This window comes from Glutamicibacter sp. JC586, from assembly GCF_009805585.1.
GTDB lineage: Bacteria > Actinomycetota > Actinomycetes > Actinomycetales > Micrococcaceae > Glutamicibacter.
Map to the genome: position 1 here is coordinate 53,916 of NZ_VHIN01000017.1, position 115,343 is coordinate 169,258.

Genomic DNA, 115,343 nt, shown 5'->3' on the forward strand with positions numbered 1-115,343 from the left:
CTGTGATGGGTGGCTGGCGTCTAGACGCCAGCCACCCTTTTTGTCTTTCGAAGATCCAGGGCCATCTACGAAGTAAAAAACGAGTCGGTACGACGTGGGAACGCCTAGGATGAACTCATGCGCATTGCCATCTTGGATGACTACCAGAACGTTGCCACTGACCTCGCAGATTTTGCAGGTCTGGCGACCGAGCTCAACGCCGAGCTAACTGTGTTTACTGAGCACTTGGGACATGAGGATGCAGCTGTCTGCACGGCACTAAAGGACTTTGATGTCATCGTGGCCATGCGCGAGCGCACACCCTTCCCTGCATCTAGGTTTGAATTGTTGCCACAGTTGAAACTATTGGTCACCACCGGACGGCGCAATGGTTCCATCGACCTAGAAGCAGCCACTGCGCACGGAGTCCTGGTCTCGCACACCGGTTATATCGCCACCGATGCGGTGGAACATACGTGGGCCCTGATTTTGGCCGCTGCCCGCAGGTTGGATGTCGAGCTCTTCTCTTCGCAGAAGCCACGCTTCGAGGCAGAGCCATGGCAAACAAGTTTCGGCATGGGTCTGTCGGGAAAAACCCTCGGCGTTTACGGCTTGGGCAACTTAGGTTCCAAGGTAGCGAAGGTTGGTTTGGCTTTCGGGATGAGAGTCATTGCCTACAGTCAGAACCTGACCAAGGCTAGAGCCACGGAAGTCGGTGTGGAATTGGTGTCTGAGGCGGAGCTTTTTGCCACCAGTGACATCGTGAGTGTGCACCTAAAACTGTCGGAGCGTAGCACCGGTGTTATTGGTGCAAAGCAGCTGGCGTGGATGCGACCGGAATCTATTTTGGTGAATACGTCGCGCAGTAGGATCGTACAGACCGATGCCCTCATCGCTGCCTTAGAAAACGAGTTGCTCTACTTGGCTGCGGTTGATGTTTTTGACGTCGAACCGTTGCCGGCCAAAGATCGATTGCTCAGCACGCGCGGCGTAATTGCCACTCCACACATTGGTTACGTAACTATCGAACAGTTCTCGATTTTCTATCGTGACGCTGTGGAAGATATTCGCGCCTGGGCTAGCGGCTCACCGATCCGCGTGCTGAGCTAGGCTGCTTGCGCCGAGGGACAAAGAAGTAATGCAGGATCGCCACCACGGCAGCCCACGCAACTCCAATCAGCAATCCCACAAGTACGTCCGAAACCCAATGGTGCCCAATGTAGATGCGCGATGCGCCCATGGCGAGGACAAACAACGTTGCCACGATAGCAATGAGATAAGCGTAACGCCGTAGTCCGTAAATGATTGCCAAATAACTGGAGATGCCAATCAGCGCCGCAGCGTTAAGCGTGTGTCCGCTGGGGAAAGAATAAGACAAGGGTGGTGTTGGTCCACCTGGAATACCTTCAGGTCGGTGCACCTGTAGCGATGCTTTAAGCAATATGGTGAGCCCTACGGAGACCAGTGCCGTCAGCGCTACGGTGACAAAGGGCCAGATACTTCGCGTTTTCCAGCTCAGCAGTCCGGTAATCAGCACCATGATGATGCTCATGCCGGGTGTTGATCCCCAGAAGTATAAGAAATCGGAGATTATAAAAAGGACCGGCGACTGATTGTCCAAGACCCATTGGTAGGTGGGTGCGTCGAGGTCGGTGGCCCAACCGCCGGCATGCAGTGATACCAGTACACGTCGGGTGAAGTAGAAGATGGCAACGACAATGCCGAAGATCATCCAGAGCACCTGCGCGCCGCTAGGTCGTTGGCCTGACGGAAGGGGTCTCGGATTTCTCATGTCCCCCATCGTATCGGTGCATGGTTCAAAGCATCCAACCGAGGAATGCGGAACAATAGAAGCATGACAATTAAGGTGCTGGCAGTTGGCAAGAAACATGAGTCGTGGGTAGACGAAGGAATTTCCCGTTACGAGAAGCGACTCAAGAAGCCTTTTAACCTCACCTGGCAGTTGCTGAATCACTCTTCACGCGAGAACGACACCGCGCGCACAGAAGAGTCGGCACGCATCCTGGCCAAGATCGATGACCGCGATTTTGTGGTGCTCCTCGACGAACGAGGCAAGAACATCGATTCTCCCGCCCTGGCAAACAAGCTGCGCTCCCCTATCGATTCTTCGCGCAATGTTGTCATCATCATTGGCGGAGCCTACGGTGTTGATCCGACGGTGCACGCCCGCGCTGATTTCACTTGGTCGCTGTCCAAGCTGGTCTTCCCGCACCAGCTGGTGCGCTTGATTCTGACCGAGCAGCTGTACCGCGCACAGGACATCTTGGCTGGCGGAAAATACCATCACGTGTAAACACGCCTATTGACTTTCCAAGTTGGAAAGACAAGACTTTCCATAATGGAAAGTGGGTGCCATGGTTTCGCCAAATGATCGTCCGGGACAAGATGACGCAGCAAGACTGCTGCAATCTGTAGCGCAAGAATCAGAACAGATGGTCAAGACCTCTGGAAACCCGCGCGGTTTGCTCACCATCGTAGTCGCCGTCTCCGCTGTGGTCTTCACGCTGATCCAGGCCTATCCAACACAGGCTTATTGGCTAACACTGCTCTATCTTCCAATAATCCTTTGGTATGTTTTGGCTCAACGGGGTCGTGCAAAACCACGCACATTGATCAACAGTCCAAGTCTCCTGACGGGCGCTTACGCAGGATATTTCTTTCTATGCATCCTGCTGATCAATTGCCTCAGGTTCTGGGACGCTACGCGAATGGAAGAAGTTCTCGCGAAAATTCTTGTCACTTTCATCAGTGGCATGTTCTTAGTGACCAAGATGCAAACAGCCTACAACAAGGCGCGCGTCGAGGACGGCAATGACCAAGCCAACTAGCAAGGCTCAGTTTGATGAGCTGATCCATGCTCCATTGCGGTTACGGATTTGCGCAAGCTTGGCCCCTGTTGAATGGGCTGAATTCGCGCAGCTCAAGCAGAACCTGGGCGTTGCGGATTCGGTGCTCAGCAAGCACGTGAAGCAGCTGGGCGATGCCGGTTACGTTGATATTGAACGGTTCGCGAAACTGGGCCATAGCCATGTGCGAGTTTCACTGACCAGGATCGGCCGTCGAGCGTATGTTGGCCATGTTGCTGCGTTGCGGGAGATTACTGCAATTAAGTAGTTGCACCACCAACCGCGAACAGGCGGCCATGTTTGACGGCCGAGTCCGCCTCGAGTCAGGATCAACAATTATTGGAGTGTTGCCTGCTGCTGAAAGCTGGCGCATGGTTCTGCGGGGAAATTCCGGTTCAGGGGCAAAGGATAATTGCCCCCGCCCGAGTGGCGGGACCCAGATACTGCACAAGCACGGCCCGACCGCTGGGAAGCTAAAGTGAGTTTATGACTAGGCTCAATCCAGTAACCCTGCGCGGAAAATATGTCACTCTCGAACCTCTGAGCGAGGATCATCATGACGGGCTTGTCGATGCCGCCCGTGACGGAGAACTTTGGAATCTTTGGTACACCTCGGTACCTCGACCAGAAGAAATGCGCGCCGAAATTCAACGTCGCTTATCCATGCAAGAAGCTGGCTCCATGCTTCCTTTCACAACGCGTCTGAACGATCCAGTGACCGGTGATCCCGGCAAGATCGTCGGAATGACCACCTACTGCGACATTGACGCCGAGCTACCTCGTTTGGAGATTGGCTACACCTGGAACGCAGCCAGTGTGCAAGGAACTGGGACTAATCCCGATAGCAAGAGATTGCTCTTGGCTCACGCATTTGAAACTTTGGGTTGCGTAGCGGTGGTCTTCAGCACGCACTGGATGAATATGCAGTCCAGAGCGGCGATTGCCCGTCTCGGCGCCAAACAAGACGGCGTCTTGCGTGCAACTAGCCGGATGGCCGATGGGTCACTTCGAGATACCGTCTACTTCTCGATCATCGCCTCAGAGTGGCCCCAAGTTCGTAGCGGACTGGACTTGCGTCTAGCGAAGGAACGCTAACCGGACCGCCGACTTTTATCGGCAATTGTGAAACTGCAAGTAGGACCTGCTCACACTGATGCGAGCAGGCCCTTTAAGTTCTTGCTAATTTGCGAGGTTCTCGGTAACCCACTGACGCAAATCGGTGACTGGAATTGCGTTACGAGCGTTGTACGTTTGTTCCTTCGGCCAAGCAACTCCACGTCCCTGCGCAAATGAGGCACGGTACTTGCGCGTCATGTTATCCGGATCGGCTGCTAGCTCGGCCATGAGGTTCTCAAAGGGCCACACGACTCGTTCGATCGGCCGGTCAAGCACGGCTTCGAGGGTATCCGCCAGTTCGCCATAGGTGATGGTGTCGCCGGCGACGTAGACGATTTCATTGCGAATTCGTGGCTCAGCAAAGAGGATCTCGGCGGTAAGAACACCGATATCTTCTGGCGTAGTCACGGTAACAGCAGTGTCCAAGCTGCCCAGCGCATTAACCGTGTTGTTGGGAAGATCAACCATGCCGGAGTCCGGTTCAAATAGGTAGTTCATGAACATGCCGGTGGAGATGATCACCCATTCCATCTCATCTTGCGATCGGAGCAAGTCACGCACGTCGAGCTGAGAATCAAAAATGTCCTGCGGTCCTCCACGGCCAATCACGTCAAAGTCAACGCCGAACTGCCAAGGGAAGTAGCGCGGAAGCTTTGCCTGCAGAGCAGCCTTGGCAACCTTCATGGGAGTTTCAAGTCCGGCGGTGATGCCGGTGCATCCGATCACGGTGTCGTAGTTGGTGAAGATCTCTGCAAGCTCGTCAATGGTGTTGGCGATCAGATCACCGATGATGATTTTAACGCCGAGATCTCGAAGCTCTGCGACGTCGCGCTGCTTATGCGGTGACGTTGATTCCACAGCGCTGGCTCGAAGCAAAACGCTCACACTGGAGTCCTCAACGCCTTGGGCTCGACGCACTACATTACGTAGCACCGGCATGCCAAGTTCGCCCGCGCCGATAATGAGTATGTCCCGTGAAGTTACAGGTGCTTTGTCCTTGCTCATGAATTCTCCTTCATTGTTCTCAAATCTTTGATGGTCTAGGCCTTCGTGAACCGGAAAATTGGTATATCTGCACCAGCGGCGACGGTACCGATTGTCCTTAGTTCGAATCGTGCTCTGAGGTTTTCCTTAGCCACGTTTGATACCCTAAACATTGACATCAGTGTCAAAGTCAAGTCCGCGTGAATAGGTGTGATGGCCGCAATGAAAATCGGTGAAGCTGCCCAGGAAATCGGTGCCCCACCCCGTATGCTGCGCTATTACGAGCAGCAGGGACTGATCCAGTCGGATCGTTCAGCCAATGGGTATCGCGAATACTCGGCTGATCAAATTGAGCATGCCCGTCACGTTCGAGCCTTGGTTACCGCTGGCTTGTCATCGAGGATGATCAAGATCGTATTGAATATCGAATCTCCCGATGTCCAAAAAGACAGTCGAGAGCTTGCCGTTGATCTTGTCGAAGAACTGCGCGCAGTAGAAGAGCGAATCGTCTGCCTGGAAAAGAGCCGTGATTCAGTCATCGAGTTCCTCCAAAGAACAAGCCACGCTGATTTGCTGGCTGGTAGGTGAGCGGAAGCTGCGTCGTTGAAGACCCATCTGAATCAACGACGTCATGTTTGCCTCCGTCATTGGTTCAGACCACAGACGTATCGCTAGATTTTTCATACCTATACTTGGCGCAATAAGCGTTGGTATTAATGGGCAAGGCTGATGCCCACGGTGGCAGTTCCACCGTAGGCAACCGGACCGCTCACATGAAAGGTCGCTAAGATGCCTACCGCCGAAACAACCGTAAGAGCAGCCGTCACCTCGGATGCAGATCGCCTTAACGACTTAGCAGGACTGTTTACCCCGGCGCTGAGAACAACTAACACTGATTTCGAAGCAAACTTTCGGACTTGTTACAGAATTCAAGCTGGTACTTAGCTGTCGCTACCGTGCAGGATGCGCTCATCGGATATATCGCAGCGCAAGACTATGGGCGCGGTCTACGGGGTTCGTTTTCTGTCGGCCGCATACACGACCGCTTTGTCGCACCAGGTTCTCGTCGAAGCGGTACCGGGCGTGCCTTGGTTGAGTCAGCTTTCGCTTGGGCAAGATAACGCCCAGACCCAATGATTCTGGATTGGCAGGCAACTCCTGAATCGGTCGCCTTCTACGAATCGTTGGGATTCGAGCCTGATTTTGTCGGCGACTTCCCCGAATATCCCGGATTCACCCTCGACCTACGTCAAGACTGCGACCATTGACGGCACACCTATTCACCCCTCCACCATTGCATTTCCAACGTGAAATTGCAGGCACGGAAGTGCCAATCCAAAACTAAGTCGCACAAAATCTTGATAGTTAGAAGTCTAACTGTTAGAGTTCTAACTATGGACGAGTTAAACGAGATGCCTACAGGCACCCTTCACCTATTCCGCTGGATCGGATGGGCGCTAACTAAGAGTGGCGAAGACTGGATCCGGGAACGCAATCTCAGCCAGGCACAAGGATTTGTGCTCGGTTACCTCGTGCAAAATCCGGGGGCAATTCAACGAGACATTGCCAAGGTGTCCCGAACAACTCCGGCCAGCGTCTCAAGTCTTTTGCAGGGACTTGAAACGCGTGAATTGATCGAACGTCGCAGTGACACTGGTAATGAACGCATAAAAAATGTCTACGCCACTGCCGCCGGAGCTTCGTTGATTGACGGCTTTGAAGATGCGATGAACGCCGCAGAGGAAGAGATCCTGGCCCCGCTAGATGAATCAGAGCGGACCACACTCCACACCCTCCTAAGCAAAATTACCGCGCAGCTTCCTCGCCCAACGCGGTAATCATGTAGGGCCGTTCGGGTCCCACATCAACATACACACCCATACCCAATACTTTGCCGCGCCGTCTTTCGTCGGCGCGCGCTTCACCCTGCCCAGAAAGGGGCCACCGATGAGCACAACAACCATCGAAACACCGCCCGCCGGAAGCGTCGAAAGAAACCGTTGGCTCCTTTCTTCAGCGCCCATCCTCAAATCACTGATTCACCTATGCATTCCTATGGCGGCGGCGATGATCGTCGGAGCCGTGTACAACGTCATCAACGCCGGGGTCATCGGCTCGCTGAACACGACGGCACTACTGGCAGCAGTCACCCTCTGCTCGCCCATCTTGGGATTGGTCATGGGGATCGGAAATCTTTTTGGCGTGGGCGGAGGCGCATTAATTTCTCGGCTTCTCGGAGCAGCAGAGCACGATCCAACTAGCGCCAGCGAAATCAAACGTGTCTCATCGTTCTCCTTTTGGGGTGCGATCTTTACCGGTGCCATCGTTGGCGCAGCCGGCCTACTTGCGTTGGACCCGATTGTCTCTGTACTGGGCGCTCGTGGTGAAGTTATAGCTCCTGCCCACGCATTTGTCGGTGTCCTGCTGGCTTTTGTGCCAGTCATTGCAGCAGCTGGGTGTCTTGAACAGATGGTTCGTGCCGAAGGCGCCGCTCGCCAGGTCATGAATGGGCTGATCTGCTCAACCGTTACGAACCTGCTGTTCGATGTGCTGTTCATTTTGGGCTTGCATTGGGGCGTAGCTGGCGCTGCACTGGCCACCGGCCTGGCGAATCTGGTTTTGGTTCTTTACTTTGCGAGGTGGCTGGCAAAGAACAGCGAACATGCAAACCTCTCGATTCGCTGGTTCACCTTGGCTAAATCCGTTACCAAGCCGGTACTCGGCGTGGGCGTCGGAACGCTTGTACAGTCCGCATTCTTGATCGTGACATCTTTGATACTGAACAACCTCGCAGCAAATTACGGTGAGGGGCCACTTGCGGCCATGGGTGTTGCGGTACGCATCGCTCAAGTCCCAGAATTTTTCTTGATGGGCATTACCCTCGGAATCTTGCCGCTGCTGGCCTACTCCTATGGCAAGGGAGACAAAATCCGTCTGCAGAATGCCTTGGGTACATCGGCAACTGCGGTGGGCGGGATCGCGTTAGTTTGTTCGGCCGTGGTTTTCATTTTCCGAGACCAGATCTTTCAATCCTTCGTTGCTGATCCGTCTGTACTGTCAATTGGCGTCATCGTACTCGTAGCGCAACTAACAGCGATGATCGCCAACGCATTCACCGGACTGATCACTTCGTTGTTCCAAGCCACCGGACGTGCCGTACCTGCAACAATCATGTCGGCAGCCCAAGGGATCCTATTCATCCCCGCAGTGCTTCTGGGCAATCTTTGGTTCGGTTTCGCTGGGATTATCTGGGCGCTAACAGCCACCGAAGTTTCGGTCCTTCTCATCGGGCTGGTTCTATGGGTTATCTCGCGGGGTGCAATCAATCGCGGGCTGGCCGAGGGTTCTCCCGAGCGAGCAGAAGCCGCCCTAGACCAATAGGTTAAGAGTGCGATGGATGGAGAACTCCCGCCCGGCAACCAATGTCAGAGAAGGTTAGAGCTTCCTGTTCCAAGCGACTTCATGTTCAAGTTGACCGGTTTCGGTAAATAGCTGAACCTGGTGCGTCGAGGCGAGGGCACCTGCAAGATCATCAGTGTGTGCTGAGCTGAATCCAGCTTTCTGCCAAAACGGACCAGACCTGCGGCTAAACAGCCACGCTTGTTTTGCTCCAGCATCGACAGCTCGTTGCATCGCAGATTCTGCAAGATCCGAGCCGATTCCGCCCCCACGAAGTTCGGGAGCTACCGCGACACTTCGAATCAGTGCGTGCTCACTGTCTTCGCTGCTTTCATATCCTGTGGTGGCAATAATGCGTCCCGTCGTTTCATCCCGCGAGATCCATAAATGCACGCTGGGCGAATCAAGCCCGCTCAAGGTGAGGTCAGCGATGCTGAGGAATTCCGAAACCTCGACGATGTCGGCGTTGGTCGCACGGGCAAGTTTGAGCATCCTTCAACGCTATCCACCCATGGTTCTTTCTTCGAATTATGACCAGGTGCCAGCTTCACAACGAATGCAAACAGCTTGCTACAACCCTCGCTTTTCAAATCGGCGCACTGGAAACCACGTGGAATCAGGCCCGAAGTCAACGACTCCATGTTCTGAGTACCCCCGACTCATGTAGTACTGGCAAAGTGCCACATTTGAGGCGACACAATCGAGTCGAGCTATCGAATGGCCGTTGATAAGAATGGACTGCTCAGCCCATTCAAGAACCTGCTTCCCAATACTCCGCCCAGCTCGAGAACGGTCGACCATCAGCCCGTGAACGTAGGCAGCTTGTGGATCATCATCCGGCCAGATCAGTTCGTCAGTCTCAACGATACGAACCGTTGCAATGATCCTTCGCTCTTCCTCAAGGATCCACCACTCATTGCGACTAATCTGTTCTGCGACTTGCTCGATCGTCAGTTCGCCGGGTATCCACTGCTGTATTTGTTTTTGTTGCTGCCAATGTGCCAGAGAATCCCGGAGTCCAACGATGTCAGCAGCCACTTCTTCAGTGGCAAGATGCAGCAGGTTAGGGTCGGTCATGCATCGCAGTATTCCACGCAGGGGCTGCCAGTTCTAGTTTCCTAAGAGGTGCTTTCTAAGGTCGCTAGGTACAGCCCAAGCTGATGCTGGCCTGTTCGTCTCTTCGAGATTGCTGATCAAAAGTCACCAACTCTGGAAACCATACAAAGTTCCGGGATTCAGAAATTGTCGCCCCCACAGCAAACGCTTGTCAGCGTTGGTGAGCTTGCCAAAATCTGCAGCCTCGGTCCAATATTCACGGATCACATCTTCGATGCGGGCGACGATAGTGTTGGCCTCGTTTTTTGTTAGATCGTAGAGACTGCATACGGAAATGAGATCGCTCAGGTTGTTCCGTTTTGTCCCGTTCCGGTCATATGCAATCGCTTGTGAAGCAGTTTCACCGCTGCGTCGCATGGGTGACAGGTCATAGGCGGGGCTAAGTGCGGCTCTCACGCCGTTCCAGAGTGCGGCATGATTTCGCAGATGGTCGTCCGAGTTGGAGATCATCATGTTGAACGCGACGCGAGCGAAGAGCTCTGACGCTGTGCCAGCGGGGGCACCATTGTTTCGAAGAGCGTCGAGAAAATCTACATAGCTGCCACTGCGTGCCTGCAATTCATCCAAACCGGTCAGGGTCAAGGCACTCATCGCAAGGATGCGCCCTCCTTCGTCTGTCCGGTCGAAACGCTCAACTAATAGGACTGTTCTGCCCAAGACCTTTTCGACGCGAGTTAATGCAACATTGAGTCCGGCTTTCTCGGCGAGAAACATGCTGGCTGCCTCGGCCCCAACCACGGGGAAGTGGTCGTTGGATGCGGTGAATTTCGCGATGTACTCGCGACCATCGTCAACGATAATCGATTTTGGACGCGCGCCACCCATCGCGGTGCCGCTCAGTAGGGCTCGCTCAAGTTCAAAGGGTAAATCGTCCCCAGCTTCAACGATGTCCGCCGCATTCATCAGGGTTTCCAGAGGGGCCGCACCAACATTTCGCGGAACGTAGTCCGTGGCCGATCTCTGGAAATCGATCGCGCCGAAACGATTAGAACCGGAGTTCAAGAGATAGGTGCTTTCCTCCAGATCACCAGTGTCAGATTGATTGCCACGGTCGCCGGTAACTTGATACTGCACAACTCGCCGACCCCATGCGTCTGGGGAAGCATCCCGAATGGCTCCAGGGATGCCCATTGATCCCGTGGGGCCAAATGTTTGATCAGACAGAGGGAGAGTAGGAGCCAGCGAAACGGCGTTGCTCCGCTGAAGATAGCGCCGACCATAGTCAAACGAGAGCTGACCCTCTGCACCCTCTCGCAGTCGTCCTGCCGGCACTGGCACGGTTGTATTAGGTAGCCATACCCACACATAGATATCAGAAGTCGAGTTCATTGTCATCTGCTTTTCGTTCGTTGGATACGCGTGAAGGAAGCAATGCCAGTCGATCCTCGCCCCTACGCCGTAGCGCGATCAACTCACTGGGATCCTCAACGCCGAAGAGGGGAACTCCAATAATCGAAGCAATATTGAAGACGTTGCCGATACTGCTGGCCGCGCTTCCACGTTCAATGGCAGCCAAGGTTTTCCGCGTTATCCCCGCAGAGCCGGCCAGTTGCTCGGCGGTCATCCCACGTGCAATCCGAGCCATCCGAATTTGCTGCCCAAGAACGGCAAGCGCGTCCTCAGCTACTCGGGTTAGGCCCACTTCTCGTCGTCCCATGGGTAATATTTTACCTCTTAAGTACTTTCATGGGTAGAGTATTACCCATGCGCAAAGTCGAACTGTGGCTAATCTGTATCAGATTATGACGACATCAGCTTCTGTCGAACGAATCTACGCGACTGTTCTACGCACCCTTCCAAAGTACACAGAAGTACACCAAGTACAGAGATATTCATCCGGGACGTCACAGACCGCCACCCAAGGGCTCGGAACCTAATCAACGTAGCGAGGCGAGCTGTCTCGACGGAGACAGACTCGTCATCGCTAGCCTGTTCCCGAACTGTCCTTTTGAGAACGTAGTATCGATTCTATGAGTGATGTGCTTTCTCGGTTTGGTGCGGCCACCCGCAAGTGGTTCACCGATGTCTTCTCTGCGCCCACGGTTGCGCAGAGCGGAGCTTGGGAATCCATCTCAGATGGCAAGCACACCCTGGTCATCGCTCCGACTGGTTCGGGCAAGACACTGGCGGCCTTCCTTTGGGCTTTGGACCGGCTGCACCACGCGGAGCTGGATGCCCCAGCTTTGCCGGGTTTGGAATCCGATGCGGTTTATCCGGCAGACAACGGCACCAAGGTCCTCTACATTTCTCCGCTGAAAGCCCTGGGCGTGGACGTTGAGCGCAACCTGCGCTCCCCGCTGGCCGGCATCCGCGCCACCGCCCATGAAATGGGTTTGTCTCAGCCTTCGGTTTCGGTGGGCGTACGCTCCGGCGATACTCCAGCTAACGACCGGCGCAAGCTGCTCAAGGATCCACCGGAAATCCTGATCACTACGCCCGAGTCGTTGTACTTGATGCTCACCAGCCAAGCCCGCAAAACCTTGGCACAAGTACATACAGTGATCATCGATGAGGTCCACGCCATCGCCAATACCAAGCGTGGCACCCACCTGGCACTGTCCTTGGAACGGCTCGATGCGTTGCTTCCCGCTCCGGCCCAACGCATTGGCCTGTCAGCTACGGTTGAGCCGCCCGAGGAAGTCGCGCGATTCCTGGCCGGTTCTGCACCGGTGAATATCGTGCGCCCTGAATCCACCAAGAAGTGGGAACTCGCGGTGCGCGTCCCAGTCGAGGACATGACCGATCTACCTTCGGCAGCCGGCGCACATGATCTTGGGCCGGGGTCTTCTCCTGCTGCCTCGGCCAGCATCTGGCCCCACGTGGAAAACCAGTTGGTGGACCTGGTGCTGGAAAACCACTCCACAATTATCTTCGCCAACTCCCGCCGATTGGCTGAACGTTTAACCGGACGGCTCAACGAAATCTACGCCGAACGCGAGGGATTCAGCGCCGAAGATACTTCCACCTCGACCCCGGCGGCGATGATGGCTCAGGCCGGATCCACCGCTGCCTCCAACCCGGAAGCCCCCCTGCTCGCCCGAGCCCACCACGGCTCGGTCTCCAAGGATGCACGCGCCCAGATTGAAGAGGATTTGAAGCTGGGCAAGCTACGTGCCGTGGTCGCCACCAGCTCGCTGGAACTGGGCATCGACATGGGTCTGGTTGACCTGGTCATCCAGGTCGAATCCCCCAACTCCGTCTCCTCCGGCCTGCAGCGCGTGGGCCGTGCCGGACACCAGGTTGGTTCTGTCTCCCAAGGCATTTTCTTCCCCAAGCACCGCGCCGACCTACTCTCCACCGCGCTGGTGGTCACGCGCATGCGCCAAGGTTCCATCGAAAAGATGGTCATCCCGGCCAACCCGCTGGACGTTTTGGCCCAGCAGACCTTGGCCGCAGTGGCCATGGAAGATCTGGAGGTCGAGAAGTGGTTTGAGACCGTACGCCGGTCCGCGCCCTACCAGCAGCTTCCGCGCAGTGCCTATCTAGCCACCTTGGACATGCTCTCGGGCAAGTACCCCTCCGATGAATTCGCCACGCTCAAACCACGACTGATCTGGGACCGAGATGCCGGCACGCTCACTGCGCGCCCCGGAGCCCAACGTCTAGCGGTCATTTCCGGCGGCACCATCCCGGACCGCGGGCTCTTTGGTGTGTTCCTGGCCGGAGCCGAAGATGACAAGGCACCCAAGCGCGTGGGCGAGCTGGATGAGGAAATGGTCTACGAGTCGCGAGTGGGTGACGTCTTTGCCCTGGGCGCGACCAGCTGGCGCATCGAAAACATCACCCATGACCGGGTATTGGTCACCCCAGCCTTCGGACAGCCCGGAAAGCTACCCTTCTGGCACGGTGACGGTTTGGGCCGCCCGGTAGAACTCGGCGAAGCCCTAGGTGAATTCACCACCAGCCTTCTGGCCAGCGAACGCACCGAAGCGTCAGATCTCTTGCGTGCCGGCGGGCTCGATGACTTCGCGGCCAATAACCTGCTGAACTATCTGGGTGAGCAGCGCAGGGCTACCGGACAGGTGCCCAATCATCAGAACTTTGTGATCGAACGGTTCCATGATGAGCTCGGCGACTGGCGAGTCATCCTGCACTCCCCCTTCGGGCTGGCAGTCCACGCCCCGTGGGCGCTGGCCGTGGGTGCGCGCGTGCGCGAACGCTGGGGCCTGGATGCCTCAGCGATGGCTGCAGATGATGGCATCGTGCTGCGTATTCCAGCCATGGATGACCAAGCGCCGGGTGCGGATCTTTTCGCCTTTGAATCCGATGAAATCATCGACGTAGTCACCTCGCAGGTCGCAAATTCTGCGCTGTTTGCCTCCCGCTTCCGCGAATGCGCGGCTCGCGCGTTGTTGCTTCCTCGGATCAATCCGAGCAAACGCACGCCATTGTGGCAACAGCGCCAGCGGGCTAGCCAGTTACTGGATGTCGCACGAAATTACCCCGACTTCCCAATCATCTTAGAAACCGTACGCGAGTGCCTGAACGATGTTTATGATCTTCCGGCCCTGACCTCGATCCTTTCCAAACTCTCTTCGCGCACTATCCGGCTGGTTGAAGTCACTACCGAGTTGCCTTCACCCTTCGCCCAGTCCCTGCTCTTTGGCTATGTTGCACAGTTCCTCTACGAATCTGATGCGCCGCTGGCCGAACGTCGCGCGGCCGCGTTGAGCCTGGATCCGGTGCTGCTTGGCGAATTGCTGGGACGCAATGACGTTCGTGAAATCCTTGATCCTCAAGTCATCACCGGATTGCAGGAACAGTTGCAGTACCGGGCAGAGAACCGGCGCTTGGCTGGCATGGAAGGCGCAGCCGACCTGTTGCGCCTTCTGGGACCTTTGAGCATTGAACAGCTGGCCGCCCGACTCCGTGATCCGGATGATGACAGCGAGTCGCTGGATCCCGCTACGGCTCGGGAACATGCCGAGTCGCTGGTTGCCACCCGGCGAGCCTTCACCCTCCGTCAAAATGGGACCTTGGCCTACGCGGCGATCGAAGATGCTGGCAAGCTGCGCGATGCCCTGGGCACCCCATTGCCCACGGGAATACCGGCGGCGTTCCTGGAGCCGGCGGCTGACCCTATCCAGGATCTAATCTCGCGCTTCGCCCGAACCCACGTTCCTTTTACGCTCACCGAAATCGCGACCGAGCTCTCCCTAGGTGTTGCGGTACTACGACCAATACTCGACCAGCTGGTAACCGCTGGCCGACTATCGGTCGGTGCGTTCCGTCCGGTGGAAATTGTCCCCGAAGGCATTAGCGGTGATGAATACTGCGACGTCCAGGTGCTGCGCACCATCCGCACCAGGTCCTTGGCCGCCCTGCGCGCTGAGGTGGAACCTGTTGATCAAAATACCTATGCCCGGTTCCTTCCGGCCTGGCAGCTGGTAGGTTCAACGCTCAGCGGCGCCGACGGTGTATATGAAATAATCGCCCAACTCGCAGGCGCCGAAGTTCCCGCTTCAGCACTTGAGTCCTTCATCCTTCCTGCCCGGCTCAACGGGTATCAGGGCTCTTGGCTCGATGAACTGTGCAGTGCCGGTGACGTTCTTGTTTGCGGGGCCGGCGCGTCCGGTGGCAAAGACGGCTGGTTGTCTTTGCATACTGCCGAGCACGCAGCGCTGTCCTTGCCCACCCCTGACGCGAGTGACCTGCAGGCGCTGGATCTGCGCGTACTTGAAGCCTTTGAATCAACCGGTGCTTACTTTGCTGAAGAACTCGCCGCCCGTATTCATCATCCCGATAAGCCTTCGATGAGCCCCACCGATATTTCCGAATCATGTTGGCGACTTTTCTGGGCCGGTTATATTTCTCCCGACACCCTCGCCCCGATTCGTGGGTACTTGGCGGGCGGAAGCACCGCACACAAGATCGCCAAGCCAGCACCGCGAGCCAGGGCCGCACGGCTGAATCGACTCTCGGGCCTGAATCGTTTGGCTCAAGATCAGGGCGGCTCCCCGATGCGTGGTCCTCGTGGTTCGGCACGTTGGTCCTTGCTTCCCCAGCCGGTGGCGGACCCGACTATTTCCGCACACGCCACCGCAGAAATCATGCTGGAGCGTTATGGCGTACTGACCCGCGGCTCGGTCGCGGCTGAAGCGGTATCAGGAGGATTTGGCCAGCTATACCGGGTGTTATCCAAGTTGGAAGAAGCCGGGCATGCCCGGCGCGGATACTTCGTGGAAAAGCTGGGCGCCGCCCAGTTCTCCACCTCCACCACCATTGACCGTTTGCGCGGATATCAGATATCCGAGGATCCGCGTCGCCAGCCGGTGGCGGTGGTCCTCGCATCCACCGACCCGGCCAACCCATACGGTGCTGCGCTGGGCTGGCCAGCCACGCAAACCGGGCATCGGCCCGGACGCAAAGCTGGAGCCATTGTCGGAATGTTGGACGGCCAGTTGTGCTTCTATCTGGAACGCGGGGGCCGCACAGTGTTGACCTTTGCCCAGCTTCCCGATGAGTCGTGGAACATGATTGCCGTGCACTTGGTAGCTGCCTTGCGCACTGCGAAAGTCGAGAAAATCGCTATTGCCACCGTGGACGGACAGCCTGTCCTGGACCATCCGGTGGGAACTGCGCTGCTGGCTGCCGGCTTCTATTCAACGCCGCAAGGCATTAGATTCCGCCGCTAACGTGACCGGCAGAAGGAAGTGTGCTCATGCCCGAAGGTGATTCCGTTTATCGTGCCACGGCCCGGCTTCATCACGCGCTGTCAGGTCAGTCCCTGCTGTCCTCGGACTTTCGCGTTCCAGCCTTGGCCACAACAGACCTTACGGGTTATGTGGTGCATGAAGTCGTTCCTGCAGGCAAGCACCTGCTGATGCGGCTGCATCCTCCGACGGTTGATTCCCCTGTGTTTCCTGCCAAGCCCCTGACCTTGCATTCGCATCTATTGATGGAAGGCCGCTGGGATCTCTATTCGCCCAACGAGCGCTGGAAGAAACCGGCGCACACCGCACGAGTAGTACTCAGAACCGATGCGGTCAGCGCCGTGGGCTTTGATATTGCACAGGTGCGGTTGGTGCCCACCGAGCAAGAAGCAGATCTCGTCGGCCATTTGGGACCGGACCTGCTCGGTGCGAATTGGGATCCGGCATTGGCCCTAGAAAACCTGCGCCGCGATCCACACCAGGGCATCGGTCAAGCGCTCTTGGATCAGCGGATCATGGCAGGCGTAGGAAATGTGTACCGTTGTGAGATCCTGTTCCTGAGGCGTTTGTATCCATTGACCGAAGTCGGGCAGATTGCCGATCTACCAGCGGTAGTGCAGATCGCCCATCGTCTGTTAAACGTTAATAAGGACCGGGTGCGTCGTGTCACCACCGGCCAAGAACGCACCCGGGAACCACTGTGGGTTTATGGCCGCGCCGGGAAACCTTGCCTTCGCTGCGGTACACGTATCGAGCTGCTCAAGATCCCTTCCACACCGGAAGGCGCCGAGCGGGATTGCTACTGGTGCCCGCGTTGCCAACCAGCGGTCTGAAGCCCTAGTGCAAAGATGAAAGAATAGCCTTTATGGCTATGGAATCCCCGCTCCCCGTTCGCAACGGCGTGAATGCAACCCGTTTGCGTCTTCCCCGGGACGGTGCGTGGAATACTGTGGCTGATTATTTGCTGGAACGTTTTGGCCATGTGGATCCCGAGGGCATCCTGCGCCGCTTCGACGATCAAGAAATTGTTGGGCTTGGCGGCGTGCCGCTGACCCGGCAAACCCCCATAGGTGAACACGAATTCATCTGGTATTACCGTTCGTTGCCGGTGGAAACACCGATCCCTTTTGAAGCGAAAATTCTGCATCAAGATGAGCATCTACTGGTCGTGGATAAGCCGCATTTTTTGCCGACCACCCCCGGCGGACGATTCATCCAGGAATCAGCTCTGGTGCGCCTACGCAACCAGACCGGCATCGATGATCTGGTGCCGATGCACCGGCTGGATCGGGCTACCGCCGGAGTCATTCTTTTTGCCGTCAACCCAGAAACCCGCGGCGCCTATCAGATGCTTTTTGAACGCCGTGAGATCAGCAAACGGTACAAGGCTGTCGTCGCGCTGCAACCGGGTGAAGGCCTTGAAACCGGTCGCGTGCTCCAGCCCAACGGCGAACACACCCTAGTCAAAGGTGCAACGGAAATGCATGAGCTTCTTGAGCAGATGCCCATGATTTTCGAGAACCGCATGTCCAAAATCAAGGGACAGTTGCGTTCTGTCGTGGAAGAAGGCGCACCGAATGCGAAGACCTTCATCGATGTCGAAGCCGTTGGCCACAGCGCCGGCCACCATGCAGGAATAGAGGTGGCTTTGATGGATCTGAAACCTCATTCGGGCAAGACCCATCAGCTGCGCGTGCACCTAGCATCACTGGGTCTGGGTATTATCAATGACGCGTTTTACCCACGGTTATGGGATCTGGCACCCGATGATTATCAGCGCCCGCTGCAGCTGCTGGCGCACACCATTTCCTTCACGGATCCGCTGACCGGGATCGAACGTAGTTTCAGTTCGGCTCAACAACTGGCCGAAGCACCGGTCGCCTAGTCGTACTGCCTGAGCCATCAAGGCTCAGCATGGTCAGCGGACCCTTGCACATCAGTCCACCGGAGAAACTCTGATGAGATTTCCGTCGGTGTCCGCGATCACGAATGTGCGGCCGAAAACTTCATCATATGGTTCCTCCACAACATGGACTCCCTTCTCGACCCAGTTTGCGAAGGTTTGATCAACTGCCCGTGCTTCGCCCGACACCATCAGTCCGACCTCGCTGGTACGAGGCGTGCTCGGAGTCGCGTCTTTATTTCGTCCGGTCCACAGCGCGAACATAACCCCGGGGGCAACTTCGAAAGCAACATAACGTGGACTGGTGAAGACCGGCTCAATTTCGAGTAGGTCACGATAAAAGGCAGTAGCATTCTGCGCGTCACGGACGTAGATCAGGAACAGGTTTGGGGCAGGCATAGTGCGCTCCTTAGTGATTTGTTTTCTCGGTACAACACCAGTTGATCTTCAAATCACGACAAGACCTGTCACCTTTTCTGCAAAAATTAGTTCTCGTGAAGGCCTCAAGATTATTGCACCTGTTGCTGCTCCTGCAGACACGTCAGCGCATCACTACCACCGAGCTCGCCGAACGCTTGGAGGTGTCACGGCGCACCGTACTGCGCGACGTCGAAGCGCTGTCCGCTGCCGGTGTGCCCGTTTACGCCGAACGCGGTCGAAACGGTGGAATCGTTCTGCTTCCCGGTGCACGGCTCAACGCATCGCACTTAGATCCAGGGGAGCTGGAAGCTTTATCCGTCACCGGCTTGGACGGCGCACAGCTTGAGAGCTTGAAACTTTCTGCGATGCGTAAGTCTGCGACGCTCAAGATCGCGGCCCGCCAGGGAACAATGATCGAGACTCGGCACGAACCTGCACTCGCGGACTTGGTGCTAGTGGAAGGCAGTGCGTGGTTTTCCGAATCGAACACCGGTGTTGACGTGGCGGACCTGGCATCAGCGTTGCGAGGCCGACACCAGATGCGCATTCTGTACCGGCGCAGCGCCGAGGAACAAGACTCCACGCTGGTGGTGGATCCCTACGGAATAGTGGCGAAATCCGGTCGCTGGTATCTCATCGCCGATGATCGTGGGACCACCCGGCTTTTTGCCCTGGAGCGCATGACAAGTTTCGAGGAACTCGACGCGCCTGCGGCCCTGAAGCCAGCGCAGACCCTGCGGACAATGTGGGCTGCGCTGAAGGAACGCACTGAAAATCTCGGCCACATTAGCGTGCGAGTCCGCCTTAAAGAAAACCGCCTTGACCTCGCGAGGCGTATCTTGGGCACCCGTATTCACGAGGTTTTCGACGCAGACAACGGCTGGTGCACCGCCGTCATCCGCTACCACGACATCGAGTCGGTGCGTCAGCTACTCCAATTTGGTAACAATATCGAGATCCTTGCACCCCAGTCGGCGCGCGAACGCGTCCGTCAGCTCTCCCTTGACCTTGCTCAAAGGCACGGTGCCCAATAGGGTCGCGTCCCTCGATTCATCGATCGTAGTCTTCAGAATCCAGCAGATACGCGCACCCCAAAGTTGAGAGATGCATTGGGTGCCGGGCTTATGCGATACCACTTTGGGCGAACGCGATCTGTCTTCTGATGTCTCTACTAGCGGTACCGATGGCCGAAAAGGGTGGTTTCAAATCAGCCACGCAGAACACCGCGCGCAGCACGGCAAGCACTTTGATTATTGGTGCCGACCACCGTTCCCAACTACTCAGCGTGGAGCCATGCGAATGGCGCCATCCAATCGGATGGTTTCGCCGTTAAGCATCGGGTTTGCCACGATGTGCTCCACCAACGCTGCATATTCTTCTGGCCGGCCCAACCTCGATGGGTGCGGCACCTGAGCACCCAAAGAATCCTGCGCAGCCTGAGGCAAGGAATCCATCATAGGTGTGTGGAAGATTCCGGGCGCAATGGTCATCACCCTGATCTGGTGGCTGGCCAGCTCACGTGCCAGCGGCAAGGTCATTGCAGCCACCGCTCCCTTGGAAGCAGCGTATGCAGGCTGACCGATTTGACCGTCGAATGCCGCCACCGAGGCGGTGTTCACGATGACTCCACGCTCGGTGGTGCCTTGGTTATCGTCAATTCCTTCACTGTGCGCCATGGCCTCGGCGGCCAAACGGATCACGTTAAACGTGCCGTTGACGTTGATGTCCAGAACTTTTGAGAAGCGCTCTAACGGTAGCACCCCCTCACGGCCCAGTACCTTGCCCGGGGTGGCTACTCCTGCGCAGTTCACCACGACCCGTAACACACCCAGCTCTTTGCATCGTTCGATGGCGGTAGCAACTTGCTGCGCATCGGTAACATCGGCCGGGGCGTAACGAACGTTTGCCCCAATTTGTGCCGCAATTTCATCACCGTCATCACGCGGAAGGTCTACGACTAACACGTGCTTGGCCTTCGAAGCCAACTTCTGGGCGGTGGCTTTGCCCAAACCCGAGAGCCCACCGGTGACCAAAACAACCGAATCGTCCAACTGCATGCTTACCCCTTTGTACCGCCTACATTTATCAGCCAGCCTACTGCCCAATGAGCTGGTCTAAAAGCTCCTGAACCAGCGCAAATAAAAACTGCCGGATGCTCTTTCAAGAGCAACCGGCAGTTCGAGAGTGAATTTATTTAGTGCTGCGGAGTCACTGCTTCTTCTGCCCCGAGACTGACTATCTCCTTCTTGCCACCAAGCAAGAAGCCGATCACAACGATGCCAACACTGCAGGCCGCACCGATCATGAAGCCGGGCTGGAATCCCTCAACGCTAGCAGTGACTTGATCACTGCCCGAAGCAATTTTTGCCGCGGTGGTTGCTGCCACGACGCCTACCAACAGTGCTGTGCCCATAGCACCGGCCAGCTGCTGCAGCGTAGAGAGCAAAGCCGAACCGTGTGAGTGCAGGTGGTGTGGCAATGGGTTCAAAGCTGTGGTGAAAGCCGGGGTAAAGATGAATGCCAAGCCCAGGCTCATCACAAGGTGCAGAACCACCAGCAGCCAGATTGGGGTGTTCTGATCCAAGATCAGTGCATAGCCCAACAGCGAGATCAGCAAGATGATGGCGCCCGGAACGATCAGTGGACGTGCACCCACTCTGTCGTAAAGTTTGCCCACCCATGGCGCTAGTACACCCATGAGCAGACCGCCTGGAAGCATGATCAGGCCGGTAGTCAGGGTGTCGATGCCCAGAACATTGGTGAAGAACATTGGCAGCAGAATGATGACGCCAAACAGGGAAATCATCGCGAACATCATCAACAATAGTGAGAGCGTGAAGTCCTTGTAGTTCAACGGACGCAGGTCCAGAAGGGCCTTATCTGACTTCTGCAAACGCAACTGTAGGTAGACGAAGACGGCCAAGCACAGTAGCGCGATAATCAGGATGCCAACATTCATCGCAGTTGCGCCGGAAGATAGGCGGCTGAGGCCAAAGACCAATCCACCAAATCCTGGGATCGCCAGAATCAGTGATGGGATGGACAACGGAGTTGATGCACCATCCACTTCTGTGGAAAGACGTGGAGTGCCAATAATCAGCGCGGCCACAGCAATCGGGATGATCACGATAAACATGAAACGCCACGAGAGGTACTGCAGGATCAACCCGGAGAGCGTAGGACCAATGGCTGGAGCTACAGAAATCACGATGGAGACGTTACCCATCAGCACGCCACGACGTTCAGCCGGGACCAAGTGCAAAATGGTGGTCATCAGCAGTGGCATCATGATGGCGGTACCACTGGCCTGAATCACACGGGCAATGAGCAGCACCGGTAGTCCCGGAGCTAACGCTGCAAGAACAGTGCCCAAGGTAAATAGACCAATGGCCAGCACAAAAACGTTGCGGACACTGAGTCGTTGAAGCAGAAAACCAGTCATCGGAATGACCACTGCCATGGTGAGCATGAAAATGGTGGACAGCCACTGAATAGCGTCAGCGGTTACGTTGAATTCATGCATCAGAACAGGTAAGGCCACGTTCATGATGGTTTCGTTCAGGATGACCACGAAGCTGGATACGATCAGCACCGTAATCGTGGTGAAGTTCTTTTTGCTCAGTCGTTCTGGCGCGTTCGTCACGGCTGGGTTCTGCTTCCACGAGTAATGAAAAAGGGAGGTGCCTTCCGGTGCCTGGGTTCAGTGCACAGAAGTAAGATTGGGAAAGCTCAATCAATATTATCCTCAGATCCGCAGACACACTAGAGCACAGCAACAGCTTGTAGGTGAGTTCCGCAACACAGACACAGCTTCATGCATTGTCCGAGGTTTGTGTACGAAGATAGAACCATGAACGTGCGCACACCAGATCCGTATCCCGGATGGCTCTCCGAAGAAGATCTTTATGAAGCGCGACAGCGCCTTCCGATGCTTTATGTTGAAGCGATTCCGGTTCGTCTTGACCCGCTGGGCTACGTCAATGAAGTCGGATTGTTGCTCACCGGTGATGATGATGGGCAGATGCTGCGCACCTTCGTTTCGGGTCGAGTCATGTACCGCGAGACCATTCGTGCCGCTCTGATTCGACATATTGAAAAGGATTTGGGAACCATGGTGCTACCCCAGCTACCGGCTTCCCCAGTCCCTTTTACTGTGGCCGAATACTTCCCCGCTCCTAGCGAAACTGGGCTGACCGATGATCGCCAGCACGCGGTATCCATGTGTTATATCGTTCCGGTCCGCGGAGAATCTTCCCCACGCCAAGATGCTTTGGAACTCACCTGGCTAACTCCCGCCGAAGCTTTGAGCCCGGATATCCAAGGAGCGTTTGCTGGTGGCAGAGAAAATATTCTCCGTCAGGCATTAGCCCACGTGGGAATCAATATCTAAGTTTAGCTTTCGCTCTTGGGAACGATACCCTGCCTGCGTTTAAGAAGCATGCCGAACCAGCTTCCCAAGAGCACGCCAAGCATACCTACGGCACAACCAATCAGTGTTTCGACTACGCGGTCGTACATCACTGCTCCATTCAGGCCAGTGGACAGCGAGACACCCACCAATGCCATCGGCGTGATGAAGATTTGGGCCATGAAGTAATTGCGCATCACAAGCATCTCGGCCAAGAACTGACAAACGCCGATAAAGGCCAGCAATAGCCATACCTGAGGATTAATCCAGATCAGTAGCGCTATCAAGATCATTCCCACTAAAGTACCGAGCACACGGTGAAGGCCTCGACGGATACGCAACTTGGATGTATGCCCCACCAGCGGGACTACCGCAGCAACCATCGCCCAATAGTTGTGTCCCGCGGATAGTTCACTTCCAAGGGTGTTGGCCAAGATTCCGGCCACACCTGCGGTCAGTACGTGAAAGAGTCCTTCCCACCAGATCGCCTTACGCACGTTATCTGACAACGGTGGAAGCGGGGTGCGTTGCCATATGTTGGCCCACTGGCCCAGTGCACCGGCGGCACCAATAATCAGCGCCAGCACGATGGTCAGCCCCGCGACTAAGAGCGCTTCCCCCATGGGCGCTGCATGCGGAATTGAGGCGATGGCAGCAAAAGCAAAGATGTGAAAGAGGGAGCCGCCAGGTCGTAGACGCAGGAAGCCTGCCAAGACTGAGCAGAATCCAGCGATCAACGTCGTGGCTCCGACGATCTGCCATTTCATGGTCTCGGGGTTCTCGTGGTCCACCCACCAATAAGAGGCAGCTAGCGCCAAAGCGATAATTGCGAAGAATAGAAGACCCGAACGAATCTGCATACGCAGACGATTCCAGTATCCATCGACTCGGCCATAGACCCCGGTGAAAGCCCCAAAGACCGCGAAAACCACCAAGTCCATTCGGTCTATAGCGAAGAGGGTGATCAGCGGCGCGAAGATACCGATGGCTGTACGCAACCCGATCCAATGATCCTTGCGGGCCGGTCCAAGAGTTACCAGCGACTTCGTTGATTCCTTCAGTTTCTCCAGGCCCACAGTTTCCTTCCGTCGTGTTGGACACAACACGTGTTTCCCATTATTCGCTCTTTGCCATGTGAGGGGCTAGGTTTGTGGGCACTTTGACATTGTCGTTTTCCTCACCGAGAGGTTAATACGGCACACTTGGTACGTGCCCGAAAAGAACTTTGACCCCAGTACCCATCATGCCCGCCAGAAAGAATTTGGCTTTGAAGTCGGAACTCGACTCACTGCTCCAGACGGTTCCCCGATGCTGGGTCGCACCGGCGTCATCCGTACTCCGCACGGCGAAATCAAAACTCCTGCATTCATTGCAGTGGGTACCAAAGCTACCGTCAAGGCAGTGACTCCAGCCCAGGTCGAAGAGCTTGGCGCGCAGGCAGTTCTGTCCAATGCCTATCACCTTTACCTGCAGCCAGGTGCGGACATCTTGGATGAGGCTGGCGGACTTGGTCAGTTCATGGGCTGGCATGGTCCAACCTTCACGGATTCCGGTGGATTCCAGGTCATGTCCTTGGGCTCCGGCTTCAAGAAGGTTATCGATATGAAGTCCGTTGACCAGTCAGGTCCGGATGACGCAGTGGCCCCGGGCAAGGAACGTTTGGCCAATGTTGATGAGGATGGTGTCTGGTTTAAGTCCCATCTTGATGGCACTAAGCACCGTTTCTCTCCAGAGATTTCTATGGGTGTACAGCACCAAATTGGCGCCGACATCATGTTCGCTTTCGATGAGCTGACCACACTACAGAACTCGCGTGGCTACCAAGAAGAATCGCTGGAGCGCACCCGTCGTTGGGCCGAGCGTTGCATCGCCGAGCACTTCTCACTGACCGACTCGCGCGCCGGCAAGGAATACCAGGCGCTCTTCGGCGTGATCCAGGGTGCTCAGTATGAGGACCTTCGTCGCAAGGCTTGTCAGGATCTTGGAGCGATGGCTTTTGATGGCTTTGGCATCGGTGGCGCTTTGGAGAAGGAAAACCTCGGCACCATCGTGGGTTGGTGCGCCGAGGAGCTTCCGGAAAACAAGCCTCGGCACCTACTGGGCATTTCCGAGCCGGACGACATCTTCACGGCCATTGAAAATGGTGCAGATACTTTTGACTGTGTCTCCCCGACTCGTGTGGCCCGCAATTCCGCTTTCTACACGCCGTGGGGTCGCTTTAACCTCTCCGGCGCACGATACAAGCGCGATTTCACCCCGTTGGTTGACGGCTGCGATTGCTACACCTGCCAGAACTTCACGCGCGCGTACATTCACCACTTGTACAAGGGCAAGGAACTGCTGAGCCACACCCTAATTTCCATCCACAATGAACACTTCACCGTTGGTTTGGTTGAGTCAGCGCGTCAGGCATTAGAAGACGGCACGTTCTTTGAACTCAAGGATCAGGTGCTGGCCAACTACTACGCTGGCAAACCGGATCCGCAGGGCCAGCAGGCCGCGAAATAGCCAGCAATATACGAAATGAGGCATCAATTTCCTACCGCAGGTTAGGAAATTGATGCCTCTTGTCGTTGTTAGACCACGGCCCAGTCAGCTTTTCTCATCATCGGCAGATGCATGATCCCTGCGCCATCAAAGTCTTCACCACAGCGTTCAAAAACGAATTTTTCCTACCAGCTTTCTAACTGACTTCGCGCCTCGAGAAGAATCAGCGAATCCTCACGGAACTATGCAACAACTTACTCCAGGAGTTGTCCGGCAGGTCCTCAGCTGCGGGCTTCGAATTTTGCCCCACCCGTCCGATCCATGTAGGTTTCACCCGAACATCTAGGACGCGACGGGATCATGCCGGTCGGCCCCGTGGTCCTCCAGCTCTTGCATTGATATCTCAAAACTGACGGGCTCGTTCGCTCCGACCGGGAGTTAGAATTTTCGCCCCACAATGAGCCGAAGGGCAGGAAGGGTGAACAACAAGGAGATCACCCATAACGGCCAGGGAATATCGGCGTCTGGGCTGAGAATCATTGAGAATAACGGAGCGAGTGGTGCCACGGCGCGCACCAACGTGGACAATTCACCGTAGAGGACAATAGCTACGCTCGTATCGCTGGTAGCGGACCCGAGCAGGCTCTCCCAGTCGCGTTCGTTTCGCTGGGCATGTCCGAGGCTGGCAGCGGCAGCGCCGAGGGACCCAGCGAAGACCGCAGCGCACCACCACCAAAAGTTGCTCAGATCCACAACGCCGAGCAGCCCTAGTCCGCCGGTTAATAAGCTCAGTGTTGCAACGCTGTAAATCACGGCAAAAAGAGCTGCGGTTCGTTCCAATTTTGCAGATGGCTGCCCCAGGTGCTGCGTCAGTTGTCGCTGTGTCAGCATCGGCGCGATGACACCCGAGAGATTAAGAGGCAACAGCACCCCGACCATCAGGTAGAAGACCAGCATGCTCAATGGGTTCGCGATTTGTTCAACGGTGGCAGTCAAGCCCAGAACTAGAAGTAGGTAGCCAGCGATGCTCTGCCAATAGCCGCCTCGAATCAGACGAAGTACCAAGATCCGCCAGGCTATTGTTAGATTCGCTGCGATCCGTCTGCCCCGACGTCGCCGATAGCCAAGGACGGTTGCTGAAGGAGCACCAATGCTCCGACTGTCCGCCTGCATCAGAACACCTAATACCCGTTGCTGCTTCTCGCCCGAAGATCTCAGGGACCGGGAAGTAATCTTTAGATTGCGCTGTGCGGCCCACCAGGTAAATATGACGCTCAGGACTAGCAGTACCGTAGCTGCACAGATCCAAGTAGGTAAGTGAAGAACGGAACTACCCACGTTTTCTACCACGCTCTTGGCCCATTGCTTCCCCATTGCCAGCAAACCCCAGAAGATCATGAGGAGAGCACCAATGGCCACTAGGCATCCGTCGATCCAGTGTTGGACAAGTCGTTGCAGCCCGTAGCTTTGAACCACAACTCCCACACTGGCTATAAAGACTCCAGCAAGGACAAAACACACCACTGCGCAACCTGCAACAAGCGGGTGGAAAGCACCGGCAAGACCATAGAGCACAATAAGCCACAGCACCCCAACGAAGGTGCTCGAGAGCATGCCGACAATAAGGGCGTTGCGAAGGGCACCGCTTCGAAGGACGGCTAAACCAAGTGGCAGTGGCAACCACCAGTCAGCTTTGGCAGCGTTTATCCCCACCGGGCCTAGATGCAAGAACAACCGCAACAAGTAGATCGCACCAAGCGCCAGCAGGATTGGTGATAGTTCTTGAAGACTCCACACTGCTGCCGGCATTTTCTGGTGAGCTACGCCCTGCCCAAGCAGGGCAAAAATCAGACCGAAGATCGCACTGAATAAATAAGCTAGAGCCACAATCGCAGCCAGTACCCAGACGTAAGCGTCCGAGAAACTCTCAAAGCGTTCGGAAAAGTTCCGTCGGCGTTTAGCTCGGAGAATCAGTTGTTGCGGATCGAATTCGGATTCTTGGACCGATACGTCATTATCGTTCAAGCCACTGCGCTCCAACCGCGGCCTCAATCAGCTCTCCGTGGTCTTCGTTCAGCAGGAGGGCCTGACCCAAACTGTGCCGGAGCAACTGCGGATCATGCGTCACAGCCAGTACCGTTGTGCCTGATTTTCTGAGCGTGGCCAATCGGTCGTAAAGCTTGGCTTTGATGCGCAAATCCAGACGCTGCTCTGGTTCGTCAAGGATCAACAGCTGAGCCGGTCGGATGAGGGAGGCAGCCAGCAGTAACTTACGACGCTGGCCCGAAGAGAGCTCATGGGGCAACAGATCAGCGACAAGATGTAGTTCGAAGAACTCCAATTCTTCGGCAACCAGACTTTTCCAAGAACTCAGCTTGTGCCCACGAGCCACCAATTCGAGATGCTCGGCCACGGTGAGTTCTTCGAAGAATGTTCCGTCGGTGACTTGGACGGCGACGAGCTGGCGGAATGACAAAGAATCCTCGTTTACCGGGAGCCCCAGAAATCTAACCTCACCGGCCACCGGCATCAAGTGTCCCAAGATGGTGCGTAGCAAGGTAGATTTACCGCTGCCATTGGCACCGATAATGCCTAAGCCATCGCCTTGAGAAATGTGCAGATTCAGGGGGCCGCTAATGGTTCGCTGCGGATATCCGATGATCAGTTCACGAGCTTCCAACAAATATTTTTGGCTCTGACCTGTCTGCATGATGACAACTTTAGTCTTTACTTATAACTGTGGGCATCGTCCATACGGATGATGCCCACTAGTTGTTACTTTTCGCTGGCTGCTTGGATATAGCCTGGTTCGCGTTTCTTGAACCACTTGATCACCAAGGATGTCACCGGCACAAGAATAATCTCGACCGCGGTCTTGTAGATAAATCCAACCACGACGTAGTTGATGAAGCTCGGTGCATCACTAATGCCAATCACCGGGGCTGCGATGGTGCAGAAGATGAGCGTATCGAGGAATTCACCGACGCCACTGGAGCCGATCAAACGCCCGATCAATCCACGTTCACCGGTGCGCTCCTTGAGCTTTACCAGCACCCACGAGTTGGCAAACTGCCCTACCAAGAAACCGCAGGCGGAAGCGAGCACAATTTGCCAGATTGGGCCAAGGGTGCGTTCGAGCGCTTCTTGTCCGTCGTAAAAGTCGGCAGAAGGAAGATGGATCATGATCCAGAAGGAAACCACTGCAAAGAAGGCGAGCGCGAAGGTGAGAATGATTGAGCGTCGTGCAGCTTTCAGACCATAGACCTCTGAAATGACGTCACCGAGGATGTAGGCCAGCGGGAAGAGGAAGAATCCCCCATCGGTGATGATTGGCCCGAAGCTGACCCCCTTGGAAGCACCGATATTCGAGAGGATCACGATGGCACCCATCAAGGTGAGCACCGTAGAGAAGTAGGGTGAACCTGCCGAAGCGAAGATCGCCTTGTTGGTTCTAGTCAGGTTTTTGTCGGCGTTAATCTCGCCCATGTAATTGTCCTTGTCAAAGTGGTTCGCCAGAACATCGCTTTATTGGCATGCCTCTACCCCGGCGTTAGAAAAGGAAGAAGATACCAGCGTGCAGCTCCGCTGTATTAGCACTTACCCACTAAGTATCCCACGCTGGCGCTCTTGCATTGATAATCAGTTTGCCTTGGAAGTTAGTTCCCAGATCGCCATATCTGAAAATTTTGCATCTCACTTGCAATTCTTCGAAACAGTAAATAGACGAATCTAATCTCAGCGTGACCACCCTCCCGCACATCCGCATGAATATTTTGGTTTTTTGAACGCGTTCAAAAAATGATAGAATTTACTCTCATACGCTCACTTTGAAAGGCAGACGAAAATCCAACCACGCACCGAAAAAGGTCGTCTGACGCAGGCTAAGCTCTTGGCAACTGCGCTAGATTGTTTTGCCTCCGAGGGCTACCGAGCCTCCAGCATGCGAGTCATTGCTGCTAATGCCGGTGTGTCACTTTCGCATGCGTACTACTATTTCGAATCCAAAGAAGACATCGTCGCTCAACTACTGCTAAATCTTCGTCAGGAGCAACTACAGCTCTGCCAAGATTTGCTGGATGAGGGCAATACTTTGGAATCAAATATCCGTATTGTTTTGGAAGCTGGCGTCCAGTGCCTTGCTCCGTATCACGAGTTCGGTCCGCCGTTCTTAAAAGTTCTCCTCTCCGGTGAGCACGCCAACGAAGAAGTGACCAGAATCGAATTGCTCATGTGGGAACTAGCTGTGGGCGGCGCACGCCCGTTACCTCCGCTGGGCATTCGACGAGATCTCCCCCGATTCCTGCTTCTTGTCGCTCGACAGATTTTCACTACTTGGGCCTTCGATCAGTCTTCACAGCAACGTCGCTCGCACACGCTGATCAAGAATTTAGCCCCAGTCGTGGCCAAGTTCGCTGTACTGTGCAGACTGCCAGTAGTTCGCTCACTCTTCGAAGACATCTTGGCGCTCATGGATCCAAGAACCTCCGACATCGTTGAGCAAGATCGAGCACCACGGATGGCTCTGCGTAAGCCCAAAGCCTCATAAGATTTGGTCAGCGACGCCACCGGCGAGCAACCCAGAAACACAGTTGAGTATTGCCCGGATTTTAGGCGTAAAGTCAGTGATGCCGATAGGTAACCCCTAGCGATTCAAAAGGAGAACTCAGCACAATGAGCGGAACTGCGCGAGCGCTGCCAGGTTGGGCCAGCGACTATGCCTTACTGCGAGATCGCATTGCGTCCTTCCCTAACCAACAGGAAATTCGTTCAGTGAATCAAAGCGGTGAGGACGTAGAAATCCTGCGCTACTGGCCCGATGAGTCATGGAGTGCTCCAGCCGACGCCCAACGTTTGATCTTCTTGGGGCCAGCCAGCAGTAGCGTGAGTGCAAAACTGGAAAACGACGGCTGGACTCAGACCGCCACCATGCACTTGTTGGCAGGCAAACCCGATGATGTTGAGCAGGTCGTCCAATTGCCGGACACCTCTGGGCTTTTTGAAGCACCCATGGATAACTACGATGTAGTTGAGGTGACCGATTTCGACCGTCCGGTAGCACGAGGACGCATGCATTTTGGCGCAACCTACGGACTGCTCCACGATCCAGATCTGTTTTCTCCTAGTAATCCAGATGTTGCTCGCCGAGCAGTACTGGCCAACTTTGCGGGCTCTGCCTACAGCCATGGACTGCCCTGGCTACTCTTAGTAGCTACTGAAGAACATGCTGCGCAATTGCCAGCTGGTTGGTCCAAGGCGACCGAGCTGACTTTTTGGCAGCACAACTAATCAATTCCCAATCCGCACTACTTCCAATTGAGACTATGACTAATACAAACACTGTTGCTCCAGCCATAACCTTGACCATCGCAGGTTCAGAAGCCACCGGTGGTGCCGGTGCACAGGCTGACTTGAAGACGTTCCAGGAACTGGGCACCTACGGCATCGTAGCCCTGACCTGCATCGTCTCCTTCGATCCAAAAGATTCTTGGAACCACCGCTTCGTACCAGTGGATCAGCAGGTCATCGCTGATCAGCTCGAAGCCATCCAAACGTGTTACGAAGACAAGCTGGGCACCGTCAAGCTTGGCATGATGGGTTCACCGGAAACCATCAACACCGTGGCCACCGCACTGAAGTCGCAGAAGTGGGACAACGTACTGCTAGACCCAGTACTGATCTGCAAGGGACAAGAACCAGGTCACGCGCTAGACACCGATGAAGCGCTCAAGTCCGAACTACTTCCGCTGGCCACCTTCGTCACCCCAAATCACTTTGAAGCTGAGCAGCTCTCGGGCCTGAAGATCAACACTGAAGAGGATCTCATCGCGGCAGCGAAGAAGATCCATGAGGTCTCTGGAGCAGCAGTTCTAGCCAAGGGCGGCGTGCGTATCGCTGGCGAGGACGCAGTCGATGTCTTCTACGATGGCAGCACCCTAGAAGTACTGCGTGAAAAGAAGATCGGCGAAGTCGCTGTTTCTGGCGCCGGCTGTTCACTGGCTGCGGCAGTGACCGCGGAACTGGCCAAGGGTGCCACCGCCTTGGAAGCGGCTCGCACCGCTAAGGCCTTTGTCACTGAAGGTATCCGTAACCGCGTTTCGGGCAATACCCCATTTGATGCCCTGTGGCAGGGTGGACGCCGCTAAACACTGGGGTCAATCAGTAAACTAACTTAGGATCGGTCGCATTCTGCCATGGATGCGACCGATCCCATGTTTAAGCGTGATCATGCTCATTGGCAACATTCGATCACTCTTGCTACGGTAGTTTTTGTACAAATATTTCGACGCGTGACGATTCACGGGAAAGGGCGGTCGGCTATGCAAGCCACTTTGACGCTGAACCCGTTCGCCTGCGCGTCGAACGGGATTAGCCACTAAGTTTTCACCTGTTGCTCTACGCTTCAGTCACTTTTTGCGCACCCATTTCTTACCTTTCGTTGCAGGCCTCAGTTTGAATTTTTGACTATTAGTATCGCGCGCCCATTTTCAGTGCGCGAACTCATTTGAGGATTATCATGCAGCCCTTGACCGAAAAAACCATTCGTTCATCGTTCGTCAACGCCAGCCGTCAAGAAGCTAAAAAGCTGACGCTACCGGAGAACTTCGCGACCTTAGACTGGGACTCCATCGAGTACCTCGGTTGGCGCGATCCGAAGATACAGCAGCGCGGTTACCTGTTCCATACCGATGAAACCGGCACTACCCGTGGCATCTTGCTACGTCCCTCCGATGGCGGACGCAAACCAAATAACGTAACCATGTGTGAAATGTGCCGAGACGTCAACATTCCAGCCGCCGTGGGCATGTGGACCACCCGCAAGGCCGGTCAGGCAGGCCGCGACGGCGACACCCTAGGCACGTTAATTTGCTTGAACTTCGAGTGCTCACGCAATGTACGCATTCCACCTCCAAAGAATCCGATTTACCCGGATCCGATGGTTGTTGTGGCCGAGCGTATCGAGCTGCTCGACGAACGAGTACACAGCTTCTTGAACCGCCTCTAAAGCACGACTAACGGCCCAACGGTCGGCAAGATGCCCCGCCCAGGGTTAGCGAACTACTGAGTAACAAAGCATCGAATTTTTCTAAAAAATCTTTGCACTCTCTCGCTAACGCTGGGCGGGTTTTTCGCAGTGGTGCGCGGATTTTATTGTGAAAACCCCACACAAGCTAAAAAGCCGTTTACAGAAAATTATTCAACAACCCCTTGATATATGCTGTGGGTCACTTAGGATTCCTAGCTATAGGCCTTCGTACCAGCGGACGTAGGCCTCGGACGATCATCAAGGCTCGCACCGCTTTGCCATTTTCGCCCGCCCGGTGACGGGAGCATTACCGCTACCCAGCCCAGCTAGGAGAATCATGGTCACTCGGCGCACGCAACGAGTGCCGCGTCTGATCTTGGGGTCAGCCACTGCACTCGCAATGGCTGTCACCTTGTCAGGACCGGCAAGTGCAGCAGGTATTCCTCAACCAGCAGATGGCGAGCAAGCCTTCTCACTACCTATTAGCGACACTCAGGCGCTATCAAAGCTAAAGGTCGCAGGGCCATTAGCTAAGGCCTCCGGCAAGGTTTCGGTCTTTGTTCAGCTCAAAGGTGACGGAGCATTTGAAACCGTCAAGAAGTCCGGAAAGAAAAAGGACGCAGCCAAGGTCAAGAAGATGAATAAGGACGTGAAGGCTAAGGGCAAACAACTTGCCGCCGAGTCTCAGTCCTCAATCATCTACACCACCCACAACGCATTGCAGGGTGTGGCACTGACCGGCGACGCAGATGATTTGCGAAAGCTCGCCGAGCGCAGTGACGTAGCAAAGATCAGCTCCATTGTTCCCAAGAAGACTTCCAACCGATCTTCGGTTGTTGACACCGGTGCCCTGGAATCATGGAAGTCTCTGGACAAGACCGGCAAGGGCGTGAAGGTTGCGGTATTGGATACCGGCGTTGATTACACCCACGCTAGCTTCGGTGGACCTGGCACCCTAGAAGCCTACAAAGAAGCCCAAGCATCCACCGAACTTCCATCGGCAGAATCCAAACTGCGTGACGGCAACAAGTTCATCGGTGGCTGGGACCTGGTCGGCGATGACTACAATGCCAATGACGAAGATGATACCTACCAGCCGATCCCGCACCCAGATCCGAACCCATTGGACTGTGAAGCAGCAGGACACGGTTCTCACGTTGCCGGCACCACCGCTGGTTATGGTGTGAATGCCGATGGCTCCACCTTCAAGGGAAAATACTCGGATCTTGATGCCAAGGCTTTGGCAGAAATGAAGGTTGGCCCTGGTTCTGCACCAGAAGCACAGCTGATCGGCATTCGCGTCTTCGGCTGTGGTGGCTCTTCCTCCGTGGTGGGCCAGGCTCTTGACTACGTCTTGGACCCTAACGGCGACGGTGATTTCTCCGACCGCGCCAACGTCGTGAACATGTCTCTGGGTTCAGATCACTCCCCTACCGAGGATCCTGAAAACGACATCGTTGATGAACTGACCAAAGCGGGCATTCTCTCGGTGGTTGCTTCGGGCAACGCAGGCGATGTCACCGACGTGGGCGGTTCTCCAGGTAACTCCCGCTCCTCGCTGACTGTCGCTAACTCGGTTGGCTCGCATGTCACCTTGGACAAGATCCAGGTTGATGCTCCGAGCGATCTCGCCGGTGCTGCATCGGGTCAGTACTCCTCAAACTTCAACTACACCAAGGCCGACGCTGCTGCGCTGACTGGTGAAGTCGTGGTAGCTCCAGCTGGCAACGAATACGGTTGTGAGCCATTCGAAGCAGGTTCTTTGGAGGGCAAGTGGGTTTGGCTTAAATGGAGCGAGAACGGCGAATTCCCTTGTGGATCCGGCGCTCGTTTCAACAATGCTGAAGCCGCCGGTGCCACCGGAGTGCTCTTGGATTCCGAGGCTAACCTCTTCGATGCTGGTATCGCCGGCAACGCAACGATCCCAGGTGCTCAGTTCACCTTGGATCAGTCCACTAAGCTACGTCCAGCTGCGCAGGCCGGTACGTTGAAGGTCACCCTGTCCCCCGATTTTGTTGGAGCTTCCTCCAGCGAATCGGGCGCGGGTGACACCCTGAACTCTTCCTCATCGCGTGGCGTTCACGGCTCCAATGGCGTAGTGAAGCCAGATGTGGCCGCGCCAGGTACACAAATTGGTTCAGTTGGCGTGGGCACCGGTACCGGTACCGCGGTCATGTCCGGTACCTCCATGGCTACTCCACTGGTTGCCGGTATCGCAGCCCTCGTTCTTGAAGGCAGCGACTACACCCCTTACCAAGCCAAATCAGTCATCATGAATACCGCTGCTACCGACATCAAGGCTGCCAATGGCAAGGCTTACGGGCCAAACCGCGTGGGTTCCGGCCGGGTGATGGCTGATGCAGCCATCGAAACTCCAGCCTTCGCCTACGATTCGCAGGCACCTGATCTGACCAGCGTAGTCTTCGGAGTTATTGAGCTCGACGGCAAAAAAGGCTACACCGCCAAGCGCAAGATCACCGTACAAAACACCAGTGACAAGGCACAGACCTACAAAGCTAACTACGTTGCGGCCACCGAAATCCCTGGAGCAAGCTACTCATTGGATCGCAAGAGCGTCACCGTTGCGGCCGGCGGCACCGCTGAGCTGACCGTCACTTTGAAGGTTGATCCCAAGAAGTGGGCTAAGACCATTGACCCAACCATGGAAACCACACAGTCGGGTCTGGCTCGCGCTTGGGTTGCCGATACTACTGGTCGCGTTGAACTGACTAGCTCCACGGCGCCCACGCTGCGTATTCCCGTTCAGGCAGCTCCTAAGCTGACTTCGGATATGACCGGTAAGGTCAAGAAGCTGAAGAAGGGGTCAAACACCACGACCCTAGATCTGAAAGGTAAGCACATCACCGCTGGTGAAGGTGCTACCGAGGTCACTTCGTTGCTCGGCGCCTTTGAATTGGGTGCTTCCAGCGGACGCGGCGATGCATCGCTGGATGCCATTCCAGCTGCTCGGTCCATGGATCTGCAGTACGTTGGTGCATCGAGCACCGCGCCACGCACCGGTATCGCCGATGGTCAGCTGAACATCGGTATCTCTACTTGGGAGAACTGGGCTCACCTAGCCGGTGGCACTGAGTTGGATGTAGAGATCGATACCAATTCTGATGGCAAGGCCGACTTCGTCACCTTCACTACCGTAATCGACGAGCTGGATCTTGATCTGGCTGCTACCTACGATCTGAACACCGGCAAGCAGGTTGATCTTCAGCCAGTGAACGGTGCACTCGGAGATGTTGATACCAATACCTACGACACCAATACGGCGATCCTGCCAGTTTCTCTCTCGGCTCTTGGCCTAGGCGAGGACGCTGCGGATATCTCTTACCGCGTCTTTGGTTACTCCTGGTACAACACCGACGAGGGCGGCTCGATGGTTCCGGTAGATCAGACCGATTGGATCAACTTCAACGTGGCAACACCACAGGTTGATTTTGGTGCAGAGGGTTCACTGTTCACCGATCTGAAGGGCAACAAGATTCCAGTCACCGTTGCAGATAGCGCCAAAGACTCCAAGGCTCTACTGCTCCACCTGCACAATGCGGATTCCAAGCGTGCACAGGTACTAGATGTTGTGTCCGGTAAAAACGGAAAGCCGAAGAGTAAGTAGTCTCTAGCTTTTTCGAGACCAGGCCCCGGATTCTTCCTAGCGAGTAGGAAGAATCCGGGGCCTTTTTATGCCTTGGGTCGGTGACCTTATGAGCGTTGGCGGAGTTTAGCTTCCAACACCAAAGTTGCAGCCGCACGCACTTGCTTGGCAAACTTTGGATTTGCTTTGGCTTCTTTGCCCAGTGCTTGAACCATGGTGATTGCTTTGCCTGATTTAACGCACAGTGGAACGGTACCGCCGGCGGCAACAAACTTTATGGCCCTTTGACCCACGGGAGTCTGCGCTACCTGTTTCGCTTCACACAGATCGTCGGAAATCACGACTCCCTGGTAACCCAGCTCGTTGCGCAGCAGTCCGGAAATAAGCTTCGACGAAAATGGTGCGTCATTGGCGGCATCGATCTTCGTGTAGCGGGCGTTGGAAATCATGACCCAGGAATTATCCTGAGCGATCGCCTGCTTGAACGGCTCAAGGTCGGAAGCATCGATGCCGATCACGGTATCGGTGACGCCGCTGGACACATCGGTATTTTTTGCCACTCGTCCCAGACCTGGGAAATGCTTGACCACCGGTTGCACACCCGCGTCGTTCAGTGCGTCATTCACGGTGGTAATGGCGGTGGAAACCTCGCCGGAAGTGGCGCCGTATTCCCTCCCAAAGTAGCCGATGGGCGCATTGCCAGTGCCAACCTTTGCGGGCACGACATCGGCGACTGGCGCCAAGTTCAGGTTAATCCCGGCGTCAGTCAGTTCTTCACCGACCTGCTTGATAGCCGAGGACAGTTTGTCCTCTGGCCATTGCCCCTGCTTGGATGCGGTCGGCAACTTCGTGAATCCGTCACCCTGCAGCACACGCACGAACCCACCTTCTTGGTCAGTGGCCACCCAGACCGGCAGATCATGAGGAACATTGGATTTCAAAGCCTTGGTGATGGCTGCGACTTCGACCGCCGTCTGCTTAATCGAGAGGTGCGACCTACCTCGCAAGAACACGTTACTCAAGCCTTGCTTCTTCATAGCTTTCAGCTCACTGCTACCCGCACCCGTTGCCGAGACGCCGGCCATCACCAGACTTGCTGCCTGTTGCTCCGTCGAGAGCTGGTCAGCGAGTTCTTCGGCCTGCTGGCGAAGCGTAGGCTGTTGGCTTGGAGCAGGCGTAGGTTCCTCGCGGTCCGCAGTGCCCGGTGCCTGGCTTGTTTGCGAAGATGATGTTGATGGCGAAGGGTTTTGCGAGCTTGGAGCGTTCGTCTGCGAACTGGGTGCACTGCAACTACTGAGCAGCAACATCGAGAGCAAGCCCAATGACATGATCTGTCTGACGTGAGTAGTCATTGTTTCATCCTCTCACTCAGTTCTGCGAAGACGCCGAAAGTCTTATGCGCGGACTTCCAAGAGCTCATCCCATTCGGTGGTGTAGCGCTGGGAAATGTGTTCGCGTTTCATGGTCCAGGATGGGCTTTGGGCCATACCGGCTGGTCCCAAGCCGATTGATTTCGCCCCGAAGCGGGCGGAAATATCCTGCACTACCGAAGAGACATTTTTCTGTTCTTCCTCGTCGTGGTCGTCACCGAGATCAAAAAGATCCAGTTGCTTTTCACCTGGCGAATCGCTGAGCCCGGAAAGGATTACTCCGCCGCGCACATAGTCCATGCCCGGATGCATCAAATCTGCCATTGCAGCGATGGCCAACTTGCTAAGCAAAATAGGATCTCTTGTGGGTCGCGGCAGTCGTACCTGCGCACTGGGGAAAGACGATTCACCTTGGGCAAATCGGCTGGTTCCTGCAGTAACGGTTAGGAGTGAGGCATAACGACCCTCACTAGCCAAACGGCTGGCGGCTTTTTGCGCATAGATGGACATGACTTCTTCCATGGCCTCGCGGGTACGTACCGGGGTCGAGAAGGACCGGGTGAACATGACCTGCCCACGATCCGCGCGCTCTTCCACCGGTCCGATGCAGCGCTGTCCATTGAGTTCGAAGACGGTCCGCTGCATAACCACAGAGAATTTCTTGCGGATGACCAGCGGGTCAGCGTCACGCAAATCCGCGATGGTTTCAATACCCATGCTGGCCAGTTTGGCACCTGATTTGCGTCCAACGCCCCACACGTCGGTGACTGGAACACGAGAAAGAATGTTGTCCAGAACCTGCTGGTCCATCAACTGCTGAACGCAGACGCCGCCGAGCCCGGGGTTGTGCTTGGCGATATGGTTGGCCAGCTTGGCTAGGGTCTTGGTGGTGGACACTCCCACGCAGAGCGGCACGCCAATGGTCTTATCGATTGCCTTTCGGATCTGAGCGGCGGTACTACGCGCCTGTTCCAGATTGCCTTCCAGGCCAATGAACGATTCGTCAATGGAGTAAACCTCATGCCAAGTTCCGTAACGGCCGAGTAGTTCCATGACGCGGGCCGACATGTCTCCATAAAGTTCGTAATTGCTCGAGCGAACGGCCAAGTTGTGGCTGTCCATCAATCGTTGGATCTTGAAGAATGGCTCCCCTGTGGCAATGCCAAGGTCCTTGGCTTCTTGAGAGCGTGCGACCACACAGCCGTCATTATTGGACAGGACGACTACCGGACGGTTGCGCAGGGAATAGTCGAAGGCTCGCTCGCAGGAGACGTAGAAGTTGTTCACGTCGACCAGCGACACGTGATCAGCGGACATGATGCAAACACCTAGTAATGACTCCGAAGACTCCGACTTCATCGCCTTCGGTCAGCCAAACGGGAAGGGGTGATTCGTCACTGAGCAACCCGACGTTGGAACCGTCGATGTGCCAGCGCCGCACCAGCATTTGGCCATTGAGATTCACGATAACCACCGAGCCATCGCGGACCGAAAGCGCACGGTCGACGATTACTTCATCTCCGTCAAAGATTCCTGCCGATTGCATAGCGTGCCCGCTCACTCGCATGATGAAGGTCGACACCCGATCCCGGACCAGTAGTCGGTTCAGATCCAGGCCGCCGTCAAAGTAGTCACGTGCTGGCGAGGGGAATCCCATGGCAGATACGGCTTGCACCGGGCCCTGAGAGGCACCAGGGGGCAACAAATCTGGTTCATCAGCCACTCTCAGCACCCCTAACCACAAACTAGTACAAATATTCGAATACTAGAATTGTACAGCCCCAAGACAGGTGCTCGGAACTAGCCTGCCTTAGGTAGCTCTCGTGGCTTGGAAACCAAAGCAAGAACCAGGCACAACACCATGCCCACTACCGGAATGGCTGGCCAAATGTACCACCCGCTCGCCAACTCATGATCCGGATGGATACCAAAGAATCTAATGGCCCACTTAGCCGAAATCATCAACTCAACGCTGAACAACACCAATACCACCAGCATGATCCGACGAGGCAAAGCGTCAAGGCGTAGAGCAACAACCACCCATGCGTAGGCCATAACAGGACCCCACACCCAGTGATGAGACCAGCTCACCGGCGACACCAACAACGGACAGGTTGCTGCAATACCCAAAAGCACCACCGGCTCAACAGCGCCGTCTAGCTTGTATAGCAAGACAATAAAGGCGAGCCCCACGGCGAGCGCCAGCACGAACCAAACTAACGAACCAGCACCCAAACGGGTCAGGAAACCCTGTAGGGAAATATTGTCGATATAGCCAACGTTGCCCACACGCGACGGATCGCGCACCACGTCGAACCAGTAGTCCACGGTGTTACGCCATTGGAAAATCAGCCCAAGGATCTGAGTTCCTAAGAACGTCAGGGTTCCAATAATGACCGCTTTCCATCTGCGCAAGGCCAAAGGCAGAATCAGCAGGGCAATTGGGGTGAGCTTGATCCCGGCACAAATACCCACCGCTACAACAAACGGTGTCATTGATTTAGAATTCACCAACGCTAAATAACAAGCACCAAGAATCAAAATGTTGATCTGGCCAAACCAAATAGTGTCTCTAAATGGACCGGAGATCAGCATCAAACTGGTCAGGGTGAGTGGGGTGACCCAGCGTCCAAGTTGCGGCCAACGGCGGGCTATGCGGTTCGCCAAGTCCTTACCAACAAAGAACGTCAGAACGATCGAGGCGATCATGGTCACCGTCACCGACACCCAGTACGGGAACATCGCCATAGGTAAGAACATGATGGCCGCGAACGTAGGATAGGTGAACGGCAACCCCGGGGCATTGATGGGTCCGACGAAGGGTCCGTAAAGATCCTGCGGTTCACGCAACAACGTCAACGCACCTTCGCGATACACCGACAGATCCCAGCCGGTGGGCTCTATGGTGATCAACGTCCAAACCAAAAGCAACACCATCACTATTTCTAGGATGGCCGTTGACCGATGAACTGGCCTGAAAATTGCAGAACGGATAATTCATCACCCTAGCGTTGGTGGATAAGATAACCGAGACGCTGAAGCATCTGGTAGCAGTAAAGGTATTCAGTGAGCGTCAAAGAATTCTTAGCCAGTACGACATTCACCTTCGGTATCGCACCGTGCCAATTCGTCCTTTGTGCCCGCCATTAACCCTAGAGCAAAAACTACAAGTTCATCTCCGTTGCTCTTTTCCCGTCAAGTGAGAAGCATTGTTATGACGGCTTTGCCTCTAGTGGAGGTGTCGCTATTGGAAATAGCTCTACTCTTGAAGTACAAGAAGTGCCATTCGAGGAGCGCAGTGAAAGTATTACTGGTCAGTTGTGGCGATGTCGCCACCGAAGCAGGATTGCGATTCCACGCTCAGGGTCATGAGATCACAGGGTGGCGGCGCAATAGCTCAAAACTTCCCGACGCTTTTTCCAGGCAGGACGTAGATCTGTTGGAATCAGATACCTGGCCGATCATAGATCCTGAAACCGAAATCGTACTCCTCACGCCAGTCCCTGTTTCCCGCGACGTTCAAGGTTATGAGCGAAGCTACCTGCAGGTGGCCCAGGAACTCTGCCTACGGTTGCGCGAACAAGCGCCACAATTGCGCCGACTAATCTACGTATCCTCCACCGCAGTGATGGGCGGAGATAATGGCGAATGGGTCGATGAGCAGGCGCCGATCACTGCCACACGTGAGACTGCGAAGGTCTTGGCTCGTACCGAAGCAGCGCTCGCCGAGAGCTTCCTGCCGGTAACTATCCTGCGCGCCTCGGGAATCTACGGACCAGGACGAACCCGACTCATTGACCTGGTCACTTCCGGTTCAGCGAAGATTCCCGGTCAATCACACTGGACCAACCGAATTCATCGTGATGACCTTGCTGCAGCCATCGTGCACGTGGCGGACTTGGGCGATCAAGCGGCGGACCTATATTTGGCCACTGACAACACTCCCGCCCAACTAGGTGAGGTATATAAATTCCTTGCCGCCGAGCTTGGAGCAGAATCACCACAGGCGGAAGCCACCCAGGCCACACGACGTGCCGGGGATCGGCGCTTGGATAACTCCCGGTTGCTCAACAGCGGACTGACATTACAGTACCCAAGTTACGTTGAAGGCTACCGACAGATGCTCTCCGGTATTGCCACCCGGCACGCCTAAAGGACACCGCCAGCTCTGCTCCTAGTCCTTGTCCCCCGCCGATCGCTGGGATCAGAATCCTTTGCGTAGCGGATTGAAGTGACGGGCAAGAGTCGAAACCGACTGGCCGGTAATCTGCGCAGCAAGAATCTTTCCGCTCAATGGCCCCAGAGCCACTCCCCACATGCCGTGGCCACCAGCAACAGACACGTTTTCAGATCCCGTCTGGCCAATCAGCGGTAGTCCGTCTGCCGTACATGGGCGTCCACCGACCCATTCCTCTTTGCGCTGTTCCCAGTTAATCCCTTTGTAGACGGGGGTCGCTGCGGCCACGATAGCTTCGATGCGCTTCGGTTCAAGCTTGTGGTTGACGTCCCGGAACTCCATGGTTCCCGCAATGCGGAATCGATCCCCTAACGGGGTGCAAGCCACGCGCTGAGCTGGGAAGTAGATCGGATGGGTAGGCATATGCTCGGGCTCCACCGTGAACGAGTAGCCTCGCCCGGCTTGCACCACTACATTCACACCAAATTTCTGAGCCATGTCAGTCATCCAGGCTCCGGTTGCCAGCACCACATGATCCGCGGTGATGGCTCGTCCCTCAGATCCAATGACCGTCACCGAGTTCTTATTGTCGCGAACATCGGTGACGTTGAAGGCACCGATAATATCGCCACCGCGGGCTACAACGGATTCACCGAGCGAAGCCATAAACTTCGGTGGGTTAATGTAGCGCTGATTCTTAATTGCCACACCAGCTGCCACCGATTCAGAGAGCGTCGGTTCGATGCCCCGTAGCTGCTCGCCGCTAAGCAGCTCGTACTCGACATTCCCTCCGGTCTTCTCGATCATCTCAAACTCATGCAACAAGGCATCCCGGTCCTTGAGCGAAGTGAACCCGGTAAGGAACGGGTCCGCTGATTTAGTGTGCTCGGCCACCCCTGGACCCGCGTGTGTATCTTGGGCAATTTCGTCAAAAGCATCCAGACCCTGAACACCGATTTCAGAAAAGATCCGCATCGCAGCTTCCCAGCGCTTAGGCATTGAATGCCAGGTGAAGCCCAGCAGGAAGCGCAAGAGCTTAGCGTCGGCGCGCAACGGAATGTACAGCGGAGAGGTTGGATCAAGCATCATCTTCAGCCCGTTGGAGAAGATCGAAGGCTCCGCGATCGGCAAAGTGAGGGCGGGAGTCAACCAGCCCGCGTTGCCCCATGACGAACCGGATGCAACACCGCCACGGTCAACAACTGTGACCTTGACACCTGCTTCCTGCAGGTACCAGGCAGTCGACAGCCCGACGAACCCCGCACCGACAACAACTACATGTTCTGGCGTTGTTTTGGCCATGATGCACTCTCCTCGTAGATCACTGACCTCGTCGTGAGAGGCCCCATGTGTTCACTCTCGCGCGATCTTCAACTAAATTCAACGCATCCTGAGGATTCAACGGTGAGCGCCACCACATTGCAGTGTGATCTGCATTTTTTGCGGAAATTCACTATGAAGTCCGCATCTATTGCAACGAGTCAACGTCTCGACATTCTTTTGTACCGTTGGACCACGTCAGACTCCTCACAAGAAGTCCGCACGAACAGCACTCTGCGTAGACTGAAAGGAAGCGATTATTCATCTTTTACGACCAGCCATTTCAAAAGGATCACCACCACACACATGGCCTCACGAAAACCAGCTAAGAAGAAAACCTCCCAGGGACACCCGGCTCGCCGGAAGGGAGCAAGCACCGTACCTTTCGAGTCAGACGTACGCCAGGCGCTGCAGCCTTTTAAGTCTCAGCTATTCCGCCACTTCCAAGAAGATGGGCAGTCTGCCAGCGATACACGCATGGCCATTGAAAGCCTCACCACTTTGCTCACCGTCCATGCACAGTTGCGCAAGAGCGTTGATGTGCAGTCGTTTGACCCCACCGTTTTGGGTGAGCAGCTTGGACACCTTTCTTCTTTGGGCAAGGAAGTTTCAGAGGCGAGCGCTGCGATCCTCAAGCACTATCTGACCTTCTTGGGTACCACTGCGAATTTCGGTGGCAGCGTCGAAGATTTCAAACAGAGCTTTGAATTCCTCTCACGGATGGCCGGGGACTCTCCTATCGTCGCGCCCTATCTCGAAGATGAAGAAGCCAATGGCTCGTTCGAATCCATGCCTTTTGTTTTTGCAGCCCGAGAACTCATCCAGTGGGTCGGCCAAGGGAAGCCAACGACCGCCGCTGGCGTGCTGACCGGTGAAACGTTGCAGGATGCCGCCGCTGCACTAGGCCTGTTCATCAAGGTCGATGACGACGCCGAAGTTACCGAGCATCCCGAGTGGGAGCCAGAAGACGGAACACTCGTCGCTTCGCTGGCAGAGGTTCCACGTCTATCCGCCTACTGGGACGCACTGATCGGGACAGCGTTACTGCGCTACCAAGCACCTAACGCTACTCCAACCGAGCCCCTGAGCGACGCATTGTTGGCGACCAACGGCCCCGGCTCCCGACTAATCAAAGAATTAATTGCCGAGGTGCTGTTCTCACACATCCTAATCAATACTTTGGAAAAGCCTGGTCAAGCTCAGATCGCCGAAATGGTGGCGGGTGTTTTGAGCAACGCGGCATCGAGCAACACCGTTCGCACCGAGTTTGCCCTGCAGATCCCTACCACCGAGGATCTTCCAGAAGAGCAGCATCACCTGATTCCTCAGCTCGAAGAGGTTGTACCGCAGGTGGAATCCTTGTTGCGCATCTTCGAACGCGAAGGACTGGTTCAGATCACCGACGAGATCAACGTTCCTATCGTGCTGCGTTCTTCTCTCGAACGCGCGCTAGGCAAAGTTTCCGACCACGTTCTGAAATCCACAGCCGACTCCAGCGAGGCTGACGCGGACTAACGGCCAAAAACAAGAAAGTGATGGCCTCGGAGCATCTCCGAGGCCATCACTTTTTCGAATCATCCGTATCGGCATCCTTGCATCAGGGAACAAGGATTGACTTCAAGTTATAAAAGGTACGTCACACTGCTGACAGACAACGACTTGCGATGGGGGCGCACTGCCGCTGAAAGATCAGTCCGTCCACACAATGCAACGTACCTTCTAATCACCTTCAGGTCCTCGATGATGCCACTCGCAAAACACCACCAAGTACCTCATTGGTGATCGGTTCTTCACCGATACATGTTTAACCTATCGCGTTCGGCAGAAATCCGAAATCATACTTTAGTAGGAGGGTAAGCGTTAGAAGGGGATACTGGCCCTAAGGGTCCAAATTCCTTGCTCTTGGCTAGTTGAGAATTTTCCACCAAAAGCTCGCATCCTGTCAGCCATGCCAATAAGGCCACTACCACCAGCCGGAAACCCCGCCACTTTCTTACCCGAAACATCTACCTGATTAGTAATTTCTAACGATGCTTCGCTTCCATTTACAGCGAGCTCAAGAGAGCAGCGACCACCTGGCGCGCCATGCTTCAATACATTCGTTGTACCTTCTTGCATTACTCGATAGACCGCAGTCTGCGCCGAGCGAGGCAACTCTGAAATTTTTTCATCCGTGATGGAGGTCACGACAAAATTCGCGTCTTTGAGCCTTTGAACAAACAATTCAGCGCCTTGAAGCACGTTAACTGTGGTTGCCGCGGGCTTGTCAGTACCTTCTCCTGCGTCCGCGGACATCGTCCCATCGGCGCGTAATACGTTAAGCATCAAACGGAGGTCGTGCAATGTTTCGGAACTTAACTTGGAGATGATATCCAACGCCTCAAGTGCAACATTTCCGTCATTGGCAAACTTTGCCGCCTTCGACTGCATGGCCACGATCGTAATGTCGTGAGCGACGATGTCATGCAAATCGCGGGCGATATTCTTACGCTCCCGGTCAATAGATGCGCGCGTCTGCTCTCTCGCCCTTTCCACCTGCTCCACAGCTTCAGCACTTTTCTCGCGCAGCTGAGAGATACTCCGCGTCACCACATAGGCCATAGCCGTTAAAGGAATCAGCGCCACCAGTAAAACTGCATCCTGATGAGCCTGAAGTCCAAATTGAACCATCCAGGCAGCGGAGAGTGTGAGGAACAATCCACGCACGCTACGTGAGGTCGCAGTAGCCGCAAGGGCGGCAAAAATCATGAACGCGATCAACGTCCAGAACACCAGCACACCGTCATTCAGGAAAAAGAACGCGACCGCCACAAAGAGGCCCAGGGAGAGGGAGACCCAACGAAGCCCCAAAGCCAAGATCGCGCAGAGCGCAAGCCCAATGAGTGCCCCTAGAACCGAAGCCGCAGGGGCTCCGCTAAACCCGTCTTTCAGGATCGTAATTACTTCACTGCTCGATAGAACAAGAAGAATCGCAATTCCAGCCCAAATAATGACACCCCGGCCAGCAAGGTGCTTGGTCAGGGTGCCCTTTAGTCGTTCACTCATACGCCGAATAATTCATGGCATCGGCAGTCAAGTCAAATAAGACGGATCAACCGCAACTTACGCCATAACGCTCGCAAAGCCATTTGGCGAAGTCCGTACTAAAACCTGCCGGAGTCGCGACGGAACCGGAATTGATCGATTGGCTCTGCGCCGCGGATGCGGGAGCCGCCACAGCGGTCAATGGTGCCAAAGCCAGCGCGGCAACAGCCAGCATTTTTAAGCCTTTCATAACAAACCCCACATCTCGAGAACTTATATACTTTCAAGTGAGCAGGCCCTTTGGTGGCTTGCAGCATCGATCCAAAGGATTCAGATGGAGCAGATTAAGGTCCTAATCGTTGATGATGAGCCACTCATCAGGCATGCGTTGGGGACAATCTTAGCAACGGATTCTGGAATTGTGACCGTATTTTCTGCAGAAAATGGACGGGCAGCAGTCGAGTTTTGTAATGACAATGAAGTCGACGTTGTTTTGATGGATTTACAGATGCCTGTCATGGATGGGGTTAACGCAACTCGCGCCATTAAATCACGTGAAGACAGCCCTGCAATCCTTGCAATTACGGCGTTCTCGTCGGATGACTACTTGGTGCCAGTGCTCACCGCCGGGGCTAGCGGTTACCTTGTAAAAGATTCTGAACCTTCAGAAATAATTGATGCTGTCCACGCAGTTCACCAAGGCACCGCCGCTATTTCTCCTTCCGTTTCTGCCGACCTCATTTCGGCAGTGCGCGATGCCTACGTCGATAATTCTCAAGAGGTTGATGATCTCATTTATGATCTTGGGCTCACGAATAGAGAAGTCCAAATTCTAAAACTACTTGCTCAGGGATTTAATAATCCCGAAGTTTCCAAAACTCTAGGAATCACCGAAACAACTGTCAAAACTCATATGGCTAAAATCTTCGTCAAACTTGGCGTCCGCGATCGCGTACAGGCACTGGTTGCTGCTGCACGCATGGGAATCGTCGAAATTCCAAAGGGTTGACCCGTCCTCCAACGTCACACGAATAGGTGTGATCTAGAGCCCTGAACTAGAAATTTTGAGATCCTCGGGAATATCTTGAACTCCCAAGCGTTGAACATGAGCATAGACCGCTCAAGTTTCTACTAGGAGGCTCACTTGCCAGCATTTTTTGGTGCCCCATCAGACGGCTCGTTCGAGGAGTTCCTCTCACGGTTCCTCTCTTCACGGGCTCAGGCAGCACGTCCCATTGACATCACGCGTCTGCTTTCCAGCCGCACTCATGAGGCAGTAGCGACGGCAGCCGCAATCTCACAGGAGCACGGCCACGATGAGATTGACTCATTGCACCTGCTCACCGCATTGATACGTACAGAGCCAGTAGGCGAGCACCTAACTGCCATGGGAATCGACATCGAAGCCCTGGCTAAGGACGCAATCGCGCACATGCCAAAGAGCTCCGAGCAGGGCGAAAAGCCATCCCGGCTCTCCTCAGCAGCCCAGCGTAGCCTCTTTGACGCCTACCAGGTAGCGCGTAACTACGGATCAACTTACATTGATCCAGACCACCTGTTCCTGGCCTTTGTTTTTAACCCGGAATCTCCGGTTAACAACTTGTTGGCCCAGCATGGCATCACCGGTCAGTCGCTACAGCAGGCTGCCATGGAGCAGGCCCAGCGTGCCCAAAACGGTGGGCAGGATCAGGGGCAGGAGGACTCCGATGCCTCGATGCTTGAACGCTACGGAACCGACTTGACCGCGCTGGCTGCCGACGGTCAGATTGATCCGGTCATCGGCCGCGAGGACGAGCTGGATCAGGTTGTTGAAATCCTGGCTCGACGTACCAAAAACAACCCGGTACTGATCGGTGAAGCCGGCGTGGGTAAAACTGCCATCGCCGAGGGACTTGCACGCGCCATCGTCGATGACGAGGTACCAGAACAGATCCGCGGTGCACGTCTGATCTCCATAGACCTGCCCGGCATGCTCGCCGGTACCCGCTATCGCGGTGACTTTGAGCAGCGCCTGACCGGCCTACTGGAAGAAATTGCCGACTCCGAAGGTCAGGTGCTGGTCTTCATCGACGAGATGCACCTGCTAGTGGGTGCCGGCTCGGGCGAGTCCGGAAACATGGACGCAGCGAACATCCTCAAACCACGCTTGGCTCGTGGTGAGCTGCACCTGATCGGTGCCACCACGCTGGATGAATTCCGAAAGGTGGAGAAAGACAGCGCCTTGGCCCGTCGCTTCGGCAAAGTCACCGTGGATGAGCCTACGCAGGAAGTCGCCTTGGCTATTTTGGAGGGCCTGCGCGAATCCTACGAAGACCACCACCAGGTGCAGTACACCCCGGCGGCGCTCAAGGCCGCGGTGTCACTTTCGGCTCGGTACCTGACCGATCGTCAGCTGCCAGATAAGGCCATTGACCTAATTGACATCGCTGGCGCCCGTCGCTCGATCGCCGCCGGTGATACCGAAGACGTGCAGTCACTACGGGCTGACCTGATGGAAGCAGAACGCGAAAAGTCCCGCGCCATCGGCGAGGAACGCTATGAGGATGCCAGCGCGTGGCGGGATCACATCGCTGAGCTGGCCAACCGGATTAGTGCTGCGGAGGCTTCGGGCGATGCCAGCATCACCCGGGTGGTTGATGAAGCTCAGATCTCTGAGGTCATTTCCCGCTCTACCGGCATTCCGACCTCGCGAATTACGGGCGATGATAAGTCCCGCCTGGCAACGCTCGAAGAGTCCTTGCACGCTTCGGTGATCGGTCAAAAGGATGCCGTCGCCGCGGTGGCCCGTGCGGTGCGACGCAACCGTACTGGTTTGTCTCCCGCCGGTCGTCCGATCGGTTCGTTCCTGTTCTTGGGTCCAACCGGTGTGGGTAAAACCGAGCTGGCTAAGGCTTTGGCAACCAACCTATTTGGTTCGGCAGATTCACTGGTCCGCGTGGACATGAGCGAATACGGCGAGAAGCACACCGTAGCTCGCTTGATCGGAGCTCCTCCAGGATACGTTGGCCACGACGAGCCCGGTCAGCTGACTGAGAAGGTACGCCGCAACCCGTACTCGGTGATCCTGCTTGATGAGATCGAAAAGGCTCACCCAGACGTGTTCAACGTGTTGCTACAGGTGCTCGACGATGGACGTTTGACCGACTCGGCCGGACGCACCGTGGACTTCTCCAACACGCTGATCTTGATGACCAGTAACCTCGGCGGCGAGTACCTGGCCAACAAGGCCGGAAACTTCGGCTTCACCTCGGCCAAGGCCACCAGCGAGGACTCAGAGATCCGTGCCAAGGTGATGAGCAAGGTGCGTGAGTTCATGCGCCCCGAGTTCCTGAACCGTCTGGATGAGGTGTTGCTCTTCTCGAAGCTTTCGCAGTCGGAGATCGGCCAGATCGTCAAGCTGGTCATCTCAGATACGCAGAAGCGTCTGGTGGATCAAGAACTAGATCTGGAGGTCAGCGATGCTGCCGTGAACTGGTTGGCTACCGAGGGCTACGACCCAGAGTTTGGTGCCCGTCCGTTGCGCCGATTGGTGCAGCGCAAGGTACAGGACGCCATCGCCGATCTGTTGATCGACGATTCGCTGACTGCCGGTGACACCGTCTTGGTGGACTATGCACAGGACAAGCTGGTGGTGCGTAAGAAGGTGGAGGAACCAACTCCACCTGCGCAGAACGAGCACGTACCTAGCTTCTTCGACAACTAGGTCGTACTGGCCTCAAGGGGCTTGATGCCCGAAGCGTTTGCTTCTGGCATCAAGCCCCTTTTTCTGTGCGTGAACTAGGCTGTAGAGCCATGGAGATATCCACGACTAAAGTTCCCTATCAGGAGCAAGTTCTCGCGCTCTACGATTGTGTGGGCTGGACTTCCTATACGAAGGAACCTGAGGTACTCGCCAGGGCGCACGCCAATTCCGACTTTCTTGTCTACGCCTACAACGATGACCATCAACTCATCGGCTTGGCTCGCGCAATTTCTGATGACGCGACCATCTGCTATGTCCAAGACATTTTGGTCCGCCCGGAAGCACAACGTACTGGTGCCGGTCGAAAGCTCTTCGCTGCGGTCCAAGAAAGATTTGAACATCTGCGTCAGTTTGTCCTCATTACCGATGATGATCCGGGACAACGCGCGTTTTATGAATCGATGGGGTTGAGAGAGGGCAACAATTTCCACCCTGGCGTGATTCGCGTATTTGCACGGTTCAGCTAACCAGAGTCAGTGAGGTCCGCTCACCGATTAGGCTTGAGCCATGACCCAAGAACTGGCCATCCCTTTTAATGACGTTGAACTCAGTGCCTCATGGACACCAGCCTCCAACGCCACATCGCTCATGATTCTGGCTCACGGTTCCGGCGCCGGCAAAGATCATGAGTTCATGACCGGCTATGCTCGAGCAGTCGCCAATCTGGGGATCAGTGTCTTGAGCTTCAATTTTCCTTATATGGATGCAGGCAAGAAATTCCCGGACAAGGCGCCCACCGCGATTGAGGCCTGGCATCAGGTCCATGCTTGGGCAGATGAACGATTGGCCGACGGCCTACCCATCGTTGTTGCCGGGAAGTCGTTTGGCGGACGAATGGCATCGCTGGCTGTCGCCGAAGGAATGCCCGCGAAGGCACTGATCTTCTTGGGCTATCCGTTGCACGCTTCAAAGAAGGAAGACAAGCTTCGCGATGAGCACCTCTACCCGTTGACGATTCCGATGCTGTTTTTGGAAGGCACCAAAGACCCCTTCGCAAACCCCGAAAAGATAGAAGCCGTCGTTGCCAAGCTCAACAGCTCTTCAGAACTTGTCTGGTTTGAAGGTGGCAATCACTCCTTCAAAGGGGCACGCTCCGGAAGAACTGTGGCCCAAGACGGCGCATGGCTAAGCAACACGACTGCTGAGTTCATTTCGAAACACGTTGCCTAACTTTGACGACGTTTCCAGTAGCTTCGGGGGTCCTCGAAGAATTCTTGCCATCCTCGCACAAGCTCAAGATGCTCAAATTCGCGCTCGCGTAGCCCCCATGATCCGACCTCCAGAATCTGTGCGCCTGGGAAGGTTGCCAGCATGGGTGAATGAGTGGAGAAAATTAACTGCGATCCCCCGTCAACGATGGTTTGAAGCAGTTTCATCAGCTTCACGCAGCCCGCCATTGACAATGCTGCCTCTGGCTCGTCCAAGATCCATAAGCCTTTGATAAACGGGATTCGCTCCTCCACGAGGTCAAGAAATGACTCGCCATGACTGCGCTCGTGCAATTTAGTCTTAAACTTGGATTCTTCGAGATAGGTGTAGAAGTTGTGCATGGTTTCTGCGCGCAGGAAGAATCCCTTGCGCGAAGCCGCGGCACCACGCTGGAGCTTGAGCTGTCGCCACAGCTCGGATTCGCTCGTTCTCGTCGTATTCATCGCGCCCGTCGAACCACCTTCGGCGTTCATGCCATAAGCCATCGCCAGCGCTTCAACGAGAGTCGACTTTCCAGTGCCGTTTTCACCGACGATGACGGTGACTTGTCCCAGGTCCAGCCCTTCATGAAGCAGCTGGCGCACCGGCGGCAGCACCAAGGGCCACCGTTGATTTCCAAGCAACGCCTCAGCGTCAATAGCCTCGACTCGTCTCACCGGCATGAACATCTGTGAAAATTCCACAGGCTCAGTCCTCTTGGCGTTGCAAGAAACTATAAACCTCGGTCTCATCCACGCCGGGGAAGGCGCCGGTAGGCATCGCTGCGAGCAGGTGCGTGTTGGCACGCGTGGAAGGCCAAGCGTTGCCAAACCACTGGTTAGACAGGTCAGCTGGTGGACGGCGGCAGCAGTTTTCATCCGGGCAAGTGGACTGGCATCGTTCTTTGGTATCGCGGCCACGGAACCACTTCACGTGCTCAAAGGGAACCCCGATGGACAGCGAATACAGTCCTGAAGAGTGCCGCTCGGTACGAGCCGTGCACCAATAGGTTCCGTTGACCGTATCGGTGTATTGCTCAAAGGAGCGGAACTTGTCCATCTGTTCAAAGACGACTCGACTGGTCCAATAGCGGCAAATGCTCTGCCCTTCGATGGCGCCAGTGTGATCCGCCGGGAAATTCACGCGGTCGTTTTCATAGGCCTTGTGCAAAATGCCCGACTCGTGCACTTTCTGGAAGTGGCAAGTCATGCCCAGATGCTCGGTGGCGAGATTAGTGAAGCGGTGCGCTGCCGACTCATAAGACACGGCAAACGCGTCTCGCAGGTCCTCGATCGCCAGCTCGCGATTGTTCTTGGCACGGCGCAGATACTCGACTGTTGATTTCTCCGGCATCATCAACGCAGCAGCGAAGTAATTGGTCGCTACGCGCTGGGAGAGGAAATCAGAGTAATCGGTCGGTGGCTTATGGCCGAGTACATGATGTCCCAAGGCTTGCAATAGCACTGACCGCGGATCATGCTCGGTTCGGTTGGCCTGCGTCAGGTAGATGCGCATATTTTTCAGGTCAGTCACCGAACGCGTGGAATGCGGCAAATTCCCGACGAAGCGCAGGCTGAAGCCAAGGTGTTCAGCAATATCGGCCGCACGGTGATGAGACAGTGGCCCCGAATCGTGGCCGACGGCAGAAAGTACCTTGGATGCTTCCTGCTCAATCTCCTTGTAATAGTTATTGCGGCTTCGCATCTCGTGGCGCAGGGCAGTATTGGCCCGTCGGGCTTCTTCGGGCGTGGCTGCCTGTTCGTTCAAACGACGTTCAAGTTCGTGCTGCAATCCCACCAAAGATTCGAGCACATCCATTGGAAGACGGGTGCCCACGCGTACGGTCGGTAGTCCCAAAGATTCATAGAGTGGACCGCGTTGAGCACGCTCCAACTCAATTTCTAGGGCCGCCCTGCGTGAAGGAGGTTCTGTACCCAACAGGTCATCAACGCCGACGTCGAAAGCTCCTGCCAGTGCCTTGAGCAGCGAAAGTTTTGGCTCACGCTTCCCGTTTTCGATCAGGGAAAGCTGGCTCGGCGCAGTGTCGACCACGGCCGATATGTCGTCCAAAGTCATCTGCTTACTTTTGCGCAGGAATCGAATCCTTCGCCCCAGAGCAATGGCATCCATCTCCGGGGTTTCTCCGGACCCATTGCCATTTTCCGGCTTCATTGCGCGGTTCCATGTGGTTGCAGTCACACACCCAGAGTACGTGAAGAACTTTGAACTTTTCCATAAGTTGGCGAGAAAAGATACTCTTGCGCCGCAATGATCTACCACTGAACATAAAAATCTTCACTTCTTCCACTGGTCCAAACCTTCACCACTCATACCAAATGCACAGCGCTCCAGCGGAATCATGCTGACCGGTCGCTCGTTGAACTAGGCAATACCAATCTCAAAGGAGCGCCATGACCGTCATAGCCGAAAAAGTACTCTCCGCTAAAAACTCAGCCCATGATCCACCCAAGACCATTGTCGTAATGGGCATTGACGGCGCAGGCAAGAGCACAGCCATCGCCACCCTAGTCCAGGAACTACGCAGCGAACAGATCCCTGCACGCCGACTCGCGAATGCAGCCGGTCGTCGTTGGCTCAATAACTTTTCCCAGAGCTCAAACATCCAAATTCCACGCCGATTCCAGGATCTGATTGAAACTACCCTCCGCGTCCTTAACGTAGCTCGAAACACTTTCATGACTGCGCAGACGCCAGGGCTTACGGTGATGGACCGCCACCTTTATTGCCAGTTGGTTCTACGCCACCTCCGCGGCCACAAGCCTGGCGCACTGCTGCAATGGCTTGCTCAAAAAAGCACCGAGCAGACAACGGTTGTACTTCTGGATATTGACCCGTTCCTTGCCTATGAACGCATTAATGCAAGAGCCGAAGACGAAGAACCCTTGGGATATCTACAGGAAGCCCGTACTGAATACCGTCGCCTGGCGCAGCTCCATGATTGGTTGGTGCTTGATGCATCGGTGCCCACGACACAACTTGTTGATCAGTTACGCATGATCGCCGGCAAGTAGACTCGACTCATGAGCGAAGCACAGGGCACTTTTGCACCAGAGACCATCCTTGAGCTATCCAAGAGTGCCAAGAGGCAATGGGAGCTCGGGCAGGTTCGACGCATTGCCATTGGAACCTTGGCACAGAACGGGACCTTGCAGCAATGTTCCGAAACCGAAGCAACATGGCAAGTGTCCATTCGCTCCATAGAGAAAGAAGCATCCTTCTCCTCTGCGCTTCCAACTCAAATAGTCACCCTGATTGCCGGTGATTTTATTGAACTCACCGTGGATGGCGAACAGCACGGTTTAGAGCCCTTGCGACCTCTGAAGTTCACTACCAATGCCCCGGTTGAAGCCAGCCAGCCCACCGAAGAACTACTCGCTGTATACGTCGCCGCCGATCCACAGAATGTTCGCCCAACGGTGCGCATTGTGGAGCTGTCGAAAAAGCGTGAGCAGCACCTCTTTGATGGCCAGCTTGGCATCCTGCTCCAAGGCTCGGCGCTACTGCTGCTTGGCGATCAGCAGCAGCCTGTGAATCTTCGCGACACCGTGGCAGGTTCAGATGCGCAAGAGCCACGTATTTCTGGTCGTGGCGTTATGGCCGTCGTTTCTTTCGATCCGGCCTAACTCTCGCCCGATACCAGAACTGCGACGATCCTTCTGGGCAAGAACGTAGTTTATTCGCGTCGCTAACCTGCGCAACGCACCATCTTTGGAGTCAGACTTCTTCCTCCTCGGGCAATTTGGTCCACGCGAAATTACCGTGGCCAAACCAACGGCACTTCATATTTTCTGCTACGTGCGTGTAACTGCTACTCGATCCCATTTCGGCATATATCAGTTAACTTCCTACTCAGATGATGGTCAAGTACTGCCCAAACATGTAGCCCAATCTCTCTCCTACCCGTACGGGCACGATCAGAAAACTAAAGTTTCACATTTTTTCACGTCAATTTTTCTTGATACAGCGAATTTTGAGCGTTCTGGCTCACATCTAGCCCAAGAAGTGCAAAACTTTCAGATTTGCGAAGAAGTGAAAATCTTAATCCTAAAAACCTCTGTTTTGGCCCTTGCGCTTGAGGAAAAGTAGTTGTCACGAAGAAGTTCACAAGATCACCTAACGATCAATATGAACCCGGAACTTGCGCGAAGGAGCCAAGGCAATGACAACCGAGAACACCAACGCAAACTCGATCGACAACCGCATCGCAGCCATCGAGACCGACTGGGAAAACAATCCTCGTTGGAGTGGCGTCACCCGAGACTACAGCGCAGCCGACGTCGTCAAGCTACAGGGACGGGTTCAGGAAGAACACACCCTAGCCAAGCGAGGATCGGAAAAGCTGTGGAAGCAGCTCACCGAGGAAACCCCAACCGGCGGCTACACCAACGCATTGGGCGCACTGACCGGTAACCAGGCAGTACAGCAGGTCAAAGCCGGACTTCGAGCAATCTACCTGTCGGGCTGGCAGGTTGCAGCAGATGCCAACCTCTCAGGCCAGACCTACCCAGACCAGTCGCTCTACCCAGCAAACTCGGTCCCACAGGTAGTTCGCCGGATCAACAACGCGCTGCAGCGTGCCGACCAGATCGAATTCTCCGAAGGCGTTCAGAGCGTTGAAGACTGGATGGTTCCAATCGTCGCTGACGCAGAGGCCGGCTTTGGTGGCCCGCTAAATGCGTACGAGCTGATGAAATCCATGATTGCGGCCGGCGCCTCAGGCGTTCACTGGGAAGACCAGCTGGCCAGCGAAAAGAAGTGCGGCCACCTCGGCGGCAAGGTGCTGATCCCAACTCAACAACATATCCGCACCCTGAACGCGGCCCGCCTGGCCGCCGATGTGGCTGGCACACCCTCCGTGGTCATCGCCCGCACCGATGCTGAAGCAGCAACCTTGATCACCTCGGATGTTGATGAGCGAGATCAGCAGTTCATCACCGGCGAGCGCACCCCCGAAGGCTTCTACAAGGTCACCAACGGAATCGAACCTTGTATCGCCCGTGCTAAAGCCTACGCACCATATTCGGACCTGATCTGGATGGAGACCGGCACCCCTGACTTGGAGCTGGCCCGCAAGTTCGCTGAAGCGGTCAAGAAGGACTTCCCGGATCAGATGCTCTCCTACAACTGCTCGCCATCGTTCAACTGGAAGAAGCACTTGGATGATGCCACCATCGCCAAGTTCCAGCGCGAACTCGGTGCCATGGGCTTCAGCTTCCAGTTCATCACCCTGGCTGGTTTCCACGCATTGAACCACTCAATGTTCGATCTGGCCCAGGGTTACGCAAAGGACGGCATGAGCGCCTACGTCGAACTGCAGGAACGCGAATTCGCTTCCGAGGCTGCCGGCTACACCGCCACCAAGCACCAGCGCGAAGTCGGCACCGGCTACTTCGACGCAATCTCCACGGCGCTGAACCCAAATGCCTCCACTCTGGCCTTGGTGGGTTCCACCGAAGAAGGCCAATTCCATTAGACCCTAATGGGTCGATGGTGCTAGCCGGCATTGCTGCCGGCTAGCACCACCACCATTTTTAATCTTTAAGGACGCTGCCATGAACTCCCCGATCACCCTGAACAACATCACTATCACTGCTACCCGCGTTCGCTATCAGGAGCAGATCCTTTCCGGCGACGCATTGGATTTCTTGTCTTCCCTGCACAACGCTTTTGAAACCCGTCGTGCCGAACTGATGCAGCGTCGCCAGCTCAACCGGGCCCGCATTGCCAATGGCCGTGATCCAAAGTTCTTGGAAGAGACCCGCAGCATTCGCGAAGATGATTCATGGCAGGTTGCCCCCATTGCGCCGGGTCTGGAAGATCGCCGAGTAGAAATCACCGGTCCGATCGAACGCAAGATGGCCATCAATGCACTGAACTCCGGCGCGAACGTATGGCTGGCCGACATGGAGGATGCTTGCTCCCCCACCTGGCAGAACGTAATCAAGAACCAGGTCAATCTCATCCGTATTCTGGACCAGGATCTGGACTTCACCGCACCGGATGGTCGTGAGTACAAGCTGAACAGCCACGAGCTGAGCGAACTGCCCACCATTGTGGTTCGTCCTCGTGGATGGCACCTTCCAGAAAAGCACTTGCTAGTTGGTGGCACTCCGATGTCGGGGGCTTTGGTGGACTTCGGCTTGCACTTCTTCCACAACGCTAAGCGTCTGCTGGCTGCTGGCCGTGGCCCGTACTACTACCTGCCAAAGCTGGAGAACCATCTGGAAGCACGGTTGTGGAACGATGTGTTCAACATGGCCCAGGATTTGCTGGGGATCGACCGCGGCACTATTCGTGCCACGGTACTGATCGAAACCATCACCGCAGCTTTCGAGATGGAAGAAATCCTTTATGAGCTGCGTGAACACTCCTCGGGTTTGAACGCAGGACGCTGGGACTACATCTTCTCGATCATCAAGACTTTCCGCTCCCGCGGACCACGCTTTGTCTTCCCTGATCGCGACACCGTGACCATGAGCGCACCGTTTATGCGGGCCTACACCGAGCAGCTGGTTCGGGCTTGTCACCGCCGTGGTGCAACGGCTATCGGTGGGATGAGCGCCTTTGTTCCAAGTCGCAAGGATGCCTCGATTAATGAGATCGCTTTCGGCAAGGTACGTGAGGACAAGGCTCGTGAAGCAGCAGATGGTTTTGACGGTTCCTGGGTGGCTCACCCGGACCTGGTGTCGGTAGCCCGCGAGGTCTACGACGAGGTGTTGGGTGAGAACCCGAACCAGTTGCAGCGCACCCGTGAGGATGTTGAAGTTTCCGATAGCGCATTGCTCAACATTCACAGTGTGACCGGCAAGATCACCGAGCGAGGTATTCGCGACAATATCGAGATCGGTATCCGCTACATCGAGTCCTGGCTGCGCGGTAATGGTGCAGTGGCCCTGCGTAACTTGATGGAAGATGCCGCAACAGCAGAGATCTCCCGGTCCCAGCTGTGGCAGTGGATTCATCAGTCGGCCATCACCGATGAGGGTGAGATCATCACCCGCCGTTGGGTTCAAGAATTGGCTGAAGAGACCATGGACAACTTAGAACGATTCGAAGGCGACCGTTTTGAAGAAGCCTTGGAAATCTTTGAAGCCTGTGCCCTGCGTGATGACTTCCCGACCTTCCTGACCAAGAACGCTTACCTGCGGTACCTGGATGCACCAGCCCGTACCTTTGAAATGGCAGGATAAGCCCCTCTAAGACCGGGCCGATTGTCACCAGTCGTCCGAAAGATCGGCCACGAAAAGCGGCATTCATCCGTTGGTAACCAGTCCAACGGGCGGATGCCGTTTTTTGTGCGCAGTGACTAGGCTGTAGCCATGGCATTCCAGTTTAAGAACCCGGCAGAAGATCTCTGGCAGCCTGACCTATTGGGCGAGGATTTCTCGTATCGCTCGCTACCGTTGACCGACGGTTCCACCGCGACCTTGGTGCGACACCGCCCGCGTAAAAAACTGCGCCTTCCACCACCGTTGCGTGGCATCGCGGTGCTCTACGTGCATGGCTGGTCTGATTACTTCTTTCAGAAGGAACTGGCCGAATTTCTTAGCGAAGCCGGTACAGACTTCTATGCCTTAGACCTGCGCCACTACGGACGGAATCTTCCTGTCGATAAAGCCAGCGGCCTCGCGCAGAGTATTAGCCCCGGATTCACCACGGATTTGCAGGAGTACTTTGAGGAATTTGATGCCGCGCATCGGATCATCTCCAGTGCCCACCCGGGAACCAGATTCGTAATGCTCGCCCATTCCACCGGAGGACTCAGCGCGTCAATGTATGCGGCAGCGAACCCCAACAAAGTCGATGCGTTGGCGCTGAACAGCCCCTGGCTTGAATTTCAGGCCAGTGAAATCGGGCGCACCGCTCTGGCGCGCATCATCCAAGCGGCCAGCACACGTAATCCCCACCGTTACCTGCCCACCGTAGATCCGGGGTTCTACACCCGCACCGTCTCCAACCAGTTCAACGGCGAGTGGGACTATGACTTGAGTTGGCGGCCAGTGACTGGTTTTAGACTCACCGCCGGATTTATCGCCGCAGTTTTCAACGCGCAAGCCAAGGTGAAAAAGGGCCTCGACCTTCAGATGCCTACCCTAGTCATGCTCTCGGCCGAAGATTACCTCTTGCCGCGTTGGAAAGACTCGGCCACGCGCGCCGACGTAGCACTAAACGTGCAAGTGGTGGCACAACGCAGCCTAGACCTAGGGCGAGAATTACACGTTCTGCGTTTGCCCGGCGCACTGCATGACATTTTTCTCTCGGCCCCCACCGTACGTGCCAAGGCCTATAGGTCGCTGGGTTCCTGGTTGGCAGCGCTCAAGACCCGACAACGCGATTCGCAGCTTGCCCACTGCATCCGCACGGTACTGCCCGAAAGTAGCCAGGCTTTGGACTTCTAGTAGACCAGCTTTTCCGGTACTTCATCGTTGACCAGTTCCAGTTGCCAATCCCCTGCTTTGTCCTGGCCCACGATGGCGACTGACCCATTACGGATGGTGTCCAGTTTGTACCCGGCCAAGTGCGACAGCGTGTATCGAATGATGGTGCCGTGGCAGACAATGGCAACGTTCTTGCCTGGGTAGTCTGCAGCGATTTGATCGATGGCGCGCAGTCCGCGGTCCACTACTGAATCCAGTGGTTCAATGCCACCACCGTTTTTATCCGGCCACAGTGCCAGTGCTTCGGTTTCAACCATGCCCTCGCCCTGAGCGTAGTCACGCTCGATCAGCAGGTCGTAGCTCGGGCCCAATTCCATGCCCAGTCCCTCAGCAATAATCTGCGCGGTTTCACGAGCGCGGGATAGCGGCGAGGAGACGATAACATCCCAGTCTCCGGAGGCCAAGACGTTCACGGCCTCACGTGCTTGGGCTCGGCCAGTGTCGTTCAGTGGTGTATTGCTCGATCCTTGTAGTCGGCCTTCGAGGTTCCACTGCGTCTGTCCATGGCGGACGAATCCTAGTTTCATGAGCCAATTCTCCCACTTCATGGGTGGGCACCGGCAATCACTGGTGCTTAAGCTCACGGTAGACCTATGCCACGTTCTTCACATTTGACCTGTGTCAGCACATAGGATTTTCTCGGCTGAATTCTGTTGTCGACAGCTTGCAGGCCCAGATCGAACGCACCCGAAAAGGATCCGAGCAATACTATCGTGACCGATATCAAGGCCTCACTTGCCCGCGGGCTCACGGCCCGCCACATCCGCTTCATGGCCCTGGGATCAGCGATCGGAACGGGCCTATTCTATGGCTCTTCCTCCGCTATCCAGGCCGCTGGTCCCGCAGTACTCTTTGCATACATGATCGGCGGCGCAGCCGTATTCATCGTCATGCGTGCCATGGGCGAGATGGCTGTTAAGCATCCGGTCTCCGGTTCCTTCGCCCATTACGCCTCACGCTATCTAGGCAACTTCGCAGGATTTGTTACCGGGTGGACCTTCAGCTTTGAAATGGCCATTGTGGCCATCGCGGATGTCACGGCCTTCGGTATCTACATGGGGTTCTGGTTCCCCCAGGTACCGCAATGGATCTGGGTGTTAGTGGTGGTTCTGCTTATCGCCAGCATTAATCTGATGAAGGTGAAAGTCTTTGGCGAAACCGAATTTTGGTTGGCCATAGTGAAAGTCACCGCGATTGTTGCCATGATCGCAGGCGGTGTACTGCTGATCATCTTCGGCTTTAACGCCCCCGATACGGATACGGCCACGGGCTTCGCCACGCTGATGAGCGCCGGTACGTTGTTCCCCAATGGTTTTATGGGGCTGTTATTGTCCTTCGCCGTAGTGATGTTTGCCTTTGGTGGCATTGAAACCATCGGCATTACCGCAGGCGAAGCGGACAATCCGTCAAAGTCAGTCCCAGAAGCCATTAATACCGTGCCGTGGCGCATTTTGATCTTCTACGTAGCTTCACTTGCTGTGGTCATGATGCTCTTTGATTGGCGTCAGATTGATGGTTCGGCTTCCCCATTTGTGCAGATTTTTGACGGTCTCGGACTCCCCGCGGCCGCACATATCTTGAACGCCGTGGTGATCACCGCAGCCATCTCCGCCATCAATGCCGACACCTTTGGCGCGGGCCGAATGCTGTACGCCATGTCGGTTGCAGGCCACGCACCAAAGTCCTTCGGCCGTGTTTCTCGCAACGGGGTCCCTTGGATGTCAGTTATCGTCATGGCGATCGTCTTACTGGTCGGCGTGGTACTTAACGCGTTGCTCCCCGAAGCCCTGTTCACCATTATTGCCTCGATCGCTACCTTCGCAACGGTGTGGGTCTGGATCATGATTTTGGCTTCCTACTTAGCGATGCGTAGGCAGGAAGCTAAGTCTGGTCGCGATGGGTCGGTAGCTCGCGAATACACTGTGCCTGGCGGAACTGCGGCTGCTTGGGCAGCGCTGATCTTCATGGCGTTTGTCGTTGTTCTACTGGCCTTGAGCGCTGAGACTCGCGTTGCTTTGTACACCGGTGTTGTCTGGTTGGTGTTGCTCGGGGTCCTCTATAAATTCATGGTTCGCCCGGTTGAACCGGCCAAGAACGATAGTGACTCGTTGCTGGGCTAAACTCCCTGCGACGGTCTGGCGCTCAGCTTCTCCACGAAGCTGAGCGCCATTTTCGTTAGACCAGACTCCCAGAATTGGCCTAGTCGATCCTCCGGCGTACCCCGGTACGGTCGGCAATGGACTGGGGATCACCCACGGTGCGCAGTTCTTGGAGTAGGGCCAGGGATGCCCAGAGCAACATGGCCAGTCCAACGATCCACAAACTCGTTAGGTTCAGGTGCAAGTAGGCAAGAACTCCGCCCAGCGAACCAAGGGTGATCATTAGCCACAGCAGTGCGTAGCGCAACCACAACAGCCGGACTGCCGACCGCTGAGTGCCGGCCAACAGACCAAGCAGTGCACCGCCGATTGCTTGGCCAAGTTTGACCAAGGTGCCGGTCATATAGGTCAGTCCCAATGACACTTCACCCGAACGGGAGTAAGAAACATTAACTACGCCCATCGCTGCGGCCAAAAGTAAGGCAGTGACGTGCGGGTGAGCTGCTCCCGTAACAGCTGCAGTCAGAAGCAGTGCCGAACTGAAATACATGGCTACAGGTCTGCGTAGGGCCGTCAGTGGCGTTGTGATCAGCGTGGCGATGACTACACCGATAACAAAACTGGCTACCAGCGACATTGCGTTGATCCAGCCGGTAACATCTCCGCTCATCAGTGCCGCGGAGGAACGGGTGGAGTTACCGGACATGAACGATAAGAAGTAGCCACCAAAGTGGACAAAGCCAACACCGTCGACAAATCCTGCCATGGCGGTGATGGTTCCCGCGAAGAGGATCTCACGCCAACGAAGATTCTTTGCCACTGCAGTTGCTTCCTTTTCTTGTCTTGGAACGTGTCTCCGACCAATCCCGTTATTCCAGCGATAGGTGGAAGCCGACACTCAAGGCCACCGGAATGCAATCAGAGAAAAAGTTGTTAGCTCAACTATGAGTGAAAATACTGGCCATCAGCCTCTCGAATCCAAGCGTTTACGTGTCGACATCTTCTCCGATATCGCCTGCCCATGGTGCTTCATCGGCAAGCGTCGTTTTGAAAAGGGCGTAGAAGCTTTTGAATTCTCCAATAACGTTGACGTCTTCTGGCACGCCTATCAGCTAGATCCATCATTGCCAGATAGCTATGACGGTAGCGAAGCAGATTACCTCTCGGCAATGAAGGGACTAGATCAGTCTCAGGTTCAGCAAATGCTGGAGCATGTCACCGCCCAGGCCGCTTCGGAAGGTCTGAGCTACGACTTTGCGAACCTCAAAGTTGCCAACTCCTTCACCGCCTTGCGAGTCCTTGAATACGCAAAGCGGCACGATGCTGGCAATGAAATGAAGGAAGCGTTGCTCTCCGCGCACTTTGAAAAGGGCCTGGATACAGGTGATACTCAGACCTTGCTTGAGATTGCAGAATCTCTAGGACTAAACGCCAAGGATCTGGCTGCGCAATTGGAGGCTGGTGCATTCGCTGACGACGTCAAGGCAGATATTTCGCAGGCTCAGCAAATTGGCGTGACAGGTGTTCCGTTCTTCATTCTGGACGGCAAGTACGGAATTTCTGGAGCGCAGCCAGCCGAAGTCTTTACCAATGCACTCAACGAGGTCTATGCAGAGAGCGTTGACGTCTAGCCGATAACTTCGGCTATTCGCAGACGAGCTTGCCTGCAGAGGTATCAAGCTTACGGTCCTTCTGCAGGCTCTCGAATTTTTCTCCGAGAGCCAGATCCACGTTGGAACCATACTTCTTTTCATCAAAAATGAAGACGGTACCCGGTACCTGGCGCTGCACGGTGAACGCCTGAGCATATCCATCGGGTCCGGCAATGACCGCCCCTACAGTTCCAGATAGCGACTCCCATCCGGAAGTTAGCGAAGAGATCTTAAATCCGCGGTCTTCTAAGGATTTGGCGGTGTTTCCAGCCAACCCTGTGATGTCAGTGGTGTTCAGAACTCGGATTCGGAAGCTTGTCGGATCCTGATATGTAAAATCCACTTCGGGGCACTTAGCATTTTTGATACTTGCCGGGGTTTGAATTGGATCAGCTACCGCACTGGGCTTGACGCCCGGCGTCCATTTTCCGGTGGTGATCAGCAGCGCGCCAACGGTCACTGCCAGAACTAATGCCGCAAGGCCCAAGAAAAAGGCATTGTGTCTTCTTCTCGCAGATTTCTTGACGTGATCGTCTGAGCTAAAGCTCAAGTCCTCACCGTTGACGATGTGCGTCCCGTGCCATTGCTCCGGGTCCTCACCTGTACGCATTCTCCACCTTGCTCTCGGCAGCCTATCGGCTATGTCAACCCCACGAGTGACACGTGTTCATCCTCGTGGCGTTAGCTTATCTAATTGGCGTCCAAATCCAATATCCGTGCGTGAATTACAGATCGATGATGCAGTGCCGACCTTAAGGCCCGATGCACTCCGTCTTCGAGATACAAGACTCCTTCATAACGAACCACGTGTGAAAACAGATCACCGTAGAACGTGGAGTCTTCAGAGAGCAAAGTTTCAAGATCTAGTGTCGACTTGGTAGTGACCAGTTGATCCAGCTTCACCTGCTGCGGCGGTATATCGCTCCAATCACGCGAAGATACCAACCCATGTTCAGGGTATGGACGGCCGTCGCCTACTGCTCGAAATATCACCCATTAAGCATACTTGCCAGATGATCAAATGATTGGAATGAACAGGACTACTGCCCATGTGCGCTTAAGCAAGTTCTAGGCCAGAATCTCCGTTTTCGAGAACGTTACATTACCGCGTAACTCGTGCCAAACAATCAGAACCACACCCCTATGCTGATGATTGCTTGAATATTCAGCGCGACTCTACAACGCATTTCCCCGAAGATTCAGGGGTTCCCGGATGACGCTGATCACCAAAAATGGCATTATCATCCTCATCTAGACACTTTGCAAGTATTGTTACGAGGCACGAAATCTGAAGGAACCGGGCGTAACTTTAGCTGGTAACAGTCGCGTCACAAGGTGCACTCTGGGGATATGAAAAATGTAGTCACCGAGATCCCAGTCCTCGACATTTCTACTTCGCGTAACGCGGACGGCAGCTTCAACGAAGACTTCGTCAACGCGCTTCGCGATGCAGCCCATCGTGTTGGATTCTTCCAGATCGTTGGCTACAGCTCCCACGAGGGCCAAGACCAAGAACTGTTGGACACCATCGCCGAGTTCTTCGACAAGCCGGTAGAGCAGAAGACCAAGCTCGATAACCGCAACAGCGCACAGTTTCGTGGTTACACCCGCATGGGCACCGAAATTACCCGCGGTCGTGCCGACGCTCGCGAGCAGATCGACTACGGACCCGAGCGCGACACCCTGGCGGTCGTGCCGGCTGATAAGCCTTATTTGAACCTCCAGGGCCCTAACCAGTTCCCTGAAGATTTCCCAAAGCTCGAAGAACGGGCCATGGCATGGGCCGACTTGATGAACAAGACGGGCCATGAGCTACTTTCAGCTATCGCTGTTGGCCTAGGCCTGCCCGAGGATCACTTCGATGAGCCCTTCGCCGACACCCCATCATGGATGGGCAAGTTGGTTCACTACGTATCCGGCGATGTCGTGCCTGAATCCGGCAACCAGGGCGTAGGCCTTCACGCAGACTACGGATTTGTCACCCTACTGCTTCAAGATCAGGTCGGCGGTCTCCAGGTTCAGCCATACGGTCAGGAGGAGTGGATTGAAGTTCCACCAACCCCGGGAGCTTTGGTTGTGAACCTCGGCGAAATGCTAGAAGTTGCTACCGACGGCTACCTCATGGCAACGATCCACCGTGTGATCGCTCCGCCTGCAGGCGTAGATCGCTATTCGGTCCCATTCTTCTACTCACCACGCCTCGACGCAGTAATCGACAAGGTTGAGTTGCCAGCGGAGCTTGCAGCCGAGGCCCGCGGCGTCTCTGACGATCCACAGAACCCAATGCTCGCTTCCTACGGCGCCAACGTGCTTAAGGGTTGGTTACGCGCCCACCCACAGACCGCCGCTATCCACTATCCAGAGGTAGTGAAGGCCAAGAAGAGCGCTTAGCTTTTCCGCACTCCCTTAGACGTCAGGGAGACAAACCAGAAAGACCTACTGGCTTCAGTTCGAAATTATTTTGGAGTTGCTGCCGGTAGGTCTTTTTGTTCTCCGTGGCGCTACCCAATGCCAGACAGTACGCAGAACTCGTTACCCTCCGGATCGGCAAGTACCACCCAGCTAACGTCGTCGTCCTGCCCAACGTCCGCATACGAAGCACCGAGGGAGAGCAGTCGATCGACTTCTTCTTGCTGTTGTGCGCCATGAGGTCGCACATCAAGATGCAGCCGGTTTTTGATTGACTTCGATTCTGGAACCTGTGCAAAGGTCAACACGATGGCCGACTCATTCTCAGCGGGCGAGCCAATGCTGACAAGTCCTGCTTCTTCTTCCCGTACTTCGTAGTCCAACGCTTCGCACCAGAAGCGTGCCAGAAGCATCGGGTTCGCGCAGTCTACAGAAATCTCGCTCAATACACTTGTCATGATCTTGCCTCGTCGAAAGAATGATCGTCAGATGGTTCGGATCATACCGGCAATAATCCTTCTACGTCAGAAGGTAAAAAAATAATGTCCTGGTTCATCGTTTACACGACGAACCAGGACATTAAAATTGGCGGAGGATAGGGGATTTGAACCCCTGAGGGCGTTAACCCAACACGCGTTCCAGGCGTGCGCCATAGGCCGCTAGGCGAATCCTCCTCAGTTTGCTCCGTGGAGCAGGATCCAGCATATCTAAATTTTCGCTCAATAACGAATCGGGCGCTCCCCCGGCAGAATCGACCACCCATTCTTGATGCCCAACCCCTGAAATTCAGCGATCTTGAGGGTTATACCCATCTCGAAGAATTCCTGTTTTCCGCCACAAGCGACCACGGATACTGCTGTTTATGAGTAAAAGAGAGGTATTTCACAGCAGCGATGATCCTCGTCGCCTCCCCCTGAGCCCTCCCGGCACCCGTCCAACACCGACGGATTTCGGCTTGTGGGCAGCGCACCTTGATCAAGACAATCTCTTCACTCAAATCGCTGCCACGGCTCGGCGGCTTTATGAGCAACCGCCAGTATCCACCACCGCGCAAGGATTAGATGCGCTCAAGAACATGTCTCGATTGCGCAGCATGCTCGATGCTGCGCAGGCTGCCATCTTGGCGGACTCTTTTGAGCATGCGGTGAAACAATCATCTGAGCAAGGCACCCAAGAGCTGCTCCACGATTCATTGCGAGATCCGCTTCAAGAGCCATCAACCCGGTTCTACAGCGTCAACCCAAACGATGAGGCCGTCGTGCGGTCGTCATTTGTGGCAGAAGCTTCCATCGCGATGCGCGTGACAGAAGCAAACCTGCGGGACCAACTGTTTTTCGCTGAGGGGTTGCGCCATGTGTGCCCGCAGACCCTCGAAGAACTCAGTTGCGGCGAGATCACCACGCGAACCGCACAAGAAATCGTTAAACAGTCCCAAGATCTTGAACCCGATGACGTGCAGCATCTGCAACAAACCCTGTTGCCCATTGCGCGGACCGCTGCAGATTCTGCTGTTGCTCATAGGGCGCGAAAAATCCATGAACGCTTGCACCCGCAGCCCATCGAAGAGCGACATAAGAAGGGTGCTCAGGACCGTAAGGTCACCTACTGGAACGAACCGAACGGAATGTCAGCTCTGCAATTGTATTTGCCGGCAGAAAAAGCCCTGAGCATCATTAATACGGTCAATTGGCATGCAACACAACATGATGACCCGGACGACGAACGCACCGAACAGCAACGCCGACTGGACATCATTTGTGATGCGTTGATCGACGGCTGGCCTGCCACGCCTGGCACACCACTGAAAGCACGCGTCGCGGTCACCATACCTGCCCTTGAGATGCTCGCCAACCCGAAGCGAGCCTTAGCAGACCTAGAAGGGTATGGACCCATCCCTATTGGGACGGCACTGCGCATCGCCCAGGATGCACCATCCTTCATGAAGGTACTTACCGATCCTTGGTCCGGCGCAGTCATTGATGTTGGAAGGGAAAAGTATCGGCCGTCAAAAGCGCTACGCGACTTGCTGCGCAACAGAGATATTTGCTGCCGGTTCCCCGGATGTAATCGACCGGCTGAAACCTCAGAAATTGATCACATTGAGGCGTGGGCTGCCGGAGGACATACTTCCCGAAGTAATACCCACTTGTTATGTAAAAGGCACCAGATGTTCAAGCACGCACTGGGATGGCAAGCAACGTACTTGGCCGATGGATCAGTGAACTGGCGTTCACCGCATGGAGTGATCTGCATAGAACTGCCCGGCAGCGTCACCAATGTGCAGAATTTTGATTTTGAAAGAGACCAGACCCCAATGCTTCCCCCAGTACAGCTTACTGATCGCGTACGCAGAGTTCTCGGTTGGTTTGATCCGTCAGATCCAGAGACAGGATGAGCAATCACCTTCCGTGAAGTGCACGCGGCCGGTAAAAGTTGGTGTTCAAAGTTGAGAGCAAGCGCACGCTCTCCGATTTTTATCGGACACAAGTCTCGGGTAGTATTTTGGGTGACCCCTCGTGTGGTGTCATCCTGTTGAACTCCCCCAGGACCGGAAGGTAGCAAGGGTAGATGGGCTCTGGCAGGTGCATGAGGGGTCTTTACTTTTTCACGCAAGCCGAATGGAGTCCACGTGGGCGCTGGCCGTTTCGCCCCAAGCCCCTCAGGGCCACTCCACCTTGGCAATTTGCGCACTGCAATTCTTGCTTGGCTTTTTGCCCGCTCCACCCAGCGAGATTTTTTACTGCGCGTTGAAGACCTCGATAGAGTTCGCTCCGGTGCTGAAGCCACCCAAATCGCTGAACTAGAAGCAGTGGGCTTGAACTTTGATGGGACGATTCTTCGCCAGTCGGAACGCTTCGGTCTCTACTTTGATGTTGTTGAAGACCTGAAAAAGCGCAACCTCGTCTACCCATGCTTCTGCTCTCGCAAAGACATCGCCGAAGCTGGCAGCGCTCCTCATGCCGCGCCTGGCGCCTACCCCGGAACTTGCCGCAATCTGAGCCCAGACGAACGTGAAGCCAAAGCAAAAATCCGTCCCGCAGCCCTGCGCCTACGCTCAGAAGTGAACGAATATTCCGTTCACGACGTGTTGGCCGGTAAATACACCAGCACCGTTGACGATTTTGTATTGGTCCGCAACGATGGTGCTCCGGCGTACAACTTGGCTGTAGTGATTGACGACGCGCTCTCTGGCATTGATCAGGTGGTACGTGGCGATGATTTACTTTCCTCAGCACCACGCCAGGCGTATTTGGCCTCGCTCTTGGGATACCAAATCCCCGACTATGTCCACGTGGCACTGGCACTGAATAGCAAAGGTCAGCGGTTAGCCAAACGCGATGGTGCGGTGACACTCGAAGAGATCACCGAACATGGAGTGCGTCCAGCCGATGTTGTGGCAATTTTGCTAGAGTCGTTGGGCTTGCCAAGCACAAGTTTGCAGGCGGCCCTAGAAGCTTTCGATCCGGCGAACTTACCTCGTGAACCGTGGATCGTAGAACCTGAAAAGATCGTCCAACAGCTGATGTCTCAGGCATCACGCAACCGATAGGGAACCGGTGTGAGTACAGCGCTATATCGCAGGTATCGTCCCGATACATTTGCCGATGTTATCGGACAAGAGCACGTTACTGCTCCGCTGATGACTGCCTTGGAGAAAAACCGTGTGAACCACGCGTACCTTTTCTCTGGCCCACGCGGTTGCGGTAAAACCACCTCGGCTCGAATCTTGGCTCGCTGCCTGAACTGCGAGCAAGGACCGACGCCGGTACCTTGTGGCACCTGCCCAAGTTGTGTTGAGTTGGCCAATGGTGGCCCGGGCTCCCTTGACGTCATCGAAATCGACGCCGCCAGCCATGGTGGTGTCGATGACGCGCGTGACCTTCGTGAACGCGCCACTTTCGCACCGACGCGTGACCGCTACAAGATCTTCATCATCGATGAGGCTCACATGGTTACCGCAGCAGGCTTTAATGCGCTGCTGAAGATCGTTGAAGAGCCACCAGCTCATATCAAGTTCATTTTCGCTACTACCGAGCCCGAAAAGGTTATCGGGACCATCCGTTCGCGTACCCACCATTACCCGTTCCGTTTGGTCCCGCCAGAGGCACTGTTGGCCTACCTACAGGTTCTGTGCGAACGCGAAAATGTTGCGGTTGCCGAAGGTGTACTTCCGTTGGTGATTCGCGCAGGTGGCGGCTCGGTCCGCGATACTCTTTCCGTGCTTGACCAGCTGATGGCTGGTGCCCGCGAAGGAACGCTGGACTATGAAACCGCTATTGCGCTGCTGGGCTACACTCATTCAACGTTGCTGGATGAAGTCACCCTGTCACTACATGAGGCTGACGGTGCTGGGCTCTTTGGCGCCATCGACCGCATCATTCAAACTGGCCTAGATCCGCGACGCTTCGTTGAAGATATTCTTGATCGCTTCCGCGACCTGATCATTGCCAAGGCCATGCCTGAAGGTTTAGAAAAGATCCTGCGTGGTGTTCCCGAGGACCAGCTTGAGGCATTGCGGTTGCAGGCTGGTTTGGTTGGGGCTGGCGAACTTTCTCGCTGGGCTGATGTCACCAACAAGGCTCTGAGCGACATGACCGGAGCAACTTCGCCACGTCTGCACTTAGAGTTGCTCGCAGCCAGACTGATGCTGCCAGGTTCAGAGAATTCTGCTTCTGCTTTTGCCGCCCGGTTGGATCGACTGGAACGTCAGGCAATGACCGGTGGCCCGCTGCCGGCACTTGAAGAATCTGATGCCTCCGGTGCTTCATCTTCGGTCAGTGCACCGGTTAATCCCGTGGCAGCGCGTCAAGGTGCCGCCGCAGTTCGTGAAGCGTTGGCTGCGGCTAAGGCTCGTCGCGAAGGTGCTCCGATGCCGGTTGCCGCCGAAACCCCCGCTGAGCCTGAAGAGCAGCAACCTGTTCAAGCGCCAGCTCAGCAGCAGCCTCCCGTTCAGCAACCAGTTCAGCAGCAACCCGCTCAGCCAGCCGAGCAGGAGCCTGCAGAAGCTCAGGCACCAGCTGTCGAGAATGAAGATCCCAATGCGCCGCTGGACCCAGGGGCCAATTCGTCTCTGAATACCGGCGAAGCCGCTGACTGGGGAGCAACTTGGGGTCCGAAGGACGATAGCCGCTCGGTCACCACCGAAGTTCAGCCTGGCCCTAGCGTTCCTGCAGCACGTCCAGAAGGGGTGGCGCCATTTAGTTTGGTTCCTGACCCATCTAGTGGTGAAGACCTGTCGTTTGGCACGGGAGTTTCCATTGATGACGTCAAGCAGAACCCTGCGATGGCAGAATTTGCTCGACGAACCGCTGCTACTCGAAGCCAGCAACCAGCAGCACCAGCAGCAGCACCCGCAGCACCCGCAGCACAGCAAGCCTCACAGGCTCCGGAGCCTGAACAGGTCCAGGCCCCGACGCAACCTGTCGCATCCGCGCCAGCACAACAGCAGCCTTCACAGGCTCAAATTGATGCACAGCGCCAGGCAGCTCAGCAGGAGCAGGCACAACGTGAACAAGCTGCGCGAGCGCAGGCCGAACGTGAGGCTCAAGAATCTGCCGCTCGTGAGCAAGCCCAGCGCCAGCAAGCCGAACGAGAAGCTGCTGAGCGTGCTGCTCGCGAGCAAGCACAGCAACAACAACAGGCTCAACCAGCAGCTGCGCAAGCTCAAGTTCAGAACGCAAGTTCTGGCGTGCAGAAGTTCCAGCAGGCTTGGCCAATGATCTTGGAGCAGCTCCAGGGTAGCTCGCGAGTTCTGCATTCGATGGTCGCCACTTATGGTTCGGTGGCCGGTTTTGATGGCCGTACGCTCACTTTGGGCTTCAGCAATACCGGCCCCATTGTGAACCTGCGTAACCGACCAGATTTGATGAACATCTTGACCGGTGTGCTGTCCCAAGTCGCTGGGGCGCCGATTGAGATTGTCTTGACCGAAGGCGGTTCCAACCCGGCTGGCGGTGGTTCCCCAAAAGGTGAGCGCCGGCCACTACCGGCGCCAATCCCAGCACCAACTAAGTTCAACAAGCCTGTAACTTCTGCTGGGGTTGCTGCTCGTGCTGCTGCGCGCGCCCAAGCCGCAGCTCCTGCGCCAACGGCTCAATCGCCGGTTGCCCCGCAGCCCGCTGCGCCAGTGGCACCACAACCTGTTGCGCCTCGTTCAGGTTCAACCGATGGCTATGTCAGTTCCTACGACGACGTTCCACCGCCGCTGGATGAACCGTACATGGACGAGCCGCCGTACCCAGACGATCCTTATTACTCTGCGGCACCCGTCGCTCAAGCGCCAGCGACAGCTGAGCCAACCCGACCGGTTGAAGTTCGACGCCCTACCTCCACTGCCGAGCCAGAAACGAGCACTCAGCCCAGCGAGCCGCGCAGTTTTGGCGGTCCACCAGTGGCGCCTAAGCCACGCATGACTGCTGGCATGAGCGCGCGTCAGGCCGAGGAGGGAACCGCCAATATTCCGCGCCCGGTTTCTTCCACGCCCTTGCATCCGCAGAGCACTACCGAGTCTTTCCAGAACTTGGCTGCGCGCGAGCAAGAACCCGCCACTAACCAGGAACCAGAGGTTTCGGCTCCCGCACCTACAGCGCAACCCGTTGTAGCACCGGTCGAACAGCGACAGCCAGTTCCCGAGCAGCAGGCGCCTGCCCAGGTAGCACCTGTTGCCTCCCCCGCGCCAGAAGCGGCACCTAGTTGGGGTGCACCTGCGCGACAGGCTGCCGAGCCTGAAGAAGCTGTTGCTCCGTCGGCCGGCCAACGTATGAGCCGGTATCAGCAGCTGATGAATCAGGCCAAGGATTCACCAGCCGCCCCACCGCCGGCACAGTCCGCCGGTGGTTGGGGAGGCCCAGCCGCCGGCGGTGGCCGGGCACCGATAGTAGCCGAACCCGAGGAATTCGTCCCGAGCGATGACGACATTCAAGTCGAAGATTCGGCGCTGATCGGTGTTCCTGCCGTTGAACGTTTGCTTGGCGGAATGGTTATTGAGCAGCGCGATGTCAACGGCAATGTCGTAGAAATCAAACGCAGCTTGTAGCCCACACCACGGCGAACTGTCGGGGTGAGACACTAGGGTGTAACACGGAAGATTTCCACTAGATCTACGCAGGAAAAAGAAAGTAGGCGCACGTGTACGAAGGTGCTGTACAGGAACTGATCGACGAGCTCGGTCGCTTACCTGGCATCGGCCCAAAGTCGGCTCAGCGCATTGCTTTCCACATTCTTGATGCCGATTCTGAGGATATGACCCGGTTGGCCGCTTCGATCCAGCTGGTCAAAGAAAAAGTTAAGTTCTGCGAGATCTGCTTCAACATCTCGGAGCAGGAGATCTGTGCGATCTGCCGCGATGAACGTCGTGACGGGACCAAGATCTGCATCGTTGAAGAATCCAAGGATGTCATGGCCATCGAGCGCACCCGCGCCTTTGGCGGCAAATACCATGTGCTTGGCGGTTCGATTAATCCTTTGGCAGGTATCGGCCCGGAGCAGTTGCATATCCGTGAGCTGGTCACCCGTCTGGCCGATGAGTCCATCACCGAACTAATTTTGGCGACCGATCCGAACCTTGAGGGTGAGGCCACTGCCGTGTACTTGGTCCGAGCCCTAGCCCCGTTGGGAATTCGGATCACCCGTTTGGCTTCAGGTCTTCCTGTAGGTGGCGACTTGGAGTACGCCGACGAGGTCACCTTGGCTCGCGCTTTTGAAGGCCGCCGTACCGCTGGCTCCAATTCAGCCGCTGCGACCCGTCGCAACGAGTCTTCGGCCCCAGAACTTGCCAAGGATCAAGATGCGCCAGCTGCTACCCCGACAAGCAAGGATGCGGGGCCGCGGCTGTTCCGCGCGATTGATCCACAGCAGGCTCCCACTATTTCCACATCTGGCCCATCGCACCCGGTTGTTCCCGAAATGGACAATCACCGCAACCGGTAACCAGCCGAAGTTTTCACCACGAACCTCGCATTTCCCGACATCCTCGGGAGGTGCGAGGTTTTTGTTATGAACCAGCCAATGCATAGTTGTGCGATGGAACACGCATAGTTGATAAACATCAACCATCAGCGTATGGTTGATATAAATCAACCATTCGGCGATCTTTGTCGACCCTTTTCTTTGGAGCTTTAATGACCGACACCGCACCGGTCGTCAAGGTGAAGATGACACACCGAGAAATCCTCACAGCCCTCACCGGCATTCTCATGGGTATGTTCGTCTCCATCCTGGCCAACACCGTCGTATCCAGTTCGCTACCCGTGATCGTTTCCGATCTGCACGGTAGTCAGACCTCGTACACCTGGGTAGTCACCGCCACCTTGTTGGCCACTACCATTTCCACCCCCATTTGGGGCAAGCTTGCCGACCTCGGCAACCGCAAACTGCTGCTGCAGATCTCCTTGGCGATCTTCGTACTCGCCTCGGCAGCAGCTGGTTTCTCGCAGACCACCAGCTTCCTCATCGCCATGCGCGTCATCCAGGGTCTAGCCGGTGGTGGAGTTGGTGCCCTGGCTCAAATTGTCATGGCCGACTTCCTCTCTCCACGCGAACGCGGTAAGTACATGGGCCTATTTGGTGCCGTCATGGCCATTGGTACCGTGGGCGGTCCATTGATCGGTGGTTTTGTCACCGACACCATCAACTGGCGCTGGAACTTCTTCATTGCACTGCCTTTTGCTATCGCAGCGGTGGCACTAATCCAACGCACCTTGCACCTGCCAGCTATCGCTAAGCGCAAGGTCAAGATCGACTACTGGGGTATCGTCTTGCTCTCCGGTGGCGTGTCCTTGCTGTTGATCTGGATGTCCTTGGGCGGATCTGAATTCGAATGGGCTTCGACCACCAGCTTGCTGATGGTTATTGGCGCAGTGGTACTGATCGCCACATTCATCGTGGTTGAGATCAAATCTTCCGAGCCGCTGCTGAACATGTCGCTGTTCAAGAACCGCACCTTCACCTTCGCAGTGATCGCATCGCTGGCTGTTGGTGTGTCCATGTTCGGCACCTCAGTCTTCCTGAGTCAGTACATGATCATGGCTCGTGGCGCATCGGCCACCATGGCCGGTCTGATGACCTTCCCACTCATGGGTGGTCTGCTGGTCATCTCCACCATCGGTGGTGCGATCATCTCGCGCACCGGTAAGTGGAAGGCCCTAGTAGTTACCGGCTCGGTGCTGATCGTCATTGGCCTGTTCCTGCTGGGAACAATCCACTACGACACCAACTACGCTGTGGTCGCTTCCTTCATGTTCATCCTGGGTGCTGGCATGGGCTTGGTCATGCAGAACATGGTGCTTGTTGTACAGAACTCCGTGGACATCAAGGAACTAGGAGTTGCCTCATCTTCGGTCAACTTCTTCCGCACCTTGGGCGGTACCGCAGGTACCGCGGGTCTGGGAGCCATCTTGGCCGCCACTATCCCCGATATGATTGCTGACCGTCAGGCTGATTTGATGCAAGCCATTGGATCGCTGGGCGAAAAGGGACAGGCCATTGCGCAGATGCTCTCTTCGGGGAATCTGCCAACCGTCTCCACCCTGCCAGAACCAGTGCGAGTAATCTTTGAATCCATCTACGGTGATGCGGTACCTTCACTGTTCGCTTTCGCCGCTCCTTTGTCGCTGCTAGTGGTAATCGCCGTGTGCCTGATCCCTAACCAGTCATTGACCACGCAGAACGCCTCTGAACGTCTGCAGGAAGTTGAAGCCGAAACTACCTTGAACAGCGCTGGCGTCACCGCTGATGCAAAGAGTATCGAAACTGAGCCTATGAAGGTCGAGGCAAATAGCACCGCGTCCCCCACAGCTCAAAAGTCGGCAGATAACTAGGAGCATTCCAGTGGATGTCATCAATTCGGAGGCGGATTCGTGCGGCCAGGAACGCGCTGACCGCTATTCCATGGCCGAGCAAGAGCTGTTCTCTCTGCTCGCAGTAACCTCGCGATTCAAACGAGAATTGGCAGTGCGCCTTGACGGGCAGCTCACGCCGGGATATTTGCCGGTGCTCGGACTCATCTTGCGCCACGGACGAATAACTCAATCCGAGATCTGCGACAGGATCTTGATCGATAAGGCGACACTCTCACGCATGATTTCTAAACTTGGACAGTTGAATCTAATTGTCCGAGAGGTGAACACCGAGGATCGCAGGGCATTCGATCTGCTTCCTACCGAATTGGCCAGGGAACGTTGGCACAGTGGGTTTGAACAGTGGCGAGGGGAACTTCGCTCTCGCATGACCAACTGGGAAGATCAGGACTTGGATACATTGGTGCATCTTCTAGGTAGGTTGAACCTAGAAATCCAAGCGATCTAACCGGCCAAGAATCGGCCGCCGAATCAGTGAATAAGCACGGTGCGAAAGCTCGGGTGCCACGGATATTCCGCGGCACCCGAGCTTTTTGTCCTGATTCCTGCCGATTCCTGCCAACATGCCTAAACTTCAATTATGGGAATCAAGAGCAGCAATACCGGCGCCATCGCCAACGCCACCGGAATTACATGGGACCGATGGAGTACGACCCTAAAGGACGCCAAAGCCAGCGAGATGACACATAAGCAAATCGCCGATCTCGCCTTCTCTCACATGCCTGACTCATTGCAGAACCCGGGCTGGTGGGCGCAGTCTGTAGCCGTTGCCTTTGAACAAGAAATCGGACGACGGCTTCCCGGTCAAGCTCAGGATGGAACCTTTCAAGGTTCGGTCAGTACCACCACAAACGATGACTTAGACGCAGCCCTAGCCAAGTGGATAGCCTGCGTCGAAAACCTTGAATCATTCAATGGGCAACGCTTGGATGCTCCAGCACGAACCAGCGGTTCTGAACGGTGGAGATACTGGCGAGCTAGCTTTAACGACGAAACCAAGACCCAAGTAGACATTGGGCTTAAGGGGGACAAATCGTCGGTTGCCATTAACGTTACTAAGGCTAAGACTCCTGATCAGCTGTCTGATTGGAAGAGCTTTTGGCGACAAATGTTGGCCGAATTCAAGAAATAGCCAGCGATTTTCAACAGCTGCCGTGAAAGTTTCTAGGCAATATGACCAATGTTTACCGTCACAAGTAGGAGAAGTTGGCCTGTAGCTGTCACAATATTTATTTGGTAGATGTCTTGCGTTGTGCCATCAAGGAGAAACCGATCGGTTTCTGTCCGTGATGACCGCAACGTCAGGCACAGCTTTCAAACAGGTGGAGTGAGTGCCCATGGGCCTAATTGTTCAAAAATTTGGCGGTTCGTCAGTATCGGATGCCGAAGGCATCAAACGTGTGGCGCGTCGAATTATTGACACCAAGTCCCAGGGCCACGATGTCGTAGTTGTCGTCTCAGCAATGGGCGACACCACTGATGACCTGCTGGATCTAGCTGGTCAGCTCACCGACGATGCTCCAGCCCGCGAAATGGATATGCTGCTCTCCGCTGGCGAACGCATCTCTATGTCTCTGCTCGCGATGGCCATCAACCAGTTTGGTGAACAGGCCGCTTCGTTCACCGGCTCCCAGGCTGGACTGATCACCGACTCAAGCCACGGCAAAGCCCGCATTATGGAGGTTTCACCTCAGCGCGTGCGCAAGGCCATCGATCGTGGATTCATCGCTATCGTTGCCGGCTTCCAAGGCATGAGCAAGGAATCCAACAACATCACCACCATGGGTCGCGGTGGCTCTGATACCACCGCAGTGGCACTGGCCGCCGCATTGGGTGCAGATGTCTGCGAAATCTACACCGACGTTGACGGTATTTACACCGCTGACCCACGCGTGGTCGCTTCGGCCAAGAAGATCGAGAAAATCACCAGCGAAGAAATGCTGGAAATGGCCGCTAGCGGCTCGAAGATCCTGCACCTGCGTTGTGTAGAGTACGCTCGCCGCTTTGGTGTGCCACTGCATGTTCGCTCTTCATTCAGCACTCACGAGGGCACTTGGGTGCTCCCGAACCCCGACGACAAAATCAAAATTCAAGAGGGAGAACCCTTGGAACAGCCAATCATCTCAGGTGTCGCCCACGACCACTCCGAAGCCAAGGTCACCGTTATTGGTGTGCCGGATATCCCCGGCAAGGCAGCCCAGATCTTCGGCGTCATCGCCGCAGCCCAGGCCAATATCGACATGATCGTCCAGAACATCTCTACCCGAGGTTCCGGTAAGACCGACATTTCCTTCACCTTGCCAATGACCGAAACTAAAAATGTTCTCGGCGCGTTGACCACGGCACAGGGTGAGATCGGCTTTGAGGACATTGAGCACAATGACGAGGTCGGTAAGCTTTCGCTGATCGGCGCCGGCATGCGCTCGAACCCAGGCGTTTCTTTCACGTTCTTCGAAGCTCTACACAGCGCTGGAGTGAACGTGGATATGATCTCCACTTCCGAAATTCGCATCTCGGTGGTCACCGACGCCGACAGGCTCAACGACGCGGTTCGTGCCATCCACACCGCATTCGATCTGGACACCGATGTGGAAGCCACCGTGTACGGCGGCACCGGCCGCTAGGCGCACAGCCCCGCTAAAGCTCATGCCTGCGGCACTGACGTTTCTAACCGTCGTTGCAGTGGTAGTAGGCTAGCATTCGCATGTTAGATCTTGCATACGCCCGACTGGAATCATCCAGTCGGGCGATTTGCGTACGCTCCCACAGAACATTACAGATTCCTGCTCCACCTTCTCCGAGCCATGCGTGCTCAAATCAGGACTCTCCAGAAAATAACAATGCAACAAACCCACTGGTGTCTTCAATAGGTACACAATGCCAAGGACTAAGCGCCTTGCTGGACCACAACATCCATTTTCGTCGCAACGTTAATCGACATATGCAACACCAGCTGAACATCTGGTTCCCAGGACAGAGAACCATGCAATGTATCAGGCAACATCGCCATCCTCGAGATTAGCTCTTCACTTTCGGTCTCTGCGGTGCGTCCCCGCGCGGCTACACCAGCATCATGCACTTGATGGCACGCTGCACGAGGGTGCTAGTTGCCCGCTGGCCCGGTCCGGTGCCTGTTGTTGACAGTTCCTAAAAGACAATCTTAGAGACTGTGGGCCAACCACCCTCGGCATGGTTCCTTGCCCTGTCTAGCCAATGATGGGAGTGGCATGATCATAAATTCAGGGAGCGATAAATAGATCAGTGCCCACCGCCCATGTGGTGGGTACTGATCTACAAACATGCGTCCGCTCAGTTTTTGTTTCGTTACTACGTTGAGCCGAATAGAGACACAGGGAGAATTGTTAGGTTAAAGCGTTAACCAGAAGTAGGGATACGCCTAGAATTCCCACTACGATTGCGACCCCTATGCGCACACGGAAATTTCGCATGTCATGATCTTCTTGTGGTGATGCGCGAAGACTTTGACTAGCTGTGAAAGCCAATATACTAAATGTTGCCATACAGATTATTGCTAGAGCTGAAACAAGAGACATCTACGCTACCTCCAACACTTTTTCGCCGAAGCCTATAGTTTTGGACAGTGCAACTTCGTTCATTGAGGTCAGGTGGGCTGCATAGAATCCGAATGCGCCAGGCACAAGCATGTTTGCTAGACTCAGCAACTGGCATTCGAGTGTTTCGGGGATACCAAAAATTCCCCAAAGAATAAGCATTCCTGCAGAGCCTACCGTTGCCCCGGATAGTGTGAATCTGACGTAGGTCGTCATCTCAACTCCTAACAGAACTTAGAATCGAAGTAAGTTTGAAGAGCAGAATACGATCCCGCTAGAGCAGCGAGTGCGCCGAGCTGCGAAGCACTAAAAGAGGCCCCTGCAATTAATATGGTTCCCCCACTGGCCATCGTCGCGGCAGCCGCTAGTGCTGCTAGGCCAACAGCACCGATTCCCGAAATGATTGCAGCCCAAGTATTCGCGCACATTGAAGCAGCCGGCTTTGCAATCGTCGACTTTTCTGCAACTTGGAAGTTTTTTCCGTTCTTAGTGATGTTGAATTCATGCCCATCTGGTGACATATAGACGTATGTCTGCCCATCACCCAAATTAGCGAGATCTTGAGTTAAATCGTCAACATCTTTCAGTTCGGAGGCTGATGAAAAAGTCGAAACCGACACAGGGGGAACTACGGGCTGAGCAGCAGTTGCTGAGAAGCTAACGGTCGACACGAAAGCAACAGCCACAACTACCGCTAATGAACGTTTCAAAAAGTTGTTCATCAATAAGCGTCCTTACAACATAATATTTAGGTTAACCATCGTTAACGAACCTACAGCCCATAGCGAATTATGTACATCATACTTTTGTAGGATCCTAGACGGACTGGCTCGTGCACCTTGTGTGTCGCTTAGTGCACCGCCTGCGCTGAGATGCCTTGAGCTTCGCCAATCGTGCGAATTCAGCGACTTTGTCCACGTAGATCGTGGATCATGTCATGACAGTCCTGACGATCTTGCAAAGAAAATTGCCAACTCTTTCATGATGCCATTGGCTTCTTCAAGGTCATTGTCCTTAGCTTGCGTGCTTTATTTTAGGCGAGTTCTTCACCACGCGGTCCGGAACGTTCACCCGCATCAGCTTGGGTTTAGCGGTCCTGCCGGCGCAGGGTTTCTTTGCAGACGTTCAGTTTTATTGGCAGGACCGCGCACGCGGGTGGATCGACTTTTTCGGGCTAGGCGCTCTAAGACATAGTTCCCTGCTCGGGCGTCGACTACTGGGATACAGCTTGGGAATGCTATCCATTCTTTCAACAAGAAACGGCACAAAACCCGGCATGATTCGCACACTCCGAATCCATCTGAGCAAATTTCCCGCGCCAGTTTCATACCGTATTTCAAAGTTTCGAAGACCCCCACTAAAGATCATGCCTGCGGCACTGGATTTTCCAGCGCCGCAGGCATGAGCTTTTTCTTCCGGCTTCCGGCTATTTCACCGGCTCCAAAGTCTTGGAGTAGACCGTCTCGCCCAGCCCATTGCGCAGGCTGACGGTGAACATATCCTGTTCATCCAGATCAACATGTCCGAAGAACTGGCTCTTGCCATCACGCGGCGACTGGTTGGAGACCGTACCGGCCAAAGCGAACTCCACCTTGGGTCCGAAGGTCCCATCCATCTGGTTTGGACCAAAGGATCCGGCATTGACCGGGCCTGCCACGAATTCCCAGAACTCGTTGAAGTCGCTGAAAGCGGCTCGTTCCGGTGAGTAGTGGTGGGCGGCGCAGTAGTGCACATCAGCGGTCAAGAAAACGACGTTCTTGATTCCCTTGTCCTTAATGGCTTTGAGCAGTCGCGCCAGTTCCAATTCGCGGCCAAGTGGTGCACCGTGATCGGCATTGGCGATGGATTCCTGCGCCTTGCCATCGGGCACGATAATGCCCAAAGGCAGATCGTTCAGAATCACTTTCCAGGTGGCCTTGGATTTGGACAGCTCGTCAACCAACCAGTTCAGTTGCTCTTCGCCGAGGATCGCAGTTTCCTTGCTTTCCTTGCCATCGGTGTTTTCCGACTTGAATGTACGCATATCCAACGCAAAAAGATCCAAGGCTGGACCGCGGGAGATCTTGCGGTAGATTCGAGCCGCCTCGAACCCGGTACCACCACTCATGGCCCGAGGGTTAGCAATCGGTTGGTATTCCTGCCAGGCCTGGCGCCCACGAGCTGCGAGGGTATTGATGTCACGTACGGTGTAGCGCTCATCGGTGATGGCCTCACCCGGCCACCAGTTGTTGTGGGTTTCATGGTCGTCCCATTGGGCAATGACTGGAACTTCGGCGTACATCGCTCGAACATTCGCGTCCATCATGTTGTAGCGATGGCGACCACGGTACTCGTCCAGGGTTTCGGCGACCTTGGAGACTTCCTCGGTCACCAGGTTGCGCCAGATCTGGCCGTCCGCTTCCTCAACCTCGGCAAGGATCGGACCGTCGGCGTAGATCGTGTCGCCGCTGTGAACAAAGAAGTCGGGCTTGGTGGCGTGCATCGCGACGTAGGCGCGCATGCCACCGATCTCCTCATTAATGCCCCAGCCCTGGCCGGCGGTATCCCCAGACCACACGAAGCTTTGGGCGCGGGATGCGTCATGGTTGCGACGGCCGGTTTCTGCAGGCGCCGTGGCGAAGGAGCCAGTAGTGGTTTCGCCGATAGTTCCGTTCTCATCTTCAAAGCCAATGCTGACCGAGAAACGAGTACCAGCCGGCAGCTGAGCGGCATTAATCTTTGCGGTGAAGTCCGTCGCCTCCGAGGCATGAGCCCCGCGCAGGGTGCGGACGAAGGATCCTCGCCCGCGAATAATCTGACCGGCTTCATCCACGGCACGCAACTGGGCACGCAAACGTCCTTCACCAGAACTGCGGGCCCAGAGCACCGCGCTATTGGTGGATACATCTCCCATGGAGAATCCGCTGGTCAGTCCCAAGCGGGAGCGGACCAGGCGTGGGCTGCCGGAGGCCAACGCGGCACCGGTAGGGCCGACAAGGCCGAGCGCTCCGGCACTCAAGGCTCCGGTGAGCAGGTTTCGACGCGAAATATTAGTCATGTCTTCCACTGTGGTGCCCGTGCTTAGCCAGCTTATGGCACCGAGATGAACATGAAGAAAAACCTCGCGGACTCGGTTGCCCAGCATCCCGTCTAGCTGCTGGCATACTGGTTCAATGAGCGATGAACGAGTCAACTCCGGCCCGCCTCCCGCCGACTTCCCGATCCCGGAAGCGGTGCGCTTAGCGGCCGGCACCGAAGCCATCGAGGGCGTGTGGCTCAACGCCCTGGGCGGGGCGACGTTCCGCATCGGACAAGGAGCCGATACCCGCTACGCCAAATGGTCGCCGGGCCCGATAATCCACCCGGAGATCGATCTTCGATCCGAGGCCCAACGCCTGCGGTGGGCCGGAAGCTACATACTCGTCCCCGAGGTGTTGTCCTTCCAGGAGTACTCCGAAGGCCAGTTGCTGCTCACCGCGGCATTGCCGGGATCCAGCGCTGTGAGCGATCGGAGCAAGAACGACCCGGAGCGTTCAGCTTATGCCGTCGGCCAGGGACTGAGGCAGCTGCATGATTCGCTGCCGGCAGGGTCGTGCCCGTTCAGCTGGGACCTCTCCTCCCGCATCGCTTCCCTTCCCAACGGCCAGCAATCCGCATTGCTCGCCGATGCCCCGCCGATAGATGCTGTGGTGTGCCACGGCGATGCTTGCCTGCCCAATACGCAACTGGATGCGAACGGCGACTTCTTCGCCCACGTTGACCTGGGCAAGTTGGGGGTCGCGGACCGGTGGGCTGATCTTGCCATCGCCGCCTGGAGCACCGAATGGAACTATGGTCCCGGCTATGAGCAATGCGTATATGCCGGTTACGGAATGGATCCTGACGAGGAAAAGATCGCCTTCTACCGGCGCATCTGGGATGCCACCTGACAGGGGTTTCTAGCGTGCCACGTAGCGGTGCTCCGGGCGTCCCCGGGTGCCATAGCCCAACTGGAGTTCCAAGGAATCGTTGGCCACCAGCGCCGCCAGATAGCGCTGTGCCGTTGCCCGGGCGACACCCACGGCTTCTGCCACCTCGGCCACGCTCATCGGCTCCGAGGCTTCCTTCACGCAGCTGAGCACTGCCTGCTCGGTAGGAGCGGCACCAACCGCCGGGGCGGCTTCCTCGCCACCTTGCAGAGCCCGGAAGAGCCGGTCGACTCCCTGCTGGTTGAACTCCGTCACCCCGGTCAGCTGCCGCCGATACCGGGCCCAGCCCTTGAGCTTGGCACTGAGCGTTTTGGCGTCAAAAGGCTTGATGATAAATGCCAGCGCCCCATGGCGGATGGCATTGGCGATATTCTTCGGCTCGGTGGCCGCCGAGATCATAATGGCGTCCACATCCAATTCACGCAGCAGCTCAATGCCGCTGACATGCGGCAAATACAGGTCCAGGAGCAGCAGGTCGGGCTTGAGCGTGCTCACGAGCTTGGGCACCATGCGAGGATCCTGGACTGGTTCCAAAGCCTGGAACCCCGGGATGGAATTGACCATCTCTGCGTGGAGGGCGCCAACACGAAAGTCATCGTCGACGATCATGACCTGGTAGTTTCCGGTAGCGGTCTCGCTCACGGCTTTGCTCCTTCGATCTCGTTGTTCTCGGGTGCGGTTGGTTCAACCAGCACCGCTGGCAGCCGGGCGGCAAAAACTGCGCCATCGCCGCCGCTGCCCGGATCAGCAATCCAGACATCTCCGCTGCGTGCCTGCGCCAGCCGCTTGATCAGCGGCAATCCCACTCCCCGGCCGTGTTCATTGCCCAGATGGGAACCAGTACTGACATCACGCGCGAAAATATCTTCGCTGGTGGTGATGCCCGGGCCGGAATCCGCCACCGCAAGGTGCAAAGTGGTCGCTTCGGAGAGCAAGTCTATTTCCACCCAGGGTTTGCCTTCGCCCCTCAGGGCGGCGGTGAAGGCGTTATCCAGAAGATTGCCCAGCACCGCGGTGGCGTCTTGGGCGTCGTGTGCGGAGGCAATCTGACCGAACAGCATCGACTGGCTCGACACTCGAAGCTCAATGCCCTGTTCATGAGCACGCACGGCCTTAGCTGAGATGAACGCCGAAAGATAAGCATCCTGGATAGCTTCCAGCCCAGGCACCTGCGCAATCTTCGGCCCGGTCTCCATGACCTCACGCAAATAGGCTTCAGCCTGCTCGATCTTGCCCAGATCAATCAACCCAAGTACCGCGTGCATGCGGTTAGCAAATTCGTGGCGTTGGGCGCGCAGGGCATCAGCCATGTCCTGCACCGCATCCAATTTGGTGCCCAAAGCTTCAATGGTCGTGACGTCGTTGAGTAGAACGACCTGCCCTAAATACATCCCGTCACGGTTCACTTCATTCACTCGAGCAATCAAAGAATTGCCATTGGCTTCCAGACGCACAGGAGCGGGATCTCGTTCCTTGATGGCCTTAACCAGCCGCGAGTCCAGCCCCGCCGACTCGAAGTGACGGCCCACCACATCTTGTATTTCGGTGCGATGCGGCAGACCTAAGAGCTGGCGGGCGGCCTTATTGCGCACGGTAATCCGTCGATCCGGACCAATACCCATCACACCTTCGGTGACACCGTAGAGCACTGCCTGCTGATCTCGCACCAACTGCGCAATTTCCGTGGGCTCTAATCCCAAGGTTTGGCGCTTGAGCCTACGCACGGTGATCTGCCCGGCAACCACTGCCAATCCCCCGGCCAACAAGGCCAGCAGCACGATCCAGCTAAAAGATTCTAAGAGGGCGCCGGTCAGCGACTGGGTGGGCACACCCACGGAAACTTCCCCGATCACTTGGCCGGTGGCATTTCGAACCGGGACCTTGGCACGTACCGATTCACCCAGGGTTCCGTGTTCCCTGGATACTGCTTCGATACCGTCCAATCCCACCGGGTCGGTGGACACCATCTTACCGATTTCCTCCGGATTCGGATGGCTCAAGCGCAGTCCACGATCCTCGGTAATGACCACAAAAGATGCTTGCTTCTGTGCCACTACGGCGTTGGCCAGCTTTTGCAGCCTCCCCTTGGCCAGCTCGTTTTCATCGAGGTTCTCGATAGCCGCATACCGAGTGACATCCTCAACAACCTCCGGGAGCACCGCAATAGACCTAGCAATAGTCAACGAGGTGTCTTCGGCCCGCGAATACACGCGGTCATAACTGGCATAAAGCGTTCCCGCGGTGACCAGGACGATGAGAACGCCAACGACGAGGAACTGCAAACGCATGATGCGCGATGCGAAGTGCCTCGAGCGCGGGCCAGAACGGAACATGCCACCCAGCTTAGACGCACTGCAAGCTCAACGCGATTTTAATGAGCAAAAAGATGGTTATGAACAGAAGCGTTCAATAAACAGCACAAGGCGCGCAACGTGAGCCAAGCCACGTACCTTGAATGGGTGCCCTGAAGACTTTGGGTGCCACAACGACGTACACTCACCGAAATGGAGGTCGGGGCAATGCTAGTTGCACTCGGATTCCTCATGGTCGCTACCTTTATGGCGCTGATCATGACCAAACGCATGACGCCACTTCTGGCATTGATTCTCGTCCCCACCATCTTCGGCCTATTCACCGGCGCTGGTTTCGGTCTGGGCGACATGATCATGGACTCCATCAAGGACATGTCCGGCACCGCAGCACTGCTGATGTTTGCCATCATGTACTTCGGCATCATGATCGATGTTGGACTCTTCGACCGCCTGGTCGCTGGCATTCAAAAGCTGGTTGGCAATGACCCAGCCAAGGTTGTTCTGGGCACCGCCCTACTCACCTCCGTCATTTCACTGGATGGCGATGGCTCCACGACCTTCATCGTGGTCACCGCAGCCTTACTGCCGATCTACCAGCGTCTGGGTCTGAGCCCCGTGGTGCTGACCTGTGTGGCCGGTTTGACCAACGGTACGCTGAACATCGTTCCTTGGGGCGGCCCAACCGCTCGAGCGGCTGCCGCTCTGAAGGTTGAAGCAGCGGACGTCTTCGTCCCAATGCTCCCTTCTTTGGGTGTCGCACTGGTAGTTATTGCCCTGTTCGCATGGCAGATGGGCGTGGCCGAACGTCGCCGCCTACAGCGTGAACGCCCTGAACTGTGGGGCACCGAATTCGGTGGCGGCAACATCACCTCCCCATCGGGCAGCTCTTCACCAGAAGGCACCTCCCCTGCTGGTGGCCACCTCGCCGTACTTGAAGCTGTAGGTCGCAAGGGCGACGGCACAGAAGCTGCCACCATGAACGGCACCGTACTAGACCCGAACCGCGACACCCTGCGCCCGAAGACTTTCTACTTCAACTTGGTGCTCACGGTAGCCATCATGGTGCTGCTGGTAGTTGACGTACTGCCACTGTCCTACCTGTTCATGGTGGGTACAGCGATCGCTCTGGTCGTGAACTTCCCTAAGGTTTCCGACCAGGTGAAAATGATCGCCGGACATTCCAGTGAAATCATCGCTGTGGTCTCCATGGTGCTCGGTGCTGCAGTACTGACCGGTGTGCTCTCGGGCACCGGCATGGTTGATGCCATGAGCCAGTGGTTGGTCGACATCATCCCTGACTCCATGGGCCCATACATGGCAGTGATCACCGGCTTGATCTCCATCCCGGCCACCTTCTTGATGAGCAACGACGCCTTCTACTTCGGCATCCTGCCAGTGCTCACCGAAGCTGGTGCACACTTCGGAGTTCCAGCAGTTGATATGGCTCGCGCTTCGATCACTGGCCAGCCAGTACACATGCAGTCCCCACTGGTTCCAGCAATCTTGCTGCTGGTCTCGCTGGCCCGCGTGGACCTGGGTGATCACCACAAGAAGGTTCTGTGGCGTGCCTTGGTGGTATCACTGGTCATGCTCGCAACTGGCGTAGTGTTCGGAGCTATCTCCATGGGCTAAAGCCCGCAAAACATTTTTAGTGCAGGTACGTTGATGCCCCGTGACTCTCAAATCCTTGAGAGTCACGGGGCATTGCACTTTAAGCAGTGAACCATGATGGAAGATAGTCCCACGGTGGGTCTTCACCCACACGTGAGTCGATCGCTTCACGCAGCAAATCCGCATGACCGGTGTGCCGACCGTATTCTTCGATGAGATCACAAATGATGCGGCGCACCGACGACACCTGGCCATTAAATTCCAACCCTGATACCGTATCAAGAGTGTCCGATTCAAGGCATCTATCTTGGATGATTCGACTAGCTGCCACGGTTTGGTCATACCGTTGATACAGCTGATCAGCGCCCTGCTTAGCATCAACAGCAAAAGGATCTTGGCCATTTTCGGTCAGCGCCAGGAGCACTTCGGGACGTTGGCCAGCAATGAGGTAGGTGAACTTTTCATCTTCTACTGCGCTCAGGTGCTGCAGTAGTCCTCCCAGACTCAACCCACTTGTTGGTATTCGCGCAGCGAGCTGCTCAATATTCAAGCCATCGCACTTGTATCGAAAGGTCACTCGAAGTCGATCCAGCATTGCGAATAGGTGTGCTTGCTCGCTTCCGAATAGGGGTGGTTCCCAACGTGGGAAGTCATCCATGGCTGTCTCCTAGCCTGAGTTGATGTGAGTTGAGGTACCAAAGTGGTCTCACAGAGCGATGAATTGAATAATGAGAAGTATGCCCCTTACCGCTACCGTCTTGGAAGCTTCCCAGTGGACGCCTTTGGCCGCCCACCATGAGGCTCGCGCGCGTGCCTTTGGTGAACCTTTCGTCGAGAGAAGGATGAAGGGCAAGAAGCATCCGATTGAGGATTTCCTTTTCACCTATTACACGCAAAAGCCTGGCCAGCTCTACCGGTGGCATCCTGGGATCGGTAAGGTGCTCATTGGTGAACAGGCCGGGGAACGCAGCGACTGGAAATTCTACCGTTCAGTTCAAACGCCCCATGGCCTCGGATACGAATTTGATGCCCACTCCTTTGTCCAGGCCCGTGCTCGCGCCATTGAGTTTGCCCGGATCATTTTGGCCGGCACCTCCGAACGTGCCGGAAATTTTGCGTGCTTCGGATTGCATGAGTGGGCGATGGCCTACAAATCTGAAGTTAATGGCATCCGCCATGAGTACTTGCCACTGCGCCTCGGTGCAACCGGCACCGACCAGGTGGTAGAAAGCGAAAAGATTCGCTGCACACACTTTGATGCGTTCCGCTTTTACACACCGCAAGCTGTGGAACTGAACGAACTGCAGCCCACCCGCGAAACCCAACGCGATCTCGAACAGCCCGCCTGTCTGCACGCCAATATGGACCTTTATAAGTGGGCCTATAAGCTCTCCCCCGCAGTGCCTAGTGAATTGGTGATGGATTGTTTTGAGCTCGCATGGGACATTCGCACCATGGACATGCAGGCTTCCCCCTATGACCTCGGCGACTGGGGGCATGAGCCGATTCGCATTGAGACACCTGCAGGTAAGGCAGAGTACGTGAGACTTCAAAAAGAGTTCGCGAACCGGGCCGACGTGTTGCGTTTGAAGTTGTTGGAAGTCGCTAATGAGCTGCCTTTAGCGCCAAATGACTAGTATTTGGCAGCGTCGCAACCCACAATAAGAAATATGAGGGTCCAACGTAAGGCACTGATCAAGAGCCCCGCACTGTTACTGGTGGCTCTGATCGTTTCCTGCGCCGCGCCATCGTCACAATCGCCAGAGACTCACCTACTAATCTCCTTCAAACCTGACGGCGCGAACATTGCTTCCGAATACATTTTGGATTGTTCGGGCGACCTCGTACTCGACACCAGCACTTTGCCGGCAGACGCTGACGTCTGCTCGCAACTCAATGAACAGGCAGCGGCCTTCACTGCGTCCCTGAATCCCGCCACACCATGTACTGAAATCTACGGTGGTCCGCAACGAGTTCAGATCACTGGAACGTTCAAACGACAGCCATTTGACAGTGAATTTTCGCGCACTAATGGTTGCTTGATAAACCAGTGGGAGAGAGTCTCTTTCCTCCTGGATTCTGGCTTCTAAGAGACGTAATCCACAATTTAGTTGCACAAAGCGACTACTATTAGAAGACTATGGATTTCTTCCTTCTGGTCATCGGATTATTGTTCGCCACTATTCTGATTGTCGGTGTCGGAGAACGGATTAAGTTGCCTTATCCGATCCTGATGCTGATTTTCGCGTCGTTAGCGGGCTTCCTCCCGTTCATGCCCGAGATGCATATTGAACCAGAACTAATCCTGCCGATCTTCCTGCCGCCGTTGCTTTTCGCCACCGCACAACGAAGCAGTTGGTCAGTCTTCCGCCTGCGCTGGAAAGCTTTGATACGGCTGGCGGTCGTTCTCATTGTGGTCACCGCCGGTACGGTTGCTACCACGGCGATGGCCTTCTCCCCGATCGCCTCCATACCTCTCGCTCTCGCGCTTGGCGCGATTGTCGCTCCACCTGACCCGGTGGCTGTAGATGCCATTGCCACCAAGGTGAAAATGCCACGGCGCCTGACCTCTTTGTTGGAAACCGAAGGTCTCTTCAACGACGCCATGGCCATTGTGATCTTCCAGCTGGCCGTTCAAGCCACCGTTGATAACTCCAGTGTTGGCCTTGAACTCATTCCACAGTTCCTCATCGGTGCTGCTGGAGCCGTAGTGCTCGGTCTTGGCATGGGTTGGGTCATTGGTGCGTTGAACCGCTTTGTTCCAAACCTCGCAGCGCGTAGTGCCGCCACCCTCGTGGCCCCCTATGCGGTCTACATGATCGCTGAAGAAGTTCATGTGTCGGGCGTGATCGCAGTGGTGGTCACCGCCTTGGAGATGGTCCGTCGTGACCGCCCGCAGGACTCGGCCGAACGACTGACTCGTCAAGCGTTCTGGGAAGTACTGGAATTACTCGCCACCGGTCTGGCTTTTGGCCTGATGGGGATCGAGATGAACCAGGTGATTCAGCAGGAAGGTAGCAACCTCATCAGCTACATTCCTGGCATCGCCGCGATCTGCTTCGTGGTGATCGCAGTGCGCGCTTTGTGGATGCTGGTTACGTACTACTTCCCTCACCGCAATAAAACCAAGATTCCAGCACGCAAGGATTCGCTGGTGCTCACCTGGTGTGGCATGCGTGGTCTAGCAACCCTGGCTCTAGCTTTGGCGTTGCCTCATGTCACGGCAGACGGGGCGATTATCGAAGAACGCAACTTTGTTGTGGTGACCGCCTGCGCCGTGCTGCTGTGCACTTTGGTGGTGCCGGGTCTGACTCTGCCAGCCTTGATGCGTGTGTTGAAGCTTCAGAATAATGAGCAGGACACCAAGCGTGCCCGTCGCGCCTTGGCCCGTCGTGCCGAAGCGGTGGCTATGTCGACCCTACGCAAGAACGTTGATTTGCAGGAACTACCGGAGAACTATCAGCAGGCCGTTCGCCGCCGTATGAACTCCTTGCATTCGATCTTGTCCAAGGACCCAGATCCCCACGACGCAATCTCTGATGAAAAGTACACGCAGATTCGCGCCGTCATTGCTAAGGCAGATTCGATTCAGGCCATCGCATTGGATGCGGCTCGCGACGAGTTGCTCAAGGCACGTCGCGAACCGAATATTGATCCGCACCTGGTGGACGAGATAGTAGTTCGCTTGGACCGGCGTACCGCCACCTTGGACCGCTAGGAGTTCTTTCGCTCCAACTTGACCATGACCTCATAGTGGTCAGTTTGCGGGAACATATCCATTACTCGGGCAACCTGAGGCGTGTAATTTTCTAAACGTTTCAGGTCCCGGGCCAAGGACTTGGCATTGCAGCTTGAGTAGATCAGGTGCTGCACATCTGACTCATTTAGCCACTGGGAAAGTTCGGCGGAAATCCCGCGACGCGGAGGATTCACAATAACTGCGTCCGGTGCCCAGCCGGCGTTCACCGCAAATTCGGTGGCATCCGAAGCAACAAAGTGAGCGTCGTTCAGACCCATAGATTTTGCGCTGATATTGGCAGCGGTTACGGCCTCTGGGCTGGTTTCAATTCCGTAGACGGTCCGCCCCTCGCCAGCGGCGTGCAAGGCAAATCCACCGACGCCGCTGTACAAGTCCCACACGCTTTCAGGGTCCACATCATCAATCCACTGTCGTGCCTGGCGATAGAGTGCGGCTGCGATTTCGGTGTTGGTCTGGAAGAACCCCTGGGGGCGTAGGTGCATTGGCACACCATTAAGCCCAAATTCCAAGGTGGTGCGACGGGTAAGGATAATTTCTTCCTCACCTTCCAGTACGGCCTTGTGTTCGGGCAGGAAATTGACCGAAACCACGCTGTGATGCGGGAGCTGTTCGAGGAACTGCGGCAACGAATCGCGCAAAGCTACAAAGTGTTTTTTGGTTCTTAAAACCCAACGCACCATCACCGCACCGGTGTCCGAGAGTGTGAGAATGACGTGCTTGAGTTCGCCCTTGCGCTTAGGCACGTCATAAGGGATGAGTTTGAGTTCTTTGATGAAACGCTCAATCACCGGCAGGAGCGCACGCAAAGTTGGGGCAATTACACCGCAGTTGCGCAGGTCCACTCCATGGCCTTCGGTATCAAGGATTCCGATAGTAGGCGCATCGGTAGTTCCAGAGATCACCATCTTGGCTTTGTTTCGGAAGCCCTGCTCATTGCTGGGTTGGGCAGGCAGGAACTTCAATGTGTCGAATTCACCCAGCAAGTGTTGGCAGTCCTCAACTTTTGCTTGCAGCTGCTGGGCGTAGGGAACCGTCATTTGCGTGCAGGAGCGGCAACGGGAGGCAGAGAAGTAGAGGCATTCCATGATGTCTACGATTTTAGCGAAGATCTACTACAACGAACGCCAAGAATTTTTGGCGCTGATTGACCGTAAATTTTCAGTTTCAGGCGATAAGCTCACAAAGGAATCGAAACCCTGCACCTTAAAACCGGCAACGGATTTTATTGTTGCGGGGTGAGCACGTCAAAAGAATCGTGAAAGGAAAGATGGCACTTCGAACCGGACTCTCCACACCTCGCCGTGGCATCGCGCTCATTGCGCTTCCTTTGGCCGCCTCAATTGGTGCCTTATCCGGTTGTGCTTCCTCATCACCGCAGGCTCAAGAGGCACCTTCGAGCATCCCGGCTACCAGTGGTTCACCTACCGCGACGCCATCTGAGAGTTCCGCATCAGACTCTTCGACTTCCGCCCCATCCTCGGCATCATCCTCGAACGCGGCAACACAGTCAGCAACTCAAAGTTCGGCTGCAGCTTCGTCGACTGCCAGCGCTACAGCTCCCACACTGAGCAGTGCTCCGGCCAGCACTGCTTCGGCTACCCTGACTCCCACGCCAAGTAGCGCAAGCTCACAGAGCACGCTATCTCCCTTGGCTTCCGGCGCAGCCTCTGGTCAAACCCTGCAATCAGTCGACAGTGCGCCAGCTGCGGTGCCGGCCGAATCAACGAAACTATTTGCTGCCATCAAGGCCAGCAACCTTAAAGACGTCAAAAAGATCCTAAAATCCGGAGTAAATCTCGCGGTCAAGGATAGCTCGGGGCGCACCGCGCTCATGCAGGCGGTTGTTGCTAAAAATCATCCGATCGCTAAGGCGCTTTTTGATGCCGGATCTAATCCGAACGTCAAAGATAACTATCAGGATTCGCCGTTCTTGCGTGCCAGCGCCAACGGCCAAACCGCTGCCCTTGAGATGTTCATCAAGGGTGGGGCCAACGTTCAAGAGGTCAACCGCATGGGTGGTAGCGCCTTGACCGTTGCCAGCGAAAACGGTCAGATCGGTGCGGTGCGGATTCTATTGCGCACCGATATCAACATTAATCACGTCAATGATCTGGGCTGGACTGCGTTGCATGAAACCATCGTGCTGGGCCAAGGAACCAACACCTCGGTCAAGATCGCAAAATTGCTCGTGTCCAATGGAGCCGATCCGACGTTGAAGGATCGCACCGGCTCCGATGCATTCAAGATGGCTCGCGAACGCCAGCAAGCTCAAATGCTTGCCATGCTGCAATCCACCAGTCGACGCTAATTTTTACGGCTCTCGAATTCACAGCGCGTCAACGTAAAACCACGCACCATTTTCGCGAACAAAAGTACTCACCTCATGTTGCTGTGCGTGCTGCATTCCTTCGAGGTAATGCGCCGAAAATTCCACGACTCCTCGGCTAGCAGTGGCTCCGCCTGCACGACTGGAAAGGATTTCAAGGCCTTCCCAGCGCATCTGCGGATCCAATTTCAGCTCTTTAGGGCGCGTGCTTTCATGCCAGGTCGCCAGCAGGTAGTCCGTCAATCCCAATACAAAAGCGCTGTAGCGCGAACGCATGAGCTGCTGTGCGGTCTCTGGCAGTAACGATGCGCTGGTACGTCCGTCATGAAACGGTTGGCAGCACTGGTGATAGCTGAGCTTCACAGTATCCAGTACGCGGCACGGACACAGTGTTTGACTAGAGTTTTTCACGCTTTCAGAATACGCTCCTGTCAGCATCTTGCCTCCCGTGAGCCAAAGATCACATGACTTATATCTAGGGATATCCCCGCGATCACGCATAGGGTCGTTTTCCCCATCACATTCACGGGTAGACTGTTAGGGCAAGCTCGCGGAGCGCCAAATCCCCCTGGTGTGAGACGGCATCTCCGTGTGGCATTTAACTTAACCTCGCCAACAGGAGATATGCCGGATGCCCCGCATCGTTGTAGATGTCATGCTCAAGCCAGAAATCCTTGACCCTCAGGGCAAGGCCATCGCGGGAGCACTTCCCCGCTTAGGCTTCACCTCCTTCGAAGCTGTCCGTCAGGGCAAGCGCTTTGAACTCACCGTGGACGGCGAGGTGACCGAAGAAATCCTTGCTCAGGCTCGCGAGGCAGCAGAAACCCTGCTTTCCAACCCGGTGATCGAAGATGTCGTCAACGTTGAGGTAGTCGAAGACTAATGAGCACCGAACTCCCCCTGATTGGCGACTACAGCGCGCCATCGAATGAACTTTCAGGAGCGCGCATCGGCGTGGTGACCTTCCCGGGCACCCTTGATGACCGTGACGCCGCTCGTGCCGTGCGTGCTGCCGGTGCCGAAGCTGTGTCCCTGTGGCATGCCGATACCGACCTGCAGGACGTTGACGCAGTAGTAATCCCTGGCGGATTCTCCTACGGTGACTATCTTCGTGCCGGCGCGATTTCGCGCTTTGCTCCGATGATGGCCAAGATCGCCGACGCTGCGAACTCCGATGCCAAGCTGCCTGTATTGGGTATTTGCAACGGTTTCCAGATCCTTACCGAGTCGCACCTTTTGCCCGGTTCGATGATCAAAAATGACCACCTGAAGTTCATCTGCCGCGACCAGCTGTTGCGCGTGGAGAACAACCAGACCGCTTGGACCAATGGTTTTGAGGCTGGTCAGGAAATCACCATCGTGCTCAAGAACCAGGACGGCCAGTACGTGGCTGACGAGAAGACCCTCGATGAGCTCGAAGCTGAGAACCGCATTGCGTTCTCCTACGTGGGCTGGAACCCCAACGGTTCACGCCGTTCGATTGCTGGCGTGAGCAACAAGGCTGGCAACGTGGTGGGCCTTATGCCTCACCCGGAGCATGCCATTGAGGTTGGTTTTGGCCCGGATGCTCGTGGCACCGATGGCCTCACCTTCTTCACCAGCGTTCTGACCCACCTTGTTGGAGGAAAAAAGTGAGCCAGGAAGTCACCAAAGAATTCAACATCGACACCGTCGAGAATGCTGCGGCCACCCCAGATGTAGAACTGCCATGGGCAGAGCTGGGTCTGAAGGACAACGAGTTCGCTGAGATCGTAAAGATCTTGGGCCGTCGTCCCACCGCTGCAGAATTGGCGATGTACTCGGTGATGTGGTCCGAGCACTGCTCGTACAAGTCCACCAAGAATCACCTGCGTCAGTTCGGTGCGAAGGTCACCGAAGAGATGAAGAAGGACCTGATGGTCGGCATGGGCGAAAACGCCGGTGTCACCGATTTGGGCGACGGCTGGGCCGTCACCTTCAAGATCGAGTCGCACAACTCGCCTTCCTACGTCGAGCCATACCAGGGTGCCGCGACCGGCATCGGTGGCATCGTGCGCGACATCATCTCCATGGGTGCCCGTCCGATCGCCGTGATGGATCCACTGCGTTTTGGCGCGATCGACCACGAAGACTCGCAGCGCGTGGTGCACGGCGTGGTCTCGGGCATCGGTGGCTACGGCAACTCGCTAGGCCTGCCAAATATCGGCGGCGAAACCGTGTTTGATCCGATCTACCAGGGCAACCCACTGGTTAACGCACTGGCTGTTGGCGCGCTGCGCCACGAAGATTTGCGCCTGGCTAACGCCTCAGGCGTGGGCAACAAGGTTGTGCTCTTCGGTGCACGCACCGGTGGCGATGGCATCGGCGGCGCTTCGGTGCTGGCTTCCGAGTCCTTCGATGACACCAAGCCTTCCAAGCGCCCTGCCGTACAGGTCGGTGACCCATTCGCTGAGAAGGTACTGATCGAGTGCTGCCTGGAACTGTTCAAGGCTTCGCTGGTTGAAGGTATTCAGGACTTGGGTGCCGCAGGTATTTCCTGTGCAACCTCCGAGTTGGCTTCCAACGGTGAAGGCGGCATGCAGGTTGAACTGACCGACGTGTTGCTGCGCGACTCCACCCTGACCCCGGGCGAAATCCTGATGTCGGAGTCCCAAGAACGCATGATGGCCGTAGTGACCCCTGAAAACGTTGAGGCGTTTGAAGCGGTCATGGCTAAGTGGAACGTTGAATACTCCTGGCTGGGCGAGGTGACCGACACCGACCGTTTGATCATCACCTGGAAGGGTGAGGTCATCGTCGACGTTGATCCTAAGACCGTGGCCCACGACGGCCCGGTGTACGATCGCCCGTACGCACGTCCTGAATGGCAGGATGCCCTGCAGGCAGATACGTTCAAGTCCTCGTCGGCTGGCCAGAACCTGCCAGCTACCGGCGATGATCTGAAGGCTGCCGTGCTGGAACTGATCGCTAGCCCGAATATGTGCGATAAGTCCTGGATCACCAACCAGTATGACCGCTACGTTGGCGGCAACACCGCGCTGGCCGCCCCGGATGATTCCGGTGTGGTCCGCATCGACGAGTCCACCGGCTTGGGTGTGGCCATCGCTACCGATGCCAACGGTCGCTACACCTTCCTGGACCCATACGCCGGCGCCCAGCTGGCACTGGCTGAGTCCTACCGTAACGTTGCTACCTCCGGTGCGATCCCTGCGGCTGTCTCGGACTGCTTGAACTACGGTTCCCCAGAGGATCCAGCCGTCATGTGGCAGCTGGCCGAGGGTATCCGCGGCTTGTCGGATGCTTGCATGGTTCTGGGTGTTCCAGTGACCGGCGGTAACGTCTCGCTGTACAACCAGACCGGCGACAAGCCGATCCACCCAACTCCTGTGGTTGCTACCCTGGGTAAGTTTGATGACGTCGCTCGCCGCACCCCATCGGGCTGGCGCGAAGAGGCCGACGGTCAGGCAATTTACCTGATTGGTACCACCAAGGATGAGCTGGATGGTTCGGAATTCGCAAACCTGCGCGGTCACCTCGGTGGCGTGCCACCGGTAGTTGATCTGGAAGCAGAGAAGGAACTGGGCGCGATCCTGATCAACGCTAGCCGCGATGGCATGATCGATGCTGCGCACGACCTTTCCGAAGGCGGCCTGGCAGCTGCTTTGACCGAGATGGTTCTGCGCTTCGGCGTGGGTGCTCGTGTGGCTCTGGACGAGATCAAGGAGCGTGACGGCATTGATTCCTTCACCGCACTGTTCTCTGAGTCCCAGGCTCGTGCCTTGGTTGCCGTTCCACGTAGCGAAGAAGTTCGCTTCAAGGACATGACCAGCGCACGCGGTGTGACCGTGGCTCGCCTGGGCATCGTTGATGCGCAGTCCGGTTCCTTGGAAATTCAGGGCGAGTTCACCGCATCGGTGGATGAGCTTCGCGAAGCTAACGAAGGCACCATGAAGAAGTACTTCGGCTAAGCCTTAGTCTCTAACTCGTTTGCGGCCCGTCTCCCTTTCGGGGAGGCGGGCCGCATGTGTTTGACCGCCGACGCTGATCTATCCATCCCCAAATGCGTCGGCGCCTATACTTGGTGGAGTCCATTCTCCTTTTGAACTTCGTGAACGGAATAACTTGAGCAATAGTATGAATACAGCCTCACGCGTGATGAAGTTTCTCGGTGTTGGCGGTTTCTGTTTCGTAGTGACGCTTGCGGTGAACTACCTGCTTAAGTACCTGTTTCTGGCCGACCATCCAACGACAGCATTCCTCATTGCCAATTGTGTGGCCACCGTGGTTTCGTACGTGCTCACCCGCCAGGTCACTTTTAATGATCGCAACACCACCTTCCGCAAAAGAGTTCAGATCGCCGGGTTCACCGTGGTTTCGGCCATCGGCATCGTGATCAACTCAGCTCCGCTGTACGCCTCGCGTTGGATTTTTGGTTTTCACGCTCCTCAGGTGACCTTCTTGGAACAAGAGATCGCTGACTTCATTTCGGGCCCGATCATCGGGACCCTACTGGCCATGGCTTTCCGCTGGTGGGCACTGCATAAGTTCGTTTTTCCTTCCGATGAGAAAGAACCACTCAAAGTGAAGCAGCCGGCCTAAAGACGACGTAAACCATCCAGTTGGTCCACCCGGTCACACTTGAACAAATATAGTTGACACGTCAATAAACTCGAGTCATGATTGACGTATCAACCTACTTAGTGAGAGGTCATGGTCATGAGCAACAGCGAAACCATCGAGTTTGGCATCGACACCTTCGGTGACATCCCTAGCGGCGCCAACGGAGAACTACTCTCTGCAGCCCAAGGTATCCGCGCCACCGTGCAGGAAGCTGTTGTGGCTGATCAAGCCGGGGTGGACGTCATTGCCGTCGGTGAACACCATCGCCCTGAATATGCCATCTCCAGCCCAGAAACAGTACTGGCAGGCATCGCCACCGCAACCGAAAACATTCGTCTAAGTTCCGGTGTCACCGTACTGTCCTCGGATGATCCAGTCCGCGTATATCAGCGCTTCGCCACGGTGGACGCACTGTCCAATGGTCGCGCTGAAGTCATGCTCGGCCGTGGTTCTTTCACCGAGTCCTTCCCACTCTTCGGCCACGACATGGCCGACTACGAAGTCCTCTTTGACGAAAAAATCGACCTCTTCCATAAGCTTCTCGACGAGAAGCCGGTCACCTGGCAGGGCACCAAGCGTGCACCGCTTACGGACATGGACGTCTTCCCAAAAACTGAATCCGGACGCCTCAACACCTGGGTAGGTGTTGGCGGTTCGCCACAATCAGTGATCCGTACCGCGCATTATGGGTTCCGTATGATGCTCGCCGTGATTGGTGGTTCGCCAGAGCGCTTCGCACCGTACATTGATCTCTACCGTCAGGCCAATGAACAGTTTGGACACCAGAGCACCCCTGTCGGCCTACACTCCCCCGGATTTGTGGCAGACACCGATGAGCTCGCCCGCGAATACATGTTTGACGCCTACAAGGAACAGCGCGACCGGATCGGTGCCACCCGTGGATGGCCAGCCATGAGCCGCGAAGAATTTGAACACGAGGTCAGTGACGGGTCCTTGTACGTCGGCTCCCCAGAAACCGTGGCCCGCAAAATCGCCAACACCATCAACACCCTCGATATCGGCCGTTTTGACCTGATCTATTCCGGCGGTGCCGTAGATGCCGGGGCACGCCTGCACGCCGTAGAGCTGTACGGCCAGAAGGTTATCCCGCTGGTGCGCGAAATGCTGGCCGAAAAGCCAGTTGCAGCCAGCCGCTAGTAGAACCCGAGGAGGAAAATCATGACAAAGAAAACTATTGGCATTCTTGGTGCCGGCAAGATCGGTACAGCACTGGCTCGACTTGCCGTGCGCGCAGGTCATAAGGTTCTCATTTCCGGTTCTGGTGATCCGGCTCCAATTGCCTTGACCATTGAGATCCTTACCCCGGGTGCTATTGCCGTTGACCCTGTCACCGCCACCCGTGATGCAGAAATTATTTTCCTTGCCCTGCCCCTAGGAAAGTACCAAAGCATTCCGACCGAACATCTAGGCGGCAAGCTGGTGATTGACGCCATGAACTACTGGTGGGAAACCGACGGGATCCGCGAGGACCTCAACGGCCCAGAAGTCTCCACCAGCGAACTGATCCAAGACTTCCTGCCTAGTGCGCGCGTGGTCAAAGCCTTCAATCACATGGGCTACCACGATCTTGAAGATGAATCACGACTCGAAAGCGAGAGCGAACGCAAGGCAATTGCCGTGGCTGCAAATGACTCAGCAGATCTCGACGAGGTGGCAGGCCTGGTAGATTCGTTCGGTTTCGACCCGCTACCCATTGGTGCGTTGGCTGAAGGCAAGAGACTTCAGCCAGGACAGCCGGCCTTTGGCGCTAATCAGCCGAAGACAAAGCTGGCTGAACTCATTGCGTCAGCCAGCGTGAACGCTTCCGCCTAGTTCGAGGCCATACGATGAGCAAGTGTCATGCCTCCGGCTTGCTCATCCGGGACTCGTCCTAGCGCACTTCGCCGAGTACCTCATTTATAGCTTCGGTCGAGGACGGGTGCGTGAAGATCTGATCCCGCAATTGGCTTGCCGTCATTGACTGTCGCATCGCGAGGGCCACCAGATTGATCACTTCTTGAGAATCTACGTGCATCAGCGCAGCACCCAAGATTTGATCATTTTTCGCATCAACGACGAACTTGATGATTCCCCGCGGGTCACCAACGATTTTTGGTCTAGGCATTGCAGCTACGGCGGCCACCTTCTTCACGGCGGTCTTGATGTCCGCCCCTTGGCCCTTTGCCTGATCTTCGCTCAGTCCCACCCGCGAGAGCGGTGGCGTGCAGAAGATGGTGTACGGCACAGCCACCCGGTCTTTGGTAGTCCGGCTTCCATCGCCCAGCAAGTGATTGGCCAATACCCGATAATCATCAAGAGACACGTACGTGAATTGTGGCCCACCCGTGACATCGCCGAGGGCATACACGCCCTCGGCGCTGGTAGCCAGAAACTCGTCCACCACTATTTCACCGCGCTCACCAACCTGTACTCCGGCGGCCTCAAGATTCAACGTCCGGGTCGCTGGAACTCTGCCGAGAGCGATGAGCACCGCGTCAGCAGAAACCTGCTGTTCATTTCCTGCGACGTCATAGCTGACTGTTGCTGATGTCGAGTCCTGCGCTATTTTCGTGACCTGAGCTTGACTGACGATGGCCACGCCGGCGTCGTGAAGGCAGGAGAGTACTTCGCTGGCCACGTCGGCATCTTCTTTGGACAACGCACGCTGCCCACGGTCAAGCACGGTGACCTTACTGCCGAACTGACCAAACATTGAGGCAAATTCGATACCTACGTAACCGCCACCGACAACTATCAGCGACTTCGGCAAGGGCGCATGTTGAATACTTGTGGAGTCGTGCACTCGCCCACCGGTTTCAGCACCCTCGATGTTCGGGACAGCTGGTTGCGCCCCGGTATTGATAACGATGCGTCGGGCGCTGAGCACAAGTTCTTCATCCCCGCAGCGCACCTTGATAGTTTTAGGTCCGCTGAAGCTTGCGTGGCCAGTGAGGACCAGCACGGAGTCCAAGTCGTTGAGCATCGAGTAATTCTTGGCACGCAACTTCGTGGTGAGTTCGTCGCGACGTTGCACGGCCGCCTCAAAATATTTGGCATCCGGGATGTTGCTGCCGTGCTGCTGCGCATCGTGAATCAGCGTCTTGGTCGGAACACAGCCGATATTGATACATGTACCGCCGTACATTTGGTCCGATTGCTCAATGATGGCTACTTTCTCACCGGATCGGGCTAGGGCTCCGGCCAGCGTTTTACCACCCTTGCCCCAACCGATAACGATGGTATCGAGCTGATCAGCTAATTTTTCGGTACCCACATTCGTCCCCTTTGCCCATGCTTCCATCTCTCAACTTGAGTCTGGTCGCAGACCGATAGCCGAGTCAACAGCAAAGCAGCCCGTCTCTATAGGGAAACGGGCTGCCTGCAGTAAGTAATGAGGGTGCTAGATCTTCTTCACGATGGAAGACTTCAGTTCCATCTGACCGAAGCCATCAACCTTAGCGAAGATGTCGTGGTCACCAGTGCCCTGAACCAAGCGAATATTGCGCACCTTGGATCCGGCCTTCAGCGCGCTCTGGGCACCCTTGACCTTCATAGTCTTGGTAATGCTGACGGTATCCCCGTCATGCAAGACGTTACCTACGGCGTCCTTGATGACGGTTTCGGTTGGTGCCGATTCCTCAGTTTCGGCGTTCCACTCATGCGCGCATTCAGGGCAAACCAGCAACGCATCAAGTTCTTAGGTGTACTCGCTGGAGCACTTTGGGCACGGAGGCAAAGAATCAGACATGGGGCTAATTCTAGTTACTCAGAACTGGCATTTTCGAATGGATCGAATATCGAACAGCCCTAGTCCAAGGCCGTACATCAAGCTATTAAAAACTTCTTGGGCTAAGAGCTGCCTTCGGCTTTATAACCACTTGTTTTGCACACCATCTTGCGCTCATACTCACACATAGGAGCTGATTCTTGCGATAGCTAAGCTAAGGGGCACAACATGTCTAAGCACTACAAGCACCGCGGCTACTCGGCCTCGTTCTCTGTCTCCCCCAAAGAGGGATTGACGCTAGAAATTCTAGCCCTAGCTGAGAAAGCTGGAGCTAAAGCCGGCTACGCCGTGGCCAAAGAAGAACTGTATCGAAATATCTCCTCGAACCAGTTCCTCACCGAGCAAGAAACTGATGAACTCCTTGCAGCAGCCCACCGCGCCGGGGCAGCTGCTGCGTTACTGGCAGCACGCAAGGTGCTAGAGAAAACTCTCCGCACTTCGTTCAGTCATCAGCATCGGTCGACAGCCCCTGACCTACTGGGATCCACGGACCTAGAAACTTCGGCCGCCACCCACGAAGAACCACTGGCGAAATACTCGCCACCTTTGGGTTTACTTGATACCCCACGAGCCACGGTCGATCAGCATGTTTTGACGATTACCCGCGTGGAACGTCTGAATAATCAGCTAGTCCGACTCATCGCCGGCGCTCCTAATCTCGATGGATATCGTTCCAATTCTGCGCTGGATGAGTACGTCAAGGTTTTTGTCGCCGACCCATCCCTGGGCCTTACTCCTCCCTATGATGTGCGCGCTCTGCGCCATCGACTGCCTCGTGAACAGGTACCTCGTTCCAAGTCATACACTGTACGTTGGGTCGACCCGCTACTGAACGAGTTGGCCATAGATTTTGTGGTGCATGGTGAGCCTGGAACGGTCGGCTATTGGGCCAGCTTGGCACAGCCGGGCGATCCCTTAGTCATCTCGTCGGCTCGAAGCAAGGCCTCGCTATCGCTGACCGCCGACTACTACGTACTCGCCGCTGATGAAGCGGGCCTACCTGCCATATCCAAAGTATTAGAGGCGCTTCCATCCGATGCGGAAGGGACTGCGCTATTGGAGGTAGCCGATGACCATGCGACGTTTGACGTGAAACATCCAGAAGGCTTTGTTATACGCTGGCTGTCTAGAGATGCAGTACCCGCAGGCAAAAGCAACGTTCTGCCCTTAGCACTCCAATCGCTGCCCCTTCCCGCTGGGCAAGTGGGCGTCATTGCGCACGCCGAACGGTCCACGATCAAGGCCATTAACCGAATTACCGAGTACTGGCATCTGAACAAGCGTTCGTCCCACATTTCCTCGTATTGGACGCTGCGCGAAGGCCGGTTGCGTCGGTAGCATCCGAGGGCAACCACCTATTCGAACCAGTCTTTAGCTTAGAAGCGCTGGACTGAAGACTGTGAGCAGTGCTGATGCAAAATTCTGCGCCAGCGCCTCAAGGGCCGACGCTCGTCTTCGCAAAGGGTGCCGTCGGTTCCCTGATAGTGCCGTCAACGCAGCACTAGTCGTAGAGCGCCAGTTCAAAGATCCCACGCGTCTGGGGCGAAGGTTGATGGCTAACCGTCAATTCACTTCCCCGAGGTGCCTTAACTTCGAAGCTGGTCTCGTGAGCAGGAATGCCGCAATGGACCGATCCCTGAACCACCTCCTTACCGTTCAGTGAAATTTGAACTAAGACTTCGCCCATTCCTTGGCAGGCATATTTGACGAGATTTTTTGTTCCGTACTCAACACGTGAAGTCAAAATCTCCACCGGCACCCCTGCTTGAGCACCAAATTGGAAGGTATTGGCCGTGCTGACCGCGGATTCGTAGCCATGGGCTTCGAAAATGTCTTGCCCGATTTCGTCGGTAGTACTTAGGAGCAGATCCATCTGGCGGATCGATTCTCCAAAGCTGATCATGATGGGCAGGATAGGTTCGCCGAATTCAGGCGGGTCGTTCTCGTCGCCTGTCCCTTGGAATGTTTCAACTTGACCGCCACCATCAGTGTTGCTCTGAAGCGACGGCTCCTGCGGACGTTTGAGTTGCGAGACAGGAGTAGTGCAGGCGGTCATGCCCAAGAGTAAGGCAAGGCAGAGGGGCGATAGGACTGCGTGCTTCATGGCACCTCCAGATGACCCACTACATTGTTTCCACCGAGCTTATGTCAACAGTTCTGGACAAACAATGCCTATCAATACTCATCTCACCAGCGTTTTCATATCGATCTCACACTTGAACACGGCGAAAAGCCAACCAAATAGTCCGGCGCACTTCATATAGTTTCTTACGGGACACTTTCCGCCCTAACCACCAACCCCAGGAGTCGTACCACCGCATGCGTTTGCTGCGTCGCACCCTTGCCCTTGCTTTTGTTGTTCTATCGCTGACCCTGAGTAGTTGTGCCAGCTTAGATTCACTGGAACTATCCCGTGTACCCGATGCCAACGCGGCTCCGTCCACTAATACCGCCGCACAACGAGCGGACTATTCAAAAGCCCTAGACCTACTGGCCGATATCGACATCAAGGGACGCGCACCAAAGACGGGGTATGAACGGGAGAAATTCAGCAAAGGCTGGAAAGATCCGGACCACAACGGTTGCGATGCGCGCAACGACATTCTTGGACGCGATCTAGTTGACGTGAAGTACAAGTCAAAAGCTAAACAGTGCGTTGTGCTCAGCGGTATTTTCCATGATCCGTATACCGGTACAACTATCAATTTTGTTCGCGGGCAGAACACCAGCACTGCGGTTCAGATTGATCACGTGGTTGCATTGTCTGACGCGTGGCAAAAGGGCGCACAAAAGTGGAGCAAGGAAGAGCGGTTCGAATTTGCTAATGACCCTCTGAACCTCATGGCCTCGGATGGACCGACCAATAGTTCAAAGAGCGACAAGGACGCTGCATCCTGGTTGCCACCGAACAAGAGTTTTAGATGCGAGTATGTTTCGCGTCAGACTCAAGTCAAGGCGAAGTATGGAGCATGGATGACCAAGGCCGAGCATGACACCATCGAACGGCTACTCACCTCTTGCACAAAATAAACTTCGGCGTACCCCATCGACGCAATGAAGCTCAACGAAAGTGGAGATAAATCCTCCTAAAGGACTATAGTCAAATCGATGGAGCTCTGGCAGTATTGATGTTATTCAAAGCAATGGCCATTATGTGCTTTGACCATTAGCAAAATTCTCTGCTGTGAAGGCGATCAATGAAGACGAAGATTTTCAGTGCTCTTCTGTTGCTGACCAGCGCATGTCTTTTTGCTTTTGCTCTAAGCACTTCGCATCGCGAAGCAGCTATGGCCTGCTGGGTGGTTTCGACGATTTTCTTCATTGCGGCGGCCATGCTCATTCTTGGAGCGATTGTGGGAGCCTCATCGGCGACCTGCCCTGAAGCACGTAAGAAACGTCGAAGCTAACTGAGCAATTTTTCCAAGCAATGCGCCATCACGGACCTGGTGCATTGCTTGGATTATTTAACCACGAGAACCTGTCGGCCTTCACCGCAATTTAACATCGAGGCATCGACAGGTTCACATAGATGCGATAGATATGTAACTTGTCACTCTCGTCACTCTTAGGAGCATCTATGTCTGCATTCAGGCAGATACGAAAACTCAGCCTTACATCCTTGGCTGCACTATCACTCGTCACCGCCGGCACCACTGGTGCTCAAGCGGCTCCGATTGAAGAACCAACCGCTAGTCCCGGCAGCACAGTCACGACAACGGCAACCGCAACTGCAACACCGGCAGAAACGGCAACCACCTCGACTGCCACTCCTACTGCGAGTGCCAGCAGCACAGGCTCTGACTCTTCGGCTACCTCAACTGAAGACACCGCCAAAGCGGCTGCAGCCGATCCGCTAACTCTGGACTTCGTAGGCATTAACGATTTCCACGGACGCATTGCGGCAGACCGAGATTCAGCGGGGGCCGCCGTTCTAGCCGGTGCCGTCACCCAGTTACGTTCCAAAAACCCCAACACCTTGTTCCTCTCTGCTGGCGACAACATCGGAGCATCGACCTTCGCTTCCGCTTCCCAGCAGGATGAGCCAACCATCGAAGCGCTGGGCGCCGCTGGCCTGGACGTCTCAGTCGTGGGCAACCACGAATTCGATAAGGGCTTTGACGACCTCGCCGGGCGCGTCACCGACAGCTACGCCAAGGCAACCGGTGAAGCCGGTGGCGACTTCACCCTCGGCGCCAACGTCTACAAAGCCGGCACCAAAACTCCAGCCCTCAAGGAGTACGCAATCCGTGAAGTCGACGGACTCTCGGTCGGATTCATCGGTACTGTCACCGAAGATGTCCCATCCCTAGTCTCCCCTAGCGGAATTTCAGGCTTGGATTTTGGCGACGAAGTTGAAGCTGCCAACCGCGTTGCTGACCAGCTCACCGATGGCGATGCGTCCAACGGCGAAGCAGACGTCATTGTTTTGTTGACTCACAATGGCTCAGCCAACGCAAACTGCGAAAGCGTTGCCAAGGAAGACACTGCCTACGGAGAGCTCATCCGCAAGGCCAGCGGCAAGATTGACGCAATCTTCTCCGGACACACTCACAACTCCTATGACTGCCCTATTGCAGGGCCAGCCGGCGAGCGCCCAGTAATCCAGTCCCACCAGTACGGCACCACCTTGGGCAAGGTCAGCCTCGAAGTGGATCCGGCAACCGGTGACGTTTTAAGCTCAAGCGCTGAACGACTGGAACTGACCACCAAGGGTGCTGACGGTTCCTACACCCCTAACTACACTGCTGATCCAACCGTTGCCCAGATTGTTGAGACCGCTCAGGCTGAAGCCGAAGTAGTCGGCAGCAAGAAGATTGGTGAAATCTCCGAAGATATCCTGCGCGGCGGTGAAGTACCAGGCTCTGACCGAGGTGTTGAATCCACTCTGGGCAATACGGTGGCAGATATTCACCTATGGGCTACATCCAATGATGACTTTGCTGGAGAGCCGGCCCAGATTGCGTTCATGAACGCCGGTGGACTTCGTGCTGATTTGCTCTACGGAGAAGATGGCACCGTCACCTACCAGAACGCTGCAGAAGTACAGCCTTTCGCCAATACGCTGATCACCTTCAACCTCAAGGGTTCACAGATCCGTCAGGCCTTGGAACAGCAGTGGCAGCCAGACGGTTCAGAGCGTAGCAAGCTACAGCTTGGCATCTCTGAAGGCCTGTCCTACACCTATGTTGACGACGCTCCAGCTGGTGAACACATCAAGGAGATCACTTTCAACGGTGAACCACTGGATGAATCAGCAACCTTCCGGGTAGCTGCCAACGCATTCTTGGCTACCGGAGGAGATAACTTCACCGCATTCGCCGAAGGAACCGGCCATGCTGATTCGGGGCAAGTTGATCTTGATGCAACAGTGAACTTCTTCAAGGCTCATGATGTTGTCTCCCCTTCACCGCTGGGTCGCGCAGTAGTTGCTGGCACCGACTGGGCCAAGGTTTCAGTTGAGCCAACTGAGGTAACCGCTGGCGAATCGGCCACGGTGACCGTTACCGGTTTGGTTGAAGGCGCGCAGATTTCGGCGTCAGCTTTCAACGGCGATGTTGAGGTTGAGGATATTCCGGTGGCAGATGCTTCCGGAACCACCACGTTCAACCTTCCGGTCGATTCCGCTGTTGAAGCAGGCGATTACCAGCTAGTGATCTCCCAGGTACAGCGCGAAGATATTTCGACCGGATTCACCGTGGTTGCTGTTCCAGCCGAACCTACACCATCGGCTTCAGTTTCCCCATCCGAGGATGACACTGAATCCCCTGAGCCATCCGAGACCGAAGATTCGACCTCTCCTTCAACGGACGAAACGGAATCTTCGGAACCTACCGACAGCTCCACGCCTCCTTCTGAGGATGACTCCCAGGACAATTCCGAGGATGACTCTCAGCAGCAAGACAATGAAGATCTGGCCAACACCGGTTTCACCGCAGGCTGGATTGGCATCGTTGCAGGAATCGTCGTTTTGGCAGGTATCATCCTGCTTTTGATTCGTCGCTTCGGTAGCAAAGCCTAACGCTAAAGCCACCAGACGTAAGACAGGGGGTGTGCCCACGAGTTCAAACTCGTGGGCACACCCCCTTCTATTTGCTGATAATTAGTCGATGACCAATTCGCCCATTGGTTCCCAATCTTGGCCGTCAACCTTACGCGACACAATCTTAGGGGTGGACACCAACAGCGGACGCATAGACTCGATGCCAGCTGCGAAGTGTGCGGAATTGACGTGGGCAGCAGCTGCCTCGTCATCACGGAAGGCTTCAACAAGAACAAACTCGTTAGGGTCTTCCACGCTCACAGACCAATCGAACCAGAGGTTACCTTCTTCGGCGCGGGTGGCCTGGGTGAACTCTGCAACGTGATCCATGAAGTTCTCGGTGTTTTCAGGCTTTACTTGATATTTAACAACGATGAAGTACATGTCTCTAGTCTATAGCTCCGTTCTTAATGGTGTCTTGTATTCGAATGTATTCTTTGTCCCGTCGTGGCATGCCATCGACCACAAGATCGTAGGAATCCTCGATAAGTTCGCGCACCAATTCAACATCTAGACCTGCGCGAATTGAATTCCAATGCTTCTTGTTCATGTGATAGCCCGCGGTGATTTCCGGGTGCTCGCTACGCTGCTGGTCTGCCAGCGCAGGTTCACATTTCAAGTTGAGGACGAGTTCACCGCGAACGTCCGTTACTAGGCCAAACATCTTGGCCTTCTCTTTGTCCCGGCCCGCGACTTTAAAGACTTTGTACTCCGGTCCAAATGGATAATCGACAAATGAGCAGGGCAGGCTCAGGCATAATTGTGCCCATTGCGCTTCGAGTGCTTCATGTTCTTCGTTTTTATTCATGCTCACCTCGGCTACCGAAATGGGTATTCAATTTTGGGACAGGTATCCATCACTACCTCTAAGCCCGCGTCCTTGGCACGTTGGGCTGCCGCATGGTCGATCACTCCCAGTTGCATCCAGATGGCTTTCGCGCCGACGCTGATTGCTTGATCAACGATGTCGCCAACCTTTGAAGAATTCACAAAACAGTCCACCACATCGATGGGTCCAGGGATATCGGCTAGGCGTGCATACCCTTGCTCCCCCAGCACATTTTGGGCATCTAACGACACCGGAATGATCCGCATGGATAACTCATCACGCAGAAATCGTGCAATGGAAGGTGCCACCCGCGAAGGATTGTTGGTCAGCCCGACAACAGCCCACCGCCCCGACGTGCTCAACAGGCGGCGTATCACTGCAGGATCGTTTACATGGCTGTGCTCCATGCACATCACCTTACTCGGGAATGAGCGCGGATGCCGCCGTGAGATAAACCCGTCAGGGACGGTGAAGATAGTTAGTCTTCACCGTCCCGATCGGATTCATTCCCTTAGCCCTGAAGCTGGTTTGCTGCCTCGGTCTGGGCCGCGCTCAGCTCCGAAAAAGCGCCGCGGAACTGGGCCGCTGGATGGTTTTCCGGCAGGTAATCACCGCGGCCGAAGACCTTCTGACGCAAACTTCCCTGATGATATTCGCTCTGCGCCAACCCGCGGCGACGCAGCTCAGGCAGGACGCCTTCAATGAAGTTGTCATAGGACCCCGGAAGCACGTGGTTCATGATGTTCAGGCCATCAATCCCTGCATCCTGCCAGCGTTCCAGCTCATCAACGATGCTCTCTGGCGTGCCAACAATCTGCTGGGCCTTCGCCCGGTAGTGGGCCAGATCCTTCAAGGTCGGGTTGCCGCCTGGCACCGATGCCTTGACTGCTTCCAGCACTCCTTGGGCTCCCTGGGTCTGGATGTCTCCCAGCGGAGTATCCAGATCCATTCCGCCAAGATCCACCCCGAGACCGCCACCGATATGCGCAACAATCGCATCCAGGTCCAGGTACTCATCGTATTCGGCTTCCAGCGCTTTGGCTTCAGCTTCGGTGGAACCAACCACAAAGGACAAGCCGGCGAACACCTTAATGTCTTCACGCGTGCGTCCGGCTGTCCTGAGGTTCTCGATCAGCTGCGCGTTCTTCTTGGCCACATACTGCGCGTGCGGGGCAAAGAGGAAAGTCGCTTCAGCGTGGGTTGCTGCGAACTGCGAACCACGGGCAGAGGAACCAGCTTGGAAAAGGAACGGTGTGCGTTGTGCACTGGGCAGGGCTAGATGCGGGCCGTCGATCGAATAGAAATCGCCCCGATGGTTGATCTTGTTGACCTTGCTCGGCTCAGCGTAAAGGCCAGCTTCCTTATCGGCGATCAGTGCATCGTCTTCCCACGACCCTTCCCACAGTTTGTAAGCGGCTTCCACATATTCTTCGGCCCAACCGTAACGGTCGTCGTGGGCGACCAGATCCTTGCCACCAAAATTTCGGTGAGCGTTCTCCAGCACGCTGGTCACGATATTCCAAGCGACGCGGCCCTGAGACAGATGATCCAAAGTGGAAATCTGGCGCGCAAACTGGAACGGGTGGCTTTGAATCACCGAACTAGTCATCGCCAAACCAATGTCCTTGGTTCCAGCAGCCAGCGCGGAGAGCAGCACCAACGGGTCATGGCTAGGAACCTGCAATCCCTTGCGCACATGCGAGGCCCAACCACCTTCGTGGTCACCGTAGAGGCCCACCACGTCGGCGAAGAACAGCGCATCAAATTTGGCGTCTTCCAATTTCTTGGCAAGATCCACCCACAAGTTCAATTCGTTAAATCGGTGTTGCTGAGCTTCTGGGTGTCGCCACATTCCGCCGAGGATATGGCTGGAGGTGTTCATCAGGAATGCTGAGAGCAGCAAGCGCGGACGTTCTTGGAAAGTTGCCATGATTAGTTGCCTGCCTTAGCTTCTCCGATGGAGTTCAGCCCGGTGGGTACCGTGCCATTAATGAAGTAGTCCCCTACTGAGCGTGCTTTGAATGCCACCGGATTGTGGGTCGCTACCGTGCGCGCATTGCGCCAGAAACGATCTAGCGACTTGGAAGTGGACACCGCTGAGGCGCCGGTGACGTCAAAGAGTTCGCTGGTGGCGTCCAAAATCAGCTTGGGCGTTGCCACGTGGGCCTGCTGAACTGCCAATTCTGCGCGAAGATACGCAGCGTCTGGATCCAAAGCCAGATCAGGATCGAGAGCTGCATCCAGTTCCCGGGCCGCAGTGACGACAATGGACTCCGCGGCGAACACATTGGCCGCCAAGCGACCTACGAGTTCTTGAATCTGCGGATCGTCCTTGAATAATGCGCCGGACCCGGTGTTAAAGGTACGGGTTCTGGTGGACACGATATTGGCTGCCTCATTGCGCGCGCCCTTGCCGATGCCGACGAGCACCGAAAGCAGGCACAGCTGGAAAAACGCCGGTTCCAGCGTGGACGCCACCTTACGCTGAATAATGTTGTGCGGATCCACCAGAACATCGCTAAAGATCGCGGTGCCCGTTCCGGTCAGTGGCTGACCAAAGCCGTCCCAGTCATCGAGGATCTGAACGCCCTGAGCCTGACGATCAACGATGGCGTACTGGCGCCCTTCCACGCCTTCGGTGGTCGCCATGACCACAACCCAATCCGCGAAAATCGACCCGGTGGTGTAGTACTTTTCTCCGCGCAACAACCATCCGTCAGCCGTCTGAACCAGCTTGGTATTGGTGGTGCCCAGCGCGTTGCCACCACGTTCGGTCGCTGCATTGCCGAAGATTTGTCCCTGCAACACCTTGGGGAACCAACGGGCCTGGAAATCTGCTGGCTGCAGGGAGATGGTTTCGACGAACGAGAAATGGCTGCGCAACAAATGCGCAATGTTGGAGTCCGCGGCTGCCAGCTCGATCAGCAAACGGAAGAGGTGTTCGTGGCTGATCGGAGATCCACCATGGCTTTTAGGAACACGTAAGGTGGTGAATCCGGAATCCTTGAGCCACTTGACCTGTTCGAAGGGCAAGATACGGTTTTGTTCGCGTTCGCGGCTGCCTTCGGCGATTTTGGCAAAGACAGGGCTGAAGCGATCCAGCAGCTGCTGATAACGAGATTCGGTGGCTGCTGTGGCGATAATCGTCATTGGTTCTCCCTGCAGAACGTGGATGATTCGGGTAAAAGATCAAAAATGCGGTGTCCCCACGACGTCGCTATGCACCATCGCGGGGACGATTCCCTACTTGTTCCAGGTAGCGAAGTCAGCTTCCAGATCGCGATCCCATGGAGTGCCCAGGGCGCCGTCGAGGTAGTTTGCATACCAGTCGCGCACCTCGTTCGAGTGGTAGGCCTCTTCCAAAGCCTTACCCTTTTCGGTGTCTGTGAATCCTGGTTTGGCGCCGATGATGTTGATGTACGGTAGGGCGTCTTCTTCTTCTTCAAAGAGCAGAGCATCCTTCGGAGTCAGACCGATTTCCGCGCCGAGACGAGCAAAGAGGAATCCTGCGTCAACATCTGGAAGGGTCTTAGACAGCGACTGCTGATCCACCTCAACGAACTTAAAGTTCTTGGGGTTCTCTAGAATATCGTTCTGCGACAAGTGGATGACGCTCTTACCTTCGGTGACCTTCAGGAGCCCGGCTTTATCCAGTAGGGCCAGCGCGCGGCCATTGTTGGCGGTGTCCACCGGCAGTGCGATGGTCGCGCCATTAGGCAGGTCCTTGATGTCGTCATACTTCTTGGAGTACACGCCAGCCGGCGAGCTGTACATGTAGAAGGCCGGCTCGACATCGACGTTCTGGTCCTTTTTGAACTGCTCAAGGTAGGCCCCGTGCTGGAAGAAATTGGCGTCGTATTCGCCGTTGGAGACCACGTGGTTCGGCTGCACGATGTCGGTGACATAGGTAGCTTCGAGGGTCCAGCCCTTCTCAGCCAAAAGCTTCTGGGCAATTTTGGTTGGTTCCTGAGATGGCGCCGATTCGGTGACGATGATCTTGATGGTCTTATCGCCTGACCCGGCAGCCTGCCCGCCTGCCAAGCCACAGGATGTCAGTGCGAGCAGAGCGGCGGAACCTGCGGTGAAGGTCAAAAAGGTGCGACGGGATAATGCCATGATGTTGTCCTTTGACGAAGTGCGAGTTGGATCGGTTAAGAGTTAGCGTTTGTCGGCGGCACGAGAGAGCCGAGTTCCTATGAATTGAACTGCGTGAACCAGCAGAATCATCAGAACGATGGCCAGCAGCATGACCCCAGTTTCATAGCGGTAGTAGCCGTAGCGGATGGCGAAGTCACCGATGCCTCCGCCTCCGACCAGGCCCGCCATAGCCGAGTAGGAGATGAAGCTGACGGTCATGATGGTGATGGAGGACAGCAATGCCGGCTTGGCCTCGACCAGCAGCACTTCGCGGATAATCTGCCCGCGGGTAGCGCCCATGGCTTGGGCGGCTTCAACCACGCCGTTGCCCAGCTGGCTGATGTTCTGTTCCACGAAGCGGGCGAAGTACGGGATCGCGTTGATGGTCAGTGGCACGATGACCGCCGCGGTGCCGATGGTTGTTCCCACGACAAATCGCGTGAACGGAATGATGGCGATCAGCAGGATCAGGAATGGGAAGGAACGGATGGTATTAACCAGTCCGTCAACCACCCGGTGCAGCTTGGGACGCGGACGCAATCCATTGGGCGACATTGAATAGAGCCAGATGCCCAGCGGGGTTCCTAGGAGGATGGCGATGGGGATGGCCACCAGCAGCATCGCAAAGGTTTGTGCCATGGCGACCCAGATTTCCGGGGCCAATTCGATGATCCGGTCCAAGCTGAAAGCTGCTGCACTGCCGTTGCTCGTGGCTAGCACTACTGAAGTGAAGTTCATTGGTAATCCAGGTTCTCTATACGCGGGCTACGTTGGCGGCGAGGTTGTTCGCCTGCTTAGGCTGGCGGTTTAGCGTAATGTCATCGCTGATCAAGTAGCGACCAATAGGCGTTATTGGTTCAAAGCTTGGATCTTGCAGCGAGGTCAGCGCGAATTCTTCAACGACTGCACCGTCTTCCATGACAGAGACTTTGTCGGCGATGGCCTTGATGACGTTCATTTCGTGGGTCACGATCACCGTGGTGATACCGAGGCTGGCGTTGATGTCGCTGAGGTATTGGAGCACCGAGGTCGTGGTTCGCGGGTCCACTGCGCTAGTTGGCTCATCACACAACAGAACTTTGGGCTCGGTCACCAGCGCGCGAGCGATGGAGATACGCTGTTTCTGTCCGCCAGAAAGCTGGCCTGGATAGGCGCTGGCCTTATCGGCAAGGTCCACGATGGACAGTGCTTCTAGGGCGCGTTCTCGACGTTCCTTCTTGGGCACCCCGGCAAACTTCAGGTTCAGTTCGACGTTCTGCTGCGCAGTGCGGTTATTGAGCAAATTAAAGTGCTGGAAGATCATTCCGATGTCATGACGCTGTTTGCGCAGATCGCCTTCGCTCAGGCCAGTGAGCTCTACACCGTCAACAAATACCTGGCCCGAGGTTGGACGCTGCAGCAAATTGATATTGCGCAAAAGTGTTGATTTCCCGGCACCAGAAAATCCGATAATGCCGTGAATGCTTCCAGCCTGGATATCGAGAGTGACATCCTTAACGGCGGTGAATAGCTCTTGGCCTTTGCCGAAGGTTGTAGTTACGTTCTCAAGACGAATCATCATCGCTCCTTTACTGCTTGTCATGCGGAGCGTCCAACGCAAAGAAGAGCCATATTAAACAGACTCTTCTGTCACGAAGTGAAAGTACTCCATCGGTCCTGGCTGTAGCACCGCTCCCTATCGGGTGGTTGCTGCGACGTCGTTGAGCCAGATCTCTCAGTCGCTCTGGATGGTGTGTGTTCGGTTGAACCTTCCGAACAGTTCTAAGTCTGTCTTTCCTGGCTTTCGCAGACCAAGAGTTACGTAAGACAAAGTCATCAAGTCGCCGTTCTCAATTGTCGATATCTCAAAGAACCGAAAAGTTCGTAGTAAAACTTAACTCTTGAAAGAACATGTCGCTTCAAGACGGCAACTCTTGACGTATCGACTTTCTCTGTCCCTTGATTTCGAACTGCGCACCATGGGAATTGAAATACGCTAACTGCGGTTGTACTGAATTGCAGACCTACGAGAGGGAACTATGAAGATTGCAATTACCGGCGCCACCGGTCAGCTGGGAGAACTTGTTATTAATTCGCTCATCGAGCGTGGTGCAGATCCTGCGCAGCTTGTAGCGCTAGGACGTTCCGAGCAGAAGCTCGCTGCCCTGGCCGGCAAGGGCGTTGAAACGCGCGTTGCTGATTACAACGTAGAGGCCAGCCTTGTCTCAGCCCTTGAAGGTGTCGACAAGTTGCTACTGATTTCAGGTAGTGAAGTTGGCCAGCGCATTGCTCAACATGAAAACGTCATCACCGCCGCGCAACGAGTCAATGTCTCTTTGATTGCCTACACCTCCGTGGCTAACGCCTTGACTGGCAACATGAAGCTCGCAGCGGAGCATATTGCCACCGAGCAGTTGCTCGCTGGCTCAGGCATTGACTACGTTTTGCTTCGCAATGGTTGGTACACCGAAAACTACACGGACCAGCTCATGGGCTACCTGAACAGTGGCGTCGTCCTCGGTGCAGCTGGCGATGGCAAAATCAGCGCCGCACCGCGTGCCGATTATGCTGAAGCGGCCGCTGCAGTACTGCTCTCAGAAGACAATGAAGCCGGCAAGATTTATGAGCTGGGTGGCGATAAGGCCTTCACGTTGGCCCAGCTCGCTGGTGCGGTTGGAGCGGCAGCAGGCCAAGAGGTCAGCTATCAGGATATTGAACCGGAAAAGTTGGTAGAGATTTACACCGAATCTGGCGTACCTGCAGTGTTTGCCGACATCCTAGTTGATACCGACGTTCGTGTTCGCGCGGGTGCTTTGGAAGTGAATTCGGCAGATCTTTCAACGCTTATTGGCCGCCCAACCGGTTCGCTGGGTAAGTCGATCAAGGATGCTCTCGCCAAATAAATTCAGCAGCTAATCATTGTTCAATGGGTCGTTATCGCAGTGCCATCGTACTGCGATAACGACCCATCGTTTTTGGTCATTTGTGAAAAAACTTGCGGTCACTTGGGCGGAATTACAACCCAGTTGACAAGCCAACGCGTGTCACAGGCCACAAGAGCGAGTTGCTTCGCGTAAATTGACGCATACTTCATCCGCACCTTTTCAGGAGATTAGAGTATGCAAAGAACAGGTCTGCGCGCCTTGGCTGGCGCAACAATTCTCTCTCTAGGATTGGGCGCTTTCAC

Annotated in this window: 107 protein-coding genes, 1 tRNA gene, 1 other RNA gene, 1 pseudogene and 1 riboswitch (1 of these 111 only partly in view); of the genes and pseudogenes, 63 read left to right on the forward strand and 47 right to left on the reverse strand. The window is 55.5% G+C overall.

Features of this window, described 5'->3' with window-relative positions:
* Nucleotides 1-117: 117 nt before the first annotated feature.
* Nucleotides 118-1,089, forward strand: a complete 972-nt coding sequence (locus tag FJV47_RS12220) for a D-2-hydroxyacid dehydrogenase family protein (RefSeq protein ID WP_159613420.1) — start codon at nt 118-120, stop codon at nt 1,087-1,089.
* Here the strand turns inward: FJV47_RS12220 and FJV47_RS12225 are convergent.
* Nucleotides 1,058-1,771 carry a phosphatase PAP2 family protein gene (locus tag FJV47_RS12225; protein ID WP_159613422.1) on the reverse strand — a complete coding sequence of 238 codons (714 nt, stop codon included), beginning with the start codon at nt 1,769-1,771 and terminating at the stop codon, nt 1,058-1,060. The genes FJV47_RS12220 and FJV47_RS12225 overlap by 32 nt on opposite strands.
* A 63-nt stretch (nt 1,772-1,834) precedes the next feature.
* On the opposite strand from FJV47_RS12225, the gene rlmH reads away from it, so the two are divergent.
* The 4 genes from rlmH (at nt 1,835) to FJV47_RS12245 (ending at nt 3,941) form a co-directional block, all read left to right on the forward strand.
* A complete protein-coding gene (gene rlmH / locus FJV47_RS12230) occupies nt 1,835-2,293 on the forward strand; it encodes a 23S rRNA (pseudouridine(1915)-N(3))-methyltransferase RlmH (protein WP_200832011.1) in 459 nt (152 codons plus the stop codon).
* Nucleotides 2,294-2,354: 61 nt separating this feature from the next.
* Complete coding sequence (locus FJV47_RS12235; protein WP_159613424.1) at nt 2,355-2,828, forward strand: hypothetical protein; 474 nt, start codon at nt 2,355-2,357, stop codon at nt 2,826-2,828.
* Nucleotides 2,812-3,114, forward strand: coding sequence for a transcriptional regulator (locus tag FJV47_RS12240; RefSeq protein ID WP_159613426.1), 303 nt, complete (start codon nt 2,812-2,814; stop codon nt 3,112-3,114). Before FJV47_RS12235 ends, FJV47_RS12240 begins: the two co-directional genes overlap by 17 nt.
* A gap of 218 nt (nt 3,115-3,332) precedes the next feature.
* Nucleotides 3,333-3,941, forward strand: coding sequence for a GNAT family N-acetyltransferase (locus tag FJV47_RS12245; protein WP_159613428.1), 609 nt, complete (start codon nt 3,333-3,335; stop codon nt 3,939-3,941).
* An 84-nt stretch (nt 3,942-4,025) separates the two neighbouring features.
* Here the strand turns inward: FJV47_RS12245 and FJV47_RS12250 are convergent, their stop codons facing one another.
* Entirely contained in the window at nt 4,026-4,967 is a 942-nt protein-coding gene (locus FJV47_RS12250; RefSeq protein ID WP_159613430.1) for an aromatic alcohol reductase, read from the reverse strand.
* A gap of 192 nt (nt 4,968-5,159) precedes the next feature.
* Here FJV47_RS12250 and FJV47_RS12255 point away from each other — a divergent pair, with 192 nt between their 5' ends.
* The 5 genes from FJV47_RS12255 to FJV47_RS12270 all read left to right on the forward strand — a co-directional run bounded on the left by FJV47_RS12255 (nt 5,160) and on the right by FJV47_RS12270 (nt 8,327).
* Nucleotides 5,160-5,534, forward strand: coding sequence for a MerR family transcriptional regulator (locus FJV47_RS12255; RefSeq protein ID WP_235026449.1), 375 nt, complete (start codon nt 5,160-5,162; stop codon nt 5,532-5,534).
* 329 nt (nt 5,535-5,863) lie between these two features.
* The gene (locus tag FJV47_RS12260; RefSeq protein ID WP_159613432.1) at nt 5,864-6,067 is read left to right on the forward strand and encodes a GNAT family N-acetyltransferase; all 204 of its coding nucleotides are present in this window, start codon (nt 5,864-5,866) and stop codon (nt 6,065-6,067) included.
* A gap of 12 nt (nt 6,068-6,079) precedes the next feature.
* Nucleotides 6,080-6,214 carry a hypothetical protein gene (locus FJV47_RS16720; RefSeq protein ID WP_255475116.1) on the forward strand — a complete coding sequence of 45 codons (135 nt, stop codon included), beginning with the start codon at nt 6,080-6,082 and terminating at the stop codon, nt 6,212-6,214.
* 126 nt (nt 6,215-6,340) lie between these two features.
* Nucleotides 6,341-6,784 carry a MarR family winged helix-turn-helix transcriptional regulator gene (locus tag FJV47_RS12265; protein ID WP_159613434.1) on the forward strand — a complete coding sequence of 148 codons (444 nt, stop codon included), beginning with the start codon at nt 6,341-6,343 and terminating at the stop codon, nt 6,782-6,784.
* Between the two features lie 109 nt (nt 6,785-6,893).
* Nucleotides 6,894-8,327 (forward strand): MATE family efflux transporter, encoded by a 1,434-nt coding sequence (locus FJV47_RS12270; protein WP_159613436.1) that lies wholly within the window; start codon nt 6,894-6,896, stop codon nt 8,325-8,327.
* Between the two features lie 54 nt (nt 8,328-8,381).
* On the opposite strand, the gene FJV47_RS12275 is transcribed toward FJV47_RS12270, so the two are convergent.
* The 4 genes from FJV47_RS12275 to FJV47_RS12290 form a co-directional block, all read right to left on the reverse strand.
* Nucleotides 8,382-8,837, reverse strand: coding sequence for a GNAT family N-acetyltransferase (locus FJV47_RS12275; protein ID WP_159613438.1), 456 nt, complete (start codon nt 8,835-8,837; stop codon nt 8,382-8,384).
* Between the two features lie 78 nt (nt 8,838-8,915).
* Nucleotides 8,916-9,422, reverse strand: coding sequence for an N-acetyltransferase (locus FJV47_RS12280; RefSeq protein ID WP_159613440.1), 507 nt, complete (start codon nt 9,420-9,422; stop codon nt 8,916-8,918).
* A gap of 123 nt (nt 9,423-9,545) precedes the next feature.
* Nucleotides 9,546-10,790: a type II toxin-antitoxin system HipA family toxin gene (locus FJV47_RS12285; protein ID WP_159613442.1), complete on the reverse strand. Its 1,245-nt coding sequence runs from the start codon at nt 10,788-10,790 to the stop codon at nt 9,546-9,548.
* Nucleotides 10,774-11,118: a helix-turn-helix transcriptional regulator gene (locus tag FJV47_RS12290; protein WP_159613444.1), complete on the reverse strand. Its 345-nt coding sequence runs from the start codon at nt 11,116-11,118 to the stop codon at nt 10,774-10,776. The genes FJV47_RS12285 and FJV47_RS12290 overlap by 17 nt, the downstream gene beginning before the upstream one ends.
* Before the next feature lie 313 nt (nt 11,119-11,431).
* Between FJV47_RS12290 and FJV47_RS12295 the strand changes: the two genes are divergently transcribed.
* From FJV47_RS12295 to FJV47_RS12305, 3 genes are read left to right on the forward strand one after another with little or no spacing between them, the layout of a single operon-like run.
* Nucleotides 11,432-16,096 (forward strand): ATP-dependent helicase, encoded by a 4,665-nt coding sequence (locus FJV47_RS12295; RefSeq protein ID WP_159613446.1) that lies wholly within the window; start codon nt 11,432-11,434, stop codon nt 16,094-16,096.
* A gap of 26 nt (nt 16,097-16,122) precedes the next feature.
* Complete coding sequence (locus FJV47_RS12300; RefSeq protein WP_159613448.1) at nt 16,123-16,947, forward strand: DNA-formamidopyrimidine glycosylase family protein; 825 nt, start codon at nt 16,123-16,125, stop codon at nt 16,945-16,947.
* Nucleotides 16,948-16,985: 38 nt separating this feature from the next.
* Complete coding sequence (locus FJV47_RS12305; protein ID WP_200832014.1) at nt 16,986-17,999, forward strand: pseudouridine synthase; 1,014 nt, start codon at nt 16,986-16,988, stop codon at nt 17,997-17,999.
* A gap of 51 nt (nt 18,000-18,050) precedes the next feature.
* Here the strand turns inward: FJV47_RS12305 and FJV47_RS12310 are convergent, their stop codons facing one another.
* A complete protein-coding gene (locus FJV47_RS12310) occupies nt 18,051-18,416 on the reverse strand; it encodes a VOC family protein (protein ID WP_159613452.1) in 366 nt (121 codons plus the stop codon).
* Between the two features lie 95 nt (nt 18,417-18,511).
* On the opposite strand from FJV47_RS12310, the gene FJV47_RS12315 reads away from it, so the two are divergent.
* A complete protein-coding gene (locus tag FJV47_RS12315; RefSeq protein WP_159613454.1) occupies nt 18,512-19,471 on the forward strand; it encodes a YafY family protein in 960 nt (319 codons plus the stop codon).
* 246 nt (nt 19,472-19,717) lie between these two features.
* Here the strand turns inward: FJV47_RS12315 and FJV47_RS12320 are convergent, their stop codons facing one another.
* Complete coding sequence (locus tag FJV47_RS12320) at nt 19,718-20,494, reverse strand: SDR family NAD(P)-dependent oxidoreductase (protein WP_159613456.1); 777 nt, start codon at nt 20,492-20,494, stop codon at nt 19,718-19,720.
* 137 nt (nt 20,495-20,631) lie between these two features.
* Nucleotides 20,632-22,080 (reverse strand): MDR family MFS transporter, encoded by a 1,449-nt coding sequence (locus FJV47_RS12325; RefSeq protein ID WP_159613458.1) that lies wholly within the window; start codon nt 22,078-22,080, stop codon nt 20,632-20,634.
* A 207-nt stretch (nt 22,081-22,287) separates the two neighbouring features.
* On the opposite strand from FJV47_RS12325, the gene FJV47_RS12330 reads away from it, so the two are divergent.
* Complete coding sequence (locus FJV47_RS12330; protein ID WP_159613460.1) at nt 22,288-22,827, forward strand: NUDIX hydrolase family protein; 540 nt, start codon at nt 22,288-22,290, stop codon at nt 22,825-22,827.
* 2 nt (nt 22,828-22,829) lie between these two features.
* Here the strand turns inward: FJV47_RS12330 and FJV47_RS12335 are convergent, their stop codons facing one another.
* Nucleotides 22,830-23,921: an FUSC family protein gene (locus tag FJV47_RS12335; RefSeq protein ID WP_159613462.1), complete on the reverse strand. Its 1,092-nt coding sequence runs from the start codon at nt 23,919-23,921 to the stop codon at nt 22,830-22,832.
* Nucleotides 23,922-24,054: 133 nt separating this feature from the next.
* On the opposite strand from FJV47_RS12335, the gene tgt reads away from it, so the two are divergent.
* Nucleotides 24,055-25,353, forward strand: coding sequence for a tRNA guanosine(34) transglycosylase Tgt (gene tgt, locus FJV47_RS12340; protein WP_159613464.1), 1,299 nt, complete (start codon nt 24,055-24,057; stop codon nt 25,351-25,353).
* A gap of 417 nt (nt 25,354-25,770) precedes the next feature.
* On the opposite strand, the gene FJV47_RS12345 is transcribed toward tgt, so the two are convergent.
* The 3 genes from FJV47_RS12345 to FJV47_RS12355 all read right to left on the reverse strand — a co-directional run bounded on the left by FJV47_RS12345 (nt 25,771) and on the right by FJV47_RS12355 (nt 28,818).
* Nucleotides 25,771-27,357, reverse strand: coding sequence for a hypothetical protein (locus tag FJV47_RS12345; protein WP_159613466.1), 1,587 nt, complete (start codon nt 27,355-27,357; stop codon nt 25,771-25,773).
* Nucleotides 27,347-28,042, reverse strand: coding sequence for an ABC transporter ATP-binding protein (locus tag FJV47_RS12350; protein WP_159613468.1), 696 nt, complete (start codon nt 28,040-28,042; stop codon nt 27,347-27,349). The genes FJV47_RS12345 and FJV47_RS12350 overlap by 11 nt, the downstream gene beginning before the upstream one ends.
* A gap of 65 nt (nt 28,043-28,107) precedes the next feature.
* Nucleotides 28,108-28,818: a queuosine precursor transporter gene (locus FJV47_RS12355; RefSeq protein WP_159613470.1), complete on the reverse strand. Its 711-nt coding sequence runs from the start codon at nt 28,816-28,818 to the stop codon at nt 28,108-28,110.
* A 403-nt stretch (nt 28,819-29,221) separates the two neighbouring features.
* Here FJV47_RS12355 and FJV47_RS12360 point away from each other — a divergent pair, with 403 nt between their 5' ends.
* From FJV47_RS12360 to FJV47_RS12380, 5 genes are all read left to right on the forward strand, one after another.
* On the forward strand, nt 29,222-29,878 hold the full coding sequence (locus FJV47_RS12360) for a TetR/AcrR family transcriptional regulator (RefSeq protein WP_159613472.1): 657 nt from the start codon (nt 29,222-29,224) through the stop codon (nt 29,876-29,878).
* 125 nt (nt 29,879-30,003) lie between these two features.
* The gene (locus FJV47_RS12365) at nt 30,004-30,618 is read left to right on the forward strand and encodes a hypothetical protein (protein ID WP_159613474.1); all 615 of its coding nucleotides are present in this window, start codon (nt 30,004-30,006) and stop codon (nt 30,616-30,618) included.
* A gap of 35 nt (nt 30,619-30,653) precedes the next feature.
* Nucleotides 30,654-31,475, forward strand: a complete 822-nt coding sequence (thiD, locus tag FJV47_RS12370) for a bifunctional hydroxymethylpyrimidine kinase/phosphomethylpyrimidine kinase (protein WP_159613476.1) — start codon at nt 30,654-30,656, stop codon at nt 31,473-31,475.
* A gap of 371 nt (nt 31,476-31,846) precedes the next feature.
* A complete protein-coding gene (locus tag FJV47_RS12375; protein ID WP_159613478.1) occupies nt 31,847-32,335 on the forward strand; it encodes an FBP domain-containing protein in 489 nt (162 codons plus the stop codon).
* 358 nt (nt 32,336-32,693) lie between these two features.
* Nucleotides 32,694-35,981 (forward strand): S8 family serine peptidase, encoded by a 3,288-nt coding sequence (locus tag FJV47_RS12380; protein WP_159613480.1) that lies wholly within the window; start codon nt 32,694-32,696, stop codon nt 35,979-35,981.
* Between the two features lie 86 nt (nt 35,982-36,067).
* Here FJV47_RS12380 and FJV47_RS12385 read toward each other — a convergent pair whose 3' ends face one another.
* The 4 genes from FJV47_RS12385 to FJV47_RS12400 form a co-directional block, all read right to left on the reverse strand.
* Nucleotides 36,068-37,312 (reverse strand): glycoside hydrolase family 3 N-terminal domain-containing protein, encoded by a 1,245-nt coding sequence (locus FJV47_RS12385; protein WP_159613483.1) that lies wholly within the window; start codon nt 37,310-37,312, stop codon nt 36,068-36,070.
* A gap of 42 nt (nt 37,313-37,354) precedes the next feature.
* Nucleotides 37,355-38,647 (reverse strand): Y-family DNA polymerase, encoded by a 1,293-nt coding sequence (locus FJV47_RS12390; protein WP_159613485.1) that lies wholly within the window; start codon nt 38,645-38,647, stop codon nt 37,355-37,357.
* Nucleotides 38,637-39,053 carry a LexA family transcriptional regulator gene (locus FJV47_RS12395; RefSeq protein WP_159613487.1) on the reverse strand — a complete coding sequence of 139 codons (417 nt, stop codon included), beginning with the start codon at nt 39,051-39,053 and terminating at the stop codon, nt 38,637-38,639. The genes FJV47_RS12390 and FJV47_RS12395 overlap by 11 nt, the downstream gene beginning before the upstream one ends.
* Before the next feature lie 77 nt (nt 39,054-39,130).
* Nucleotides 39,131-40,267, reverse strand: coding sequence for a glycosyltransferase 87 family protein (locus tag FJV47_RS12400; protein WP_235026468.1), 1,137 nt, complete (start codon nt 40,265-40,267; stop codon nt 39,131-39,133).
* A gap of 361 nt (nt 40,268-40,628) precedes the next feature.
* Here FJV47_RS12400 and FJV47_RS12405 point away from each other — a divergent pair, with 361 nt between their 5' ends.
* Entirely contained in the window at nt 40,629-41,483 is an 855-nt protein-coding gene (locus tag FJV47_RS12405) for an SDR family oxidoreductase (protein ID WP_159613491.1), read from the forward strand.
* Between the two features lie 51 nt (nt 41,484-41,534).
* On the opposite strand, the gene FJV47_RS12410 is transcribed toward FJV47_RS12405, so the two are convergent.
* Complete coding sequence (locus tag FJV47_RS12410; RefSeq protein ID WP_159613493.1) at nt 41,535-42,809, reverse strand: FAD-binding oxidoreductase; 1,275 nt, start codon at nt 42,807-42,809, stop codon at nt 41,535-41,537.
* Nucleotides 42,810-43,133: 324 nt separating this feature from the next.
* Here FJV47_RS12410 and FJV47_RS12415 point away from each other — a divergent pair, with 324 nt between their 5' ends.
* Nucleotides 43,134-44,342 (forward strand): hypothetical protein, encoded by a 1,209-nt coding sequence (locus FJV47_RS12415; protein ID WP_159613495.1) that lies wholly within the window; start codon nt 43,134-43,136, stop codon nt 44,340-44,342.
* Nucleotides 44,343-44,687: 345 nt separating this feature from the next.
* Here the strand turns inward: FJV47_RS12415 and FJV47_RS12420 are convergent, their stop codons facing one another.
* Nucleotides 44,688-45,872, reverse strand: a complete 1,185-nt coding sequence (locus tag FJV47_RS12420) for a sensor histidine kinase (protein ID WP_159613497.1) — start codon at nt 45,870-45,872, stop codon at nt 44,688-44,690.
* Between the two features lie 46 nt (nt 45,873-45,918).
* A complete protein-coding gene (locus tag FJV47_RS12425; RefSeq protein ID WP_159613499.1) occupies nt 45,919-46,101 on the reverse strand; it encodes a hypothetical protein in 183 nt (60 codons plus the stop codon).
* An 84-nt stretch (nt 46,102-46,185) separates the two neighbouring features.
* Here FJV47_RS12425 and FJV47_RS12430 point away from each other — a divergent pair, with 84 nt between their 5' ends.
* From FJV47_RS12430 to FJV47_RS12445, 4 genes are all read left to right on the forward strand, one after another.
* Nucleotides 46,186-46,860 (forward strand): response regulator transcription factor, encoded by a 675-nt coding sequence (locus FJV47_RS12430; RefSeq protein WP_159613501.1) that lies wholly within the window; start codon nt 46,186-46,188, stop codon nt 46,858-46,860.
* 135 nt (nt 46,861-46,995) lie between these two features.
* Nucleotides 46,996-49,554: an ATP-dependent Clp protease ATP-binding subunit gene (locus tag FJV47_RS12435; protein WP_159613503.1), complete on the forward strand. Its 2,559-nt coding sequence runs from the start codon at nt 46,996-46,998 to the stop codon at nt 49,552-49,554.
* 89 nt (nt 49,555-49,643) lie between these two features.
* Nucleotides 49,644-50,060: a GNAT family N-acetyltransferase gene (locus FJV47_RS12440; RefSeq protein WP_159613505.1), complete on the forward strand. Its 417-nt coding sequence runs from the start codon at nt 49,644-49,646 to the stop codon at nt 50,058-50,060.
* Nucleotides 50,061-50,100: 40 nt separating this feature from the next.
* Entirely contained in the window at nt 50,101-50,763 is a 663-nt protein-coding gene (locus FJV47_RS12445; protein WP_159613507.1) for an alpha/beta family hydrolase, read from the forward strand.
* Here FJV47_RS12445 and FJV47_RS12450 read toward each other — a convergent pair.
* Together FJV47_RS12450 and FJV47_RS12455 are read right to left on the reverse strand one after the other, a co-directional pair.
* Nucleotides 50,760-51,485: an AAA family ATPase gene (locus FJV47_RS12450; RefSeq protein WP_235026450.1), complete on the reverse strand. Its 726-nt coding sequence runs from the start codon at nt 51,483-51,485 to the stop codon at nt 50,760-50,762. The two genes, FJV47_RS12445 and FJV47_RS12450, sit on opposite strands and share 4 nt — an antisense overlap.
* 4 nt (nt 51,486-51,489) lie before the next feature.
* Nucleotides 51,490-52,953, reverse strand: a complete 1,464-nt coding sequence (locus FJV47_RS12455; protein ID WP_159613821.1) for a helix-turn-helix transcriptional regulator — start codon at nt 52,951-52,953, stop codon at nt 51,490-51,492.
* Nucleotides 52,954-53,192: 239 nt separating this feature from the next.
* Here FJV47_RS12455 and FJV47_RS12460 point away from each other — a divergent pair, with 239 nt between their 5' ends.
* The 5 genes from FJV47_RS12460 (at nt 53,193) to FJV47_RS12480 (ending at nt 59,201) form a co-directional block, all read left to right on the forward strand.
* The gene (locus tag FJV47_RS12460) at nt 53,193-53,813 is read left to right on the forward strand and encodes an AAA family ATPase (protein ID WP_159613509.1); all 621 of its coding nucleotides are present in this window, start codon (nt 53,193-53,195) and stop codon (nt 53,811-53,813) included.
* 9 nt (nt 53,814-53,822) lie between these two features.
* Nucleotides 53,823-54,425, forward strand: coding sequence for a HutD family protein (locus FJV47_RS12465; protein WP_159613511.1), 603 nt, complete (start codon nt 53,823-53,825; stop codon nt 54,423-54,425).
* Nucleotides 54,426-54,961: 536 nt separating this feature from the next.
* Entirely contained in the window at nt 54,962-56,275 is a 1,314-nt protein-coding gene (gene aceA, locus FJV47_RS12470; RefSeq protein ID WP_159613513.1) for an isocitrate lyase, read from the forward strand.
* A 79-nt stretch (nt 56,276-56,354) separates the two neighbouring features.
* Nucleotides 56,355-57,992, forward strand: coding sequence for a malate synthase A (gene aceB, locus FJV47_RS12475; protein WP_159613515.1), 1,638 nt, complete (start codon nt 56,355-56,357; stop codon nt 57,990-57,992).
* A gap of 129 nt (nt 57,993-58,121) precedes the next feature.
* Complete coding sequence (locus FJV47_RS12480; RefSeq protein WP_159613517.1) at nt 58,122-59,201, forward strand: alpha/beta hydrolase; 1,080 nt, start codon at nt 58,122-58,124, stop codon at nt 59,199-59,201.
* On the opposite strand, the gene FJV47_RS12485 is transcribed toward FJV47_RS12480, so the two are convergent.
* Nucleotides 59,198-59,767, reverse strand: coding sequence for a histidine phosphatase family protein (locus tag FJV47_RS12485; RefSeq protein ID WP_159613519.1), 570 nt, complete (start codon nt 59,765-59,767; stop codon nt 59,198-59,200). The two genes, FJV47_RS12480 and FJV47_RS12485, sit on opposite strands and share 4 nt — an antisense overlap.
* Before the next feature lie 243 nt (nt 59,768-60,010).
* Between FJV47_RS12485 and FJV47_RS12490 the strand changes: the two genes are divergently transcribed.
* Nucleotides 60,011-61,360 carry an amino acid permease gene (locus tag FJV47_RS12490; RefSeq protein WP_159613823.1) on the forward strand — a complete coding sequence of 450 codons (1,350 nt, stop codon included), beginning with the start codon at nt 60,011-60,013 and terminating at the stop codon, nt 61,358-61,360.
* 79 nt (nt 61,361-61,439) lie between these two features.
* Here the strand turns inward: FJV47_RS12490 and FJV47_RS12495 are convergent, their stop codons facing one another.
* Nucleotides 61,440-62,159 carry a YoaK family protein gene (locus tag FJV47_RS12495; RefSeq protein ID WP_159613521.1) on the reverse strand — a complete coding sequence of 240 codons (720 nt, stop codon included), beginning with the start codon at nt 62,157-62,159 and terminating at the stop codon, nt 61,440-61,442.
* A 124-nt stretch (nt 62,160-62,283) separates the two neighbouring features.
* On the opposite strand from FJV47_RS12495, the gene FJV47_RS12500 reads away from it, so the two are divergent.
* Nucleotides 62,284-62,970 carry a DsbA family protein gene (locus FJV47_RS12500; protein WP_159613523.1) on the forward strand — a complete coding sequence of 229 codons (687 nt, stop codon included), beginning with the start codon at nt 62,284-62,286 and terminating at the stop codon, nt 62,968-62,970.
* A gap of 13 nt (nt 62,971-62,983) precedes the next feature.
* On the opposite strand, the gene FJV47_RS12505 is transcribed toward FJV47_RS12500, so the two are convergent.
* A complete protein-coding gene (locus FJV47_RS12505; RefSeq protein WP_159613525.1) occupies nt 62,984-63,601 on the reverse strand; it encodes a LytR C-terminal domain-containing protein in 618 nt (205 codons plus the stop codon).
* An 80-nt stretch (nt 63,602-63,681) separates the two neighbouring features.
* A complete protein-coding gene (locus tag FJV47_RS16625) occupies nt 63,682-63,984 on the reverse strand; it encodes a type II toxin-antitoxin system VapB family antitoxin (RefSeq protein ID WP_235026451.1) in 303 nt (100 codons plus the stop codon).
* Nucleotides 63,985-64,341: 357 nt separating this feature from the next.
* Between FJV47_RS16625 and FJV47_RS12510 the strand changes: the two genes are divergently transcribed.
* Nucleotides 64,342-65,382 carry an isopenicillin N synthase family oxygenase gene (locus FJV47_RS12510; RefSeq protein ID WP_159613526.1) on the forward strand — a complete coding sequence of 347 codons (1,041 nt, stop codon included), beginning with the start codon at nt 64,342-64,344 and terminating at the stop codon, nt 65,380-65,382.
* A gap of 110 nt (nt 65,383-65,492) precedes the next feature.
* On the opposite strand, the gene FJV47_RS12515 is transcribed toward FJV47_RS12510, so the two are convergent.
* Both FJV47_RS12515 and FJV47_RS12520 read right to left on the reverse strand, forming a co-directional pair.
* On the reverse strand, nt 65,493-65,858 hold the full coding sequence (locus FJV47_RS12515; protein ID WP_159613528.1) for a VOC family protein: 366 nt from the start codon (nt 65,856-65,858) through the stop codon (nt 65,493-65,495).
* A 128-nt stretch (nt 65,859-65,986) separates the two neighbouring features.
* A tRNA-Ser gene (locus FJV47_RS12520) sits at nt 65,987-66,074 on the reverse strand.
* Between the two features lie 188 nt (nt 66,075-66,262).
* Here FJV47_RS12520 and FJV47_RS12525 point away from each other — a divergent pair.
* The 9 genes and pseudogenes from FJV47_RS12525 (at nt 66,263) to FJV47_RS12565 (ending at nt 77,881) form a co-directional block, all read left to right on the forward strand.
* Nucleotides 66,263-67,795 carry an HNH endonuclease signature motif containing protein gene (locus FJV47_RS12525; protein WP_159613530.1) on the forward strand — a complete coding sequence of 511 codons (1,533 nt, stop codon included), beginning with the start codon at nt 66,263-66,265 and terminating at the stop codon, nt 67,793-67,795.
* A gap of 110 nt (nt 67,796-67,905) precedes the next feature.
* Nucleotides 67,906-68,002: signal recognition particle sRNA small type (gene ffs, locus FJV47_RS12530), an RNA gene on the forward strand.
* Nucleotides 68,003-68,029: 27 nt separating this feature from the next.
* On the forward strand, nt 68,030-68,950 hold the full coding sequence (gluQRS, locus tag FJV47_RS12535) for a tRNA glutamyl-Q(34) synthetase GluQRS (protein WP_159613532.1): 921 nt from the start codon (nt 68,030-68,032) through the stop codon (nt 68,948-68,950).
* 9 nt (nt 68,951-68,959) lie between these two features.
* Nucleotides 68,960-72,436, forward strand: coding sequence for a DNA polymerase III subunit gamma and tau (locus FJV47_RS12540; RefSeq protein ID WP_159613534.1), 3,477 nt, complete (start codon nt 68,960-68,962; stop codon nt 72,434-72,436).
* 92 nt (nt 72,437-72,528) lie between these two features.
* Nucleotides 72,529-73,119: pseudogene (gene recR / locus FJV47_RS12545) on the forward strand (recombination mediator RecR); the annotation flags it as partial.
* A gap of 401 nt (nt 73,120-73,520) precedes the next feature.
* Nucleotides 73,521-75,218: an MFS transporter gene (locus FJV47_RS12550; RefSeq protein WP_159613538.1), complete on the forward strand. Its 1,698-nt coding sequence runs from the start codon at nt 73,521-73,523 to the stop codon at nt 75,216-75,218.
* 10 nt (nt 75,219-75,228) lie between these two features.
* Nucleotides 75,229-75,705: a MarR family winged helix-turn-helix transcriptional regulator gene (locus tag FJV47_RS12555; protein ID WP_159613540.1), complete on the forward strand. Its 477-nt coding sequence runs from the start codon at nt 75,229-75,231 to the stop codon at nt 75,703-75,705.
* Between the two features lie 132 nt (nt 75,706-75,837).
* Entirely contained in the window at nt 75,838-76,389 is a 552-nt protein-coding gene (locus FJV47_RS12560) for a hypothetical protein (protein ID WP_159613542.1), read from the forward strand.
* Between the two features lie 205 nt (nt 76,390-76,594).
* A complete protein-coding gene (locus FJV47_RS12565) occupies nt 76,595-77,881 on the forward strand; it encodes an aspartate kinase (RefSeq protein ID WP_159613544.1) in 1,287 nt (428 codons plus the stop codon).
* 930 nt (nt 77,882-78,811) lie between these two features.
* Here the strand turns inward: FJV47_RS12565 and FJV47_RS12570 are convergent.
* The 3 genes from FJV47_RS12570 to FJV47_RS12580 all read right to left on the reverse strand — a co-directional run bounded on the left by FJV47_RS12570 (nt 78,812) and on the right by FJV47_RS12580 (nt 81,866).
* Entirely contained in the window at nt 78,812-79,045 is a 234-nt protein-coding gene (locus FJV47_RS12570; protein ID WP_159613546.1) for a hypothetical protein, read from the reverse strand.
* Nucleotides 79,046-79,053: 8 nt separating this feature from the next.
* On the reverse strand, nt 79,054-79,551 hold the full coding sequence (locus FJV47_RS12575; RefSeq protein ID WP_159613548.1) for a hypothetical protein: 498 nt from the start codon (nt 79,549-79,551) through the stop codon (nt 79,054-79,056).
* 704 nt (nt 79,552-80,255) lie between these two features.
* The gene (locus FJV47_RS12580) at nt 80,256-81,866 is read right to left on the reverse strand and encodes an alkaline phosphatase (RefSeq protein WP_159613550.1); all 1,611 of its coding nucleotides are present in this window, start codon (nt 81,864-81,866) and stop codon (nt 80,256-80,258) included.
* Between the two features lie 76 nt (nt 81,867-81,942).
* Here FJV47_RS12580 and FJV47_RS12585 point away from each other — a divergent pair, with 76 nt between their 5' ends.
* The gene (locus FJV47_RS12585; RefSeq protein WP_235026452.1) at nt 81,943-82,737 is read left to right on the forward strand and encodes an aminoglycoside 3'-phosphotransferase; all 795 of its coding nucleotides are present in this window, start codon (nt 81,943-81,945) and stop codon (nt 82,735-82,737) included.
* Nucleotides 82,738-82,746: 9 nt separating this feature from the next.
* Here the strand turns inward: FJV47_RS12585 and FJV47_RS12590 are convergent, their stop codons facing one another.
* Together FJV47_RS12590 and FJV47_RS12595 are read right to left on the reverse strand one after the other, a co-directional pair.
* Nucleotides 82,747-83,418, reverse strand: a complete 672-nt coding sequence (locus FJV47_RS12590) for a response regulator (protein WP_159613552.1) — start codon at nt 83,416-83,418, stop codon at nt 82,747-82,749.
* Complete coding sequence (locus FJV47_RS12595; RefSeq protein WP_159613554.1) at nt 83,415-85,109, reverse strand: ATP-binding protein; 1,695 nt, start codon at nt 85,107-85,109, stop codon at nt 83,415-83,417. Before FJV47_RS12595 ends, FJV47_RS12590 begins: the two co-directional genes overlap by 4 nt.
* 186 nt (nt 85,110-85,295) lie before the next feature.
* On the opposite strand from FJV47_RS12595, the gene FJV47_RS12600 reads away from it, so the two are divergent.
* Nucleotides 85,296-86,720, forward strand: coding sequence for a CitMHS family transporter (locus tag FJV47_RS12600; protein ID WP_159613556.1), 1,425 nt, complete (start codon nt 85,296-85,298; stop codon nt 86,718-86,720).
* 79 nt (nt 86,721-86,799) lie between these two features.
* Here FJV47_RS12600 and FJV47_RS12605 read toward each other — a convergent pair whose 3' ends face one another.
* Entirely contained in the window at nt 86,800-87,357 is a 558-nt protein-coding gene (locus tag FJV47_RS12605; RefSeq protein WP_159613558.1) for a DUF664 domain-containing protein, read from the reverse strand.
* A gap of 79 nt (nt 87,358-87,436) precedes the next feature.
* Here FJV47_RS12605 and FJV47_RS12610 point away from each other — a divergent pair, with 79 nt between their 5' ends.
* From FJV47_RS12610 to FJV47_RS12620, 3 genes are read left to right on the forward strand one after another with little or no spacing between them, the layout of a single operon-like run.
* Entirely contained in the window at nt 87,437-88,336 is a 900-nt protein-coding gene (locus tag FJV47_RS12610; protein WP_159613560.1) for a 3-methyladenine DNA glycosylase, read from the forward strand.
* A gap of 33 nt (nt 88,337-88,369) precedes the next feature.
* Entirely contained in the window at nt 88,370-88,789 is a 420-nt protein-coding gene (locus FJV47_RS12615; protein ID WP_159613562.1) for a hypothetical protein, read from the forward strand.
* 50 nt (nt 88,790-88,839) lie between these two features.
* Nucleotides 88,840-90,417, forward strand: coding sequence for a sodium:proton antiporter (locus FJV47_RS12620; protein ID WP_159613564.1), 1,578 nt, complete (start codon nt 88,840-88,842; stop codon nt 90,415-90,417).
* On the opposite strand, the gene rlmD is transcribed toward FJV47_RS12620, so the two are convergent.
* Nucleotides 90,414-91,544 (reverse strand): 23S rRNA (uracil(1939)-C(5))-methyltransferase RlmD, encoded by a 1,131-nt coding sequence (gene rlmD, locus FJV47_RS12625; protein ID WP_159613566.1) that lies wholly within the window; start codon nt 91,542-91,544, stop codon nt 90,414-90,416. The two genes, FJV47_RS12620 and rlmD, sit on opposite strands and share 4 nt — an antisense overlap.
* Between rlmD and FJV47_RS12630 the strand changes: the two genes are divergently transcribed.
* Nucleotides 91,543-91,698: a hypothetical protein gene (locus tag FJV47_RS12630; protein ID WP_159613568.1), complete on the forward strand. Its 156-nt coding sequence runs from the start codon at nt 91,543-91,545 to the stop codon at nt 91,696-91,698. The genes rlmD and FJV47_RS12630 overlap by 2 nt on opposite strands.
* 28 nt (nt 91,699-91,726) lie before the next feature.
* Entirely contained in the window at nt 91,727-92,767 is a 1,041-nt protein-coding gene (locus FJV47_RS12635; protein WP_159613570.1) for an ankyrin repeat domain-containing protein, read from the forward strand.
* 18 nt (nt 92,768-92,785) lie between these two features.
* Here the strand turns inward: FJV47_RS12635 and FJV47_RS12640 are convergent, their stop codons facing one another.
* The gene (locus tag FJV47_RS12640) at nt 92,786-93,196 is read right to left on the reverse strand and encodes a YchJ family protein (RefSeq protein ID WP_235026453.1); all 411 of its coding nucleotides are present in this window, start codon (nt 93,194-93,196) and stop codon (nt 92,786-92,788) included.
* A 220-nt stretch (nt 93,197-93,416) separates the two neighbouring features.
* On the opposite strand from FJV47_RS12640, the gene purS reads away from it, so the two are divergent.
* From purS to FJV47_RS12670, 6 genes are all read left to right on the forward strand, one after another.
* The gene (gene purS / locus FJV47_RS12645) at nt 93,417-93,668 is read left to right on the forward strand and encodes a phosphoribosylformylglycinamidine synthase subunit PurS (protein ID WP_022875422.1); all 252 of its coding nucleotides are present in this window, start codon (nt 93,417-93,419) and stop codon (nt 93,666-93,668) included.
* A complete protein-coding gene (purQ, locus tag FJV47_RS12650; RefSeq protein ID WP_159613574.1) occupies nt 93,668-94,420 on the forward strand; it encodes a phosphoribosylformylglycinamidine synthase subunit PurQ in 753 nt (250 codons plus the stop codon). Before purS ends, purQ begins: the two co-directional genes overlap by 1 nt.
* Nucleotides 94,417-96,732: a phosphoribosylformylglycinamidine synthase subunit PurL gene (gene purL, locus FJV47_RS12655; protein ID WP_159613576.1), complete on the forward strand. Its 2,316-nt coding sequence runs from the start codon at nt 94,417-94,419 to the stop codon at nt 96,730-96,732. Before purQ ends, purL begins: the two co-directional genes overlap by 4 nt.
* Nucleotides 96,733-96,898: 166 nt before the next feature.
* On the forward strand, nt 96,899-97,363 hold the full coding sequence (locus FJV47_RS12660) for a GtrA family protein (RefSeq protein ID WP_159613578.1): 465 nt from the start codon (nt 96,899-96,901) through the stop codon (nt 97,361-97,363).
* Nucleotides 97,364-97,480: 117 nt separating this feature from the next.
* Entirely contained in the window at nt 97,481-98,542 is a 1,062-nt protein-coding gene (locus FJV47_RS12665; protein WP_159613580.1) for an LLM class flavin-dependent oxidoreductase, read from the forward strand.
* Nucleotides 98,543-98,563: 21 nt separating this feature from the next.
* Nucleotides 98,564-99,217 carry an NADPH-dependent F420 reductase gene (locus FJV47_RS12670; protein ID WP_159613582.1) on the forward strand — a complete coding sequence of 218 codons (654 nt, stop codon included), beginning with the start codon at nt 98,564-98,566 and terminating at the stop codon, nt 99,215-99,217.
* 58 nt (nt 99,218-99,275) lie between these two features.
* On the opposite strand, the gene FJV47_RS12675 is transcribed toward FJV47_RS12670, so the two are convergent.
* Nucleotides 99,276-100,658, reverse strand: a complete 1,383-nt coding sequence (locus FJV47_RS12675; protein ID WP_235026454.1) for an FAD-dependent oxidoreductase — start codon at nt 100,656-100,658, stop codon at nt 99,276-99,278.
* 126 nt (nt 100,659-100,784) lie between these two features.
* The gene (locus FJV47_RS12680; protein WP_235026455.1) at nt 100,785-101,069 is read right to left on the reverse strand and encodes a zinc ribbon domain-containing protein YjdM; all 285 of its coding nucleotides are present in this window, start codon (nt 101,067-101,069) and stop codon (nt 100,785-100,787) included.
* Between the two features lie 270 nt (nt 101,070-101,339).
* On the opposite strand from FJV47_RS12680, the gene FJV47_RS12685 reads away from it, so the two are divergent.
* On the forward strand, nt 101,340-102,509 hold the full coding sequence (locus FJV47_RS12685; protein WP_159613586.1) for a siderophore-interacting protein: 1,170 nt from the start codon (nt 101,340-101,342) through the stop codon (nt 102,507-102,509).
* A 163-nt stretch (nt 102,510-102,672) separates the two neighbouring features.
* Here FJV47_RS12685 and FJV47_RS12690 read toward each other — a convergent pair whose 3' ends face one another.
* A complete protein-coding gene (locus tag FJV47_RS12690; protein WP_159613588.1) occupies nt 102,673-103,275 on the reverse strand; it encodes a hypothetical protein in 603 nt (200 codons plus the stop codon).
* Between the two features lie 215 nt (nt 103,276-103,490).
* On the opposite strand from FJV47_RS12690, the gene FJV47_RS12695 reads away from it, so the two are divergent.
* The 3 genes from FJV47_RS12695 to FJV47_RS12705 all read left to right on the forward strand — a co-directional run bounded on the left by FJV47_RS12695 (nt 103,491) and on the right by FJV47_RS12705 (nt 107,190).
* Nucleotides 103,491-104,201 (forward strand): HNH endonuclease family protein, encoded by a 711-nt coding sequence (locus FJV47_RS12695; RefSeq protein ID WP_159613590.1) that lies wholly within the window; start codon nt 103,491-103,493, stop codon nt 104,199-104,201.
* Nucleotides 104,202-104,368: 167 nt separating this feature from the next.
* Nucleotides 104,369-104,578, forward strand: coding sequence for a hypothetical protein (locus FJV47_RS12700; RefSeq protein WP_159613592.1), 210 nt, complete (start codon nt 104,369-104,371; stop codon nt 104,576-104,578).
* 212 nt (nt 104,579-104,790) lie between these two features.
* Complete coding sequence (locus FJV47_RS12705) at nt 104,791-107,190, forward strand: bifunctional UDP-sugar hydrolase/5'-nucleotidase (protein ID WP_235026456.1); 2,400 nt, start codon at nt 104,791-104,793, stop codon at nt 107,188-107,190.
* Nucleotides 107,191-107,271: 81 nt separating this feature from the next.
* Here the strand turns inward: FJV47_RS12705 and FJV47_RS12710 are convergent, their stop codons facing one another.
* The 8 genes from FJV47_RS12710 to FJV47_RS12745 form a co-directional block, all read right to left on the reverse strand.
* Nucleotides 107,272-107,595, reverse strand: a complete 324-nt coding sequence (locus tag FJV47_RS12710; RefSeq protein ID WP_159613595.1) for a putative quinol monooxygenase — start codon at nt 107,593-107,595, stop codon at nt 107,272-107,274.
* Nucleotides 107,596-107,599: 4 nt separating this feature from the next.
* The gene (locus FJV47_RS12715; protein ID WP_159613597.1) at nt 107,600-108,019 is read right to left on the reverse strand and encodes an MmcQ/YjbR family DNA-binding protein; all 420 of its coding nucleotides are present in this window, start codon (nt 108,017-108,019) and stop codon (nt 107,600-107,602) included.
* 11 nt (nt 108,020-108,030) lie between these two features.
* Entirely contained in the window at nt 108,031-108,447 is a 417-nt protein-coding gene (locus tag FJV47_RS12720) for a CoA-binding protein (RefSeq protein WP_159613599.1), read from the reverse strand.
* A 104-nt stretch (nt 108,448-108,551) separates the two neighbouring features.
* Nucleotides 108,552-109,970, reverse strand: a complete 1,419-nt coding sequence (locus FJV47_RS12725; protein ID WP_159613601.1) for an NtaA/DmoA family FMN-dependent monooxygenase — start codon at nt 109,968-109,970, stop codon at nt 108,552-108,554.
* 2 nt (nt 109,971-109,972) lie between these two features.
* A complete protein-coding gene (locus FJV47_RS12730; RefSeq protein ID WP_159613603.1) occupies nt 109,973-111,190 on the reverse strand; it encodes an acyl-CoA dehydrogenase family protein in 1,218 nt (405 codons plus the stop codon).
* Between the two features lie 93 nt (nt 111,191-111,283).
* A complete protein-coding gene (locus FJV47_RS12735) occupies nt 111,284-112,156 on the reverse strand; it encodes a MetQ/NlpA family ABC transporter substrate-binding protein (RefSeq protein ID WP_159613605.1) in 873 nt (290 codons plus the stop codon).
* 42 nt (nt 112,157-112,198) lie between these two features.
* Nucleotides 112,199-112,915: a methionine ABC transporter permease gene (locus tag FJV47_RS12740; RefSeq protein ID WP_159613607.1), complete on the reverse strand. Its 717-nt coding sequence runs from the start codon at nt 112,913-112,915 to the stop codon at nt 112,199-112,201.
* Nucleotides 112,916-112,931: 16 nt separating this feature from the next.
* On the reverse strand, nt 112,932-113,759 hold the full coding sequence (locus FJV47_RS12745) for a methionine ABC transporter ATP-binding protein (protein ID WP_235026457.1): 828 nt from the start codon (nt 113,757-113,759) through the stop codon (nt 112,932-112,934).
* Between the two features lie 62 nt (nt 113,760-113,821).
* A riboswitch (SAM riboswitch) is annotated at nt 113,822-113,911 on the reverse strand.
* 284 nt (nt 113,912-114,195) lie between these two features.
* Here FJV47_RS12745 and FJV47_RS12750 point away from each other — a divergent pair.
* Nucleotides 114,196-115,059 (forward strand): SDR family oxidoreductase, encoded by an 864-nt coding sequence (locus FJV47_RS12750; protein WP_159613609.1) that lies wholly within the window; start codon nt 114,196-114,198, stop codon nt 115,057-115,059.
* Between the two features lie 216 nt (nt 115,060-115,275).
* Nucleotides 115,276-115,343, forward strand: the beginning of a protein-coding gene (gene ggt, locus FJV47_RS12755; RefSeq protein WP_159613611.1) for a gamma-glutamyltransferase. It continues 1,756 nt past the right edge of the window; 68 of the gene's 1,824 nt are visible here — the first part of the coding sequence; it begins with the start codon at nt 115,276-115,278; its stop codon lies off the right edge, out of view.

Excerpts from the sequence above, each read along its gene's own strand:
- FJV47_RS12440 (WP_159613505.1), top strand. The coding sequence starts at position 49,644 with ATGGAGATATCCACGACTAAAGTTCCCTATCAGGAGCAAGTTCTCGCG.
- FJV47_RS12505 (WP_159613525.1), bottom strand. The coding sequence starts at position 63,601 with ATGCGTACAGGTGAGGACCCGGAGCAATGGCACGGGACGCACATCGTC.
- FJV47_RS12270 (WP_159613436.1), top strand. The coding sequence starts at position 6,894 with ATGAGCACAACAACCATCGAAACACCGCCCGCCGGAAGCGTCGAAAGA.
- FJV47_RS12660 (WP_159613578.1), top strand. The coding sequence starts at position 96,899 with ATGAATACAGCCTCACGCGTGATGAAGTTTCTCGGTGTTGGCGGTTTC.
- FJV47_RS12745 (WP_235026457.1), bottom strand. The coding sequence starts at position 113,759 with ATGACAAGCAGTAAAGGAGCGATGATGATTCGTCTTGAGAACGTAACT.
- FJV47_RS12720 (WP_159613599.1), bottom strand. The coding sequence starts at position 108,447 with ATGGAGCACAGCCATGTAAACGATCCTGCAGTGATACGCCGCCTGTTG.
- rlmH (WP_200832011.1), top strand. The coding sequence starts at position 1,835 with ATGACAATTAAGGTGCTGGCAGTTGGCAAGAAACATGAGTCGTGGGTA.
- FJV47_RS16720 (WP_255475116.1), top strand. The coding sequence starts at position 6,080 with ATGATTCTGGATTGGCAGGCAACTCCTGAATCGGTCGCCTTCTACGAA.
- FJV47_RS12525 (WP_159613530.1), top strand. The coding sequence starts at position 66,263 with ATGAGTAAAAGAGAGGTATTTCACAGCAGCGATGATCCTCGTCGCCTC.
- FJV47_RS12250 (WP_159613430.1), bottom strand. The coding sequence starts at position 4,967 with ATGAGCAAGGACAAAGCACCTGTAACTTCACGGGACATACTCATTATC.
- FJV47_RS12400 (WP_235026468.1), bottom strand. The coding sequence starts at position 40,267 with ATGGTGTTGCTTTTGGTTTGGACGTTGATCACCATAGAGCCCACCGGC.
- FJV47_RS12575 (WP_159613548.1), bottom strand. The coding sequence starts at position 79,551 with ATGAACAACTTTTTGAAACGTTCATTAGCGGTAGTTGTGGCTGTTGCT.
- FJV47_RS12610 (WP_159613560.1), top strand. The coding sequence starts at position 87,437 with ATGCCCCTTACCGCTACCGTCTTGGAAGCTTCCCAGTGGACGCCTTTG.
- FJV47_RS12620 (WP_159613564.1), top strand. The coding sequence starts at position 88,840 with ATGGATTTCTTCCTTCTGGTCATCGGATTATTGTTCGCCACTATTCTG.
- FJV47_RS12490 (WP_159613823.1), top strand. The coding sequence starts at position 60,011 with ATGGCCCTGGGATCAGCGATCGGAACGGGCCTATTCTATGGCTCTTCC.
- FJV47_RS12700 (WP_159613592.1), top strand. The coding sequence starts at position 104,369 with ATGAAGACGAAGATTTTCAGTGCTCTTCTGTTGCTGACCAGCGCATGT.
- FJV47_RS12670 (WP_159613582.1), top strand. The coding sequence starts at position 98,564 with ATGACAAAGAAAACTATTGGCATTCTTGGTGCCGGCAAGATCGGTACA.
- FJV47_RS12605 (WP_159613558.1), bottom strand. The coding sequence starts at position 87,357 with ATGGATGACTTCCCACGTTGGGAACCACCCCTATTCGGAAGCGAGCAA.
- FJV47_RS12730 (WP_159613603.1), bottom strand. The coding sequence starts at position 111,190 with ATGACGATTATCGCCACAGCAGCCACCGAATCTCGTTATCAGCAGCTG.
- FJV47_RS12695 (WP_159613590.1), top strand. The coding sequence starts at position 103,491 with ATGCGTTTGCTGCGTCGCACCCTTGCCCTTGCTTTTGTTGTTCTATCG.
- FJV47_RS12715 (WP_159613597.1), bottom strand. The coding sequence starts at position 108,019 with ATGAATAAAAACGAAGAACATGAAGCACTCGAAGCGCAATGGGCACAA.
- rlmD (WP_159613566.1), bottom strand. The coding sequence starts at position 91,544 with ATGGAATGCCTCTACTTCTCTGCCTCCCGTTGCCGCTCCTGCACGCAA.
- FJV47_RS12415 (WP_159613495.1), top strand. The coding sequence starts at position 43,134 with ATGGCCTCACGAAAACCAGCTAAGAAGAAAACCTCCCAGGGACACCCG.
- FJV47_RS12220 (WP_159613420.1), top strand. The coding sequence starts at position 118 with ATGCGCATTGCCATCTTGGATGACTACCAGAACGTTGCCACTGACCTC.
- FJV47_RS12690 (WP_159613588.1), bottom strand. The coding sequence starts at position 103,275 with ATGAAGCACGCAGTCCTATCGCCCCTCTGCCTTGCCTTACTCTTGGGC.
- FJV47_RS12485 (WP_159613519.1), bottom strand. The coding sequence starts at position 59,767 with ATGAAACTAGGATTCGTCCGCCATGGACAGACGCAGTGGAACCTCGAA.
- purQ (WP_159613574.1), top strand. The coding sequence starts at position 93,668 with ATGAGCACCGAACTCCCCCTGATTGGCGACTACAGCGCGCCATCGAAT.
- FJV47_RS12240 (WP_159613426.1), top strand. The coding sequence starts at position 2,812 with ATGACCAAGCCAACTAGCAAGGCTCAGTTTGATGAGCTGATCCATGCT.
- FJV47_RS12375 (WP_159613478.1), top strand. The coding sequence starts at position 31,847 with ATGCAGCCCTTGACCGAAAAAACCATTCGTTCATCGTTCGTCAACGCC.
- FJV47_RS12740 (WP_159613607.1), bottom strand. The coding sequence starts at position 112,915 with ATGAACTTCACTTCAGTAGTGCTAGCCACGAGCAACGGCAGTGCAGCA.
- FJV47_RS12410 (WP_159613493.1), bottom strand. The coding sequence starts at position 42,809 with ATGGCCAAAACAACGCCAGAACATGTAGTTGTTGTCGGTGCGGGGTTC.
- FJV47_RS12425 (WP_159613499.1), bottom strand. The coding sequence starts at position 46,101 with ATGAAAGGCTTAAAAATGCTGGCTGTTGCCGCGCTGGCTTTGGCACCA.
- FJV47_RS12615 (WP_159613562.1), top strand. The coding sequence starts at position 88,370 with ATGAGGGTCCAACGTAAGGCACTGATCAAGAGCCCCGCACTGTTACTG.
- FJV47_RS12565 (WP_159613544.1), top strand. The coding sequence starts at position 76,595 with ATGGGCCTAATTGTTCAAAAATTTGGCGGTTCGTCAGTATCGGATGCC.
- thiD (WP_159613476.1), top strand. The coding sequence starts at position 30,654 with ATGACTAATACAAACACTGTTGCTCCAGCCATAACCTTGACCATCGCA.
- aceA (WP_159613513.1), top strand. The coding sequence starts at position 54,962 with ATGACAACCGAGAACACCAACGCAAACTCGATCGACAACCGCATCGCA.
- FJV47_RS12320 (WP_159613456.1), bottom strand. The coding sequence starts at position 20,494 with ATGCAGTTGGACGATTCGGTTGTTTTGGTCACCGGTGGGCTCTCGGGT.
- FJV47_RS12460 (WP_159613509.1), top strand. The coding sequence starts at position 53,193 with ATGACCGTCATAGCCGAAAAAGTACTCTCCGCTAAAAACTCAGCCCAT.
- FJV47_RS12445 (WP_159613507.1), top strand. The coding sequence starts at position 50,101 with ATGACCCAAGAACTGGCCATCCCTTTTAATGACGTTGAACTCAGTGCC.
- FJV47_RS12420 (WP_159613497.1), bottom strand. The coding sequence starts at position 45,872 with ATGAGTGAACGACTAAAGGGCACCCTGACCAAGCACCTTGCTGGCCGG.
- FJV47_RS12725 (WP_159613601.1), bottom strand. The coding sequence starts at position 109,970 with ATGGCAACTTTCCAAGAACGTCCGCGCTTGCTGCTCTCAGCATTCCTG.
- FJV47_RS12465 (WP_159613511.1), top strand. The coding sequence starts at position 53,823 with ATGAGCGAAGCACAGGGCACTTTTGCACCAGAGACCATCCTTGAGCTA.
- FJV47_RS12355 (WP_159613470.1), bottom strand. The coding sequence starts at position 28,818 with ATGGGCGAGATTAACGCCGACAAAAACCTGACTAGAACCAACAAGGCG.
- FJV47_RS12290 (WP_159613444.1), bottom strand. The coding sequence starts at position 11,118 with ATGGGACGACGAGAAGTGGGCCTAACCCGAGTAGCTGAGGACGCGCTT.
- FJV47_RS12455 (WP_159613821.1), bottom strand. The coding sequence starts at position 52,953 with ATGAAGCCGGAAAATGGCAATGGGTCCGGAGAAACCCCGGAGATGGAT.
- FJV47_RS12600 (WP_159613556.1), top strand. The coding sequence starts at position 85,296 with ATGCTAGTTGCACTCGGATTCCTCATGGTCGCTACCTTTATGGCGCTG.
- FJV47_RS12560 (WP_159613542.1), top strand. The coding sequence starts at position 75,838 with ATGGGAATCAAGAGCAGCAATACCGGCGCCATCGCCAACGCCACCGGA.
- FJV47_RS12225 (WP_159613422.1), bottom strand. The coding sequence starts at position 1,771 with ATGAGAAATCCGAGACCCCTTCCGTCAGGCCAACGACCTAGCGGCGCG.
- FJV47_RS12480 (WP_159613517.1), top strand. The coding sequence starts at position 58,122 with ATGGCATTCCAGTTTAAGAACCCGGCAGAAGATCTCTGGCAGCCTGAC.
- FJV47_RS12285 (WP_159613442.1), bottom strand. The coding sequence starts at position 10,790 with ATGAACTCGACTTCTGATATCTATGTGTGGGTATGGCTACCTAATACA.
- FJV47_RS12515 (WP_159613528.1), bottom strand. The coding sequence starts at position 65,858 with ATGACAAGTGTATTGAGCGAGATTTCTGTAGACTGCGCGAACCCGATG.
- FJV47_RS12735 (WP_159613605.1), bottom strand. The coding sequence starts at position 112,156 with ATGGCATTATCCCGTCGCACCTTTTTGACCTTCACCGCAGGTTCCGCC.
- FJV47_RS12500 (WP_159613523.1), top strand. The coding sequence starts at position 62,284 with ATGAGTGAAAATACTGGCCATCAGCCTCTCGAATCCAAGCGTTTACGT.
- FJV47_RS12330 (WP_159613460.1), top strand. The coding sequence starts at position 22,288 with ATGAACGTGCGCACACCAGATCCGTATCCCGGATGGCTCTCCGAAGAA.
- FJV47_RS12365 (WP_159613474.1), top strand. The coding sequence starts at position 30,004 with ATGAGCGGAACTGCGCGAGCGCTGCCAGGTTGGGCCAGCGACTATGCC.
- FJV47_RS12750 (WP_159613609.1), top strand. The coding sequence starts at position 114,196 with ATGAAGATTGCAATTACCGGCGCCACCGGTCAGCTGGGAGAACTTGTT.
- FJV47_RS12630 (WP_159613568.1), top strand. The coding sequence starts at position 91,543 with ATGATGTCTACGATTTTAGCGAAGATCTACTACAACGAACGCCAAGAA.
- FJV47_RS12430 (WP_159613501.1), top strand. The coding sequence starts at position 46,186 with ATGGAGCAGATTAAGGTCCTAATCGTTGATGATGAGCCACTCATCAGG.
- FJV47_RS12310 (WP_159613452.1), bottom strand. The coding sequence starts at position 18,416 with ATGCCTGCCCCAAACCTGTTCCTGATCTACGTCCGTGACGCGCAGAAT.
- FJV47_RS12385 (WP_159613483.1), bottom strand. The coding sequence starts at position 37,312 with ATGACTACTCACGTCAGACAGATCATGTCATTGGGCTTGCTCTCGATG.
- FJV47_RS12595 (WP_159613554.1), bottom strand. The coding sequence starts at position 85,109 with ATGTTCCGTTCTGGCCCGCGCTCGAGGCACTTCGCATCGCGCATCATG.
- FJV47_RS12265 (WP_159613434.1), top strand. The coding sequence starts at position 6,341 with ATGGACGAGTTAAACGAGATGCCTACAGGCACCCTTCACCTATTCCGC.
- FJV47_RS12550 (WP_159613538.1), top strand. The coding sequence starts at position 73,521 with ATGACCGACACCGCACCGGTCGTCAAGGTGAAGATGACACACCGAGAA.
- FJV47_RS12280 (WP_159613440.1), bottom strand. The coding sequence starts at position 9,422 with ATGACCGACCCTAACCTGCTGCATCTTGCCACTGAAGAAGTGGCTGCT.
- FJV47_RS12300 (WP_159613448.1), top strand. The coding sequence starts at position 16,123 with ATGCCCGAAGGTGATTCCGTTTATCGTGCCACGGCCCGGCTTCATCAC.
- FJV47_RS12390 (WP_159613485.1), bottom strand. The coding sequence starts at position 38,647 with ATGTCCGCTGATCACGTGTCGCTGGTCGACGTGAACAACTTCTACGTC.
- FJV47_RS12350 (WP_159613468.1), bottom strand. The coding sequence starts at position 28,042 with ATGCAGACAGGTCAGAGCCAAAAATATTTGTTGGAAGCTCGTGAACTG.
- aceB (WP_159613515.1), top strand. The coding sequence starts at position 56,355 with ATGAACTCCCCGATCACCCTGAACAACATCACTATCACTGCTACCCGC.
- FJV47_RS12255 (WP_235026449.1), top strand. The coding sequence starts at position 5,160 with ATGGCCGCAATGAAAATCGGTGAAGCTGCCCAGGAAATCGGTGCCCCA.
- FJV47_RS12710 (WP_159613595.1), bottom strand. The coding sequence starts at position 107,595 with ATGTACTTCATCGTTGTTAAATATCAAGTAAAGCCTGAAAACACCGAG.
- FJV47_RS12570 (WP_159613546.1), bottom strand. The coding sequence starts at position 79,045 with ATGACGACCTACGTCAGATTCACACTATCCGGGGCAACGGTAGGCTCT.
- FJV47_RS12380 (WP_159613480.1), top strand. The coding sequence starts at position 32,694 with ATGGTCACTCGGCGCACGCAACGAGTGCCGCGTCTGATCTTGGGGTCA.
- FJV47_RS12275 (WP_159613438.1), bottom strand. The coding sequence starts at position 8,837 with ATGCTCAAACTTGCCCGTGCGACCAACGCCGACATCGTCGAGGTTTCG.
- FJV47_RS12305 (WP_200832014.1), top strand. The coding sequence starts at position 16,986 with ATGGAATCCCCGCTCCCCGTTCGCAACGGCGTGAATGCAACCCGTTTG.
- FJV47_RS12580 (WP_159613550.1), bottom strand. The coding sequence starts at position 81,866 with ATGACTAATATTTCGCGTCGAAACCTGCTCACCGGAGCCTTGAGTGCC.
- FJV47_RS12510 (WP_159613526.1), top strand. The coding sequence starts at position 64,342 with ATGAAAAATGTAGTCACCGAGATCCCAGTCCTCGACATTTCTACTTCG.
- FJV47_RS12665 (WP_159613580.1), top strand. The coding sequence starts at position 97,481 with ATGAGCAACAGCGAAACCATCGAGTTTGGCATCGACACCTTCGGTGAC.
- FJV47_RS12685 (WP_159613586.1), top strand. The coding sequence starts at position 101,340 with ATGTCTAAGCACTACAAGCACCGCGGCTACTCGGCCTCGTTCTCTGTC.
- purS (WP_022875422.1), top strand. The coding sequence starts at position 93,417 with ATGCCCCGCATCGTTGTAGATGTCATGCTCAAGCCAGAAATCCTTGAC.
- FJV47_RS12635 (WP_159613570.1), top strand. The coding sequence starts at position 91,727 with ATGGCACTTCGAACCGGACTCTCCACACCTCGCCGTGGCATCGCGCTC.
- FJV47_RS12235 (WP_159613424.1), top strand. The coding sequence starts at position 2,355 with ATGGTTTCGCCAAATGATCGTCCGGGACAAGATGACGCAGCAAGACTG.
- FJV47_RS12295 (WP_159613446.1), top strand. The coding sequence starts at position 11,432 with ATGAGTGATGTGCTTTCTCGGTTTGGTGCGGCCACCCGCAAGTGGTTC.
- FJV47_RS12245 (WP_159613428.1), top strand. The coding sequence starts at position 3,333 with ATGACTAGGCTCAATCCAGTAACCCTGCGCGGAAAATATGTCACTCTC.